103 protein-coding genes and 1 riboswitch (2 of these 104 cut by a window edge) are annotated in these 113,224 nt (G+C 70.8%); of the genes, 60 read left to right on the plus strand and 43 right to left on the minus strand.

Annotated elements, in window-relative coordinates:
- The 4 genes from ACFY1L_RS08375 to ACFY1L_RS08390 all read left to right on the plus strand — a co-directional run.
- On the plus strand, positions 1-256 hold the 3' portion of the coding sequence (locus tag ACFY1L_RS08375; RefSeq protein ID WP_388820027.1) for a helix-turn-helix domain-containing protein. 203 nt of this gene lie to the left of the window's left edge; 256 of the gene's 459 nt are visible here — the last part of the coding sequence; its start codon lies beyond the left edge, outside the window; the stop codon is at positions 254-256.
- A gap of 365 nt (positions 257-621) precedes the next feature.
- Positions 622-1,881 (plus strand): DUF2690 domain-containing protein, encoded by a 1,260-nt coding sequence (locus ACFY1L_RS08380; RefSeq protein ID WP_388820030.1) that lies wholly within the window; start codon positions 622-624, stop codon positions 1,879-1,881.
- Between the two features lie 312 nt (positions 1,882-2,193).
- A complete protein-coding gene (locus ACFY1L_RS08385; protein WP_388820033.1) occupies positions 2,194-3,183 on the plus strand; it encodes a malate dehydrogenase in 990 nt (329 codons plus the stop codon).
- 143 nt (positions 3,184-3,326) lie between these two features.
- Positions 3,327-4,295 (plus strand): hypothetical protein, encoded by a 969-nt coding sequence (locus ACFY1L_RS08390; protein WP_388820036.1) that lies wholly within the window; start codon positions 3,327-3,329, stop codon positions 4,293-4,295.
- 4 nt (positions 4,296-4,299) lie between these two features.
- On the opposite strand, the gene ACFY1L_RS08395 is transcribed toward ACFY1L_RS08390, so the two are convergent.
- On the minus strand, positions 4,300-4,989 hold the full coding sequence (locus tag ACFY1L_RS08395) for a siderophore-interacting protein (RefSeq protein WP_388820039.1): 690 nt from the start codon (positions 4,987-4,989) through the stop codon (positions 4,300-4,302).
- Between the two features lie 48 nt (positions 4,990-5,037).
- Entirely contained in the window at positions 5,038-6,441 is a 1,404-nt protein-coding gene (locus ACFY1L_RS08400) for an MFS transporter (protein ID WP_388820042.1), read from the minus strand.
- 102 nt (positions 6,442-6,543) lie between these two features.
- Here ACFY1L_RS08400 and ACFY1L_RS08405 point away from each other — a divergent pair, with 102 nt between their 5' ends.
- Positions 6,544-7,464, plus strand: a complete 921-nt coding sequence (locus ACFY1L_RS08405) for a LysR family transcriptional regulator (protein WP_388820045.1) — start codon at positions 6,544-6,546, stop codon at positions 7,462-7,464.
- On the opposite strand, the gene ACFY1L_RS08410 is transcribed toward ACFY1L_RS08405, so the two are convergent.
- Positions 7,447-8,340, minus strand: a complete 894-nt coding sequence (locus ACFY1L_RS08410; RefSeq protein WP_388820048.1) for a GNAT family N-acetyltransferase — start codon at positions 8,338-8,340, stop codon at positions 7,447-7,449. The genes ACFY1L_RS08405 and ACFY1L_RS08410 overlap by 18 nt on opposite strands.
- A gap of 162 nt (positions 8,341-8,502) precedes the next feature.
- Here ACFY1L_RS08410 and ACFY1L_RS08415 point away from each other — a divergent pair, with 162 nt between their 5' ends.
- Genes ACFY1L_RS08415 through ACFY1L_RS08425 form a run of 3 tightly spaced genes read left to right on the plus strand, consistent with a single transcriptional unit; the run spans position 8,503 to position 11,681 of the window.
- Positions 8,503-10,278, plus strand: a complete 1,776-nt coding sequence (locus ACFY1L_RS08415; RefSeq protein WP_388820051.1) for a hypothetical protein — start codon at positions 8,503-8,505, stop codon at positions 10,276-10,278.
- Entirely contained in the window at positions 10,268-10,630 is a 363-nt protein-coding gene (locus tag ACFY1L_RS08420; RefSeq protein ID WP_388820053.1) for a hypothetical protein, read from the plus strand. The genes ACFY1L_RS08415 and ACFY1L_RS08420 overlap by 11 nt, the downstream gene beginning before the upstream one ends.
- Before the next feature lie 10 nt (positions 10,631-10,640).
- A complete protein-coding gene (locus ACFY1L_RS08425; protein ID WP_388820056.1) occupies positions 10,641-11,681 on the plus strand; it encodes a hypothetical protein in 1,041 nt (346 codons plus the stop codon).
- Between the two features lie 25 nt (positions 11,682-11,706).
- Here the strand turns inward: ACFY1L_RS08425 and ACFY1L_RS08430 are convergent, their stop codons facing one another.
- Positions 11,707-12,477: a hypothetical protein gene (locus ACFY1L_RS08430; RefSeq protein WP_388820059.1), complete on the minus strand. Its 771-nt coding sequence runs from the start codon at positions 12,475-12,477 to the stop codon at positions 11,707-11,709.
- Between the two features lie 223 nt (positions 12,478-12,700).
- Between ACFY1L_RS08430 and ACFY1L_RS08435 the strand changes: the two genes are divergently transcribed.
- The 5 genes from ACFY1L_RS08435 to ACFY1L_RS08455 all read left to right on the plus strand — a co-directional run bounded on the left by ACFY1L_RS08435 (position 12,701) and on the right by ACFY1L_RS08455 (position 19,774).
- Positions 12,701-14,230 carry an aldehyde dehydrogenase family protein gene (locus ACFY1L_RS08435; RefSeq protein WP_388820062.1) on the plus strand — a complete coding sequence of 510 codons (1,530 nt, stop codon included), beginning with the start codon at positions 12,701-12,703 and terminating at the stop codon, positions 14,228-14,230.
- Positions 14,231-14,300: 70 nt separating this feature from the next.
- Positions 14,301-15,830 carry a GMC family oxidoreductase gene (locus tag ACFY1L_RS08440; RefSeq protein WP_388820065.1) on the plus strand — a complete coding sequence of 510 codons (1,530 nt, stop codon included), beginning with the start codon at positions 14,301-14,303 and terminating at the stop codon, positions 15,828-15,830.
- Positions 15,830-16,873 carry a glycine betaine/L-proline ABC transporter ATP-binding protein gene (locus tag ACFY1L_RS08445; RefSeq protein ID WP_388820068.1) on the plus strand — a complete coding sequence of 348 codons (1,044 nt, stop codon included), beginning with the start codon at positions 15,830-15,832 and terminating at the stop codon, positions 16,871-16,873. Before ACFY1L_RS08440 ends, ACFY1L_RS08445 begins: the two co-directional genes overlap by 1 nt.
- Entirely contained in the window at positions 16,873-18,819 is a 1,947-nt protein-coding gene (locus ACFY1L_RS08450; RefSeq protein ID WP_388820071.1) for an ABC transporter permease, read from the plus strand. Before ACFY1L_RS08445 ends, ACFY1L_RS08450 begins: the two co-directional genes overlap by 1 nt.
- Position 18,820: 1 nt before the next feature.
- Positions 18,821-19,774, plus strand: a complete 954-nt coding sequence (locus tag ACFY1L_RS08455; RefSeq protein ID WP_388820074.1) for an ABC transporter substrate-binding protein — start codon at positions 18,821-18,823, stop codon at positions 19,772-19,774.
- Here the strand turns inward: ACFY1L_RS08455 and ACFY1L_RS08460 are convergent, their stop codons facing one another.
- Genes ACFY1L_RS08460 through ACFY1L_RS08470 form a run of 3 tightly spaced genes read right to left on the minus strand, consistent with a single transcriptional unit; the run spans position 19,775 to position 21,473 of the window.
- Positions 19,775-20,500, minus strand: coding sequence for an isocitrate lyase/phosphoenolpyruvate mutase family protein (locus ACFY1L_RS08460; protein ID WP_388820077.1), 726 nt, complete (start codon positions 20,498-20,500; stop codon positions 19,775-19,777).
- On the minus strand, positions 20,497-20,970 hold the full coding sequence (locus tag ACFY1L_RS08465; RefSeq protein ID WP_388820080.1) for a carboxymuconolactone decarboxylase family protein: 474 nt from the start codon (positions 20,968-20,970) through the stop codon (positions 20,497-20,499). The genes ACFY1L_RS08460 and ACFY1L_RS08465 overlap by 4 nt, the downstream gene beginning before the upstream one ends.
- On the minus strand, positions 20,967-21,473 hold the full coding sequence (locus ACFY1L_RS08470; RefSeq protein WP_388820083.1) for a carboxymuconolactone decarboxylase family protein: 507 nt from the start codon (positions 21,471-21,473) through the stop codon (positions 20,967-20,969). The genes ACFY1L_RS08465 and ACFY1L_RS08470 overlap by 4 nt, the downstream gene beginning before the upstream one ends.
- Positions 21,474-21,520: 47 nt before the next feature.
- Here ACFY1L_RS08470 and ACFY1L_RS08475 point away from each other — a divergent pair, with 47 nt between their 5' ends.
- Together ACFY1L_RS08475 and ACFY1L_RS08480 are read left to right on the plus strand one after the other, a co-directional pair.
- Complete coding sequence (locus tag ACFY1L_RS08475; protein ID WP_388820086.1) at positions 21,521-22,921, plus strand: PLP-dependent aminotransferase family protein; 1,401 nt, start codon at positions 21,521-21,523, stop codon at positions 22,919-22,921.
- A 64-nt stretch (positions 22,922-22,985) separates the two neighbouring features.
- Positions 22,986-23,471 carry a carboxymuconolactone decarboxylase family protein gene (locus tag ACFY1L_RS08480; RefSeq protein ID WP_388820089.1) on the plus strand — a complete coding sequence of 162 codons (486 nt, stop codon included), beginning with the start codon at positions 22,986-22,988 and terminating at the stop codon, positions 23,469-23,471.
- Positions 23,472-23,545: 74 nt separating this feature from the next.
- Here the strand turns inward: ACFY1L_RS08480 and ACFY1L_RS08485 are convergent, their stop codons facing one another.
- From ACFY1L_RS08485 to ACFY1L_RS08510, 6 genes are read right to left on the minus strand one after another with little or no spacing between them, the layout of a single operon-like run.
- Positions 23,546-24,340, minus strand: a complete 795-nt coding sequence (locus ACFY1L_RS08485; RefSeq protein WP_388820092.1) for an aminotransferase class IV — start codon at positions 24,338-24,340, stop codon at positions 23,546-23,548.
- A gap of 14 nt (positions 24,341-24,354) precedes the next feature.
- The gene (locus tag ACFY1L_RS08490) at positions 24,355-25,530 is read right to left on the minus strand and encodes an FAD-dependent monooxygenase (protein WP_388820095.1); all 1,176 of its coding nucleotides are present in this window, start codon (positions 25,528-25,530) and stop codon (positions 24,355-24,357) included.
- Complete coding sequence (locus ACFY1L_RS08495; RefSeq protein WP_388820098.1) at positions 25,527-27,089, minus strand: class I adenylate-forming enzyme family protein; 1,563 nt, start codon at positions 27,087-27,089, stop codon at positions 25,527-25,529. The genes ACFY1L_RS08490 and ACFY1L_RS08495 overlap by 4 nt, the downstream gene beginning before the upstream one ends.
- A gap of 23 nt (positions 27,090-27,112) precedes the next feature.
- On the minus strand, positions 27,113-28,765 hold the full coding sequence (locus tag ACFY1L_RS08500; RefSeq protein WP_388820100.1) for a benzoate-CoA ligase family protein: 1,653 nt from the start codon (positions 28,763-28,765) through the stop codon (positions 27,113-27,115).
- Positions 28,762-30,975: an aminodeoxychorismate synthase component I gene (pabB, locus tag ACFY1L_RS08505; protein ID WP_388820103.1), complete on the minus strand. Its 2,214-nt coding sequence runs from the start codon at positions 30,973-30,975 to the stop codon at positions 28,762-28,764. The genes ACFY1L_RS08500 and pabB overlap by 4 nt, the downstream gene beginning before the upstream one ends.
- Positions 30,976-31,004: 29 nt before the next feature.
- Positions 31,005-31,541: a hypothetical protein gene (locus tag ACFY1L_RS08510; protein ID WP_388821129.1), complete on the minus strand. Its 537-nt coding sequence runs from the start codon at positions 31,539-31,541 to the stop codon at positions 31,005-31,007.
- 262 nt (positions 31,542-31,803) lie between these two features.
- On the opposite strand from ACFY1L_RS08510, the gene ACFY1L_RS08515 reads away from it, so the two are divergent.
- Positions 31,804-32,583, plus strand: coding sequence for a DUF3050 domain-containing protein (locus tag ACFY1L_RS08515; protein ID WP_388820106.1), 780 nt, complete (start codon positions 31,804-31,806; stop codon positions 32,581-32,583).
- A gap of 185 nt (positions 32,584-32,768) precedes the next feature.
- Here the strand turns inward: ACFY1L_RS08515 and ACFY1L_RS08520 are convergent, their stop codons facing one another.
- Positions 32,769-33,590, minus strand: coding sequence for a DMT family transporter (locus tag ACFY1L_RS08520; RefSeq protein ID WP_388821132.1), 822 nt, complete (start codon positions 33,588-33,590; stop codon positions 32,769-32,771).
- Between the two features lie 149 nt (positions 33,591-33,739).
- Here ACFY1L_RS08520 and ACFY1L_RS08525 point away from each other — a divergent pair, with 149 nt between their 5' ends.
- Both ACFY1L_RS08525 and ACFY1L_RS08530 read left to right on the plus strand, forming a co-directional pair.
- Positions 33,740-34,081, plus strand: a complete 342-nt coding sequence (locus tag ACFY1L_RS08525; protein ID WP_388820108.1) for a hypothetical protein — start codon at positions 33,740-33,742, stop codon at positions 34,079-34,081.
- 32 nt (positions 34,082-34,113) lie between these two features.
- On the plus strand, positions 34,114-35,298 hold the full coding sequence (locus tag ACFY1L_RS08530) for a glutathionylspermidine synthase family protein (protein WP_388820111.1): 1,185 nt from the start codon (positions 34,114-34,116) through the stop codon (positions 35,296-35,298).
- Between the two features lie 131 nt (positions 35,299-35,429).
- Here the strand turns inward: ACFY1L_RS08530 and ACFY1L_RS08535 are convergent, their stop codons facing one another.
- Both ACFY1L_RS08535 and rocD read right to left on the minus strand, forming a co-directional pair.
- Positions 35,430-36,482, minus strand: a complete 1,053-nt coding sequence (locus ACFY1L_RS08535; protein ID WP_388820114.1) for an AraC family transcriptional regulator — start codon at positions 36,480-36,482, stop codon at positions 35,430-35,432.
- Positions 36,483-36,616: 134 nt separating this feature from the next.
- Positions 36,617-37,822 carry an ornithine--oxo-acid transaminase gene (gene rocD / locus ACFY1L_RS08540; protein WP_388820116.1) on the minus strand — a complete coding sequence of 402 codons (1,206 nt, stop codon included), beginning with the start codon at positions 37,820-37,822 and terminating at the stop codon, positions 36,617-36,619.
- A 101-nt stretch (positions 37,823-37,923) separates the two neighbouring features.
- A riboswitch (ZMP/ZTP riboswitch) is annotated at positions 37,924-38,013 on the plus strand.
- Between the two features lie 43 nt (positions 38,014-38,056).
- Here rocD and ACFY1L_RS08545 point away from each other — a divergent pair.
- Positions 38,057-39,508: a glycine hydroxymethyltransferase gene (locus ACFY1L_RS08545; protein WP_388820118.1), complete on the plus strand. Its 1,452-nt coding sequence runs from the start codon at positions 38,057-38,059 to the stop codon at positions 39,506-39,508.
- 95 nt (positions 39,509-39,603) lie between these two features.
- Here the strand turns inward: ACFY1L_RS08545 and ACFY1L_RS08550 are convergent, their stop codons facing one another.
- From ACFY1L_RS08550 to ACFY1L_RS08565, 4 genes are all read right to left on the minus strand, one after another.
- Complete coding sequence (locus ACFY1L_RS08550; protein ID WP_388820121.1) at positions 39,604-40,341, minus strand: hypothetical protein; 738 nt, start codon at positions 40,339-40,341, stop codon at positions 39,604-39,606.
- Between the two features lie 48 nt (positions 40,342-40,389).
- Complete coding sequence (locus ACFY1L_RS08555; protein WP_388820124.1) at positions 40,390-41,076, minus strand: hypothetical protein; 687 nt, start codon at positions 41,074-41,076, stop codon at positions 40,390-40,392.
- A 166-nt stretch (positions 41,077-41,242) separates the two neighbouring features.
- Positions 41,243-42,256 (minus strand): hypothetical protein, encoded by a 1,014-nt coding sequence (locus tag ACFY1L_RS08560; protein WP_388820127.1) that lies wholly within the window; start codon positions 42,254-42,256, stop codon positions 41,243-41,245.
- Positions 42,243-42,845 carry an RNA polymerase sigma factor gene (locus ACFY1L_RS08565; protein WP_388820129.1) on the minus strand — a complete coding sequence of 201 codons (603 nt, stop codon included), beginning with the start codon at positions 42,843-42,845 and terminating at the stop codon, positions 42,243-42,245. Before ACFY1L_RS08565 ends, ACFY1L_RS08560 begins: the two co-directional genes overlap by 14 nt.
- 89 nt (positions 42,846-42,934) lie before the next feature.
- On the opposite strand from ACFY1L_RS08565, the gene trpS reads away from it, so the two are divergent.
- Both trpS and ACFY1L_RS08575 read left to right on the plus strand, forming a co-directional pair.
- On the plus strand, positions 42,935-43,948 hold the full coding sequence (gene trpS, locus ACFY1L_RS08570; protein ID WP_388820131.1) for a tryptophan--tRNA ligase: 1,014 nt from the start codon (positions 42,935-42,937) through the stop codon (positions 43,946-43,948).
- Between the two features lie 138 nt (positions 43,949-44,086).
- Positions 44,087-44,665 carry a 2'-5' RNA ligase family protein gene (locus ACFY1L_RS08575; protein WP_388820134.1) on the plus strand — a complete coding sequence of 193 codons (579 nt, stop codon included), beginning with the start codon at positions 44,087-44,089 and terminating at the stop codon, positions 44,663-44,665.
- 4 nt (positions 44,666-44,669) lie between these two features.
- On the opposite strand, the gene ACFY1L_RS08580 is transcribed toward ACFY1L_RS08575, so the two are convergent.
- Entirely contained in the window at positions 44,670-45,425 is a 756-nt protein-coding gene (locus tag ACFY1L_RS08580; protein WP_388820137.1) for a decaprenylphospho-beta-D-erythro-pentofuranosid-2-ulose 2-reductase, read from the minus strand.
- Between the two features lie 227 nt (positions 45,426-45,652).
- Positions 45,653-47,008, minus strand: a complete 1,356-nt coding sequence (locus tag ACFY1L_RS08585; RefSeq protein ID WP_388820139.1) for an FAD-binding protein — start codon at positions 47,006-47,008, stop codon at positions 45,653-45,655.
- Between the two features lie 133 nt (positions 47,009-47,141).
- Here ACFY1L_RS08585 and ACFY1L_RS08590 point away from each other — a divergent pair, with 133 nt between their 5' ends.
- From ACFY1L_RS08590 to ACFY1L_RS08605, 4 genes are read left to right on the plus strand one after another with little or no spacing between them, the layout of a single operon-like run.
- The gene (locus ACFY1L_RS08590) at positions 47,142-47,642 is read left to right on the plus strand and encodes a phosphatase PAP2 family protein (protein ID WP_388820142.1); all 501 of its coding nucleotides are present in this window, start codon (positions 47,142-47,144) and stop codon (positions 47,640-47,642) included.
- The gene (locus tag ACFY1L_RS08595; RefSeq protein WP_388820145.1) at positions 47,635-48,624 is read left to right on the plus strand and encodes a decaprenyl-phosphate phosphoribosyltransferase; all 990 of its coding nucleotides are present in this window, start codon (positions 47,635-47,637) and stop codon (positions 48,622-48,624) included. Before ACFY1L_RS08590 ends, ACFY1L_RS08595 begins: the two co-directional genes overlap by 8 nt.
- Positions 48,621-49,094: a GtrA family protein gene (locus tag ACFY1L_RS08600; RefSeq protein WP_388820148.1), complete on the plus strand. Its 474-nt coding sequence runs from the start codon at positions 48,621-48,623 to the stop codon at positions 49,092-49,094. The genes ACFY1L_RS08595 and ACFY1L_RS08600 overlap by 4 nt, the downstream gene beginning before the upstream one ends.
- A complete protein-coding gene (locus ACFY1L_RS08605; protein ID WP_388820150.1) occupies positions 49,082-49,993 on the plus strand; it encodes a YihY/virulence factor BrkB family protein in 912 nt (303 codons plus the stop codon). Before ACFY1L_RS08600 ends, ACFY1L_RS08605 begins: the two co-directional genes overlap by 13 nt.
- On the opposite strand, the gene ACFY1L_RS08610 is transcribed toward ACFY1L_RS08605, so the two are convergent.
- Positions 49,941-51,227: a D-alanyl-D-alanine carboxypeptidase family protein gene (locus ACFY1L_RS08610; RefSeq protein ID WP_388820153.1), complete on the minus strand. Its 1,287-nt coding sequence runs from the start codon at positions 51,225-51,227 to the stop codon at positions 49,941-49,943. The two genes, ACFY1L_RS08605 and ACFY1L_RS08610, sit on opposite strands and share 53 nt — an antisense overlap.
- A gap of 91 nt (positions 51,228-51,318) precedes the next feature.
- On the opposite strand from ACFY1L_RS08610, the gene ACFY1L_RS08615 reads away from it, so the two are divergent.
- From ACFY1L_RS08615 to ACFY1L_RS08630, 4 genes are all read left to right on the plus strand, one after another.
- Positions 51,319-51,558 carry an SCO4848 family membrane protein gene (locus ACFY1L_RS08615; protein WP_388820156.1) on the plus strand — a complete coding sequence of 80 codons (240 nt, stop codon included), beginning with the start codon at positions 51,319-51,321 and terminating at the stop codon, positions 51,556-51,558.
- 2 nt (positions 51,559-51,560) lie between these two features.
- Positions 51,561-52,796: a metallophosphoesterase gene (locus tag ACFY1L_RS08620; protein WP_388820159.1), complete on the plus strand. Its 1,236-nt coding sequence runs from the start codon at positions 51,561-51,563 to the stop codon at positions 52,794-52,796.
- 214 nt (positions 52,797-53,010) lie between these two features.
- A complete protein-coding gene (locus tag ACFY1L_RS08625) occupies positions 53,011-54,567 on the plus strand; it encodes an ABC transporter substrate-binding protein (RefSeq protein WP_388820162.1) in 1,557 nt (518 codons plus the stop codon).
- Positions 54,568-54,663: 96 nt separating this feature from the next.
- Entirely contained in the window at positions 54,664-55,065 is a 402-nt protein-coding gene (locus ACFY1L_RS08630) for an ATP-binding protein (RefSeq protein WP_388820165.1), read from the plus strand.
- Between the two features lie 33 nt (positions 55,066-55,098).
- Here the strand turns inward: ACFY1L_RS08630 and ACFY1L_RS08635 are convergent, their stop codons facing one another.
- Both ACFY1L_RS08635 and ACFY1L_RS08640 read right to left on the minus strand, forming a co-directional pair.
- On the minus strand, positions 55,099-56,562 hold the full coding sequence (locus ACFY1L_RS08635; RefSeq protein WP_388820168.1) for an ATP-binding protein: 1,464 nt from the start codon (positions 56,560-56,562) through the stop codon (positions 55,099-55,101).
- Positions 56,559-57,248 carry a response regulator transcription factor gene (locus ACFY1L_RS08640; protein ID WP_388820169.1) on the minus strand — a complete coding sequence of 230 codons (690 nt, stop codon included), beginning with the start codon at positions 57,246-57,248 and terminating at the stop codon, positions 56,559-56,561. Before ACFY1L_RS08640 ends, ACFY1L_RS08635 begins: the two co-directional genes overlap by 4 nt.
- A 171-nt stretch (positions 57,249-57,419) precedes the next feature.
- On the opposite strand from ACFY1L_RS08640, the gene ACFY1L_RS08645 reads away from it, so the two are divergent.
- Positions 57,420-59,822, plus strand: coding sequence for an MMPL family transporter (locus tag ACFY1L_RS08645; protein ID WP_388821135.1), 2,403 nt, complete (start codon positions 57,420-57,422; stop codon positions 59,820-59,822).
- 10 nt (positions 59,823-59,832) lie between these two features.
- On the opposite strand, the gene ACFY1L_RS08650 is transcribed toward ACFY1L_RS08645, so the two are convergent.
- The 4 genes from ACFY1L_RS08650 to ACFY1L_RS08665 all read right to left on the minus strand — a co-directional run bounded on the left by ACFY1L_RS08650 (position 59,833) and on the right by ACFY1L_RS08665 (position 62,025).
- Complete coding sequence (locus ACFY1L_RS08650) at positions 59,833-60,579, minus strand: TetR family transcriptional regulator (RefSeq protein WP_388820172.1); 747 nt, start codon at positions 60,577-60,579, stop codon at positions 59,833-59,835.
- A gap of 11 nt (positions 60,580-60,590) precedes the next feature.
- Entirely contained in the window at positions 60,591-61,091 is a 501-nt protein-coding gene (locus ACFY1L_RS08655) for a thiol-disulfide oxidoreductase DCC family protein (RefSeq protein ID WP_388821138.1), read from the minus strand.
- A 5-nt stretch (positions 61,092-61,096) separates the two neighbouring features.
- Complete coding sequence (locus tag ACFY1L_RS08660) at positions 61,097-61,492, minus strand: hypothetical protein (protein ID WP_388820175.1); 396 nt, start codon at positions 61,490-61,492, stop codon at positions 61,097-61,099.
- 122 nt (positions 61,493-61,614) lie between these two features.
- A complete protein-coding gene (locus tag ACFY1L_RS08665; protein ID WP_388820178.1) occupies positions 61,615-62,025 on the minus strand; it encodes a VOC family protein in 411 nt (136 codons plus the stop codon).
- A gap of 68 nt (positions 62,026-62,093) precedes the next feature.
- On the opposite strand from ACFY1L_RS08665, the gene ACFY1L_RS08670 reads away from it, so the two are divergent.
- Positions 62,094-62,486, plus strand: coding sequence for a hypothetical protein (locus ACFY1L_RS08670; RefSeq protein WP_388820180.1), 393 nt, complete (start codon positions 62,094-62,096; stop codon positions 62,484-62,486).
- Positions 62,486-64,975 carry a DUF4132 domain-containing protein gene (locus ACFY1L_RS08675; protein WP_388820183.1) on the plus strand — a complete coding sequence of 830 codons (2,490 nt, stop codon included), beginning with the start codon at positions 62,486-62,488 and terminating at the stop codon, positions 64,973-64,975. Before ACFY1L_RS08670 ends, ACFY1L_RS08675 begins: the two co-directional genes overlap by 1 nt.
- Before the next feature lie 67 nt (positions 64,976-65,042).
- On the opposite strand, the gene ACFY1L_RS08680 is transcribed toward ACFY1L_RS08675, so the two are convergent.
- The 5 genes from ACFY1L_RS08680 to ACFY1L_RS08700 all read right to left on the minus strand — a co-directional run bounded on the left by ACFY1L_RS08680 (position 65,043) and on the right by ACFY1L_RS08700 (position 69,247).
- Entirely contained in the window at positions 65,043-65,816 is a 774-nt protein-coding gene (locus ACFY1L_RS08680; RefSeq protein WP_388820186.1) for a succinate dehydrogenase iron-sulfur subunit, read from the minus strand.
- Positions 65,816-67,570, minus strand: a complete 1,755-nt coding sequence (gene sdhA, locus ACFY1L_RS08685; protein ID WP_388820189.1) for a succinate dehydrogenase flavoprotein subunit — start codon at positions 67,568-67,570, stop codon at positions 65,816-65,818. The genes ACFY1L_RS08680 and sdhA overlap by 1 nt, the downstream gene beginning before the upstream one ends.
- Before the next feature lie 19 nt (positions 67,571-67,589).
- Positions 67,590-68,069, minus strand: a complete 480-nt coding sequence (locus tag ACFY1L_RS08690) for a succinate dehydrogenase hydrophobic membrane anchor subunit (protein ID WP_361266903.1) — start codon at positions 68,067-68,069, stop codon at positions 67,590-67,592.
- Positions 68,070-68,074: 5 nt separating this feature from the next.
- Entirely contained in the window at positions 68,075-68,455 is a 381-nt protein-coding gene (gene sdhC / locus ACFY1L_RS08695; protein WP_361266905.1) for a succinate dehydrogenase, cytochrome b556 subunit, read from the minus strand.
- Between the two features lie 252 nt (positions 68,456-68,707).
- Positions 68,708-69,247 carry a 2-oxo-4-hydroxy-4-carboxy-5-ureidoimidazoline decarboxylase gene (locus ACFY1L_RS08700; protein ID WP_388820192.1) on the minus strand — a complete coding sequence of 180 codons (540 nt, stop codon included), beginning with the start codon at positions 69,245-69,247 and terminating at the stop codon, positions 68,708-68,710.
- A 206-nt stretch (positions 69,248-69,453) separates the two neighbouring features.
- On the opposite strand from ACFY1L_RS08700, the gene ACFY1L_RS08705 reads away from it, so the two are divergent.
- The 3 genes from ACFY1L_RS08705 (at position 69,454) to ACFY1L_RS08715 (ending at position 72,334) form a co-directional block, all read left to right on the plus strand.
- Positions 69,454-71,067, plus strand: a complete 1,614-nt coding sequence (locus tag ACFY1L_RS08705; protein WP_388821141.1) for a glycoside hydrolase family 20 protein — start codon at positions 69,454-69,456, stop codon at positions 71,065-71,067.
- 96 nt (positions 71,068-71,163) lie between these two features.
- Entirely contained in the window at positions 71,164-71,670 is a 507-nt protein-coding gene (locus tag ACFY1L_RS08710) for a hypothetical protein (protein ID WP_388820195.1), read from the plus strand.
- Between the two features lie 97 nt (positions 71,671-71,767).
- Complete coding sequence (locus tag ACFY1L_RS08715; RefSeq protein WP_388820198.1) at positions 71,768-72,334, plus strand: hypothetical protein; 567 nt, start codon at positions 71,768-71,770, stop codon at positions 72,332-72,334.
- Positions 72,335-72,377: 43 nt separating this feature from the next.
- Here ACFY1L_RS08715 and ACFY1L_RS08720 read toward each other — a convergent pair whose 3' ends face one another.
- Positions 72,378-72,839 carry a DUF1877 family protein gene (locus ACFY1L_RS08720; RefSeq protein ID WP_388820200.1) on the minus strand — a complete coding sequence of 154 codons (462 nt, stop codon included), beginning with the start codon at positions 72,837-72,839 and terminating at the stop codon, positions 72,378-72,380.
- Positions 72,840-73,007: 168 nt separating this feature from the next.
- Here ACFY1L_RS08720 and ACFY1L_RS08725 point away from each other — a divergent pair, with 168 nt between their 5' ends.
- Together ACFY1L_RS08725 and ACFY1L_RS08730 are read left to right on the plus strand one after the other, a co-directional pair.
- The gene (locus tag ACFY1L_RS08725; RefSeq protein WP_388820203.1) at positions 73,008-73,400 is read left to right on the plus strand and encodes a hypothetical protein; all 393 of its coding nucleotides are present in this window, start codon (positions 73,008-73,010) and stop codon (positions 73,398-73,400) included.
- Positions 73,401-73,474: 74 nt separating this feature from the next.
- Positions 73,475-74,947, plus strand: a complete 1,473-nt coding sequence (locus ACFY1L_RS08730) for an MFS transporter (RefSeq protein ID WP_388820206.1) — start codon at positions 73,475-73,477, stop codon at positions 74,945-74,947.
- A 4-nt stretch (positions 74,948-74,951) separates the two neighbouring features.
- On the opposite strand, the gene ACFY1L_RS08735 is transcribed toward ACFY1L_RS08730, so the two are convergent.
- Entirely contained in the window at positions 74,952-77,156 is a 2,205-nt protein-coding gene (locus ACFY1L_RS08735; RefSeq protein ID WP_388821144.1) for a peptidoglycan recognition protein, read from the minus strand.
- Between the two features lie 329 nt (positions 77,157-77,485).
- Between ACFY1L_RS08735 and ACFY1L_RS08740 the strand changes: the two genes are divergently transcribed.
- The 6 genes from ACFY1L_RS08740 to ACFY1L_RS08765 all read left to right on the plus strand — a co-directional run bounded on the left by ACFY1L_RS08740 (position 77,486) and on the right by ACFY1L_RS08765 (position 84,392).
- Positions 77,486-78,103, plus strand: coding sequence for an RNA polymerase sigma factor (locus tag ACFY1L_RS08740; RefSeq protein WP_388820208.1), 618 nt, complete (start codon positions 77,486-77,488; stop codon positions 78,101-78,103).
- Between the two features lie 159 nt (positions 78,104-78,262).
- Positions 78,263-79,015: a hypothetical protein gene (locus tag ACFY1L_RS08745; protein ID WP_388820210.1), complete on the plus strand. Its 753-nt coding sequence runs from the start codon at positions 78,263-78,265 to the stop codon at positions 79,013-79,015.
- 70 nt (positions 79,016-79,085) lie between these two features.
- Positions 79,086-80,102 carry a phosphoribosylglycinamide synthetase gene (locus ACFY1L_RS08750; protein WP_388820212.1) on the plus strand — a complete coding sequence of 339 codons (1,017 nt, stop codon included), beginning with the start codon at positions 79,086-79,088 and terminating at the stop codon, positions 80,100-80,102.
- A gap of 290 nt (positions 80,103-80,392) precedes the next feature.
- The gene (locus tag ACFY1L_RS08755) at positions 80,393-83,284 is read left to right on the plus strand and encodes a BTAD domain-containing putative transcriptional regulator (RefSeq protein WP_388820215.1); all 2,892 of its coding nucleotides are present in this window, start codon (positions 80,393-80,395) and stop codon (positions 83,282-83,284) included.
- Between the two features lie 125 nt (positions 83,285-83,409).
- Positions 83,410-83,586 carry a hypothetical protein gene (locus ACFY1L_RS08760; protein WP_388820217.1) on the plus strand — a complete coding sequence of 59 codons (177 nt, stop codon included), beginning with the start codon at positions 83,410-83,412 and terminating at the stop codon, positions 83,584-83,586.
- Positions 83,587-83,678: 92 nt separating this feature from the next.
- Complete coding sequence (locus ACFY1L_RS08765) at positions 83,679-84,392, plus strand: response regulator (RefSeq protein ID WP_388820220.1); 714 nt, start codon at positions 83,679-83,681, stop codon at positions 84,390-84,392.
- A 3-nt stretch (positions 84,393-84,395) separates the two neighbouring features.
- Here the strand turns inward: ACFY1L_RS08765 and ACFY1L_RS08770 are convergent, their stop codons facing one another.
- The 5 genes from ACFY1L_RS08770 to ACFY1L_RS08790 are packed head-to-tail and all read right to left on the minus strand — an operon-like array spanning position 84,396 to position 92,741.
- Positions 84,396-85,469: an acyl-CoA dehydrogenase family protein gene (locus ACFY1L_RS08770; RefSeq protein ID WP_388820223.1), complete on the minus strand. Its 1,074-nt coding sequence runs from the start codon at positions 85,467-85,469 to the stop codon at positions 84,396-84,398.
- A gap of 1 nt (position 85,470) precedes the next feature.
- Positions 85,471-86,625, minus strand: coding sequence for an acyl-CoA dehydrogenase family protein (locus ACFY1L_RS08775; protein WP_388820224.1), 1,155 nt, complete (start codon positions 86,623-86,625; stop codon positions 85,471-85,473).
- A gap of 10 nt (positions 86,626-86,635) precedes the next feature.
- Positions 86,636-90,739 (minus strand): amino acid adenylation domain-containing protein, encoded by a 4,104-nt coding sequence (locus ACFY1L_RS08780; RefSeq protein WP_388820227.1) that lies wholly within the window; start codon positions 90,737-90,739, stop codon positions 86,636-86,638.
- Between the two features lie 5 nt (positions 90,740-90,744).
- On the minus strand, positions 90,745-91,866 hold the full coding sequence (locus ACFY1L_RS08785; RefSeq protein ID WP_388820229.1) for a M20/M25/M40 family metallo-hydrolase: 1,122 nt from the start codon (positions 91,864-91,866) through the stop codon (positions 90,745-90,747).
- Positions 91,863-92,741, minus strand: a complete 879-nt coding sequence (locus ACFY1L_RS08790; protein ID WP_388820232.1) for a RimK family alpha-L-glutamate ligase — start codon at positions 92,739-92,741, stop codon at positions 91,863-91,865. The genes ACFY1L_RS08785 and ACFY1L_RS08790 overlap by 4 nt, the downstream gene beginning before the upstream one ends.
- A gap of 251 nt (positions 92,742-92,992) precedes the next feature.
- On the opposite strand from ACFY1L_RS08790, the gene ACFY1L_RS08795 reads away from it, so the two are divergent.
- From ACFY1L_RS08795 to ACFY1L_RS08820, 6 genes are all read left to right on the plus strand, one after another.
- On the plus strand, positions 92,993-93,724 hold the full coding sequence (locus tag ACFY1L_RS08795; protein ID WP_388820234.1) for a sulfotransferase family protein: 732 nt from the start codon (positions 92,993-92,995) through the stop codon (positions 93,722-93,724).
- Between the two features lie 265 nt (positions 93,725-93,989).
- A complete protein-coding gene (locus ACFY1L_RS08800) occupies positions 93,990-94,400 on the plus strand; it encodes a hypothetical protein (protein ID WP_361266940.1) in 411 nt (136 codons plus the stop codon).
- Between the two features lies 1 nt (position 94,401).
- Positions 94,402-95,463, plus strand: coding sequence for a BtrH N-terminal domain-containing protein (locus ACFY1L_RS08805; RefSeq protein ID WP_388820237.1), 1,062 nt, complete (start codon positions 94,402-94,404; stop codon positions 95,461-95,463).
- A gap of 43 nt (positions 95,464-95,506) precedes the next feature.
- Positions 95,507-96,802 carry a DegT/DnrJ/EryC1/StrS family aminotransferase gene (locus tag ACFY1L_RS08810; RefSeq protein ID WP_388820240.1) on the plus strand — a complete coding sequence of 432 codons (1,296 nt, stop codon included), beginning with the start codon at positions 95,507-95,509 and terminating at the stop codon, positions 96,800-96,802.
- The gene (locus ACFY1L_RS08815; protein WP_388820243.1) at positions 96,799-97,641 is read left to right on the plus strand and encodes a transketolase; all 843 of its coding nucleotides are present in this window, start codon (positions 96,799-96,801) and stop codon (positions 97,639-97,641) included. The genes ACFY1L_RS08810 and ACFY1L_RS08815 overlap by 4 nt, the downstream gene beginning before the upstream one ends.
- Positions 97,638-98,579, plus strand: coding sequence for a transketolase family protein (locus ACFY1L_RS08820; RefSeq protein ID WP_388820245.1), 942 nt, complete (start codon positions 97,638-97,640; stop codon positions 98,577-98,579). Before ACFY1L_RS08815 ends, ACFY1L_RS08820 begins: the two co-directional genes overlap by 4 nt.
- A 73-nt stretch (positions 98,580-98,652) precedes the next feature.
- Here the strand turns inward: ACFY1L_RS08820 and ACFY1L_RS08825 are convergent, their stop codons facing one another.
- Complete coding sequence (locus ACFY1L_RS08825; protein ID WP_388820248.1) at positions 98,653-99,864, minus strand: acetyl-CoA carboxylase biotin carboxylase subunit family protein; 1,212 nt, start codon at positions 99,862-99,864, stop codon at positions 98,653-98,655.
- A gap of 220 nt (positions 99,865-100,084) precedes the next feature.
- Between ACFY1L_RS08825 and ACFY1L_RS08830 the strand changes: the two genes are divergently transcribed.
- Positions 100,085-100,261, plus strand: coding sequence for a lysine biosynthesis protein LysW (locus tag ACFY1L_RS08830; protein WP_361266953.1), 177 nt, complete (start codon positions 100,085-100,087; stop codon positions 100,259-100,261).
- A 55-nt stretch (positions 100,262-100,316) separates the two neighbouring features.
- Here ACFY1L_RS08830 and ACFY1L_RS08835 read toward each other — a convergent pair whose 3' ends face one another.
- Positions 100,317-101,549 (minus strand): ATP-grasp domain-containing protein, encoded by a 1,233-nt coding sequence (locus ACFY1L_RS08835; protein ID WP_388820251.1) that lies wholly within the window; start codon positions 101,547-101,549, stop codon positions 100,317-100,319.
- 366 nt (positions 101,550-101,915) lie between these two features.
- Here ACFY1L_RS08835 and ACFY1L_RS08840 point away from each other — a divergent pair, with 366 nt between their 5' ends.
- From ACFY1L_RS08840 to ACFY1L_RS08885, 10 genes are all read left to right on the plus strand, one after another.
- Positions 101,916-103,361 (plus strand): hypothetical protein, encoded by a 1,446-nt coding sequence (locus ACFY1L_RS08840; RefSeq protein ID WP_388820254.1) that lies wholly within the window; start codon positions 101,916-101,918, stop codon positions 103,359-103,361.
- 163 nt (positions 103,362-103,524) lie between these two features.
- Complete coding sequence (locus ACFY1L_RS08845) at positions 103,525-104,676, plus strand: acyl-CoA dehydrogenase family protein (RefSeq protein ID WP_388820256.1); 1,152 nt, start codon at positions 103,525-103,527, stop codon at positions 104,674-104,676.
- Positions 104,677-104,750: 74 nt separating this feature from the next.
- Positions 104,751-105,782 (plus strand): saccharopine dehydrogenase, encoded by a 1,032-nt coding sequence (locus tag ACFY1L_RS08850; protein ID WP_388820259.1) that lies wholly within the window; start codon positions 104,751-104,753, stop codon positions 105,780-105,782.
- Positions 105,775-106,941: a saccharopine dehydrogenase family protein gene (locus ACFY1L_RS08855; protein ID WP_388820262.1), complete on the plus strand. Its 1,167-nt coding sequence runs from the start codon at positions 105,775-105,777 to the stop codon at positions 106,939-106,941. The genes ACFY1L_RS08850 and ACFY1L_RS08855 overlap by 8 nt, the downstream gene beginning before the upstream one ends.
- 110 nt (positions 106,942-107,051) lie before the next feature.
- Positions 107,052-108,371 carry a lysine N(6)-hydroxylase/L-ornithine N(5)-oxygenase family protein gene (locus tag ACFY1L_RS08860; protein ID WP_388821147.1) on the plus strand — a complete coding sequence of 440 codons (1,320 nt, stop codon included), beginning with the start codon at positions 107,052-107,054 and terminating at the stop codon, positions 108,369-108,371.
- Complete coding sequence (locus ACFY1L_RS08865; protein WP_388820265.1) at positions 108,359-109,426, plus strand: NAD(P)/FAD-dependent oxidoreductase; 1,068 nt, start codon at positions 108,359-108,361, stop codon at positions 109,424-109,426. The genes ACFY1L_RS08860 and ACFY1L_RS08865 overlap by 13 nt, the downstream gene beginning before the upstream one ends.
- Positions 109,423-111,408 carry a class I tRNA ligase family protein gene (locus tag ACFY1L_RS08870; RefSeq protein WP_388820268.1) on the plus strand — a complete coding sequence of 662 codons (1,986 nt, stop codon included), beginning with the start codon at positions 109,423-109,425 and terminating at the stop codon, positions 111,406-111,408. The genes ACFY1L_RS08865 and ACFY1L_RS08870 overlap by 4 nt, the downstream gene beginning before the upstream one ends.
- Positions 111,405-112,922: an AMP-binding protein gene (locus tag ACFY1L_RS08875; protein WP_388820271.1), complete on the plus strand. Its 1,518-nt coding sequence runs from the start codon at positions 111,405-111,407 to the stop codon at positions 112,920-112,922. Before ACFY1L_RS08870 ends, ACFY1L_RS08875 begins: the two co-directional genes overlap by 4 nt.
- Entirely contained in the window at positions 112,912-113,175 is a 264-nt protein-coding gene (locus tag ACFY1L_RS08880) for an acyl carrier protein (RefSeq protein ID WP_388820274.1), read from the plus strand. The genes ACFY1L_RS08875 and ACFY1L_RS08880 overlap by 11 nt, the downstream gene beginning before the upstream one ends.
- Before the next feature lie 5 nt (positions 113,176-113,180).
- Positions 113,181-113,224, plus strand: partial view of a GNAT family N-acetyltransferase gene (locus ACFY1L_RS08885; protein WP_388820277.1) — the 5' end (the start) only. It continues 574 nt past the right edge of the window; only the first 44 of its 618 coding nucleotides appear in the window; the start codon lies at positions 113,181-113,183; its stop codon lies off the right edge, out of view.

A 113,224-nucleotide genomic window follows, 5' to 3' on the forward strand; every position in this document is an offset into this window, starting at 1 on the left:
CGCGGGCCTCGACGGCCCGGACGCCGAACGCTTCGGCGTGCGCTGGGAACTGGCCGTCCAGGCCTGGCCGCGCCCGGCGAAACCCGCCGGTGACGAGCGCGCGCCCGAGTACGAGGACGACCCCACCCTGCCCTGGTGGGACACCCCCGAGGAGGACAGCGGCCGCCGGCCCGGCGGACGGCTGCTGCTCTACGCCGTACTGCTGCTCCTCCTCATGGTGCTGATCGCGGTCGTCGGCACCCTCGTCCTCGGGTGAGTTGCCCATGAGTGGGGTGAATACGCCCGTGGCGTGTGTGGTTGTCCATGTGTGGCCGGTGTGCCGAAGTATTGGCAACTTCGCGAACTTGAAACGGGGTTGTTCGATGTCGGGGCTAGCGTGGGCGGGTCCGGCCGGGCGGCGGAGGGGGTCGTCGGTGGGACACTGGACCGCGGCCGGGTCGGCGTGCAACGGTGCATGCCGAGCGGCTCGAACGCTCCCGTGCGCCCCCATCCCGGGAACTGAGATCCTTACTGGGCGCATCCCTGTGGGTAGCCAGAACCGGCACCACGCACGGGAGAACGCGAGGAACACCAGCACCAACCGGGGGGAAGAGGGGGGAAGCAATGCCTCGTTGGAGGGCCTTGCCGGATGAACTCGATCCGCAGGTCAGGGAGTTCGCGAGCCAGCTGCGCCGGCTCGTGGACCGCAGCGGCCTGAGCATCGCGTCGGTGGCCGACCGCACGGGCTACAGCAAGACGTCCTGGGAGCGGTATCTGAACGGCCGGCTGCTCGCACCCAAGGGTGCGATCGTCGCGCTGGCCGAGGTGACGGGTACCAACCCGATCCATCTGACGACCATGTGGGAGCTCGCCGAACGTGCCTGGAGCCGTTCGGAGATGCGCCACGACATGACCATGGAGGCCATCCGTATCTCCCAGGCGCGCGCCGCGCTCGGTGAGTTCGGTGCGCCTCCGGCGAACGCCAAGGGCAGCAGGACGGCCCGTAAGTCCGGCAGCGCGACGGCGACGCCGGGCGTGGCAGGACCGGCGGGAGTGGCACCGACGGTGCCGCCGCAGCCGACACCGAAGGACGCACCGCGGGGCCCGGAGGTCTCCTCTTCTCCGGGGAGTTCGACCGGTTTTCCGGGAGTCCCGTCCGGTTCCCCGGAGGACCGGTCCGGTTCGTCGGCAGGCTCGTCCGGCGTCAACTCGTGGCGCCTGGCCGGTTACCAGGGGCCGGCGCCGACCGGCGGGCGTGCCCCGGGGGGCGCGTCGCCGACGCCGTCTCCCGCGTCGTCTCCGGTACCCGGGGCCGACGGTCCCGCCTGGACACCGGGGACGCCGAGCCCGTTCGGCGAGCCCCCGCAGGGGCCGCGGCCGGGCGGGGGCACCTCCGGCGGCGGTGGTGGCCGGCGCAGGCTGACGATGTTCCTCGCGGGTGTCGTCGGCGTGCTGGTGGTCATAGCCGCGGTGTTCTTCCTGACCGACAACGGCGGTGGCAAGAAGAACGAGGGCGGCAAGGCCTCCCCGTCGCCCTCGGTCAGCTCCGCCGACCTCCCGGCCGGTGTGAAGTGCGCCGGCGCCTCCTGCACCGGCAAGGACGCGGAGGCCATGGGCTGCACCAAGGACGCCGCCGCGGTGACGACCGCCAAGACCGCCACCGTCGGCACGACCACCGTCGAGGTGCGCTACAGCAAGACGTGCGGCGCGGCTTGGGGCCGTATCACCCAGGCCGCGCAGGGTGACTCCGTACAGGTGACCGCGGGCAAGGCCAAGGAGGACGACAGCATCACGCAGGCCGGCGACAACATCGCCTACACCCCGATGGTCGCCGTGAAGGACGCGGGCGAGGCGAAGGCGTGCGCGACGCTGGCCTCGGGCCAGAAGGGCTGCACGAAGTAGCGCGGGACAAAAAAAGAGGGGGCGGCCGCCCGTCCGGGAGAGGGGGGACTGAGGCGGCCGCCGGTGGGGGTACCGACTTGGCCGGACTCCCGTGGGGGTACGGTTCGCGTGCCCGGGATGGGGGCGACTATTCGCGTCGCCGCCGGATTTATTTCGTACCGTTTCACTCTGTGGGGCGGGCCACACGGACCCGGCGGTCCGAGATCCCGGATGCGCGATAGCCTGACCGGTGGATCTCTCTTGATACCAAGAGATCGATCATTTGTACGTCCCACCCGGACGACCACCGCCAGCTGTCATACGGAGAACGCCATGACCCGCACTCCCGTGAACGTCACCGTCACCGGCGCGGCCGGCCAGATCGGTTACGCCCTCCTCTTCCGCATCGCCTCCGGCCAGCTGCTCGGCGCGGACGTGCCGGTCAAGCTCCGCCTCCTCGAGATCACGCCCGCGCTGAAGGCCGCCGAGGGCACCGCCATGGAGCTGGACGACTCCGCGTTCCCGCTGCTCCAGGGCATCGACATCACCGACGACCCGAACGTCGCCTTCGACGGCGCGAACGTGGCCCTCCTCGTCGGCGCCCGCCCGCGCACCAAGGGCATGGAGCGCGGCGACCTGCTCTCCGCCAACGGCGGCATCTTCAAGCCGCAGGGCCAGGCCATCAACGCCCACGCCGCGGACGACATCAAGGTCCTGGTCGTCGGCAACCCGGCCAACACCAACGCGCTCATCGCGCAGGCCGCCGCCCCGGACGTCCCGGCCGAGCGCTTCACCGCGATGACCCGCCTCGACCACAACCGCGCGCTGACCCAGCTCGCGAAGAAGACGGGCTCCACGGTCGCCGACATCAAGCGCCTGACGATCTGGGGCAACCACTCCGCGACCCAGTACCCGGACATCTTCCACGCCACGGTCGCCGGCAAGAACGCCGCCGAGGTCGTGAACGACGAGAAGTGGCTCGCCGAGGACTTCATCCCGACCGTCGCCAAGCGCGGCGCCGCGATCATCGAGGCCCGTGGCGCCTCCTCCGCCGCGTCGGCCGCCAACGCCGCCATCGACCACGTGTACACGTGGGTCAACGGCACCGCGGACGGCGACTGGACCTCCATGGGCATCCCGTCGGACGGCTCCTACGGTGTCCCGGAGGGTCTGATCTCCTCCTTCCCGGTCACCACCAAGGACGGCCAGTACGAGATCGTCCAGGGCCTGGACATCAACGAGTTCTCCCGCGCCCGCATCGACGCCTCCGTCAAGGAGCTCGAGGAGGAGCGCGAGGCGGTCCGCGGTCTCGGCCTCATCTGAGAATCCCCGTCCGGGAGTTCTCGACGGCTCTGTCACGAACCTGCACGGGCCCTGTTCCGGTTTCCGACCGGAACGGGGCCCGCGCCCTTTTCCGCCGCTACCGTCGGAAGCGATACCCGGTGGGGTGATTCGGGGGTTTCGCGATGAGCGGATGGGACGGCTACAGCTCCGGTTCCGGAGCGGAGCACGAGCCGAGCGAGGAGAGAGGCCAGGCGGCCTGGGCCGGCGGTCAGTCGGGAGCCGTGCCGCCGTGGGCGTCGGCCGAGACGCAGGCGGGACAGTCGCCGCCGCCCTGGGCGTCCGCCGAGACGCACACGAACGGCAGCCGCCCGCCGACCTGGCCGCCCCCGCCTCCGCCGCCGCCCCCGGGAGCGGGCCACTCGCCCGTCCCGACGACGGTCCCGACGCCGCAGGTCGCACCGGCTCCCCGCCGTGGACCCGGCAACCTGCTGATCGCCCTCACCGTCGTGGCCGTCCTCGGCGCGGGCACCGGAGCCGGGGTCTGGTACCTCACCCGCGACAACTCGACCGGCACCGGGGCCGGTCCGGCGACGAGCGTCAGCGTCACGGTCACCGCCACACCGTCGCAGAGCGAGACGCCGAGCCCCACGCCCACCGCCTCGGCCTCGACCCTGGCGTCACCGTCGGCGTCGCCCTCGGTCGGCTACCGCCGCGCCCAGGACCCGATCGGCTACGCCGTCGACGTCCCGCAGGGCTGGACCCGCCGCCAGAAGCAGGGCGAGCTCGCGCCGGTCGTCTACTACGACTCTCCCGGCGGCGACCGCCAGCTGCAGATCTTCGAGGTCACCGAGAAGACGCCCTACGCGTCGCTGCAACTCGCCGAGAACGACCCCGGCTTCGGCTTCTCCCGGCAGCCCGGCTACCAGGCCCTCGAGCGGGACCGCGGGGACACCTGGGCGGAGCTGTTGTATCGCTACGACGACGAGGACAAGGGCGCCCGCCAGGTCATCGACCACCGCTTCCGGGCCGCCGACGGCACGCTGTACGCGATCCGGTCCAGCGGGCCCGAGGACCTCGATCCCGACCTGGTGCGGGAGCCGCTGGCGATGGCGGTGGGTTCCTTCTGTCCGTCGGGGGCGGAGTGCGGCTGAAGGGCTATTCGAGCCCCTTCCTGCCCGGCGCCCAGAACGGCTTGGTGAGCACCGACCGGCGGTCCCAGCCGAACTCCCGGACCAGTGTCTGCCGTACCTGCTGAACGGTGCGGGCCTCCCCGGCGACGTAGGCGATCCCGCCCGGCTCGGGAGCCAGGCGCCGTACCGCGTCGGGAAGTGAAGTCCCGCCCCTGGTCAGCCAGTCGAGGCGGTCGGAGTGGGGCAGCGGGAGCCGGTCCGCGCTCGTCTGGGTCTCCACGCAGCCGGAGACTCGGGCCCCCTCCGGCAGTGCGGCCAGCATCGCCCCGAAGGCGACGGACGCCGTCTCCTCCCCGACGAAGACGTGATGGGCGGCCTCGGGACGGAGCGTGAAAGACCCCTCGGGCCTGCCCAGACGCACCCGCTCGCCGACCGCGACGCTCCTGCCCCAGTGCGCTCCCGGCCCTGCCCCTGCATGGTCCAGCACGCACAACTCGACGGCCCCGGAGGGGTCGTGGCGCCACACGGAGTACGTACGGCGGGTCAGCCCGGAGCCGACCAGGACGCGCACCTGCTGCCCGGGGCGGACGTCGAGCCCGGCGAGTGTGTCGCCCTCGATGCGCAGCCGGCGCATGCGGGGGGTGACCGGTTCGGCTTCGGTGACGGTGCCGCGGAGCATCAGCAGGTCCAGGACCGGGTCCAGCAGCGTGGGCATGGGGGTGCTCCTCGGGGAACTCGGGGGCGTACGGCGGCAGTTGGGTGGTCATGAGCGGCTCGAACGCGACAGTACGCGTTTCTGGCCGGACGCGATAGTGCTTGATTCGGCGGTGTTGCGGTAGCCCATGACCACCGCCGCCGTTGCCGCCAGGACCAGCAGGGCGACCGTGCGCAGGGCCGGGCCCATGCCGTGGGCGAGGTCGGGGTGGGAGGCGAGGACGGTGCCGGTGACGGCGACGCCGAGGGCCGCGCCCACCTCGCGGGCCGAGGTGCCGAGCCCGGAGCCGAGGCCCGTCTGGTGGGCGGGGAGGGAGGTGACGACGCCGAGGGTGAGGGCCGGCATGGACAGGCCGGTGCCGGCCGAGATGACCAGCAGCCAGCACGCGTACACCGGGTAGGGCGTGCCCGCGTCCGCGGTGGATGCGCCGAGCAGGCCCAGGCCGATCAGGGCGAGCCCGGTGCCGATGACCGGGCGCGGGTGCGAGGCCCAGCGTGCCGCCAGCTTCGGGACGAGCGCCATGCCGACGATCAGCGGGACGATCGCGACGCCGGTGACGGCGGGACCGTAACCCTTCTCGCCCTGCAGGTACTGCGAGTTGACGAAGAAGAGGGCGAACAGGCCGAAGAAGCCGGTGGTCATGCCGAGGGAAGTGGCGCGCAGACGGGGGGAGTTGAAGACGCGCGGGTCGAAGAGGGGGGTGCGGGAGCGCAGCGCGTGGCGGGTGAAGGCCGCCGTCAGCAGGGCGCCCGCCACGAAGACGGCCAGGATGCGCGGGGAGGTCCAGCCGTACGTCGGGCCCTCGATGATGCCGAAGAGGACGGCGACCAGCGCTGCGGTGAGGAGCACGGTGCCCAGGGGGTCGAGGTGGTTGCCGGCGGCGCGTTCCGTGCGGGGCGTGGTGCGGGCCACGGCCAGGGCGAGGAGTGCGGCCAGCGGGACCATGGCACCGAACAGGGTGCGCCAGGTGAGGAATTGACCGACCAGGCCGCCGCCGAGGTTGCCCGCCATGCCGCCGAGACCGATGGCCAGCGTCCAGGAGGCCATGGCCTGCGCCCGGCGCTCGGGGCCGGCCAGGTGCATCAGGATCGACATCGTGGCGGGCGTGATCAGCGCGGCGCCCACGCCGGAGATGCCGCGGCCGGTGATGAGGACGGCCGGGTCCGGGGCGAGTGCGCTGGTGGCGGCGCCCGTCGCGAAGAGGGCGAGGCCGGTGAGCAGGGCGCCCTTGCGGCCGTACCGGTCGCCGAGCGCGCCGGCCGGGATGAGGAGGGAGGCGAAGGCGATGACGTACGCGTCGACCGTCCACAGGATCTCGGTGTGCGAGGGGTGCAGCGAGGACGAACTCAGCTGCGGGATCAGGAGGTTGATGGCGGCGACCATGCTCTGGGCGACCAGGACGCAGGCGCACATCGCGAGGAGCGTGGACCGTTTCAGGGCAGGCGAGGGCATGGCTCCTCCTCGGGAGCTCGGTGGGTGGTGTGGGATGCCCTGCCACCGTAGGGTCGGTTCCGACCTGCTTTCCAGTGCAACCTTTGCAAGGGGCGATTGCACATGACGCAATCCACCGGGGTGGACCTCAATCTGCTGCTCGCCCTGGACGTCCTCCTCGAGGAGCGCAGCGTCCAGGGCGCCGCCCGCCGCCTGCACCTGTCCGAACCGGCGATGAGCCGCACCCTCGGCCGGATCCGCAAGGCGCTCGGCGATCCCGTCCTGGTGCGGGCCGGGCGGCAGATGGTGCCGACGCCGCACGCGCTCGCGGTGCGGGCCGAGGTGAGCGCGGTGGTGGAGCGGGCGCGGGCGTTGTTCGCGCCGGGCCGGGACGCGGACCTGCGGACCGTGCGCCGGACCCTCACGATCATCGGCCACGACTTCATCGCCGCCGCCTGCGGTCCCGCCCTGTACGCCCGCGCCGCCGAGGAGGCGCCCGGTGTCCGCGTCCGGTTCCTGGCGGAGAGCCATGTGGACGCGCCGTTCCTGCGCGAGGGGACGGCCGACCTGGAGGTCGGGGTGCTGGACACGTCGGCGCCGGAGGTGCACGTGGAGACGCTGCACGAGGACCGGATGGTGGGCGTCGTAAGGGCCGGACACCCGCTGCTGGAGGGCGAGTTGACGGCCGAGCGGTTCGCGTCGGAGGCCGATCACCTGATCGTGTCGCGTCGGGGCAAGCTGCACGGGCCCGTCGACGCCGCGCTCGCCGAACTCGGCCTGCACCGGCGGGTGGTGGGGTCTGTGGGCACCTTCCCCGCCTCCCTGTTCGTCGTACGGGACACCGATCTCGTCGGACTGATCAGCCTGTGGGGGAGGCCGCTGGCGGCGGCCCTGGAGCTTATGACCTTCGAGGTGCCGCTCCCGCTCCCGCCGCTGCAGCTCGGGATGGCCTGGCACCCGCGGCACGACGCCGACCCCGCGCACGCCTGGCTGCGGCGGACGGTGCGGGAGCTGCTGGCCGAGTGGTCACACGACCGTGTCTAGCCGCTTCTCGAACCAGTGGTCGGCGTAGACGTGGTCGACGTACGCCGGGATCTCCGTGTACCCGGACGCCCGGTACATCGCCTGCGCCTCGGTGAGGGTCGCATGCGTGTCGAGGCGTACGACGGTGAGGCCGCGGGCGGCCGCCGCGCCCTCCAGGGCGGCGAGGATCCGGCGGGCGAGGCCGAGCCGCCGGGCCTGGCGGTGCACCCACACGTGCCGGATCTCGCCGACGCCGGGTTCCAGCGTGCGCAGCGCCCCGCAGCCCACCGCACGCCCTTCCTCGTACGCCACGAAGAACGCGCCGACCGTCCCGGACACCTCCTCCGGGCCCACCAGGTCGGACTTGTCGAAGCCCTCCGGGAAGCGTTCGTCGATGTCGGCGGCGTAGGCGTCCAGGCAGGCTCGGGCGTCCGGGGCGGCGCCGTCGACGAGTTCGACGGTGATGGCGGCCAGGCGCAGCAGCCGCTGTGAGGTGGCCATCGCGTCGATCAGCTGCTCGCGCTGGCCGGGCGTGAGGGTGTCCAGCAGGCCCGCGGCGAGGGCGTTGGCCCGGCGGTTCTGCTCCTTGACCTCGACGCGTCCGGCCGGGGTGAGCCGGACCATCCGCAGCCGGCTGTCGTTCGACGGCACGCTCACCCGGACCATGCCCTGGGCCTGGAGCGCCTTGGTCATCCGGCTCAGGTACCCGGCGTCGAGACCGAGGCGGCTCCTGAGCTCGCGCAGGGAGACGCCGTCTCCGATCTCGAACAGCAGCCGGGCCTCGCCGAGCGGACGGTCCTGGCCGAGGTAGTGGTCGTCCAGCACGCCGATACGGCGCGTGAAGTACCGGTTGAACCGGCGGAGAGCCGCCACGTGCTCGTTCGACACTGGTCCCATACTTCTTTGACTTTAGTCAAAGGATTTGGAGGAGTCCACCCCGGTGTCCGAGGGTGTCCGTCCCCTGACATTCCGCTTTCGCCGACCCCACTGGCCCCTCTATGCTGATGGTTTGTCAACTGAACGTCTGACAACGGTCTTTCCACGCATCGGGGGAGTCGCGTGAGCACCGCATTCGTGCCGCAGCAACCGCAGCCGACCACGCCCGCAGGGCCACCACCGACACCACCGCCCACTCCGCCGCACGCCAGCGAGGCGACCCGGCTGCTGTGCGCGGGCACGTACCTGGATTCCGGTTACCGCGACCGGGTCATCGAGGAACTCCACCTCAACGAGCAGCGGATCGTGGCGCCCTCGCTCGGCTTCGACGCCGCCCGCGTCCTCGCGCACGCGCTGCGCGCCCGCCGCCAGGAACTGCTCTGGGCCGCGGCCATCCTCGGCCTGTGGGTGGTGGGTGCGGGGCTCACCGGCGGTCTGCTGGCCCTCTTCCTGTGGCCCAGCGTGCTGCTCGCCCTCGCACCCTGGATCCGGGGCCGCGCCGAACAGCCGCCCCTGTACCGTCGGATCGCCGCGTTCTTCGTCCGCTGGTGGGGGCGTACGTTCTTCGCGACGATGCTCGTCTTCACCGTCGTCGTCGCGTTCGGCGGCGGCTCGGACGACGGCCCCTCGTACGGCTCGTACGGATCCGACTACGGCTACGGATACGGCTCGGACTCGCCGAGCTTCAGTGACGCGCTCTCGCCGAGCAGCATCGGCGACCTGATCAAGCCGTGGCAGGCCTGGATCGCGCTCGGTGTGTTCGCGCTCATCGCCTGGTGCGCGCACGCCCAGCGCACCCAGTTCAGCCGGGCGCTGGCCGCCGAACTCTCCCCGCAGCGCTTCCCGGACGCCGCCGGCGACCCCGCCGAGCAGGCCGAGAACCAGCGCTTCCAGCGGCTGAAGCAGCGCATCCGGCTCGAGCAGCACGCGCCGCTGGTCATGTACCACGAGGCGCGTCCGTTCTGCGGCGCGGGCGCGGCGTACGACACCTGGGTCCTCGCCGTGGAACTGCGGCCGGACGAGGAGAGCAAGCAGCAGCAACCGCTCAGCAACCGCACGGTCCTGGAGAAGGTCCGGCCGCTGCTCGAACAGCTCCGCATCCCCGCCGAGTACGCGGGCCCCGGCGTCCGCGACCGCCTGCGTCAGCTGGAGATCGACGAGTGTGTGTTCCTGCCGGCCGAGGGGCTGCTCGGCCGGGAGCAGGCGCCGTACAACCAGCAGGCCTTCGAGGACCACCGGGCGCGGGCGGTCGAGGAGGGCGCCGAGAAGCGGCGGCACTTCCTGCGCATCCGCGTCGGCGGCTGGGAGGAGGAGCTGGTCGTCACGGTCTTCGTGCGCATCCACACGCAGGGCCGGATGCTGATGCTGGAGATAGCGCCGCATGTACTGACGCCGGTGCGTGCGGAGTTCAAGGACGCAGACCGTACGGCCCACCGGTTCCGCAACAACAACGCGCTCGGCAAGACCGCGGGGGCCGTCGTCCTGGTGCCCGCGTCCGTGGGCCGCTCGCTGGCCACGCTCGGCCGGGGGCTGGTGTACGCGTGGCGGATGCTGACCGGCGGGTACGCGGGCGCGCTGCCGGACGGTCCCGCCCTCTCGGTGCGCGAACTGGGCTCGGTGCCCGCCGGCTCCCTCTTCCAGGAGATGGACGTGGCGCGCTACCTGAAGAGCGTGCAGGACCGTGTCGCCAACGGGGTGCGGGTGGCGCTCGCCGAAGCCGGTTACGAGACCGGCGAGTTCATGCAGAAGGTCGTGAACATCAGCAACGGCGACGTGAACATCGGCAACATCTCGGGCAGCAACAACAACGTCGCTGCCGGTATGCAGAACTCCGCCTCGTCCTCCAACGCCTCGGGCGGCACCGCGCCGCAGAAGGGAGCCGACAGCAATGGCCAGTGAGCCGAGTATCAACATCGGAGACATCTCCGGCAGCAACAACAACGTCGCCGCCGGCAGCAACGCGCGCGCCGAGAGCCACGTGCACCACGGCCCGGGAGTGCAGCCGGACGAGGCCACCCGGCAACTCCTGGAAGCGGTACGGCAGTTGCGCGAGGACCTGGGGCGGGTGAACAGCAGCGAGCAGACGGCCGCGCTGGACGAGGCGCTCGCCGAGACGGAGACGGAGATCACCGGCACCGGCCAGGCGGGGCCGACGCGCCGCCAGCGCCTGCGCGAACTGCTCGCCGACTCCCAGGCTCTGGTCACCTTCCTCTCCTCCGCCGGTGCCGTGGCCGCCCTCCTGGGGATGTGAGAGGGAGACGATGAGCGGGGGACAGCAGTACTGGAACGAGGACACCCAGCGCTGGGAGGACGGCCGGGGGAGCAGTCCGGCGGCGGAGCCCACATCACCACCGCCGGCCCGTCCGGAGTTCGCGCCGGCGGTCTCCCCGTCCGGTTGGCCCGGTGACGGTGCGGACAGTGCCTGGCACGGTCCCGGCACCGGCGGCACCGTGGTGGACGGCGCGGCGGCCGGCGGGACGTGGCCGCCCTCCGGCCCTGAGGCCGCCGGTTCCGGCGGCGGGCCGGCGCCGGAGTGGGCCGGCGGCGCCTCCTGGCCGCCCGTCGAGCCGCCCTCCGCGCCCGCCCCCGAGCGAGGCCTGAACCGCCGCCTCGTCTGGTCCGTGGTCGTCGGTGCCGCCGTGGTCGGGGTCGCCGTGAGTCTCGTACTGACCCTGGTCGTCGGGAAGGACGACGAGCCGGGGAAGAAGCCGGTCGTGGCCAGTTCCTCCGTGGCACCCTCGGCCTCCACACCGGCGGTTTCCGAGTCGCCGACCGACGACACGGCCTCTCCGTCCCCGTCGGCCCCCGAACTCCCGGCCGGATACGAGTCGTACGACGACGAAGAGGGCTTCCGCATCGCGATACCCGACGGGTGGACGCGCAGCAGCGTGGCTTCCCAGTACGGGATCGCCGTCGTCAACTACCGCAGCGCCGACCGGGAACACCGGCTGCAGGTCTACCAGGTCCAGGAGGAGTCGCCGGACGCCTCCTTCAAGCTGTACCTGTCCGACGACACCCCCAAGCCGGCCGGTTTCAAGAAGCTCGATCTGCAGCGGCTCGACGACGGCGAGTTCACCGGCTCGCGGCTGGAGTACACGGCCGACTCCATCAAGGGCGAGCCCGACATCGGCACCTGGCACGTCTACGACGAGCGCTTCGTCGCGCCGGACGGCAACATCTACGCCATCGCCGCCTACGGCCCCGACTCCGACCGCGAGAGCGAACTCGAGCTCCTCACCACGGCGTTGGACTGGTTCTGCCCGCCCTACACGACCTGCGACGCGGATCCGGGGATCGACTGAGGACCGACGGCCCGGGCACAGGCTCTCAGGCGTTCTGCAGCTCCTGCTGCAGCTTGCCGATGTCCACCGTCTCGCTCGGTGACGGTGTCGCCGACGGCACCGGCTTGTCGTAGTCGGTGAAGGTCAGGGCCGTGTCCGTGCCGCCGCCCTTCTGGGTCGCCCCGACCAGTCGGTGCGGTGACTTCGAAGTGACGTACAGGACCGCCTTCCTGCCGTCCTTCGTGGTCGTCAGAGGAATCACCTTCGTGCCGTCGCGCGTGGTCTCGGCGCCCTTCTTCAGGGACTTGCCCTCCGACGACGTACCGCTGTCGACCTGCTTCTGGAAGGAGGTCAGGTCGCAGGTGTCGGCCAGTCCCTTCAGCATGACGTCCTTCGTGGAGCCGTGGATGTAGCGGTTCTTGAAGAGTTCGGCCACCGCGTCGCCCTGTGGGCCGGGCACCTGTGACTTCCAGAAGGCGCTGTCGGGCTTCATCCACACCTCCTTGCCGCGCTTGATCAGCTCGACGCTGCCGCCCTTCCCGCCCATCCGCATGGTGCCGACGCAGTTTCCGTCCCGGTCCAGGGCCAGGTCCATCGACGTCGGCTGGGTCCTGCTCGCGGCCGATCCCGCACTGCGGTCCGTCAGCTTCAGATGGACCGACTCGGCGTCGAGCAGGTTCTTCTTCGCCTGCTGGGCCAGTTGCTGTGCGGACAGGTCGCTGCCGTCGTCCGCCACGGCCGGCGCGAGGGAGAGGGCGAGGGCCGCGCCCGCCGCCGCACAGATCAACGCTCTCCGGTTCGCTGCTCTGCCGGCCATGGCGTCACCTCCGTGGTGCGCATTCACTTCCGTGGTGCGCATCACCACGCGTCACCCCTCAGCGTACGTTTCGCCCTATTTGCCCGCATGTTCAGTGACGCGGCGCACTTTCGGCCATGGATTGCGCATGCAATCGAAGGCCGGGGGCATGCGCTCACGGTCCCGGTGGGTGACACCTGTGTGACTCACGGGCACGGAACAGGAACGGAAGGCAACACCGAACATGGCGGACAGAGCAGAAGCCCTGGGCCTCGACGCACAGGCGACCATCCACGTGGCAGGGGAGTGGCGCGCGGCCGTCTCCGGCGGCACGCGCGAGATCCTCGACCCCGCGGACGGCCAGGCCTTCGCCCTGGTCGCGGAGGGTGACGAGAAGGACACGGACCTGGCGGTCGCGGCCGCCCGGCACGCCTTCGACCACGGCGAGTGGCCCCGCACCTCCGTCGCCGAGCGCGCCGCACTGCTGCGCCGCGTCGCCGGCCTCCTCGTACGCGACCGCGAGCGGCTCGGCCGGCTGGAGAGCCGGGACGCCGGCAAGACCGTCGAAGAGGGCCGCGTCGACATCGACTGCGTCGCCGACGCCTTCCGCTACTTCGCCGACCTGGTCGCGGGCGAGGCGCCCGGCCGGGTCGTCGACGCGGGCTCGACCGACATCCACAGTGTCGTCGTACACGAACCCGTCGGTGTCTGCGCGCTGATCACGCCCTGGAACTACCCGCTCCTGCAGGCCAGTTGGAAGATCGCCCCGGCGCTCGCGGCAGGCAACACCTTTGTGGTCAAGCCGAGCGAGATCACCCCGCTCACCACCATCGCGCTCATCGACCTGCTCTCCGAGGCCGGGCTCCCCGTCGGCGTCGCGGGCATCGTCACCGGCCCCGGCCACTCGGTCGGCGCCCGTCTCGCCGAGCACCCCGACGTCGACCTGGTCTCCTTCACCGGTGGCCTGGTCAGCGGCACCAAGGTCGCGCAGGCCGCCGCTCCGAGCGTCAAGAAGGTCGCCCTCGAACTCGGCGGCAAGAACCCCAATGTCGTCTTCGCCGACGCCTGCGCCACGGACGAGGGCTTCGACACGGCCGTCGACCAGGCCCTGAACGCCGCGTTCATCCACAGCGGCCAGGTCTGCTCGGCCGGCGCCCGCCTCATCGTCGAGGAGTCCATACGCGAGCGCTTCGTCGCCGAACTCGCCCGCCGGGCAAGCCGTATCCGCCTCGGCCGCGGCACCGCGGACGGCGTCGAGTGCGGGCCGCTCGTCTCCGAGCAGCAGCGCGCCAAGGTCGAGTCGTACGTCGACTCCGCGCTCGCGGAGGGAGCGGTGCTGCGGACCGGCGGCCGGCGCCCCGAGCCGTCGCCGGAGCGCCCCGAGGGCGGCTACTTCTACGAGCCGACCGTCCTCGACCAGTGCCACCGCGAGATGCGGGTGGTACGCGAGGAGGTCTTCGGACCGGTGCTGACGGTGGAGACCTTCCGCACCGAGGACGAGGCGGTCGCGCTCGCGAACGACACCGAGTACGGCCTCGCGGGCGCCGTCTGGACCGCCGACGCCGGCCGGGCCCGCCGGGTCGCGGGCCGGTTGCGCCACGGCACCGTCTGGATCAACGACTTCCACCCCTACCTCCCGCAGGCGGAGTGGGGCGGCTTCGGCAAGAGCGGCGTCGGCCGCGAGCTCGGCCCCGCGGGCCTCGCCGAGTACCGCGAGACCAAGCACGTCTACCAGAACCTGGCCCCCAAGCCGGTCCGCTGGTTCGCGGGCTGACCCCCCGGATCCCCCCGTCCGACCCCTGACCCCGCTCGATCCCCCTTGGAGCAAGACCCCCATGCCCCCCATGCCAGAGATCCCCCACATCTACGACTACGTCGTCATCGGCGGCGGCACGGCAGGCTCGGTGATCGCCTCCCGCCTCACCGAGAACCCCGACGTCACCGTCGCCGTCATCGAGGGCGGCCCCAGCGATGTGGGCCGCGAGGACGTCCTGACGCTGCGCCGCTGGATGGGCCTGCTCGGCGGTGAGCTCGACTACGACTACCCGACCACCGAGCAGCCCCGCGGCAACTCCCACATCCGGCACAGCCGGGCCCGCGTCCTCGGCGGTTGTTCCAGCCACAACACCCTGATCGCCTTCAAGCCGCTGCCCTCCGACTGGGACGAGTGGGAGGAGGCCGGCGCCAAGGGCTGGGGCGCGGTGCCGATGGAGGCGTACTACGCCCGGCTGCTCAACAACATCGTCCCGGTCGACGAGAAGGACCGGAACGACATCGCCCGCGACTTCGTCGAGGCGGCGCAGAACGCGATCGACGTCCCGCGCGTCGAGGGCTTCAACCGCTCGCCGTTCACGGAGGGCGTCGGCTTCTTCGACCTCGCCTACCACCCCGAGAACAACAAGCGGTCCAGCGCCTCGGTGGCCTACCTCCACCCGGTGATGGACGAGCGGCCCAACCTGACCGTCCTGCTGGAGACCTGGGCGTACCGGCTGGAGCTGAACGGCACGCGCGCGGAGGGCGTGCACGTCCGCACGAAGGACGGCGAGGAGATCCTCGTACGCGCACGCAACGAGGTGGTCCTCTGCGCCGGTGCCGTCGACTCCCCGCGCCTGCTCCTGCACTCGGGCATCGGCCCCCGCGAGGACCTGGAGGCGCTCGGCATACCCGTCGTGCACGACCTTCCGGGCGTCGGCGAGAACCTCCTCGACCACCCCGAGTCGGTGATCGTCTGGGAGACCCACGGGCCGATCCCCGACAACTCCGCGATGGACAGCGACGCCGGCCTGTTCGTGCGGCGCGATCCCGAACACGCGGGCCCCGACCTGATGTTCCACTTCTACCAGGTGCCCTTCACCGACAACCCGGAGCGACTGGGTTACGAGCGGCCGGAGTTCGGCGTCTCGATGACCCCGAACATCCCGAAGCCGAAGAGCCGCGGGCGCCTGTACCTGACGAGCGCGGACCCGTCGGTCAAGCCCGCCCTGGACTTCCGCTACTTCACCGACGAGGACGACTACGACGGCCGCACCCTCGTCGACGGCATCCGCATCGCCCGCGAGATCGCGAGCACCGAACCCTTGGCGAGCTGGCTCAAGCGCGAGGTGGCGCCCGGACCGCACATGACGGGCGACGAGGAGCTCAGCGAGTACGCCCGCAAGGTCGCGCACACCGTGTACCACCCGGCGGGCACCTGCCGCATGGGCGCCGCGGACGACCAACAGGCCGTCGTGGACCCCGAGTTGAAGATCCGAGGCCTGGACGGCATCCGCATCGCCGACGCCTCCGTCTTCCCGACGATGACCGCGGTGAACCCGATGATCGGGGTGCTCATGGTCGGAGAGAAGGCCGTCGAAATGATCGGAGGTGGTGCGTGATGAGTAATCCCGTATTCGCTGTTGAGGGCCTGTGGAAGGTCTTCGGCCCGAAGGCCGACAGCGTCCCCGGCGATCCCGAACTGACCGCGCTGGACCCCGCCGAGCTGCGTGCCCGCACCGGCTGCACGGCCGCCGTCCGGGACGTCTCCTTCGACGTGCGCAAGGGCGAGGTCTTCGTGGTGATGGGCCTGTCCGGCTCCGGCAAGTCCACGCTGGTCCGCTGTCTGACCCGGCTGATCGAGCCGACCGCGGGCGCCATCGCCATCGACGGCGAGGACGTCCGCGCCATGGACAGGTCCCGCCTGCGCGAACTGCGCCGCCACCGCGCCGCGATGGTCTTCCAGCACTTCGGCCTGCTCCCGCACCGCACGGTCCTCGACAACGTGGCGTACGGCCTGGAGATCCAGGGCGTCGGCAAGGCGGAGCGTCGGGCGCGCGCCCAGGAGGTCGTCGCCAAGGTCGGTCTGGAGGGCATGGAGCAGCGCCGCCCCGCCCAGCTCTCCGGCGGTCAGCGCCAACGGGTGGGCCTGGCCCGGGCGTTGGCGGTCGACCCCGAGGTGCTGCTCTTCGACGAGCCGTTCAGCGCGCTCGACCCGCTGATCCGGCGCGACATGCAGGAGGAGGTGGTCCGCCTGCACCGCGAGGAGGGCCGCACGATGGTCTTCATCACCCACGACCTGAGCGAGGCCCTGAAGCTCGGCGACCGCATCGCGCTGATGCGCGACGGGCGCGTGGTCCAGCTGGGCACCCCGGAGGAGATCGTGGGCAGCCCGGCCGACGACTACGTACGAGAGTTCGTACGGGACGTGCCGCGCGAGCAGGTGATGACGGTCCGCACGGCCATGCGGGCCGGGGAGTGCGGCGCGGCTGAGCACCCGGATGCGCTCGCGCCCGACGCCGTGGTCGCCGAGGCGATCAAGGTCGTCGCCGAGGCCGGCCGGGCCGCCTGCGTCGTGGAGGACGGCCGCTGTCTGGGAGTCGTCGACCACGAGAGGCTCCTCGGCGTCGTCGCCGGAACGGAGCCGCAGAAGGAGGCGGTCTGATGGCAACGGTCACCGCATCCGCTCCCCGTATCGCCCTCCCCGGCGTGCTCAAACACGTCGCCGCACGCAAGCTGCTGCTCCTCGCCCTGGCCGCGGCGGTCCTCGTACCACTCGCCAACGCCCGGTGGGCGAGCGGCAGTTGGCCCGAGGCGCTCACCGTCGACCTGTCCAAGCCGCTGACCAGTGCCAGCGACTGGATCATCGACAACCGGGACAGCCACCCGCTGTTCCTCTACGGCTTCGGCTACGTCAGCAACGCGTTCGTGATCTCCGTACGCGCCGTGTATCTGGTGCTGCTCGGCGCGGGCTGGGCCGGTGTCACGGCCGTCGGCGCCCTCGTCGCCTGGCGCGTCGCCGGTGTGCGGCTCGCGTTCGGCACGGCGGCGGCCTTCCTCGCCTGCGGTCTGCTCGGCATGTGGGTGCCGACCATGCAGACGCTGGCCCTGATGGTGGTCGCGGTCCTCGCCTCGGTCGTCGTCGGCGTCCTGCTGGGCCTCGCCGCCGGTCTCTCCGACCGCCTCGACCGCGCGCTGCGCCCGGTCCTGGACACCATGCAGGTGATGCCGGCGTACGCGTATCTGCTGCCCGTCGTGCTGGTCTTCGGCATGGGTGTCCCCGCGGCCGTCCTCGCCACCGTCGTCTACGCCGCCCCGCCGATGGCCCGCCTCACCTCCCTCGGTCTGCGCGGCGCCGACAAGGAGGTACTGGAGGCGGTCGACTCGCTCGGCGCCACTGCACGCCAACGGCTGCTGACCGCCCGTATCCCGCTGGCCCGCAAGGAACTCCTGCTGGGCCTCAACCAGACGATCATGATGGCGCTGTCCATGGCCGTCATCGCGGCGGTCATCGGCGCCGCCGGTCTCGGTGACCGCGTCTACCAGGCGCTGGCCTCGGTCGACGTCGGCGCGGCCCTCGCGGCCGGCATCCCGATCGTGCTGCTCGCCGTCGTACTGGACCGGGTGACCGGCGCCGCGGGCGAGCACGCCGGCGAGGAGCACGGGAGCAGCCTGCGGCCCTGGCTCTACGCGGCCGTCGCCGCCGTCGCCGCGGCGCTCGCCGGACGGCTGGCGGGCCGCCTCGACTGGCCCGACGCCTGGACGCTGAACATCGCCGAGCCGGTCAACCGCGCCGTCGACTGGATGACCGCGCACCTCTACTCGGGCGTGCCCGTCGTGGGCGGCACCGCCGACTGGGCGGGCCACTTCACGACCTGGGTGCTGGACCCGGTGCGCAGCGGACTGCAGTGGCTGCCCTGGTGGTCGGTACTGCTCGTGGTCGCCGCCCTGGCCTGGCTGATCGGCACCTGGCGCACCGCGCTCACCGCGGTCCTCGCCATGGCCGCGATCGGCGTGCTCGGCGTGTGGCAGCCGTCGCTCGACACGCTCTCCCAGGTCCTCGCGGCCGTCGCCGTCACCCTGGTCCTGGGCTTCGCGATCGGCATCGCGGCCGCCCGCAGCGACCGCTTCGAGCGTCTGCTGAGGCCCGTCCTGGACGTCTTCCAGACGATGCCGCAGTTCGTGTACCTGATCCCGGTCGTCGCGCTGTTCGGCGTGGGCCGTGCCCCGGCCGTCGCCGCGGCCGTGGTCTACGCCCTGCCCGCCGTCGTCCGCATCACCACGCAGGGTCTGCGCCAGGTCGACCCGGCGGCCCTGGAGTCGGCCCGCTCGCTCGGCGCGACCCCCGCCCAGCAGCTGCGCCAGATCCAACTCCCGCTTGCCCGCCCGGCGTTGCTCCTCGCCGTCAACCAGGGCGTGGTCCTGGTCCTCGCCGTCGTCGTCATCGGCGGCCTGGTCGGCGGTGGCGCGCTCGGCTACGACACCGTGTTCGGTCTCGCGCAGGGCGACCTGGCGACCGGTCTGGTGGCCGGCGCGGCGATCGTCTGCCTCGGCCTGATGCTCGACCGGGTGACCCAGCCGACGGAACGCCGTGCGAAGAAGGGAGCGTGACATGCGACGTCATATGACTACGACTGCCGTAGTGGGCTCCCTGGTGCTGCTCACCGGCTGCGGTGCCGCCGACATGACCAAGCAGGCGTCCCCGTTCGCCAATGCGCAGGGCGCCAATTCCGTGACCCTGTCCGTGCAGTCCTGGGTGGGCGCGCAGTCGAACGTCGCCGTCGCCCAGTACCTGCTGGAGCACAAGCTCGGCTACCGCGTGGACACCGTCCAGGTGGACGAGGTGCCCGCCTGGGACGCGCTCAGCCAGGGCCGGGTCGACGCGATCATGGAGGACTGGGGCCACCCCGACCAGGAGAAGCGCTACGTCGACGACAAGAAGACGATCGCGCGCGGCGGCGGGCTCGGGGTGACCGGCCACATCGGCTGGTACGTGCCGACCTACCTGGTCAAGCAGCACCCGGACATCACGAACTGGAAGAACCTCAACAAGTACTCGTCGCTGTTCCGCACCGCGGAGAGCGGCGGCAAGGGCCAGCTGATGGACGGCTCCCCGTCCTACGTCACCAACGACAAGGCGCTGGTGAGCAACCTGAAGCTGGACTACCAGGTGGTGTTCGCCGGTTCCGAGGCGGCGCAGATCACGCAGATGAAGCAGTTCGCCAAGGAGAAGAAGCCCTTCCTGACGTACTGGTACGCGCCGCAGTGGCTGTTCAAGAAGGTCCCGATGACCGAGGTGAAGCTGCCGCCGTACAAGGAGGGCTGCGACGCGGACCCGGCGAAGGTCGCCTGCGCCTATCCGCACACCCCGCTGCAGAAGTACCTCAACGCGGACTTCGCGAAGAAGGGCGGCAAGGCGGCGGCCTTCCTGAAGAAGTTCAAGTGGACGACGGAGGACCAGAACGAGGTCTCCCTGATGATCGCCGACCAGAAGCTCACCCCCGAGCAGGCGGCGAAGAAGTGGGTGGACAGCCACGCGTCCACATGGAAGGCATGGCTGTCGTGATCACATCCGCTTCGTCAGCTCCCCGGTCATCCCCTGCAGCGCCAGTGCCGCCCAGCGCAGCAGCCCCGGCCCGAACGTGACGCGGGTGGCCCCGAGTTCACCGAGTTCGGCGGGCTTGGGGCCGCCCTCCAGCCTGCCGTACACGTTGATCGGTCCCTGGATGCCGGACCGCAGGAGCGGAAGTACGTCCGCCGGGGCGCCGATCGGATAGATGCAGTCGGCGCCCGCGGCGACGTACAACGCGGCCCGCTCGATGGCCCGTTCGGGATCGCCGTCGCCGTACTCGAACGTGTCGACGCGGGCGTTGACGAAGAGCCGGTCCCCGGCCGCGTACCGCACCTCGGCGAGCCACTCGGCGTGCTCGTGCGGGTCCTTGAGGGTGCCCCCGCCGGAGTCCTCCAGGTTGCAGCCCACGGCCCCCGCCTCCAGGAGCCGCTCCACCAGCTCCTTCGGAGCCAGCCCGTACCCGCCCTCGACGTCGGCCGACACGGGCACGTCCACCGCTCGGGAGATGCGCGCCACCGCAGCGAACATCTCGTCGGCGGGCGTGGACCCGTCCTCGTACCCGAGCGAGGCCGCGATCCCCGCGCTGGGCGTCGCGAGCGCCGGGAACCCGGCCTTCACGAACACCCGGGCGCTGACCGCGTCCCAGGGGCCGGGCAGGACCAGCGGGTCACCGGGTTCGCGCCTCCGGTGCAGGGCGCGGAAGACGTCCACCTTGCTCACGGCGTGTACCCCCCAGCCGGGATCCGGCGGCTGACCATCACCCGGTTCCAGTTGTTGATTGCCACCAACAAGCCTATGAGATGGGCGAGTTGATGCTCGTCGAAGTGCGCGGCGGCCGCGGCGTACACCTCGTCGGGGACGAAGCCTCCCCCAGACTTCGTCCGGGAGGTGCCCCCAGTCAGCACCGTCACCGCCTCCGTCAGCGCGAGTGCGGCGCGCTCCCGCTCGTCGAAGACGCCGTCCCCGGCCTCCTCCCAGGCGGCCAGCAGGTCCAGCTGCCTCTCGCTCACCCCGTGCTTGCGGGCGATCGTGAGATGCATGTCCAGGCAGAACGCGCAGTGGTTGAGCTGCGAGGCCCGGATGACGACCAGTTCGGCGAGGGCGGGGTCGCCGAGGCCCTTCTTGGCGGCGGCGCTGACCGCGGACATGGCCTGTGAGACGGCCGGGTCCAGAACCGTCGTACGGCTCATGAGTGCTGGCCCGGCGTGTAGTGGCCCGGCGTCATCCGGGTGGTCACGCCGAAGCGGTTCCAGGCGTTGATCGTGGTGATCGCGGCGATCAGCTGTGCCAGCTCGGCCTCCTCGAAGTGCTCGGCCGCGTGCTCGTACACCTCGTCCGGCACGAAACCGTCGGTCAACACCGTGACCGCCTCGGTCAGTTCGATCGCCGCGAGCTCCTTGCGCGTGTAGAAGTGCCGGGACTCCTCCCACGCGCCGAGCTGCACGATCCGCTCCACGCTCTCGCCCGCCGCGAGCGCGTCCTTGGTGTGCATGTCGAGGCAGAAGGCGCAGTGGTTGATCTGCGACGCGCGGATCTTCACCAGCTCGTACAGCTTGGGGTCCAGGCCCTGCCTGGCGGCGGTCTCCAGGCGGAGCATCGCCTTGTAGACCTCGGGGGCGTGCTTGGCCCAGGGCAGGCGGGCGGGTGCTTCGGGCGCGTACTCGGCGGTTTCGGTGGCTTCCTCTGTGGTCATGCCCTCGACCCTAGAAGCCGGGCAGCCCAAGGGTATGGTCCATTTCCATGGCGAATTCATGGGCCACTTTGGGCGTCGACCTGCACCTGGAACCGACGGGTCCGGGGGTGCGCAGGGGCCTGACCGACGCCCTGCGCGAGGCCGTCCGCACCGGCCGCCTGGCCCCCGGCACCCGGCTGCCCTCCTCCCGCACCCTCGCCGCCGACCTGGGCATCGCCCGCAACACGGTCGCCGAGGCCTACGCCGACCTGGTCGCGGAGGGCTGGCTCACCGCCCGGCAGGGCTCGGGCACACGCGTCGCCGACCGCGCGATCACCCCGCCGAACCCCGCCGCACCCCGCCCGCGCGAGCGCAGCCGCCCCGCCCACGACCTGCTCCCCGGCCTCCCCGACCTCGCCTCCTTCCCCCGCGCCGAGTGGCTCAAGGCAGCCCGCCGCGCCCTCGCCGCGGCCCCCAACCAGGCCCTCGACTACGGCGATCCGCGCGGCCGTGTCGAACTGCGCACCGCCCTCGCCGGCTACCTCGCCCGCGCCCGGGGCGTGCGCACCGACCCCGACCGCATCCTGATCTGCGCCGGCATCTCCCACGGCCTGCGGATCCTCTCCGCGCTGCTGCGGGCGCGCGGCGCGAGCACGATCGCCGTGGAGTCGTACGGCCTCCACGTGCACTGGGACCTGCTCGCGGACACCGGACTGCGGACCGTCCCGCTGCCGTTCGACGAACGGGGCACGAATCCGGGGGAGTTGACCGACGAGGCCGCGGTCCTGCTCACCCCCGCCCACCAGTTCCCGATGGGCGGCACCCTGCACCGCGACCGCCGGGCGGCCGTCGTCGACTGGGCGCGGCGTACCGGCGGGCTGGTCGTCGAGGACGACTACGACGGGGAGTTCCGCTACGACCGCCAGCCCGTCGGCGCCCTCCAGGGCCTCGACCCCGACCACGTCGTCTACGCGGGCACCGCCAGCAAGTCCCTCGCCCCGGGCCTGCGACTGGCCTGGCTGGTGCTGCCTGCGGGCCTCATGGAGGAGGCGGCGAAGGCGAAGGGCGCGGCGGACACCTGCGGCGCCCTGGACCAGCTGACGCTCGCCGAGTTCCTCACCTCCGGCGCCTACGACCGCCACGTACGCGCCGCCCGGCTGCGCTACCGGCGCCGCCGCGACGCCCTCGTGGCCGAACTCGCGCGCAGGGCACCGCAGGTCCACGCCACCGGAATCGCCGCCGGCCTGCACGTGGTGCTACGGCTCCCGCCCGGCACCGAACAGGAGACGCTGCGGGCAGCCGCCTGGCAGGGCCTCGCGGTGCACGGGCTGCACCGCTACCAGCACCCGGAGGCCACCGTCGAGCGCCGCGACGCGCTGGTCGTGGGGTACGGGACACCATCGGACCACGCCTGGTCGGGGGCGCTGGACGCCCTGTGCGCGGCACTTCCGGAATCGCCGACGGCGTAATTCCACCGTTCTCCATTCCGGAATACGACCTCACGGAATATGTCCGTACGGATAGAGTCGTTCCATGAGCAACAGTGACTCGATATCCCGTGTGGCCCTGAAGGAAATCACCCCCGACGTTTCCAAGGCGATGGGATCCCTGCACGGTGCCGCCGTTTCCGCCGCCCAGGACGCCAAGGTCGAACCGGAACTCCTGGAGCTGATCAGGATCCGCGCCTCGCAGCTCAACGGCTGTGCGTTCTGCCTCGACATGCACACCAAGGACGCCCGCGCGGCAGGCGAGACCGAGCAGCGCATCTACGCCCTGAACGCCTGGCGGGAGACCCCGTTCTTCACCGGACGCGAGCGCGCCGCACTGGCGTTGACCGAGGCCGTGACCCTGGTCCACGACGGGCACGTCCCCGACGCGGTCTACGCGGAGGCCGCGGAGGTCTTCGACGAGCAGCAGATCGCGGCACTGATCTGGGCGGCGACCGTCATCAACGCCTACAACCGGATCGCCATTGCGACGCGGATGGTGCCGGGGGCTTATCAGCCGGCAAAGAAGTAGCGCGGAACAAAAGAAGCAACGCGGAATACGGGCATCGGTGACACCGATGCCCGTAATTACATTTTTCCGCTGTTCTATATTTCCGGCAGCGGCTCCATGATCTCGTCCAGCCATTTCCGCCATTCCGGCGCGCGCACCGCGGGGGCCGCCTTCAGCTCGCCTCCCGCCCAGTCCGTCACCGGCCGGATCCCGTGCAGCGCGTTGACCAGCCACACCTCGCGGCCGTCCAGCTCGGCGACCGTCCGCTCGCGGTGGGCGATGCGGATGCCCGTGCGCCGGGCGCGTTCCTGGACTAGGGCGACGGTGACTCCGGGCAGGACGGGCAGCTGCGGCGAGGGCAGGCACAGGGTGTCGTCCTCCCACCACAGCACGCTGGCGGTGGCCGCCTCCAGCACGACACCGGTGGGCGCGACGAGCACCGCCTCCTCCGCGCCCTCGCCGACCGCCCGCTTGCGGACCCGCGCAAGAGTCTCGAGGTCCGGTCCCTTGCGGCGGGGGACGGTACGCGGATCGGACTGACCCGCCGCCCAGACCCGTACGGCGGTCCCGAGCGGCGGTGCATGCCGCAGCAGCAGCCTCAACTCAAGGGAACCGGGGGCAAGTTCGACCCGCGGGAACCACTCGCCCGTACGCGGCAGCGCGGCCGTCATGTCCTGCCAGAACTCCAGCAGCCGGCGCAACGGCGGCCCACCGCACTCGCCGCAGGCTCGCAGAAACCGCTCCCGGTGCCGTTCGAGCCCGCGCACGCGGCCGTCCCGCACCAGCCAGGAGTCCGCGACGAGCAGCCGCCCGCCGGGCTCCCCGGCGGGGACCAGCCCACCACCCGGCGACCAGGTCGACAGCCCCTCCGCGATGACCGGTTGTGTCAACTCCCGCTCCTCTCTCAGTACTTGCGGCCCGCCACGGCCGACGCCCCGGTCCGCGGCCCGTACGGCGCATGCTCCAGCCACGACCCGCACCACGGCAGCACCGGCGCGAGCGCCGCCGCCGCACGCTGCCGGACCTTCACGATCCGCCGCCGCGGCCGCAGATGGTCGAGTGCCGTCCCGGCGGCGGCGCTGTTGAACAGGCCCGCCGCACGCCTCACTTGAGCGAAGTCGCCGACCGCCTCCGCCGTCCCGGCGGCGACCGCTTCCGCGGCCGCCGCCGCGTCCGCGATCCCGCTGTTCATGCCGCGCGCCCCGAACGGCGGAAACAGATGCGCCGCCTCGCCGACCAGCAGCACCCGCCGGTGCGGATCGGTGAAGGAGGCCGCCACCATGCGCAGGAAGCGGTACGTCGACACCCACAGCAGCTGCTCGGCGTACCCGTCGCCGACGACCGACGGCAGCCACCGCCGTACGGTCTCCCGCGTCCCGAAGTCCTCCTGCGCGTCGTCGTCCCGGCACTGCAGGTCGACCTGGAAGCCGCCGGTGAACGGCACCCGCATCACACTGCGCCCGCCGACGCCCGGATGCTCGTAGTGGAAGACCCGCTCCAACGGCAGCTCGGCGCCCGGGAGATCGGCCACGTCGACGACCACGTGGAATCCCTCGCCCCGCTCGCCCTCCATCGCGATGCCCAGCCCGCGCCGCACGGCGGACCGCGCGCCGTCGGCGGCGACCACGTACCCGCAGCCCCACTCCCGCCCGTCCGCGCAGCTCAGCGAGACGCCGTTCTCCGAGGTGCGTACGTCCGCCACGCGCGCGTCCCACACGAACTCCACCCCCGCCCGCTCACAGGCGTCCCGCAGGAAGCGCTCGGTGTCCACCTGGCGCAGGCTGGTGAAGGGCGGTGTGCCTCGCACCGGGTATGTGCGGGAGTACACCTCGCGCCCCCGGTACAGGGTCCGCTTCGTCTGCCAGGTCCGGCCGTACGAGGTGATCTCCTCGGCGAGTCCGGGCTGCATGCCGTCCAGCAGCGCGAGGGTCTCCCGGTGCACGAACAGGGCCCGGCTGCCCGGCCGTTCGCGGTCCTTCGAATCCGCCTCGAGCAGCACGACCGGCAGTCCGTGCGCCCGCAGTGCGAGCGCCGCCGACAGGCCGACGGGCCCGGCGCCGACCACCACGACAGGGTTCACGCGCGTGCGCCCTCGGCCAGCATCCGCGTGATCTCCACCCGCTTCACCTTCCAGGTCGCGGTCATCGGCAGCTCCTCGAACCGCCACTGCCGGGGCTCCGCCATCGCGGGCAGATCGGCCGTCGCCTCCCGCCACCGCTCCGGATCCAGCGGCCGTTCACCGCGTACGCACACCACCGGCACCGGCTCCCGGTCCGCGCCCGGCACGATGACGACCTCACGCAGCTCCTCCAGCCGGTCCATGAGGGTGTCCTCGACTTCCAGGTTGCTGTGCACGGAGTCGATCTGGTCGATCTCCCGGTCGATCAGGTACAGGGCGCCCAGCCGGCTCCGGTAGCCCATGTCGCCCATCTCCCACCAGCCGTCGGTGAGTTGACGGTCGTAGCGGTCCTGCATGCCGAGGTAGGTGAGGATGAGGCCGCGCGTACGGGCCTCGATCCGCCCGGGAGTCCCGTGCGCCGTGGGCCGGCCGTCCGGACCGGTGACCCTGACCCGTGTGAAGCCCGGTATCCCGATCCCGACCCGCCGCCCGTCCGCGCGCGCCGCACTGCGCCGCGTGAACCACTGGAAGGCGACCGGCCCGGTCTCGCTCTGCCCGTACAGCTGGATCAGCCAGGGCGTACGGCGCTTCGAGGCGTCCAGCAGCCGCCGTACGGTCCGTGGATGGATGGCGTCGAAGGTCGAGCCGTACGACCGCACCCGCGACAGCGGCGCGCCGGGTGCGCCGGCCAACTCCTCCCACAGCACGAAGGTGTTGGGGTGCGTCTCGACGATGCCGGGCCGGTGGCGCACCAGCAGCGGTCCCACGCGCGCGGGGTCCGGGTCGGTGATCAGCACCAGCGGGCTGCCGAAGTGCAGCAGGACGCCGAGCAGATGGTAGAAGCGCGAGTGCACGAACGACATGTGCAGGGCCGCCGTCTCGCCGCGCGTCGGCCAGCCCATCGCCTTCTGCGGTACCAGCCGGTTCCACATGGTGTTCGCGCAGTGCACCGCGAGCTTGGGGACGCCGGTGGTGCCCGAACTGTGGGTGATCAGGGCCGGTTCACGGGGGTGGAGCCGTACGGCCGCCGGGCGCTCGGCACCGGCGTACTTCTCCAGGGGTTCGGCGCCCGGCGCCTCGTCCACGGACAGGACGCGCCGCACGCGCAGACCGACCCCCTTGAGCGGCCCCTCCAGCTTGGCCCGGTCGGTCACCAGCCACGGCTGCTTGAGCCGCTCGACGAGCTGTCCGACCACCTCGCCGGCGAGCGCGGGGGAGAGCAGCACGGGCACGGCGCCGATACGGGAGACCGCGCAGGTCAGCAGCACGATGTCGACGTTGTCCGTCTTGTGCACGACCACCTGCTCCGAGGGCCGTACCCCTGCGTCCCACAGCCGGCCGGACAGCTCCTCCACGACGTCCGCGAGCGCCGGGTAGGTGAGGTCGACGCCGAGCGCGGGGTGGGTGTCCAGTGGGCGGTCCAGGGTGACGAAGACGGCTCCGTGTCGGTCGGCGGCCCGCCGGAACATCGGGCCCAGGTAGAACCCCCGGTCGGCGAGCGGGGGTTGCTGCTCTCGCATCTGGCCGTTCCTTTCAGTGATGGTCACCAGGCGCCCTGGCGGACGAGATGGCGGCGGAGCTTGCCGGTGGGGGTGCGGGGCAGGGACGGGACGAGGCTCACGCTCCGGGGCACCTTGAAGGCGGCCAGGTGCTCGCGGGCCAGCCGGAGCAGATCGTCCTGGAGGCGGCCGTCCGGGACCGGGGCGGTGGGCACGACGAAGGCGCGCAGCCTGCCGGCCCCGCCCTCGTCCGTGACGGCCGCGACCGCGACCTCCTTCACCGCCGGATGGGTCCGCAGCACGGCCTCCACCTCCAGCGGGGAGACGGTGATACCGCCGACCATCTCCATGTCGTCCGCCCGGCCCAGGTGCCGGTAGGTGCCGTCGTGTTCGCGGCGCGCCCGGTCGTGGGTGGCCAGCCAGCCGCCGACGAGCGTGCGTTCCGTCTCCTCGGGGCGGCCCAGGTAGCCGGGCGTCAACGTCGGCCCGCGGACCCAGAGTTCGCCCTCCTCGCCGTCCGGCACCGGGCGGCCCGCACGGTCGCGCAGCTCCACCTCGAAGCCGGGCACGGGGCGGCCGACGGTGCCCGGACGGTTGTGGTCGAAGCTGTTGGCGCAGAACGCGTGGCCTGCCTCGGTGGAGCCGATCTGCTCCAGCACCGGCGCGCCCAGCAGTTCGGTGATCTGCCGCCCGAGCCCGGCCGGCAGCCCCTCGCCGGCCGACACCGCGGCCCGCACGGAGGCGAAGCAGGCCTCGTGCCCGCTGCCCCGGTCGGCCACCAGCGCCGCATACGCCGACGGCACGGAGTAGAGCAGCGTCACCCGGTGCCGGGCGACCAGCTCGTCCACGGCGGCCGGGGCCGGGCGGCGGTCCACCAGCACCGCCGAGGACCCGGAGAAGAGCGGGAAGACGAAGGCGTTCCCGAAGCCGTAGGCGAAGTACAGCTTCGACACCGACAGCGTGACGTCGTCCTGCGTGATGCGCAGCAGCCGCCGGCCGATCAGGTCGTGGTACGTCTTCGGGTCGCCGTGCGTGTGCACGACCCCCTTGGGGCGGCCCGTGGTGCCGGACGTGTACTGCACGTACAGCGGTGTGTGCGCGTCGACCGGGTGCGCGGGGGCCGGCTCGGCGGCGGCGCTGAGCGCGAGCAGCTGGTCGGCACCGAGCCGGGCCCGGTCGGGGAACCGGTCCTCAAGGCCCGGCCCCGTCACACACAGCACCGCGCCGGTGTCCCCGGCCATGAACGCGTGGTCCGTCGCCGGGAGTTCGGGGTTGACCAGCACGGCCACGGCCCCGAGACGGGCGGCGGCGAGGAAGGCCGTCACCCACGCGATCCCGTCGGGCAGCGCCAGCACCACCCGGTCCCCGGCGCGCACCCCATGAGTGGCGAGCACAGTGGCGGCCCGGGCCGCGAGCGAGTGCACCTCGCCGTGGGTGAAGACCCGGTGGCCCTGGTGGAAGGCGGCCCGGCCGTTCCAGCCGCGCCGCTCGGCGAGTCCGGCGAGCTGGGCTGCGAGATTGCTGGGGGCATCGGAGTCGGCCGGGGCGGACGCGAGGCCGGCGGAGGCGGACGGGAGGTCGGCGGGGGCTGACGCGGGGTCGGTGGGGGAGTGCGGTGCGGCGGCGGGCCGGGATGCCCTGCGCTGCTGCGGGACGGCGGTGGCTCGCAGCGAGGCCGCGGACTGCGGAGTCGTCATCGCACCGGCTCCTCGCTCGCCGTGCGCTCCCGGCGGGCGTCCGCGCGGGCCGCCGTCTGCTGCCGCTGCTCCCGTATCCGGTCCGCGGTGTGCAGATGCAGCGCCCGCATCTGGGCCGACGTCTTCAGCAGCATCTCGTCGTACTCGGCGACCGGATCCGAGTCGAGGACGATCGCGCCCCCGGCACCCAGCTGCATCAGCCCGTCGGCGAACACGCCGGTCCGGATGACGATGTTGAGATCCGCACCGCCGCTGCACCCGAGGTAGCCGAGCGCCCCCGAGTACACGCCACGCGCCTCGGTCTCCAGCGAGTCGATGATCTCCATCGTGCGCAGCTTCGGCGCCCCGGTCATCGAGCCGCCGGGGAAGCAGGCCCGCACGCACTCCACCGCGTCCGTGCCCTCGCGCAGCCGTCCCTCCACGGTGGACACGAGCTGGTGCACGGTCGCGTACGTCTCCGTCGCCATCAGCCGGCTCACCCGCACCGAACCGGTCCGGCAGACCCGGCCCAGGTCGTTGCGGAGCAGGTCGACGATCATCAGGTTCTCGGCCCGCGTCTTGGCGTCCGCCGCCAGCGCGTCCCGCAACCGCGCGTCCTCCTCCGGCCCGCTGCCACGCGGCGCGGTGCCCTTGATGGGCCGCGCCTCGGCGACCCCGTCCCGCGTGATCCGCAGAAACCGCTCCGGGGAGGAACCGGCCACGTCGACGTCCCCGAACCTCAGAAAGGCGGCATACGGCGCCGGGTTGACCCGCCGCAGCACCCGGTAGAAGTCGTAGGCGTCGGGCGGCGCGGGTAAGCGGGCGGCGTTGGTCAGACAGATCTCGTAACTCGTCCCCGCCCTCAACTCCCCCTGGCACGCCTCGATATCGGCCAGATACGTCGCCCGGTCACGCACCAGCCACGGCTCGGCGGCGCCGAGGTCGGGCTCGGACTGCCCGGCCGGCGAAGGCTGTTGCGACTGTTCGCGGGCGGCAGAGACGAAACTGAGCTGCGCGAGCGCCCCGTCGAGCCAGTCCTCCGCCTCCCGTGCGGCCTGTGCGGTGTCCTCGGCCAGACAGACCGCGTAGGTGAACCCCTTCAGATGGTCCACCGCGATCAGCCGGTCGGCGAACAGCCAGCAGGCGTCCGGTATTTCGGACGAGTGCCGGTTCGGTGAGCCGCAGTCGGCCTTCATCTCGTAGCCGAAGTAACCGACATAGCCGCCGGTGAAGTCGAAAGGCAGCCCGGTCGCATCCACCCGACGGTTCGTCAACTGCCGTCTCAGATAGTCGAAGACACTCGCCGCGACCTTGCGCGGCGGCCGCCCGGCCCGCTCGATCTCGCACCGGCCGCTGTCGACGTCGTACCGCACGAACTCCGCCAGCGGACCGCGGTCGTCACCGAAGAACGAGAACCGCGACAGCCCCTCCTCGACCAGCGCACTGTCCAGCCAGAACGCCCGCCGCGACGCCCCGTACATCCGCGTGAACGCGGCCTCCGCGTCCACCGCGCCGGCGATGCGCCGGGTGTGCAGCCGGTAGGCGGGGGCGGCCCGGCGCGGTCGCGGGATGGCCGCGGTCCTCGGCGCGGGGATCGCCGCCGCGTCCGGGGTGACGGCCGTGTTCTTCGTACGGATCCTGCGGGCCCGTTCCGCCGTGAGATTGCGGAAGTTGACGAGCATCAGATGGCCGTACTCGGTGAGCACCGACTCCGGATGGAACTGCACTCCCCACAGCGGCCGGCTGCGGTGCCGCAGCCCCATCAGCACCCCGTCCTCGGCCCAGGCGGTGGCCTCCAGCGTCTCCGGGAGCGGCTCGTGCACGGCCAGCGAGTGGTAGCGCACCGCGGTGAACTCCTGCGGCAGCCCCCGGAACAGGTCCCGCCCGTCGTGCCGGACCGCCGACAGATGCCCGTGCCGCGGCTCTGGGGCGGGCGCCACCACTCCCTGTTCTCCGAGCGCGATGCCCTGGTGCCCCAGGCAGACGCCGAGAACGGGGATGGCCGACTCGGCGAGCACGGTGGCACTGAGCCCGAAGTCACGGGCCTCGCCCGGATGCCCGGGCCCCGGCGACACCACGACATTGTCGAATTCCGCGAGATACTCCCCGAGATCGGGAATTCCGTCGGCGTCGTTGAGGACCACAACCGGTTCCTCGCCGTTGACCTCGGCAATCAGCTGGAACAGGTTGTATGTGTACGAGTCATAATTGTCGATGAGCAGGGTCTTCACCCGCCCACCTCCCTTGGTTCGTTCCGGGCCTATGCGGTCCGTCTTTTGTGCCTTCCACGGAGTGCCTGGAGCGGCGGATACAGCCATTTCTTGAAGAAACGCTGGAGCCGGGGCATGAGAATCCAGGTGACAAGAGCCGTGACACACAGGCACAACAGCAACGTGCGGACGAGCGGATTGAGGCCGCCGAGATAGGGAATGACGATCAGATTGAACAGGAGCACCGGCGGAAACACCGCGCTCATGTTGATGAACCACAGTTTCCATTTCGGCGGCGGGGTGGGTGCCTTCGGCACGGTGGTCTGGGAGTCGAACCACAGCTTGGAGCCCCGCACGCTCCGCCGCTCGGTCTGCCGCGCGACGTCCGCCACCCGAACGTCCCACTGGGCGCGGGCCGTTGAGTCCTCCCAGGCCTGGGCCGTCCCCTCGCTGGCGAAGCGATAGACCACATGCCACTCCGCCTCTCGGTCGACAAGGACGCCACCCCCCAGAAAGCCCGGCTGTTGCGCGCTCGCGCCCAGCATCGCCCACCCCCACGAGTGGAACTCGGACTCGCGGCCCGGCATCACGTGATAGGCCACGGTGACGGTGACGGGATTACTGGTCACGCCGTCCAGTACGCAGAACCTCCACAGCACGTTCAAATATTAAACGAAGTTTTTTCGGCTGTCCGGATCGTGACTCTTTGCCAGCCTTTCGGTCGCCTTGTTGCGCTCTGTCGATCCGTACTGGAAGTAACTTTTCCCAAATTCGGGGAAGCGCTTGCCGGTTGAGCCGAAATAGCTGCACCATCGCTGTCCCCACCGCTTTCCCGATCGAAGGAGATCCATGTCCAGGTACGACTGGAATATGAACCACGAGGGAATTGACCGGGCCCGCTCCGTGATCGAATCCGCGCGGAAGGAAGTCACCGCGCACCCGATTTACCAGCGGATAAACACCCGGGCGGACATGGCGACCTTCATGGCGCACCACGTCTTCGCGGTGTGGGACTTCATGTCCCTGCTGAAGTCGCTGCAACGCGACCTCACCTGCGTCGACGTCCCCTGGTTGCCGCGCGGTTCGCAGGTGAGCCGACGCCTCATCAACGACATCGTGCTGGTCGAGGAGAGCGACGAGCTCAACGGCGGCTTCACCAGCCACTTCGAGCTGTACCGCGCCGGCATGGACGAGGCGGCGGCGGACACCACCCGCATCGACACGTTCCTCGCGCTGCTCACCGAGGGCCACGGCGTGCCTGCGGCCCTGCGCGGCGCCCAAGTCCCCGCCCCTGCCAACGAGTTCGTGCGCACCACCTTCGCGATCATCGAGGACCGCCCCCTGCACTGCCGGGCGGCCGCCTTCGCCTTCTCCCGAGAGGACCTGATCCCCGACATGTTCGACCAGGTCATCAAGAAGGAGGGCACGGACCGCTTCCCTCTCTTCTGCGACTACCTCGCCCGCCACATCGAGGTCGACGGCGAGGAACACACCCCGATGGCCATGCAGATGGTCGCCGACCTGTGCGACACGGACGACACACGCTGGCAGGAGGCGGCGGAAACGGCGACTCTGGCGCTGGAGGCGAGGTCGCGGCTCTGGGACGGGATCTTGGAGGCTATGGGGTGAGGGGAGGCCTCGGTGGGAGGGGGCGGCCGGCACGGGTCGACCGAAGGAGTCGGACGGCCGCCGCCGGCGGGGCAGGCGGGGTGGACGGCTGACGCGGGGCGGAGTCGACGGGCCGGACACCCGCCGCCGAGCGGGGTCGGACCACCGGACGGTCGCCGCAGGGCGAAGCCCGGAGGGTGTGTCCGTCAGGTCTCCTCTGCCGGTGCCTCGCCGAACCGTGCCAGTGCCAGCGCTCCCGCCACCGCCACGGCGAAGCCCAACACCGCCAGCCACTCGAGCCCTTCGCGTGTGCGGTCGCCGAGCCAGATCACCCCCACCGCCGCCGGGCCGATCGTCTCGCCGATCACCATGCCGGCGGTGGCCGTGGTCACCGACCCGCGTTGCAGTGCCGACGTCAGCAGCAGGAACGCGGCACCGCCACCGATGAGCAGCGCGTACGTCGCCGGGTTGGCGAGGAGGTCCGACGGCGCGAGTGAGTCGATCAGCCGTACCGACACCTCCACCACCCCGAACCCGAACCCGGCCCCCAGCCCGAGCACCAACGCCCGCCCGCGCCCGGACCACCGCCCACCCACCAGCCCCAGCCCCAGCACCGCCACGGCGATCGCGAGCATCGTCCACTTCAGCGCCATGGATCCCTCGCGGTCCCCCTCGCCCCCGGACGCCAGCCCCAGCATCGCGAGCCCGGCGCACACCACCCCCACCGCTCCCCACTCCGTCCGGCTCAGCCGCACCTGCAGCAGCCGCGCCGCGACCACCCCGGTCACCGCCAGACTGGACGCCAGGGCCGCCGCGACCGCGTAGATGGGAATCGACCGCAGCGCCGCGATCTGCAACAGGAACCCCAGCCCGTCCAGCGCCAGCCCCGCCAGATACCGCCACTGCCGCAGCGCCCGCAAAAGCAGCGCCGCCTCCCCGCCCCCGCCCTCACTGGCCGCCCGCGCCGCGACCGCCTGCAACACCGTCGCCGTACCGAAGCAGACCGCCGCACCGAGTGCGCACACCATCCCAAAGATCACAAAGTGACTGTAGGGGAGGGGCGGGCAGCGCGGGGCGCCTGCACGCACTCTCACACCCATCTCTAGGCTGACCTCGCAGTCGACACGCACAACGTCGACACCACAACAGGGACAACGGGACAACGGGGGACACGGACATGGCAGACGCACGCCGCCAACTTCGCTCGGGCACGGTCGTGCTCGGCGGCATGGGACTCCTGGCTGCCGCCCTCACCGCCTGCTCCTCCGACCCCGACAAGCGCTGCGTCGATCGCGACAGCTACAACCTCTCCAAGGGCTACAAGGTCGTCGCCGACAAGAACTGCACATCCACCAAGACCTCGGCGAACGGCGCCTGGTACTACGGCGGCAACAAGCAGGGCACCTGGGTCGAAGGCGGCTCCTTCACCAAGCCCCGCAAGGCCTCCAGCGGTTCCGGCGGCGGCCACGGCGTCTCCCGCGGCGGCTTCGGCAGCGGCAAGGGCAGCTCCGGCGGCTGAACCAGAACCCCGGACCAGGACCCGCACCCCCCATGGAACGCCACACCATCACCCCCCGCCCCGGCTGGCAGCAGACCGTCGAGGAACAGGGCCTCATCTACCCCCTCACCCGCCACCCCGACGGCTCCCTGCGCCCCTACTGGGACGAGAGCGCCTACTACTCCTTCACCCTCGCCGAGGTCGAGGCCCTGGAGGAGACCGTCGAGGAACTCCACCGCATGTGCCTGGCGGCAGCCGACCACATCGTCACCACCGGCCGCTTCGCCGACCTCGGCATCACCGACCCGCGCACCGCCCGGGCCGTGGCCGAGGCCTGGCACCGCCGCTGCGAACTCCCTTCCCTCTACGGCCGTTTCGACCTCCGCCACGACGGCACGGGCCCGGCGAAGCTCCTGGAGTACAACGCCGACACCCCCACCTCACTGGTGGAGGCCGCCTCCCCCCAGTGGTTCTGGATGGAGGAGCGCTTTCCCGGCGCCGACCAGTGGAACTCCCTCCACGAACGCCTGATCGCCGCCTGGAAGAAGCAGGCGCCCCTCCTCCCACCGGGCAGCCCGCTCTACTTCGCGCACTCCTCGGACGACGAACTCGGCGAGGACCTGATGACGGTGGCCTACCTGAAGGAGACCGCCGAACAGGCCGGCCTGGACACCGACTGGATCTCCATGGAGGAGATCGGCTGGGACCATCTCTCCGGCCGCTTCGTCGACAACCAACTCCGCTTCATCCGCAGCTGCTTCAAGCTCTACCCCTGGGAGTGGCTGACCACCGACGCCTTCGCGGACCACGTCCTCGACACCCTCGACAACGGCGGCGGCACGGGCACGACCCTGTGGATCGAACCGGCCTGGAAGATGCTCCTGAGCAACAAGGCGCTGCTGGCCGTCCTCTGGGAGCTGTACCCCGGCCACCCGAACCTCCTCCCCGCCTACCTCGACGGCCCGCGCGAGCTCGCCGGGACGACGGGTTACGTCGCCAAGCCGTTGCTCGGCCGCGAGGGCGCCGGCGTGACGATCCACAAGCCCGGCACCGAGGCGAACCTGCGTGAAGAGGCCTGCTCCTACCAGGAGTTGGCCCCTCTGCCCACCTTCGACGGAAACCATGTCGTACTGGGCGCCTGGGTCGTCGAGGACGAGTCGGCCGGCCTCGGCATCCGTGAGTCGTCCGGCCTGGTCACGGACGAATACGCGCGCTTCATCCCGCATGTGATCCGCTGAGGGCGCGGCTCGCGCAATCCGCTGAGGGGCAGCGTTGCTGCCGCCCGGCTCGGCTCCCCCGAACCCTGTTTTTCACGACCCGGGCGGCAGGCTTTCAGCATCGCTCCGAAACCCGCCGCGCGGCTATCCGATTACGGCGGAAACGGGGCCCCTTTGTGGATAGTCTCCGGCCCACCGGCGGCCGCAGACCCCATCCGCCGCCGGCCGCCCCGCAGGGTCTGCGACGGTGTCTCCCCGTACGACTGCCGGTAGTGCCCGGTGAACCGCCCGAGATGCACGAACCCCCAGCGCAGCGCCACATCGGTGACCGTCCCGAGCGCATGCCCCTCGGCGATGGCGAGCAGGTCGCGCCGGGCGAGATCCAGCCGGACCCGGCGCAGATACGCAAGTGGGGTCGTCGCCAGATGCGTGCGAAACCCCTCCCGCAGACTTCGCACACTCACCCGCGCCGCCAGCGCCATGTCGGCCACGGATATCGGCTCGTGGGCGTGCTCGGCACAGAACTCCACGGCACGGCGCACCGCGCCGGGCAGCACCGCCGGTCCCCGGCCCGCCACCGCGTCGCTCAGCCTGTGCGGCTGGGCGTCCAGCAGACCGTTGACCACGAGCTGCTCGAAGTGCCCCATCCCCAGCGGCGAACGCACCGCCAGCTCCGAGTCGGCGAACTCCGCGAACGCCCGCACCACCCGCAGCCAGGCCCGCACCGGTCCCGCCCGCCGGTCCAGCACCGGCGCGAAGAACAGCGGCGCCGACGGCAGCTCCCCGAGCCGGACGGAGAGCGCCCGGTCGAGGGTGGGCCGGGGGATGATCAGCACCCGGTTCAGGGTCTCGCCGCTCCACCGCATCGACAGTCGCTGCCCGGGGTTGACGATGCTCAGCGCGGAGGACAGCGTCACTCCGTCCGCGGTCACGGCCCCGTCCCCGGCGAGCGGAACGTGCACGTTGTAGAACTCCGGCAACTCCCCGGGCGTGACGTCGACCTCCGCCCCGTACCCCAGCTCGTACAGCGCCACGGCCCCCTCGTGCACACACCGGAAGCGTCCGTCGACCGGACGGTCGTCCAGCACCGTCAGCCGGTGCGGCGCGAACCGCGCGCTCACGAGCGCGTGCAGCTCCTCGACGTCACGGCCCTCGAAGAGCAGCCCCCGGCCGCCCGACACCCCACCCGAACCGGCTTCGCCCATGACGGCCATGCCCCTCGCCGCGCGCCCTGTACGGACATACAGCCGTCAGTCTCCCGGCCCGCCCACCGCGGGCCTAGGGCCATCCGCCCTCCAACCCGGGCCCGATGACCCCGCACATGACCCCTTCCGGGCTCCTAAACCCCAAGCACCGACCGCAGTTGACCGAGTCCCCAGTCCAAGTCCTCCTTCCCGATCACCAACGGCGGCGCGATCCGCACCGTCGCCCCTTGCGTGTCCTTCACCAGCACCCCCCGGTCCATCAGCTTCTCCGACACCTCCCGCCCCGTCCCGTACGCGGGACTGATGTCGACGCCCGCCCACAGCCCACGCCCACGCACCGCCGTCACCCGCCCCGTGTCGGTCAACTCCCGCAGCTCCCGGTGCAGATGCGCGCCCAACTCCGCCGACCGCGCCTGGAACTCGCCCGTCCGCAGCATCGCGATCACCTCCAGCGCCACCGCACAGGCCAGCGGATTCCCACCGAAGGTCGACCCGTGGTCCCCGGGCCGGAACACCCCAAGGACCGCGGCCGACGACACCACCGCCGACACCGGCACGATCCCGCCGCCCAGCGCCTTCCCGAGCACATACACATCCGGTACGACACCCTCGTGCTCGCAGGCGAACGTCCGTCCCGTCCGCCCCAGCCCCGACTGGATCTCATCGGCGACGAACAGCACGTTCCGCTCCCGCGTCAGCTCCCGCACCGCCGGCAGATAACCGGTCGGCGGCACCAGCACCCCCGCCTCGCCCTGGATCGGCTCGAGCAGTACCGCCACGGTGTTCTCCGTCATCGCGGCCCGCATCGCCGTCAGGTCCCCGTACGGCACGATCTCGAAGCCCGGCGTGTACGGCCCGAAGTCCGCCCGCGCCTCCGGGTCGGTGGAGAAGCTGATGATCGTCGTTGTACGGCCGTGGAAGTTGTTGCCCGCGACCACGATCTTCGCCATCTCCGCCGGCACCCGCTTGACCCGGTACCCCCACTTCCGGGCCGTCTTCACGGCGGTCTCCACCGCCTCCGCGCCCGTGTTCATCGGCAGCACCATCTCCATCCCGCACAGCTCGGCGAGCTCGGCGCAGAACGCCGCGAACCGGTCGTGATGAAACGCCCGCGAGGTCAGCGTCACCCGCTCCAGCTGCGCCTTGGCCGCATGGACGAGCCGTCTGTTGCGATGGCCGAAATTGAGCGCCGAGTAACCGGCCAGCAGATCCAGATAGCGCCTCCCCTCCACATCCGTCATCCACGCCCCGTCCGCGGAGGCGACGACCACGGGCAGCGGGTGGTAGTTGTGCGCACTGTGCGCGTCGGCGGCGGCGATGAGTGTCTCCGTAGCGGTCACGGGCTCTCCAGAGGGTGCCGAGTGCTGGGGTGCCCCCTTTCCTATCGTCGCTCGCATGGTGGACGCGGGACCTCCGCGCTTCGACGCGCCCGGTAGGCTGATCCGCGGGCCGTGACTGGCGCGCTGGGATGGGACCGACCATCGGGGAGCGGCCTGTGTGTGAGCGAGTGCCGTGCGCCTGGGCCAACCGTGAACCGTGAACGCTTCAAGCCACGCCGTCCGGAGGCCGACGACATGTCAGAGCAGCAGCCCCTGTCCACCGAGTCCACCGCCTTCCGCGCCGCCCTCGATGTGATCCGCGCCGTCGAGCCGCGGGTCGCCGACGCCATCGGCCAGGAGGTCGCCGACCAGCGCGAGATGCTCAAGCTGATCGCCTCCGAGAACTACGCCTCCCCGGCCACCCTCCTTGCGATGGGCAACTGGTTCAGCGACAAGTACGCCGAGGGCACCATCGGCCGCCGCTTCTACGCCGGCTGTCGCAACGTCGACACGGTCGAGTCCCTCGCCGCCGAGCACGCCAAGGAGCTCTTCGGCGCCCGCCACGCCTACGTCCAGCCGCACTCCGGCATCGACGCCAACCTCGTCGCCTTCTGGTCCGTGCTCGCCGACCGCGTCGAGGCTCCCTTCCTGGAGAAGGCCGGCGCCCGCCAGGTCAACGACCTCACCGACGCCGACTGGGCCGAGCTCCGCCAGGCCTTCGGCAACCAGCGCATGCTCGGCATGTCCCTGGACGCCGGCGGCCACCTCACCCACGGCTTCCGCCCGAACATCTCCGGCAAGATGTTCGACCAGCGTTCCTACGGCACCGACCCGGCGACCGGCCTCATCGACTACGAGGCCCTGCGTGTCTCCGCTCGCGAGTTCAAGCCGCTGATCATCGTCGCCGGCTACTCCGCCTACCCCCGCCTCGTGAACTTCCGCATCATGCGCGAGATCGCCGACGAGGTCGGGGCGACCCTGATGGTGGACATGGCGCACTTCGCCGGCCTGGTGGCGGGCAAGGTGCTGACCGGCGACTTCGACCCGGTCCCGCACGCCCAGATCGTCACCACCACCACCCACAAGTCGCTGCGCGGCCCGCGCGGCGGCATGGTCCTGTGCGACGACTCCCTCAAGGACCAGGTCGACCGCGGCTGCCCGATGGTCCTCGGCGGCCCGCTCCCGCACGTCATGGCCGCCAAGGCCGTCGCCCTCGCCGAGGCTCGCCGGCCCTCCTTCCAGGACTACGCCCAGCGCATCGTCGACAACTCCCGGGCGCTGGCGGAAGGCCTGATGCGCAGGGGCGCGACCCTGGTGACCGGCGGCACGGACAACCACCTCAACCTGATCGACGTCGCCTCCTCCTACGGCCTCACCGGCCGCCAGGCCGAGGCCGCGCTGCTCGAGTCCGGCATCGTCACCAACCGCAACGCCATCCCGGCCGACCCGAACGGCGCCTGGTACACCTCCGGCATCCGCATCGGCACCCCTGCCCTGACCACGCGTGGCCTGGGCACGGCGGAGATGGACGAGGTGGCGGGCCTGATCGACCGCGTCCTCACCACCGCCGAGCCGGGCACCACCAAGTCGGGCGCCCCCTCCAAGGCCCAGCACATTCTCGACCCGAAGATCGCGGACGAGATCTCCCGCCGAGCCACCGACCTCGTGGCCGGCTTCCCGCTGTACCCGGAGATCGACCTGGGCTGACCAACGCCCTCGTTCGCATCGCCCTCTCTCGAGTTGTCAAAGACCCGCGACTCTCAGAGACCGGCTCCCGGAGATCGACGCTCAAAGATCGACCGTCAAAGATCGATGAGTTCCTGTCGTGGCTCCTCCCGCGGCGGTCCGGCTCCCTGCCGGGCCGCCGCGCGGCGTATCAGCAGCGTGCCGCCGGCGCCGACCGCGACGCCCAGGGCCAACCCGGGCACCGCCCACCAGAGACTGCCGTCGTCCGGGCCGGTCCTCGAACGGGAGCTCCCGTCGCCGACGGTCTGCTGTTCGGACATGTCGAGCAGTCCCGACAAGGCCAGCCGTTCGTAGGCCGAGCGTGGCGCTCGGTGCCAGCGGATGTCGTCGTCCTCCACGTCCGGCGCGGGATCGGTGCGTACCCAGGGCGAACCGTCCTCGGCCTCGAACAGCTGGTCCTCCCGCTCGACCGCCACGTCACCGCCCGGCGCCCGGTTCGTCTGCGGCCAGCCGCCCACCCCGGTCAGCCCCCAGACCACGGTGATCCGCACCGGCGGATACCGGCCCTCCGCCCACGCCTGCGGCACCCGCTGCGTCCCGGTGTACGTCGGCTGCAGCAGCTGCCACAGCCGCGCGAACTCCGGCTCCCCGGAACGCAGCGCCGTCGTCCGCGCCGAGCCGCCCGTGACGACCATCGCAAGGTCGGGGATGTCCCGGCCCTGCGCCCGCACCGCCGCGACGGCCCCGTCAGAACGGTCCGTCCCGTCGACCGCCCCGGCCACCGGCGCGCCGCACACGACCAAAGCCACCGCCGCCTGCGCGAGACCGGCAAGTCGTACCGGCCGTATCCCCATCCGTCTCTTCCGCCGTGTCATCCGTCCCCCCTCCCGAGCGTCCGGTCCTCACACGTCACGCAGTTCCTGCCTGGCACCGGGCTCCCGCCCCCGATGCCACCGGACCAACGGTCCCCGCGAGGCGAACGGCCGCAGAACCAGCGCCAGCACGGCCCCGGCCCCCGCACCCGGCAGCGCCCACCACCAGTCGGTGCCGTCATCCGCCCCGGCCGCGGAGCTGCTCACCGTGGCCTTCTCCGCGTCAGGAGTGGCCGCGGCATCCGTCCCTTCCGACTGCCAGGGCGCCGGGAAGATGCCGACGTAACCGCCGCCCGAGGCCTTGCCCATCACGCCCAGCTTCTTGAGCAGGGCACGCAGCTGGGCGGGGTTTCCGGCGCGGTGCCAGTAGCCGTCGAGGTTGTCCGGCACATTGGCCGCCGTATGGATCCAGACGGCGCCCGTCCTCGAGTCGACGGGGAAGACGCGGTCCATCCGCCAGGGCGATATGTCGTGCGCCAGCCAGGTGACGTTGATCTGGCGTGCGCCGGCCAGGTCGGGCCCCGGAGGCTTCTCCCGGGTGCCGGTGCCGGATGGGCCGAGCAAGCGCTCCAGCTGTGCGTACTCCCCGTCCGAGTAGTACAGCGCGGAGGCCTCCCCGCTCGACGGCGATGTCACCAGCACGCTCGTCGGACCACCGGCCGAAGCCGACGACGCGCCCCACACCATCAGGGCGAGCGTCGCCGCCAACACCCCCATCAATGCGGTCAGTTCACGAGTCCTGCCCCTCCACCCATGCATGACGTCCCCCAAGTGGTCGGTCCCCTGCGGCCCGTCCCCGAGCCGCGTGTCACTTCTGGTACACCGCCCGACCCGCCGGGGTTCCCACCCCGACCCCGCTATTTCGAGGAGTTGCCTGGGGACTTCATTGCGAGGACTTCTCCAGGGACGCGGCGATCTCCACGGCCCGAGCCTTGGACGCCACCCCCTCCAGCCGGAGCGTCACATCCCCCTCGCCGGTCCAGTGGCTCCACAGCAGCGTCGGACCGGCGGTCCGCTCCTTGCGGGTGAAGCGGTTCCCGTCCGCGTCCACCAGCCAGAAGCTCAGCAGATGCGGGCGCGGGAACCACAGGGCGTAGTCCTGCAGGCCGTCGGCCGAGGGCTCCCCGCCCAGCGCTATCCACTCCGGCGGCTCGCGCACCATCTTGGCGAAGGCTGGGTCCAGCCGCTCCGGGAACTCGTCCAGCCTGACCGTGCGCCCACCCTCGCGCCAGCACAGGGTCACCAGGAAGCGCCGGTGCGGCTCGCCCGTCACCGCCACCGTGTCCGGGACGCCGAGCGCCTCCGGCACCAGCGGCTTGAATCCGGCCCGGCGCTCGGCCTGCCCGAGCGACACCGACCTGCCGCAGCCGGGTACCTCGGCGCCCGGTGAGGGCAGCGCCGACGGGTCGTAGCGCACCTCGACCCCGCCGAAGTCGAACCAGTCGAAGACCGCGGCCCGCACCGGGGGCGTGAGCACGAGCACCGTCAGCACGCCGCACAGCGCCGCGGTCAGCGAACGCCACCGCATCCGCGTCCAGCGCCGGACCGCCCGCAGCCGCTCACGGGCGCCGGGCGGCTCGGCCACCGGGGCCGGTAGATGCTCGGCCAATATCTGCCCCAGCACTCGCTCGACCATCGTCTCGGAACCGATGGAGCCGCCGGCATCCTCGGCACCCTCGGTCCCGGGCGCATCCAGCGACCGGCCGAGCGCCCGCAGCTCGTCCGGCAGCCGCGAAGGACCGCCGTCGCGTCCCCGCCCGCGATCACGACCCCGCAGCCCCGGCCCCCAACCGGGACCCCGGTCGTCGCCACGCCCCCGTGGGCCCCGGCCACCGGCGCCCCCCGGAGCGCGGCCGCCCTCACCCTCGTACGCATCGCGTCCTTCACCCATGCTCATCACCCCCTTCCCGAGGCTCGAAATCCGGCAGGAGTCGGCCCAGCTTGCGCAGGGCGCGATTGAGGCGGGACTTGACCGTCCCGCGGGGCCAGCCCAGGGCCTGGGCCGTCTCGGACTCGTCCATCTCCAGGAGGTAGCGGTAGGTGACGACCAGGCGGTGCTCCTCGCTCAGCTTCTCCAGGGCGGACAGGAGCGCCGCGCGGCGCTCCGTCTCCAGCGTCGCCACCGCCGGGTCCGCCGATTCCGGTATCAGCGGCTCCGCCTCCACGAACGCCGCCTCCCGGCCGGCGAGCGTGCGCTGTCGCGCCGCCGTGCGCACTGTGTTCCTCGTCTCATTGGCGACGATCGACAGCAGCCACGGCCTGAACGCCGCGCCGTCCCGGAACCTGCCCAGCGCGCAGTACGCCTTCACGAAGGCCTGCTGCACCACGTCCTCCGCGTCCGCACCCGCCCCGAGCGCCGCGGCCGCCCTGAGCGCGATGCCCGTATGGGCCCGCACCAGCTCCGCGTACGCCTCGGGCTCCCCCGCGCGTACGCGTGCGATCACCGCGGCCTCATCGACGATGCGGCCCCCCTCCCGCGTTCTCACACCCTTGTTACACCGCGGAAGACGGATCGGTTCCCACCTGTTTCCGACCGGTTCCGGATCGCCCTCCGATACCTGAGAGAATGGTGAACATGGCCTCTGATCGTCCCCGCGTGCTCTCCGGAATCCAGCCCACCGCAGGCTCGTTCCACCTCGGCAACTACCTGGGCGCCGTCCGCCAGTGGGTGGCCCTGCAGGAGACCCACGACGCGTTCTACATGGTCGTCGACCTGCACGCGATCACGGTTCCGCAGGACCCGGCCGAGCTGCGCGCCAACACCCGGCTCGCCGCCGCCCAGCTCCTCGCGGCCGGTCTCGACCCGGACCGCTGCACGCTCTTCGTCCAGAGCCACGTCCCCGAGCACGCCCAGCTCGCCTGGGTCATGAACTGCCTCACCGGCTTCGGCGAGGCCTCCCGCATGACCCAGTTCAAGGACAAGTCCGCCAAGCAGGGCGCGGACCGGGCGAGCGTCGGCCTGTTCACGTACCCGATCCTCCAGGTCGCCGACATCCTGCTCTACCAGGCCAACGAGGTCCCGGTCGGCGAGGACCAGCGCCAGCACGTCGAGCTCACCCGCGACCTCGCCACGCGCTTCAACGGCCGTTTCGGCGAGACCTTCACGATCCCGAAGCCGTACATCCTCAAGGAGACGGCGAAGATCTACGACCTGCAGGACCCGTCGATCAAGATGAGCAAGTCGGCCTCCACGCCGAAGGGCCTCATCAACCTCCTCGACGACCCCAAGGCCACCGCCAAGAAGGTCAAGAGCGCGGTCACCGACACCGACACCGTCATCCGCTACGACGCCGAGAACAAGCCGGGCGTCAGCAACCTGCTCACCATTTACTCGACCCTCACCGGCAAGTCGGTCGCCGAGCTGGAGCAGGACTACGAGGGCAAGATGTACGGCGCGCTGAAGACGGACCTCGCCGAGGTCATGGTCGGGTTCGTGACGCCCTTCAAGGAGCGCACCCAGCAGTATCTGGACGACTCGGAGACGCTGGACTCGATCCTGGCCAAGGGCGCGGAGAAGGCGCGCGCCGTCGCCGCGGAGACCCTTGCGCAGGCCTACGACAAGGTGGGCTTCCTGCCCGCCAAGCACTGACCGCACACCACCGCACAGACGTACCACTGGGCAGAGCGCTGCACATCACTACGGTTGCGCCTGCCCGCAGCACAGCCGTGGCCGTACAGTCGATAGCCGACGGCTCAGAACAAATCCGTCACGACGACAGGAGACGAAGTGGGGACCGTAACGATCGGCGTGTCGATCGCGGTCCCGGAGCCTTACGGCAGCCTGCTCCAACAGCTGCGCGCGGGCTTCGGCGACGCCGCTGCTCACGGCATCCCCACACACGTCACGCTGCTGCCGCCGACGGAGGTCGACAGCAGCAGCCTGCCGGCCGTCGAGGCCCACCTCACCGAGGTCGCGGCCGGCGGCCGGCCGTTCCCCATGCGGCTGTCCGGCACCGGCACCTTCCGCCCCCTCTCACCCGTGGTCTACGTGCGGGTCGTCGAGGGCGGCGAGGCGTGCGGCGTGCTGCAGAAGCAGGTCCGTGACGCCTCCGGCCCCGTGGCGCGCGAACTGCAGTTCCCCTACCACCCGCACGTGACGGTGGCGCACGGCATCGACGACGAGGCGATGGACCGGGCCTTCGAGGGGCTCGCCGACTTCGAGGCCGAGTGGCCGTGCACCGGCTTCGCGCTCTACGAGCAGGGCGCCGACGGCGTCTGGCGCAAGCTGCGCGAGTACACCTTCGGCCGCTCGGCGGTGCCGCCGCAGGCCGGGCATGTGGAGCGGGGCACCATCCCGAGCCGCTAGCCGGCTAGACCGGCAGCCGCCGGAACAGGCCGCGCGGCAGGTGCCGCAGGGCCGACATCACCACCCGTAGCGCGCCCGGCACCCACACCGTCTCCGAGCGGCGCCGCAGGCCCAGTTCGATGGCCGTCGCCACCGCCTCCGGGGTCGTCGCGAGCGGGGTCTCGGGCAGGCCCGCGGTCATCCTCGACCTTACGAACCCGGGGCGTACGACCATGACGTGCACGCCCGTGCCGTGCAGCGCGTCGCCCAGGCCCTGCGTGAAGGTGTCCAGGCCGGCCTTGCTGGAGCCGTAGATGAAGTTGGCGCGCCGGGCGCGCTCGCCGGCGACGGAGGAGAGCACCACGAGCGAGCCGTGGCCCTGCGTCTGCAGCGCGCGTGCGCTCACCAGGGCCGCCGACACGGCGCCCGTGTAGTTGGTCTGCGCGACGCGCACCGCGGCCGCCGGTTCGCGCTCGTCGAGCGCCTGGTCGCCGAGGATGCCGAAGGCGAGCAGCACCATGTCGACGTCGCCCTCCGCGAAGACCTTGCCGAGCACCGCCTCGTGGGCGTCGGGCTCGAGCGCGTCGAAGGCGAGGGTGTGCACGTCCGGGCCCAGCGCGCGCAGTTCCGAGGCGGCCTTCTCCAGGGCGGGCGAGGGACGTCCCGCCAGCCACACCGTGCGGGTGCGGCGGGCGATCAGCCGGCGTGCGGTGGCGAGCGCGATCTCGGACGTACCGCCGAGGACGAGCAGGGACTGGGGGAGACCGAAGGCGTCCTTCACGACAGCAGCTCCTAGGGGGTGTTGTTCGGATCAGGTCGGCTGTGAGGAACGGTGCGTCCTGGCCGAGCCCGGGCGGGGTCATGGAGGTCCCCCGCTCGAGCGAAGACGAGAGTGAGGGGAGACTGACGACAACGCGGCTGGGGGTCCCCGCACGCCTTTGGGGCAGTGGGGGAGGGCGTGCCAGGGCCCGCGACGCCGAGCTGGTCCAAACGACACCCCCTGGGCGCCTAGAGGGCGAGACGGCGGGAGAGATCGGACCTGAACACACCGCGCGGATCGAGTTCCGCGCGCAGTGTCCGGAAGTCGTCGAGGCGCGGGTACATGGCGGCGAGGAGTTCGGGGCGCAGCCGGGAGTCCTTGGCGAGGTAGACGCGCCCGCCGGCCGCGGCGACCTCCTCGTCGAGTTCGTCGAGGAACGCGCCGAGACCGGGTAGGCCCGCCGGGATGTCCAGGGCGAGCGTCCAGCCGGGCGCGGGGAAGGACAGCCAGCCCGGGTCGGCGTCCCCGAAGCGCTTGAGGACGGCCAGGAAGGACGGGCACCGGTGTTCGGAGATGCGCCGTACGATCCCGCGCAGCGCCTCCTCCTGGCCGGGTCCGACGACGAACTGGTACTGCACGAAGCCGCCGCGGCCGTAGATCCGGTTCCAGTGGGGCACCCCGTCCAGGGGGTGGAAGAAGGTGGAGATCCGCTGCAGTTCGCCGGTACGCGCGCGTGGCGCCTTCCGGTACCAGAGCTCGTTGAACAGGCCCACGCTCCGGCGACCGAGCAGGCCCTCGGGTAGGAAGGCGGGCGCGGCCGGGAACTGCGGGGTGCGGAAGGCCAGCGGGGCTCTACGCGCGCGCGTGGGCAGCGCGTCGAGCGGGGCGTGGTCCCCGCGTGTGAGGACCGCGCGGCCCGTCGCCGCGCCCCGCGCCAGCAGGTCGATCCACGCGACCGAGTAGCGGTAGAGGTGGTCGGTGGCGGTCAGACGGTCCATCAGGTCGTCGAGGTCCCGCGCGCGTTCGGTGTCGACCGACATCAGCGAGGTCTCGACCGGCTGCAGCTGCACCGTCGCGGTCAGGATCACGCCCGTCAGGCCCATGCCGCCCGAGGTCGCGTCGAACAGGGGCGTGCCGCGGCCCACGGTGCGGATCTCCCCGTCCGCGGTGAGGAGTTCGAAGGACAGCACATGGCGGGAGAAGGAGCCCGAGACGTGGTGGTTCTTGCCGTGGATGTCCGCGCCGATCGCGCCGCCGACCGTCACTTGGCGCGTGCCGGGCGTCACCGGCACGAACCAGCCGAGCGGCAGCAGCACCTCCATCAGCCGGTGCAGGGAGACGCCCGCGTCGCACAGGACGGTGCCGCCGTCGACGTCGATCGCATGGATTCGGTCCAGGCCCGTCATGTCGAGCACCGTCCCGCCGGCGTTCTGCGCCGCGTCCCCGTACGCCCGTCCCAGACCCCTGGGGATGCCTCCGCGGGCCCCGCAGTCCCGGACGGCGGCCGCGGCCTCCTCGTACGTCCCCGGACGGATCAGACGGGCCGCGGTGGGAGCGGTGCGGCCCCATCCGGTGACGGTGACGGGAGCGGTCTCGGCAGACATGTCGGTGACCGTATCGCCCTTATGTAGGCGATTAGTTCTGGAACATCGCCACCCTCCCCGAAATGGGTGATTAATGGGATGTCGCACAAAATGGTCGGAGCTCCGGCCGGGTCGGCGGGAACAGTGAGTCCACATGGACCACATGGACCGCCAAATCCTTTCTGCATTCCGGGCATGCGGCGGCGACCCGCGCGTCGCCGGCGCAGCCCGTGCCCTCTCCCGGGCCGGCGAGCATGGTGCGCTGTGGCTTGCGGCGGGCCTCGCGGGAGCCGCCGTGGACGGTGCGCGGCGCCGTGCCTGGTTGCGCGGCACGGCGCTCACCGCGGGCGCACACCTCGCCAGCATGGGGGTGAAGAGGGTGGTGCGCCGCCCGCGCCCGGCGCACGTCGAGCCCCTGGTGCGCACCGTCGGCCGGCACTCCTTCCCGAGCTCCCACGCGACCTCCGCCGCGGCCGCCGCGGTCGCCTACGGGGCGCTCGGCGCGCGCGTGGTCCGGCCGCTCGCCGCCGCGGTGTGCATCTCCCGCCTGGTCGTCGGCGTGCACTACCCCTCGGACGTGGCGGCGGGCGCGGCCCTGGGGGCGCTCACCGCGCGGCTCGGGTCGCGCTGGATGGCCGGGAGCGCTCATGACTGAGACGGCGCCCCTCGCGGGCAGCTCGCGCACGCAGGACGCGGCGCTCGTGGAACAGGGCACGCGCCGCCGGCGTACCGCACCACCCCGGAAGGCCACCTCCGGCGGCCTCCTGGCCGGGCTGCTGAAGACCGCGCGCCCCAAGCAGTGGGTCAAGAACCTCCTGGTCGTCGCCGCCCCGGCCGCCGCCGGGCAGCTCTTCTCGGGCCGGGCGGCCACCGAACTCGCCCTGGTCTTCGCGCTGTTCACCGCCTGCGCCGCCGCCGTCTACCTGATCAACGACGCCCGCGACGTCGAGGCCGACCGCGCCCACCCCACCAAGCGGCACCGCCCGGTCGCCGCCGGACAGGTCCCCGTACCCGTCGCGTACGGCGTCGGAGCCGTCCTGGGCGTGCTCGCACCGGCCGTCGCGGGATGGCTGGTCTCGCCGGTCGTGGCGGCGCTGCTGACCGCCTACCTCGGCATGCAACTGGCGTACTGCGTCAGCCTCAAGCACGTCCTCGTCGTCGACCTCGTCGTCGTCACGACCGGGTTCCTGATGCGGGCGGCGATCGGCGGCCTGGCCCTCGGCATCCCGCTGTCGCGCTGGTTCCTGATCACGACCGGCTTCGGCGCGCTGTTCATGGTGTCGGCCAAGCGCTACTCCGAAGCCGTCCAGATGGCCGGAAAGGCGGGCGCCACGCGCGCGTTGCTCACCGAGTACACCACCGGCTATCTGCGCTTCGTCTGGCAGCTTGCGGCCGGTGTCGCCGTCCTCGGCTACTGCCTGTGGGCGCTGGAGGAGGGCGGCGTCCCGCACACGAGCATCCTGCCCTGGCGGCAGCTGTCCATGGTCGCCTTCATCCTCGCGATCCTCAGATACGCCGTTTTCGCCGACCGCGGCACCGCGGGCGAACCCGAGGACGTCGTCCTGCGCGACCGTGCCCTCGCCCTCATCGGCCTGGTCTGGCTCGCGATGTACGGCCTCGCGGTGGCGAACTGGTGAGCACGCGCGCGTGGCCGATCCGTCGTACATCGCGCCCCACGCGCGCGCGTGCGGACCGGCGCGAGCTGGCCGGGTTCGCCGCCGTCGGCCTGCTCGCCTACGCCGCCGACCTCGCCCTGTTCACCTGGCTGCGCGGCCCGGCCGGTCTCGACCCGCTCACCGCCAAGGGGATCTCCTTCGTCGCCGGCTGCTCGGTGGCGTACGCGGGCAACGCACTCGGAACGTACCGGCACGCACGCGTGAAGGGCCTGCGCGCCTACGCCGTCTTCTGTGCGGTGAACCTGGCCGGGGCCGTCGTCCAACTGCTCTGTCTCACCCTCAGCCACTACGGCCTCGGCCTCACCTCGCAGCGCGCGGACACCGTCTCCGGCGCGGGAGTCGGCATGGCGCTCGCCACTGTTCTGCGCTTTTGGGGTACTCGCACATTGGTCTTCCGCACCGAGGGCAGAGTCGGATCATGGACTGGCTGAAGAAGCTCCCCGTCGTCGGGCCGCTGCTGGCGCGCCTGATGCTCACGCACGCGTGGCGGTCGTACGAACGTCTGGACCGGGTGAAGTGGACCCGGCTGGCCGCCGCGATGACGTTCACCAGCTTTGTGGCGCTGTTTCCGCTGCTCACCGTGGCCGCCGCGATCGCCGCCGCCACGCTCAGCAAGGATCAGCAGAACGATCTGCAGGACAAGATCGCCGAGCAGGTGCCCGGCATCTCCGACCAGCTCGACATCCAGAACCTGGTCGACAACGCCGGCACCATCGGCCTCATCGCGGGCGCCCTGCTGCTGTTCACCGGCATCGGTTGGGCGGGCTCGATGCGCGAGTGCCTGCGCGCGGTGTGGGAGCTGCCCGACGACGAGGAGAACCCCGTCCTGCGCAAGGCCAAGGACCTGGGCATCCTCGTCGGCCTCGGCGGCGCCGTCCTCGTCACGCTCGCCACCTCCACCGTCGCCTCCGCGATGGTCGGCTGGATCACCAAACAGCTGGGCATCGAGAAGGGCGGCTGGGGCGGGATCCTGCTGTACGTCGCCGCGTTCGCCGTCTCCGTACTCGCCGACTTCCTGCTTCTGCTCTACGTCCTCACCCTGCTGCCCGGCGTCGAACCGCCGCGCCGCCGCCTGATCGTCGCCGCGCTGACCGGCGCGGTCGGCTTCGAGCTGCTGAAGACGCTGCTGAGCGGCTATATGCAGGGCGTGGCCGCGAAGAGCATGTACGGCGCGTTCGGCGTGCCCGTGGCCCTGCTGTTGTGGATCAACTTCACGGCGAAACTGGTGCTGTTCTGCGCCGCCTGGACGGCGACGCAGAGCAAGGAGCCGGAAGAGGCTACGGGCGAGTCCGACGACGTACCAGATCCGGCAGCGGCCAGCGGAGGTTGACCAGGAAGGCGGCGGCCGCGAGGAGCACCACCAGCCCGCCGGTGATGCCCAGCGCCACCCCGATGCCGCCGGAGCCGGTCCTGGCGGAGGCGTTCGCGGACGGCGAGGCGGACGCGTTGCTGCCCGCGCCGCCCGCCTCGCCGGGCGAGGCGTTGGCGCCCGGCTGGGCGCTGGCCTGTGCGCTGCGCGGCGGCACCAGCTCGCCCACCGAACGCGCCTTGTCGGCCGCCTTGAAGCCCCAGTCGAAGAGCTTGGAGGTCTCCTTGTAGATCTCGTTGTGCTCGTTCTTCTCCGGGTGCATGACCGTGACGAGCAGCACCCGGCCGTTGCGCTCGGCGACTCCCGTGAAGGTCGCGCCCGCGTTGGTCGTGTTGCCGTTCTTGACGCCCGCGATGCCCTGGTAGACGGAGACGTCGGAGTCGCCGGTCAGCAGCCGGTTGGTGTTCTGGATCTCGAAGGAGTCGCGGACCGACTTGCCCTTCTTCTTCGTCGTCCCGCCCGGGAACTTCGCCCGCACCGTCGAGCAGTACTCGCGGAAGTCCTTCTTCTGCAGCCCGGAGCGCGCGAACAGCGTCAGGTCGTAAGCGGAGGACACCTGCCTGGGGGCGTCGTAGCCGTCGGGGGTGACGACGTTCGTGTCGAGGGCCTGGAGCTCCTCGGCGTGCTCGTTCATCTCCTTGACGGTGTTGTCGACGCCGTCGTTCATGGCCGAAAGCACATGCACGGCGTCGTTGCCGGAGCGCAGGAAGACGCCGAGCCACAGATCGCGGACCGTGTACGTCTCGCCCTCCTTTATCCCGACCATGCTGGAACCGGCGCCCATGCCCGCCAGGTCGGCCGGCACCACCTTGTGCTTCTCGGTCTTCGGGAACTTCGGCAGCACCGTGTCCGCGAACAGCATCTTCATCGTGCTCGCGGGAGGCAGCCGCCAGTGCGCGTTGTGCGCGGCCAGCACCTCGCCCGACTCGGCGTCCGCAACGATCCAGGAGCGCGCGGTGATGTCCTTGGGGAGCACGGGGGCGCCGCTGCCCAGATCGACCTGTGTGCCCGCCTGCCCGAGACGGGTGCCGCCCACGGACGACATCTTCGCCGGGGGAGTGGCCGACGGACTCGTCGAGGGACTCGTCGACGGACTCGGGGCCGCGAAGGAGACCGGCGCGGTCAGCGCGAGCGAGGACAGGGCGGCGGAGGTGACCAGCAGGGATCGCCTGACGGTCTTCTTGGGTGCGGGCACGGACGAGAACGTACATGGCACAGGACGTGAAGTCCCGCCTCCCACCCCACCCCGGAGGCGGAGCCGGGATCCGGACGGCGATACTGAACTCATGAAGCTCAGCCGCCCGGTGTCCTGGTTCCTGCTCGCTTTCGGGGTGTGGTCGTGGATCATCTGGGTCACTTTCGTCAAGAACTTGATCAAGGACAGTAGCGGGCAGGCCTTCGACGACGGTCACCCGACGGCGTTCTTCTGGGTGCATCTGACGCTGGCCGTCGTCTCCTTCGTATTGGGGACGGTCGTCGGGGCCATCGGGTTGCGCGGACTGCGCGCTTTGCGCCAGACCTCATAGCCGTGGTCATCGTCTTCGCGCTGCTCGCGCTCGGCGTCCTCGTCGCGGGCAACTGGTACCTGTGGCGCCGTCTGTTCCGCGACACGACCCGCGGCCCGGGCCTCGCCCGCCGCGCGGGCGTCGCGGTGATCGCCGGCGGCTGGGTGCTGGCGATCGGGGCCATCGCCGGCGAGCGCGCGGGCGCGCCCTTCTGGCTCCAGCAGGTCCTCGCCTGGCCCGGCTTCCTGTGGCTCGCGCTGTCGATCTACCTGCTGCTGGGCGTGGTGGCGGGAGAGGTCGTACGACCCCTGCTGCGCCGTTTCCTGGAGCGGCGGGCGCGCGCCATCGCGGCCGTACCGCAGCCGGAGCCCGAGCCGGTCCCCGCGGGTGCCGTGCCGCCGAAGGCCCCCGAGCCCGAAGGCTCCGCGCCCGCCCCGGAGCCGTCCCGGCGCCTCTTCGTCTCCCGCGCGGTCGCGGGCGCCGCCGCCGTGGCGGCCGTGGGGACCGTCGGCTACGGCACCTACGGCGTGCTGCGCGGCCCGCGCGTGAAGCGCGTCACCGTGCCGCTGGCCAAACTCCCGCGCGCGGCGCACGGCTACCGCATCGCGGTCGTCAGCGACATCCACCTGGGCCCGGTCCTCGGCCGGGGCTTCGCGCAGCAGGTCGTCGACACGATCAACTCGACCCAGCCGGACATCGTCGCGGTCGTGGGCGACCTGGTGGACGGCAGCGTGAAGGACCTGGGCCCGGCGGCGGCACCGCTCAGGCAGCTGAAGGCGCCCTCCTACTTCGTCACCGGCAACCACGAGTACTTCTCCGGCGCCGAGCAGTGGGTCGAGGAGGTACGGCGGCTCGGTCTGCTCCCCCTGGAGAACGCCCGTACGGAACTGCCGTACTTCGACCTGGCCGGCGTCAACGACATCGCGGGCGAGAGCGAGGGCCAGGGCCCCGACTTCACCAAGGCGCTCGGCGACCGGGACACGGCACGCGCGTGCGTGCTCCTCGCCCACCAGCCCGTCCAGATCCACGACGCCGTGAAACACGGCGTCGACCTCCAGCTCTCCGGCCACACCCACGGCGGCCAGCTCTGGCCCGGCAACCTCATCGCGGCGGCGGCCAACCCGACCGTCGCGGGCCTGGAGCGCTACGGCGACACACAGCTCTACGTCAGCCGCGGTGCGGGCGCCTGGGGCCCGCCCACGCGGGTGGGCGCCCCGTCGGACATCACGGTGATCGAACTGGCGTCGACGCGGGCGTGACGGAGCCCGGGGCCCGTAGAAACCGCCTGTAGAAACGATCCGCCCCAGACCCTGTGAGGGCGCTGTGAAATCTGGCTGAAACCCCTTGCGGTAACTTCTTTCTCAACTCGACAAATCCCTCTTCCCCCAGCTGAAACACGTGTGATTAGGTGAGCCGCGCCACTAGGGGAGTGGCATGTGGGGCGGGGCCCGTCGGGCCCGGGGAGGGCAACCGATGCGCTCGGTTCGCATGCGCATTCTCGCGACGCTGCTCGTACTTGCAGGCGTGGGAGTGGGCGGCTGGCAGCTGCTGCCGTCGCAGAACGACAGCGACAGGACGATCACGGTCGGCACCACGGACGAGGTCACCGCACTCGATCCGGCCGGTGCCTATGACGCGGGCTCCTGGGCGCTGTTCAGCAATGTTTTCCAGTCACTGCTGACGTTCGAGCCGGGCGGCGCCGCACCGGTGCCGGACGCGGCCCGCAGCTGCGGGTTCGTGGGAGGCGGCCTGACCACCTACCGCTGCAAGCTGCGTCCGGGGCTCACGTTCCCCAGCGGCCGCACGATGACCGCCGAGGACGTCAAGTACTCCTTCGACCGGGTCAAGTCGATCAATTCCGACGTCGGCCCGTCCTCCCTGCTGAGCACACTGCGCTCGGTGGACGCCGACGGCCTGACCGTCACGTTCCATCTGTCCTCGCCCGACGCCACCTTCCCGTTCAAGGTGGCCACCGGCGCCGGCGCGATCGTCGACAGCCAGAAGTACCCGAAGAAGGGCCTGCGCACCGACCTCGGCGCGGACGGCACCGGACCGTACGAGCTGACGGCGTATACGAAGGCCAAGAAGGCCGTCCTCACGCCGAACCCGGACTACAGGGGAGCCCTGAAGAACACGGGTCGGCCCATCGACCTGCTCTACTACGCCAATCCGGAGGCCCTCGACAGCGCCTGGAAGGACAAGAAGGTCGACGTGGCCACCCGCCAGCTGCCGCCCAAGGTGCTGTCCGGGCTGTCGGCGAGCGACCCGGACCTGCGCGTCTCCGAGTCCGACAGCTCCGAGACCCGCAACCTCTACCTCAACACCCGCGCGAGCTCGCCCCTGCACGACACCCGGGTCCGGCAGGCCATGGCCTGGCTGATCAACCGCGAGCAGCTGGCGGCCACGGTGTACGAGGGGACCGTCGACCCGCTGTACTCGCTGATCCCGACGGGCATCACCGGCCACACGACGTCGTTCTTCGACGCCTACCCGAAGCAGGACGCGAAGAAGGCGCGGACCCTGCTCACCGAGGCCGGCGTGACGCTGCCGGTCCGCTTCACCTACGGCTACGGCAAGGGCCGCGGCTCCGCCGAGCAGGAGGCCGAGGCCGTCAAGAAGCAGCTGGAGTCGACCGGCCTGTTCAAGGTGACCGTCAAGGGCTACGAGTGGTCCGACTTCCAGAAGCGCTGGGCGACCGGCAAGCTCGACGCGTACGCCGTCGGCTGGGTCGCCGACTACCCGGACCCCGACACCTTCGGGGCCCCGCTCGTCGGCAGCGGCGGCACCATGAACACCGGCTACAGCAACAAGGCGGTGGATCAGCTGATACGGGCCAGCCAGCAGTACGCCGACCGCGGCGACGCCTCGTCGGACTTCCGCACGCTGCAGGAGGATGTCGCCCGCGACGTGCCGGTGATCCCGCTGTGGCAGGGCAAGGAATACGTCCTCAGCAGCGAGGACGTCGGCGGCAGCCAGTATCTGGACGACGGCACCGGCGTGTTCCGGCTCTGGAGTCTCAACTGGATCTGACGCGAACTCGCGGCATTGATATTCGCCCGAGTGACGCCGGGCACTCACCCGACGCAGGACCATGTGACGGAGGTGTGCATGGGGTGAGGGGCAAACGTGTTGAGACGCAACTCCTTCCGGCTGCCCCGGCATCCGGCTTCCGTCGGTCTCGCCCGGCGCCGGGTCCGGGACCATCTGGCCGACTGGGGACACGGACCGGACGATCCGGCGCTGGCCGACGTCGTGCTGCTCGTGTCCGAGCTGGCGACCAATGTCGTACGCCACGGACCGCTCCTGGAGCGGGAGTTCGAGGTGGCGGTGACGGCGCTGGCCGACGGGTCCTGTCTCATAGAGGTGTCCGACGAGGGCCAACTGGAGCCCCAATTGCGGGTGGTCGGCGAGTGGGAGGAGACCGGCCGCGGACTCCACCTCGTGGAGCACATCGCGGCGGCCTGGGGCGTGTGGAGCAGAGGACGCCACGGCAAGACGGTGTGGGCGCTCGTCATGGCCAACGTCTGAAGGACGCACAACGTCCGGAGGACATACGAGGATTCACGACCGTACGGCGGCCGCCGTCCGCGCCGGCAGTGTGACCGTCACCGCCAGACCCTCGCCCGGCGCCGTGCGCACCGCCACCTCTCCGCCGTGCGCCTGCACCACCCCCTGCACGATCGCGAGCCCCAGGCCGCTTCCCGCGCCGCCGCCGGCCCGGAAGAAGCGGTCGAAGATGCGCGCCGCGTCCTCGTCGCCGAGCCCCGGGCCCTCGTCCGAGACGCACAGCCGTACGACCCCGTCCTCCCGCTCCACGCCGAGCCGCACCGGCACGTCCACGGGCGTGTGCGTGCGCACATTGCCCACCAGGTTGCCGAGCACCTGTCTGAGGCCCGACTCGTCGGCGTGCACGAGCAGGGATCCGTCGGCTGCCACCTTGATCGGCCGGTCCGGCTGCTGCACCCGCAGGTCCTCGGCCGCGTCCCGCATCAGGCGGCTGACGTCGACGTTCCGGAAGCGCAGTTCGGGCTGCTGGTCGAGACGGGCCAGCGTGAGCAGCTCGTCCACCAGCCGCCCCATGCGGTCCGTTTCGGCCAGCACCCGCTCCCAGGCACGCTTGCGCTCGTCGGGGTCGCTGAGCATCCCCTTGTCGTACAGCTGGAGATAGCCCCGTATCGCGGACAGGGGGGTGCGCAGCTCGTGCGAGGCGTCCGCGACGAAGCGGCGCAGCTGGGCCGCGCTGCGCTCGCGCGTGCGGTACGCCGACTCGACCTGGTGGAGCATCGAGTTGAGGGCGAGGCGCAGCTGCTCGACCTCCTGCGTCGGATGGTGGCTGGAGGGCACACGCCGGGTCAGGTCGCCCTCGGCGATCGCCGTCGACGTCTCCACCATGTCCTCCAGCGGCCGCATCCGGCGCCGGACACTGACCATGGTCAGACAGGCCAGCAGCATCAGCAGCAGGGTGCCGATGGCGAGATCGAGCTTGAGCGCCTTGATCATGCCCTTGTGCAGGGCCTCGGTGGAGGAGGCGAGCAGGATGTACGTGCCGTCGGCCAGGCGGGTCGCCGTCACCCGGTACTTGGCGCCGTGCACGGTGACGTCGTGCGGATCGGGGTCCTTCAGCAGGGCGTGCGGGTCGCCGACCGCGTCCGCCAGGCTGCGTTGGGCCTCGGTCGGCTTGAAGCCGAACAGGCCGGCGGGCTTGCCCTTGCCGTCGACGGCCGCGTAGATCGAGTCCGGTGCCGACCGCTCGTCCACGTGCTCCGGGGCGAGCCGGTCGCGGACGAAGCCCACCACGCTCAGCGAGTCGATCTGCCGCATGGTCAGCTGCACACTGCCCAGTGAGTCACGGGTCTTGGTGAGCTGCGTGTCGACCTGGCCGAGCAGGTAGTACCGCATGCCCATCAGGCTGACGGCGGTGGCCGCGACGATGCCGAGCGCGAGCAGCAGGACGTTCGCCAGCGTCAGCTTGGCGCGCAGCGAGTGGATGCCGCGCTCGCAGTGCGGCCACCGGATCTTCCTCATGCCAGCCCGTATCCCACGCCACGCCGCGTGGTGATCACCGGTGGTCCGAGCGCGTCCAGCTTGCGCCGCAGATAGCTGATGTAGGTCTCCACGACGGTCGACTCGGGCGGGGTGTGTTCGTACTGCCAGACGTGGCGCAGGAGTTGCTCCTTGGGCACGATCCGGCCGCCGTTGCGCACCAGGAACCGCAGCAACGCGTACTCGGTCGGGGTGAGCTCGACGCTGCGTCCCGCGCGGTGGACGCTGTACGTCGTCTCGTCCAGCTCCAGGTCGCCGTACCTGAGCGGCGGCCGCTGCGGCAGGACGTCGGCCGACCGGGTGCGGCGCAGCACCGCGGTGATGCGGGCGACGACCTCGTCGATGTTGAACGGCTTGGTGATGTAGTCGTCGCCGAAGCCGAGGGCGCCGACTATCTCGGCCGGCGAGTCGCGCGCGGTCAGGAACACCAGCGCCAGGCTGGGCTGCCTGGCGCGCAGTTCCCGCCCCAGCGTCCGGCCGTCGCCGTCCGGCAGCATGACGTCGAGGAGCGCCGCGTCGGGCCGGGTGCGCTCGGCGAGCGCGCGGGCCTCGCGGACGGTGCCCGCGATCATCACCTCGAAGCGGTGGTAGCGCAGGGCGATGGCGAGGACGTCCGCAATGCTCGGCTCGTCCTCCACCACCAGCACGGTGCCTGGAGCCGTCGTCATGCCCCCAGTATCGGGCGGGCCACTGACAGTCGGGCCGGATCGGTCTTTGGAGTTCCTTGAGAGTCGAGCGTGTCCCGTGTCCACGCACGCGCGGCGCGGCCAATCCTGTTGCCCAGGACCTGGGGGACCGACCGACGACCGAACGAATAAGGAGCGTTGATCGTGGCGGCATTGGCACGGTGGTGCTATCGGCACCGGCTGGTGGTCCTGTTGCTGTGGGTGGGGGCACTGTTCGGCCTGGGCTTCTCGGCCTCGACGGCGGGCACGAATTACGCGAACGTCTTCTCCCTTCCCGACACGGACTCCAAGAGTGCGTACGACCTGATGGAGAAGGCATTCCCGAACACCTCGGGCGACACGGACACCGTGGTGTGGAAGGTCGACGACGGCTCGGTGAAGGACAGCGCGGTCCAGAACCGCATCCAGCCGGCCCTCGACAAGATCGCGAAGATGAACGGGGTGGGCGAGGTCACCAGCCCCTACTCCGGCGCCCGCGGGGCGGCGCAGATCAGCGGCGACGGAAAGATCGCGTACGCCCAGCTGACCTTCACCCAGCGCGCGAACGAGGTGCCCAAGGACCTCGTCCAGAACGTCCTCGACACCGCGCAGGGCGCTGAACGGAGCGGTCTGCAGGTCGAGTTGGGCGGTCAGGCCATCCAGCGTGTGCAGGAGCCCCCGCAGGGCCTGTCGGAGATGGTCGGCATCGTCGCGGCGGCCGTCGTGCTGTTCCTGGCCTTCGGCTCGTTCTTCGCGATGCTGCTGCCGATCGCCATCGCGGTCTTCGGCGTCGGTACCGGCCTGTTCTCGACGCAGCTGCTCAGTCACGCCACCGACGTCCCCGACATCGCCCCGCTGCTCGCCTCCCTGATCGGCCTCGGCGTCGGCATCGACTACGCCCTGTTCATCGTCACCCGGCACCGGCGCGGCATCCAGCGGGGCATGGACCCGGAGGAGTCCGCGGTCACCGCCCTCAACACCTCGGGACGTGCCGTGCTGTTCGCGGGCGGCACGGTGTGCATCGCCCTCGCCGGCATGCTGGTGACGCGACTGCGCTTCCTGGACGGTGTGGTCGTCGGCACCTCCCTGACGGTGGTGCTCAGCGTGGCTGCCGCCACCACCCTGCTCCCGGCGCTGCTCGGCTTCCTGGGCCCGCGCGTGCTCAGCCGCCGCCAGCGCCGCAGGCTCGCTGCCGACGGTCCCGAGCCGGAGAAGACGAGCGGCCTCGCCGCCCGCTGGTCGACGAACGTCGAGAAGCGCCCCCGCAGGATCGCCGCGCTCGCCCTGGTCGTCATGGCCGTACTCGCCATCCCCGTGCTGTCGCTGCGCCTGGGCGCCACCGACCAGGGCAACGACGACGCGTCGACGACCACCAGGAAGGCGTACGACCTGCTCGCCGAGGGCTTCGGGCCCGGCTTCAACGGCCCCCTCCAGGTGGTCAGCGACGGCGGTGACACGGCCACGCTGGTCAAGGACATGGAGGCGACCCCCGGGGTCGCCCGGGTCGCCGCGCTGCCGCCCGCCAAGGGTGTGACGGTGATACAGGTCGTCCCGAAGACGTCACCGCAGTCGGAGGAGACCGACCAGCTGATCGACACGCTGCGGGACGAGGTGATCCCGAAGGCGGGGGCGCAGGCCCATGTGGGCGGCGTGACGGCCGTCTCGAAGGACTTCGCGTCCGTCACCGGCGACCGGCTGCCGCTGTTCATCGCGACCATCATCGGCCTCGGCTTCCTGCTCCTGCTGGTCGCCTTCCGCTCCCTGGTGGTGCCCCTGACGGCCGCCCTGATGAACCTGATCGCCGCGGCCGCCTCCTTCGGTGTCCTGGTCGCGATCTTCCAGTGGGGCTGGGGCCTGGATCTGCTCGGTCTCGGCAAGGAGGGCCCGATCAACGCCTTCCTGCCGGTCATCATGCTCTCGCTGCTGTTCGGCCTCTCGATGGACTACCAGGTGTTCCTGGTGAGCCGGATGCACGAGGAGTGGGTGCACACGCGCGACAACGCGCGCGCGGTGCGCGTCGGACTGGCGGAGACCAGCCGGGTCATCAACTCCGCGGCCCTGATCATGGTCTGCGTGTTCCTCGCCTTCGTCCTGAGCGGCGACTCGGGCGCGGCGATGGCGGGCGTGGGCCTCGCGGCGGCGGTGGCGCTCGACGCCTTCATCCTGCGTACGGCGCTGGTGCCGGCCGCGATGCATCTGCTCGGCAACTCCAACTGGTGGCTGCCGGACTGGCTGGAGAAGCGGCTGCCGCACCTGGCGGTCGAGCCGAAGGAGGAGGCCGAGCCCGAGCCCGCGGACGGCCCAGCCTCCGCGGTCCACGGCTTCGTCCGCACCGCCGAGGGCGAGCCGGTGGAGAACGCCTCGGTGGCCCTGTTGTCGAAGGGCGGCCGTCAACTGGACCGCGTCGACTCCCTGGCCGACGGCTCGTACATCGTGTCCGTGCCGGCCCCGGGGACGTATCTGCTGTCGACGGCGGCGCCCTCGTACGGCACTCGCGCGACGCAGGTCGTGGTGACGGACGGCCCGCTGGTGTACGACGTGGAGCTCGCCGAGGGCGAGGTGGACGCGGTCAACTGACCGCCGGACCTCAGGACTTGCCGGGGGTGGGGAGCATCTTCGTCATCCCCGGCAGGAAGTCCGTGAACAGCTCGTGCACCTCCCGCACGAGCGGCCGCAGCACCCGGAACCGCGCCAGCGACACACCGCGCGCGGTGAGCCGTGCCCCCCGCTCGGCCAGGCGGTAGCTCCGCTCCCGCCCCTCGGTCCGGTCGAAGATCCAGTACAGGACCAGTCCCATCTGGGACAGCCACATCAACTCGGGGAGCACGTCCCGCAGTTCATCGGGGACCTTGGTCTTCGTCGCGCCCGCCAGCACCTCGCGGTGGACGGAAATGGCCTCAGCGCGCGCGTGCTCCGACTCCGGGGAGAACGGGCTGAGCGGGCTGTCCGGGTCGGCGGCGTTCTTGAAGAACTGCACCGCGAACTCGTGATACGGCGTCGCGATGTCCAGCCACGTCCTCAGGACCCCCGCAAGCCGCGCCTCCAGGTCGGTCTCCCGGGCCAGGACCTCCCGGACGGCCACCTGGTGCTCGGTGGCGATCCGGTCGTAGAAGCCCTGGATCAGGTGCTCCTTGCCCTCGAAGTAGTAGTACGCGTTGCCGACCGAGACCCCGGCCTCCTTGGCGATGGCCCGCATCGTCGTCTTGTCGTAGCCGCGCTCCTGGAACAGCCGCATGGCCGTCTCCAGGATCAGCGCGCGGGTCTGCTCGGACTTGCTGGGCGCACCGCCCTCTTCGGGCTCGTCGCTCTTGGGGCTGTCGTTCTTCGCAGGCACGGAAGGAGAGCCTACGGGGTGGCACAGGCGCCGTCGCCGCAGCCCGGTGCGGTGTACGTCCACCCCTGCCCCGGGTCGTACGACCAGCCGTCCGCCTGCCCGTAGACCTGCCCGCCCCACTGCGGCCGCTGCCCCTGACCCCACTGCGAGCCCCGCCACTTGGCCGCCGCCAGCGCCGCACCCTTGGCGAACGGCGCCCCCGCGGGTGTGCTGAGCCGGTGGGCGAGCGGCCGGTGCTCGCGCAGCGCCCACAGGGTGACGATCCAGGCGGCGGGACCCCGGTAGACCTGGCCCGCGTCACCGACGACGGTGATGTCGTCGAGGGTGGCCCGGTGGTCGAGCGTGGGGAAGCGCTGCCGGGCCCGCTCCGAGGCCGCGGGCACGAGTTCCAGCGGCACCAGCTGCGGCTGCCGCATGAGCCAGTCGCGCAGGAAGGCGCACAGCGAGCAGTCCGCGTCGTACAGGACGGTGAGCCGGCGGACCGGGGTCCGGTCCGCCGTGGTGGCGCCCATGTCCGTCACGCCCCGACCCAGTCCTGCGGCGCGACGGGCGGCACCTGCTCGCGCTCCAGCATCCCGCGCCGCCGGATCTTGTTGAGGACGTACACATTGCCCAGGTGCATCACGCCGAGCACCAGCAGCACCACACCCAGCTTGGTCGACAGGGCCTCGAAGATCTGGCGGGTGTCCTCGATGGCCTCGTCGCCGCTCAGGTACAGGGCGACGAAGCCCAGGTTGACCAGGTAGAAGCCGACCACCAGGAGGTGGTTGACGGCGTCCGCGAGCTTCTCGTTCCCGCGCAGTACGTCGGCGAGGAAGATCCGCCCGTTGCGGCTGAGCGTGCGGGCCACCCAGATGGTCAGCGCGATGCTGACCAGCAGGTAGATGACGTAGGCGATGACCGTGCGGTCCATGCCCCCACCCCTTCTTGAACGCGTTCAAAACGCTGACAGGGAAGACTGTAGACCTACTTTTGAACGCGTTCAACGTGAGGGGGGTCTCAAAGCCCCAGGGATCTCGGGGGACTTGCGGTCCGTCAGGGTCGCCGCCCGAGCTCGGGTCGCTTGGAGTAGTCCGTGAACCCGATGACGTTCCCCCACGGGTCGGCCACCTCGACGGTCCAGCCGGTCGCGACGGGGAAGGGCTCGTCGAGGAGCGGGACGCCGGCCGCCTTCAGGGTCCGGGCCGCCGCCCTTGCGTCGGGCACCTCGATCCACACCCGCGGGGAGGGCCACGGCGGCGTCCGGTGCCCCAGTTCCTCCTCCTGCCGCAGCAGGATCCCGGGCGTCTCGCCCCCGACCTTCAGCAGCGCGATCCCGGCCTCGTCGAACCGGAAGCCCACCGTGAACCCGGTGCGCTCGTAGAAGCCGACCGCCGCGGAGAGGTCCCCGACGGGCAGCAGGACGTTGTCGAATCCGAGCAGTTCGTACGACTGGTCATCTGACATACCGTCAGAATAGGCCTCTGATCGGCCGGAACCGGTGATTGTCAGTGGTGCCCTCTACTGTCGGCGGCATGGGATTCGTGACGTTCGTCGACGAGACGACTGCGGGGGAGCGGGGCGCGGGCTGGGAGCTCGAGGTCGCCGAGGAACGGCTCACTGTGGGTGAGTTGATCCGGCGCCGGGTGTTCCAGGAGGTCGCCGAGTACAACGCGCGCACGCCGGGGGTGTTCCAGGGGCTGGTGCAGCCGCAGGACGCCGAGCGGGTGCTGAACGGATACGCGCTGCGGACGCCCCGCCGGATAGACCCGGAGACCCAGACCGAGCTGGCGCTCAGGGCCTTCGCGGGCAACGGATTCCTGGTGCTCGTGGGCGACCGTCAGGTCACGGACCCGGACGAGGAGATCGAGCTGCCGCTGGGCACCGAGGTGACGTTCCTGAAGCTCGTGCCGCTGGTCGGTGGCTGATGATCACGTCGCCTTCCGAGTACGCCCGGCTGGTCCGCGACATCCTCGCCCTCGTCACGGCAGAGGACACCGACCGGCTCGTCCCCCAACTGCTCGCGCACGCCGAGATGGTCGACAACCACTGGGGCTGGGAGCACCGCAAGGTGATCGACGCGGTGCGCGACGCTGACGACGCCTTCCGGGGCCGCCTGGTGCACGCCCTGGCCGCCCGCTACCACGAACTGGAACCGGGTACGCCGACCCGGCGCAGCATCGTGGCCCTGCTCGCCCATCTGCGGATGCCGGAGCCGCACGGCGAGGCACAGCTCCTCGATACGCGCTCTGCCCTGATCCGCCTGGCCGCCGAGCAGGATGTGCACTACAACAGCGCGGAGCTGACCCGGCTGGCCGAACTGGAACTGGCCGACGGCCGTGAGCTGCCCGGGGAGTTCGTCGCCGTGGTCCGACGCTCGTGTCTGACACTGTGGAACGGCAGAGCGCAGCTCGGCCCACTGGTCGCGCAGCTCAGCCACCCCGTCCTCAACCCGGGGGAGGCCTGGGCCGACCGTGCCCTGGCCGAGCTCTCCGACCTGGGCCCGCGATGGCACCAACTGCTCGCGCACGCGGCCACCGCCACCTCCGCCCGCCCCTCGGCCAAGTGGGAGCGGACCGCAGCAGCACTGATGGAGCAGCTCGGCGCCGAAGAGGTGCGCGAGCGGGTGACTGCCTGGCTGCGGCTGGTGGGCAGGCCCCGCACGCGCCCCCTCCTCGACCGGCGCTACGGAGCCGACCCCAACGTGACCTTCGACCCGTACAACGCCGATGCGCTGCGCGGGCTGACCTGGCTGCTCTCCTTCCTGCCCGGCCGACCCGAGAGCGACCGCGCCCTCGGCGCCCTCGTCGAGACCGCCCTGCGCAAGGTCCAGGGCCTCGGACCGGTGAACCCCAAGGTCGCCAATGCCTCGGTCAACTCCCTCGCCCGTATCGACGGTGAGACATCCCTCGCCGAACTGGCCCGCCTCGCCACCCGCGTCACCTACAAGGGCACACTCAAACTGCTGAACACCGCGCTGGACGCCCGCGCCACCGCCCTCGGCCTCAGCCGCGAGGAGATCGAGGAGCTGGCCGTGCCGGCGTACGGCCTTACGGAGGTCGGGCGCGCAGAGTTTCAGTTGGGCGAGGTGACCGCCGTCCTCGAAGTGCACGGCACCAGAGCACAGTTGGGCTGGCGCAACGCGGCGGGCAAGACCGTGAAGGGCGTCCCCGCGGCCGTGAAGCGCGATCACGCCGACGAGCTCAAGGAGCTCAAGGCCTCCGTCAAGGACATCGACAAGATGCTCTCGGCGCAGAGCGAGCGTTTGGACCGCCAGTTCCTCGCCCGCCGCACCTGGTCCTACGGCACCTGGCGCGAGCGCTACCTCGACCACCCCCTGGTCGGCAGCCTCGCCCGCCGCCTGCTGTGGACGGTGGACGGTACGACGGCCGGGTTCGCGGACGGCGAGCTGCGCACCCTCGCGGACGACCCGGTCACCGAGGGCGGGGAGGTCGGACTCTGGCATCCCGTCGGCCACGAGCCCGCCGAGATCGTTGCCTGGCGGGACTGGCTGGAGCGGCACGGGATCACCCAGCCGTTCAAACAGGCCCACCGCGAGGTGTACCTCCTGACGGACGCCGAGCGCGCCACGGGCACGTACTCGAACCGCTTCGCGGCGCACATCCTACGCCAGCACCAGTTCAACTCCCTTGCCGCGATCCGCGGTTGGCGCAACAAGCTGCGCCTGATGGTCGACGACGAGGCACCGCCGGCCTCCCGCGAGCTGCCGCAGTGGGGCCTGCGTGCGGAGTACTGGATCGAGGGCGAGGGGGACGGCTACGGCGACGACACCACCGAGTCCGGCAGCTACCTCCGTCTGCGCACCGACCAGGTCCGCTTCTACCCGATCGACGCCCCGGAGAACTCGGCGCACTGCTGCGGCGGCGAGTACCGCATGTGGCTGCGGGACGGAGCCGACCCGGTCGAGCCCCTGCCCCTCACCGACATCCCGCCCCTCGTCCTGTCCGAAGTCCTGCGCGACGTCGACCTGTTCGTGGGCGTGGCGAGCGTCGGCAACGACCCGACCTGGCAGGACGGCGGCCCCGGCGGCCGCTTCCGCGAGTACTGGTCGGGCTACAGCTTCGGCGAGCTCAACCAGAGCGCGGAGACGCGCCGCGCGCTGCTCGACCGCCTGATACCGAGGCTGGCGATAGCCGACCGCTGCACCCTGGAGGGCCGGTTCCTGCACGTGAAGGGCGAACGCCACACGTACAAGATCCACCTCGGCTCGGGCAACATCCTGATGACCCCGAACGACCAGTACCTGTGCATCGTCCCGAAGTCCACCCCGGGCACTCCGCAGGCCGGTTACCTGCCCTACGAGGGCGACCGCATGCTGGCGGTGATCCTCAGCAAGGCGATGATGCTGGCCGACGACACGAAGATCACGGACCCGACGATCCTCAGCCAGCTCTAGACGCGAGTGAGCCCCGCCTCCGGTCGGAAACCGGAAACGGGGCCCACCTCACCGTAGGGAACCGGGCTCAGAAGCGGCGCGTGATCAGGGCCTTCTTGACCTCGGCGATCGCCTTCGTGACCTCGATGCCGCGCGGGCAGGCGTCCGTGCAGTTGAAGGTCGTGCGGCAGCGCCACACGCCGTCGCGGTCGTTGAGGATCTCCAGACGCTGCTCACCGGCCTCGTCACGCGAGTCGAAGATGAAGCGGTGCGCGTTGACGATGGCGGCGGGGCCGAAGTACTGGCCGTCGTTCCAGAACACCGGGCACGAGGAGGTGCACGCGGCGCACAGGATGCACTTCGTGGTGTCGTCGAATCGCTCGCGGTCCTCGGCGGTCTGCAGCCGCTCGCGGGTGGGCTCGTTCGTGTCCTTCGTGATGAGGAAGGGCATGACGTCCCGGTACGCCTGGAAGAACGGCTCCATGTCCACGACCAGGTCCTTCAGGACCGTGAGGCCCTTGATGGGCTCGACCGTGATCGGCTTCTCGGGGTTGATGTCCTTGATGAGGGTCTTGCAGGCAAGACGGTTCTTGCCGTTGATCCTCATCGCGTCCGAGCCGCAGATGCCGTGGGCGCAGGAGCGGCGGAAGGTCAGCGTGCCGTCCAGGTCCCACTTGATCTTGTGGAGGCCGTCGAGGACGCGCTCCTTCGGGTCGATCTCCAGCTCGAAGTCTTCCCAGACCGCCTCCGCCGAGACCTCGGAGTTGAAGCGGCGGATGCGGAAGGTGACCGTGATGTACGGGGAGTCGGCGAAGCCGGGCTCGGGGGCCGCGTCCGCCTTCTCCAGGGTCGGGGTTGCCATCAGTACTTACGCTCCATCGGCTGGTAGCGGGTCTGGACGACCGGCTTGTAGTCGAGACGGATGGACTCGGTGCCGTCGTCGCCCACCTCGCGGTACGCCATGGTGTGGCGCATGAAGTTGACGTCGTCGCGGTTCGGGTAGTCCTCGCGGTAGTGACCGCCGCGGGACTCCTTGCGAGCCAGCGCGGAGACGGCCATGACCTCGGCCAGGTCGAGCAGGTTGCCCAGCTCGACGGCCTCGAGCAGGTCGGTGTTGAACCGCTTGCCCTTGTCCTGGATCGAGACGTTCTTGTAGCGCTCGCGCAGCTCGGCGATCTTCTCGACCGCGGTCTTGATCGTCTGCTCGGTGCGGAACACCATGACGTTCGCGTCCATGGTCTCCTGCAGCTCGCGACGCAGGACCGCCACGCGCTCGGTGCCCGTGGAGGAGCGGAGCGCCTCCACCTGGGAGACCACCAGCTCCGCGGGGTTCTCCGGCAGCTCGACGAAGTCCGCCTTCTGGCTGTACTCCGCCGCCGCGATACCGGCCCGGCGGCCGAACACGTTGATGTCCAGCAGCGAGTTGGTGCCGAGGCGGTTGGCGCCGTGCACAGAGACACAGGCGACCTCACCGGCGGCGTACAGGCCCGGGACGACGGTGGTGTTGTCCGACAGGACCTCACCCTCGACGTTCGTCGGGATGCCGCCCATCGCGTAGTGCGCGGTGGGCTGGATCGGGATCGGGTCCGTGTACGGCTCGATGCCCAGGTACGTCCGCGCGAACTCGGTGATGTCCGGGAGCTTGGCGTCCAGCTGCTCCGGCGGGAGGTGTGTCAGGTCCAGGTAGACGTGGTCGCCCTCGGGACCGCAGCCCCGGCCCTCGCGGATCTCCGTGTAGATGGAGCGGGAGACGACGTCACGGGACGCGAGGTCCTTCATGACCGGCGCGTACTTCTCCATGAAGCGCTCGCCGTCCTTGTTGCGGAGGATGCCGCCCTCACCACGGGCGCCCTCCGTCAGCAGGATGCCCATGCGCCAGATGCCGGTCGGGTGGAACTGGAAGAACTCCATGTCCTCCAGCGGCAGCCCGCGACGGTAGACCGCGGCCTGGCCGTCACCGGTCAGCGTGTGCGCGTTCGACGTCACCTTGAAGAACTTGCCACAGCCGCCGGACGCGTAGATCACGGCCTTCGCCTGGAAGATGTGGATCTCGCCGGTGGCCAGCTCGTACGCCACGACACCGGCCGACTTCTTGACACCGTCGACCTCGGTGATCAGCTGGTCGAGGACGTAGAACTCGTTGAAGAACTCCACACCCTCCTTGACGCAGTTCTGGTACAGCGTCTGGAGGATCATGTGGCCGGTGCGGTCCGCGGCGTAGCAGGACCGGCGGACCGGGGCCTCGCCGTGGTTGCGCGAGTGACCGCCGAAGCGGCGCTGGTCGATCGTGCCGTTCGGGGTGCGGTTGAACGGCAGGCCCATCTTCTCCAGGTCGAGGACCGAGTCGATGGCCTCCTTCGCCAGGATCTCGGCGGCGTCCTGGTCGACCAGGTAGTCACCGCCCTTGACCGTGTCGAAGGTGTGCCACTCCCAGTTGTCCTCCTCCACGTTGGCCAGCGCGGCGGCCATGCCGCCCTGCGCGGCGCCCGTGTGGGAGCGGGTGGGGTAGAGCTTGGTGAGCACCGCGGTGCGGCTGCGCTTCGTGGACTCGATGGCCGCGCGCATGCCCGCGCCACCGGCGCCGACGATGACGGTGTCGTACTTGTGGATCTTCATGATTCTCGCAGCCCCGTGCCTAGCGGATGTTCGGGTCGAAGGTGAAGATCACCAGCGTGCCCAGCAGGATGGTGAACACCGTGGCGGTGTAGAGCAGGCCCTTGAGCCACAGCCGGGTGTTCGCGCGCTCCGCGTAGTCGTTGATGACCGTGCGCAGGCCGTTGGCGCCGTGCAGCATCGCGAGCCACAGCATGAGCAGGTCCCAGACCTGCCAGAACGGGCTCGCCCAGCGGCCGGCCACGAAGGCGAAGCCGATCTTCGACACGCCGCCGTCCAGCACGAGCTGGATCAGCAGGTGGCCGAGGACCAGGACGACCAGCACGATGCCGGACAGGCGCATGAACAGCCAGCCGTACATCTCGAAGTTGCCCCGGGTGGACTTCGGGGACTTCTTGGTGCGCTTGCGCGGGGCCTCGATGAGGGGCGCCGGGTTGTCGACGTTGTAGAGGGACTCGCCCTCGACGGGGCCGACGCCGGAGGTGGTTTCGGTGGTGGCCATCGGTGTCAGCTCCCGAACAGTTCACGAGCGGCGTGGCCGAGGACGGGGTAGATCGCCCCGAGCATCAGCACGACCCAGATGCCTACGACGGACCAGAGCAGCTGCTTCTGGTAGCGCGGGCCCTTCGACCAGAAGTCGACGGCGATGACGCGCAGGCCGTTCAGTGCGTGGAAGAGGATGGCGGCGACGAGGCCGTATTCCAGCACTGCGACGATCGGGGTCTTGTACGTGGCTACGACCTTGTCGTAGTCCTCGGGGGAGACACGGACGAGAGCGGTGTCCAGCACGTGAACGAACAGGAAGAAGAAGATGAGGACGCCGGTGACTCGGTGAGCCACCCAGGACCACATTCCTTCCCGGCCGCGGTACAGCGTTCCAGCCGGCACGGAAGTCCCTCCGGGAGCGGGGATTGGGGCCGCGCCGGCTTGTGCTGTCGGTCGGGCCCGGCCGGGTACGGTCCACCGGCCCCCAGCATCGTAGCCACGTGCTGCCGCTGGGCTTACAGCGGGCCTACCGGTGTGATCAAAGTGGCACGCGTATGGGTCAGCGTTTGCGGCTTCCGGGGTGGGATGGCCTGTTATGTGCCGGGTGCGGGTTCGTGGGGGCCTGCCGCGCCCACGCGGCGGAGCCGCAAATCGTCACAGCCCCGCGCCCCTTAGGGCATCCAGCAGACGTGCCCTTGCGAGGCGCCGGAGTTCCTCTGCTGCAACGACCCGTTCTTCCTCGGGATCGTTTGCCAATCGTGATCGGATGCCCGCCAGGGCGTGGTCCAGGGTCTCGTTCTCGTCCAGGCCGTCGACGCAGATGACGAACGCGTGGCCGAACTTTGCCTCGTATGCCGCGTGCGCCGCGCTCAGGGCCGTGTAGGCGATTGCGTATGTTTCGTCCGGCAGTGGGGGCAGTGTTTCGCCTGCCAGGGCTTCTGCCAGGTCCGTGGGGGACAGGTCGTAGGCCGCCTCGTCGGATGCCGCCAGGAGGGACTCGGCGTCCGGGTAGGGGCGGTGGGCGGCCACTCGGTCCGCCCAGCGCAGGCTGCGCAGGCAACCCAGAAGCAGGCGCTGGGCCTCGGCTGCGGGGGCGGAGTTGAAGGCGGGCAGCGCCGTCGGGGACGGTGGGGTGCGGGTCTGCTCGGGCAGGGCCGGTATGGCCACTCGGCCAGGAAGGTGTGTGGGCGTCACGTGTGTTTCGGCAGAGGATGCTGTGAGAGGTGTGGCTGCACGCTATCGAGAGTGGGCGTGACGTGTCCGACGGATGCCCGAATTTCACCCTCAGGGGAGAGTTTCGGGACGCGTGGTGGACGCATCCGGCCATCCGTGCGTTTTAGGTTGGCGCTGTGAGCCAGCACCGGCGTCGGGCTCCGGCGCAGAACGTGAAGCACAGGCAGATGATCGTCGCGGGCGCGTTTGCCGGGACGGTCGCGCTCGGGATCGGCCTCGGATTCTGGGCCTCCGGCGACGAGAGCGGACCCGCGGGGTCGGCGCAGTCGCAGCAGCCCTCGGCCGCGGAGAGAGCCGAGGGCTCGCCCGGCGTCCCGCACGCCCGGAAGCCCTCGCCGAGTCCGACGCGGTCGTACGCCCTCTCGCAGGCTCCTCGCACCATTCCCGCCGTGCGCTCGCACACGGCGGCGCGCGGGCCCGGCTGGCGTCCGAAGCGGGGCGAGCGGGTCGTCGTGAACGACGCGGAGCTGGCCGACGAGGGACGGCTGATCGCCGGTGAGCTGGGGCTGACGTACGCCGGTGAGAAGGACGACGTGCGGGCCGGGGACGTGCGGCTGGCGCTCAATGACGACGAAGGGGCGAACCCGGAGTCGTACAGCATGACCGTCCGGGGCGGGCGGGTGAGCATCAGCGGGCCGAGCGACGCGGGTGTGTTCTACGGGACGCGCACGCTGAAGCAGGAGGTGCACGGTGGCGGTACGGCGCCCGAGGGCGTTGTGCGGGACCAGCCGGCCAAGGCGGTGCGGGGGTTCATGCTGGACATCGCGCGCAAGCACTTCACCGCCGGGTGGATCGAGGACCGGGTGCGGGAGCTCGGGGATCTGAAGTTCAACCAGCTGGGGCTGCACTTCTCCGACGACCAGGGGTTCCGGATCGAGTCCGACACGCATCCCGAGATCGTGTCGCGGCAGCATCTGACCAAGGCCGAGGTGAAGCGGATCATCGACCTTGCGGCGAGCCGGCACATCACGGTGGTGCCCGAGATCGACTCGCCCGGGCATCTGGGGGCGGTCATCGCCGCCCACCCCGATCTGCAGCTGCGCAACGCGCAGGGCGTGGCCGCGAGCGGGGCCGTCGACATCTCCAAGCCCGCCGCCGCCGACATCGTCGACGACCTGCTGAACGAGTACGCCGACCTCTTCCCCGGCAGCCAGTGGCATCTCGGCGGTGACGAGTACCGGGCGCTGATGGTGTCCAACCCGTCGGCCTCCTATCCGCAGCTGGCCGCCGCCGCCAGGGAGAAGTACGGGTCCGGCGGAACCGTCTCCGACCTCACCACCGGGTGGCTGAACGACCGGGCCGACACGATCCGGGCCCACGAGCGGACCATGCGGGTGTGGAACGACGGGTTCTTCCGGGGCACGTCGGTGCAGCCCGCCAAGGACCTCCAGGTGGCGTACTGGACCGGGAAGGAGATCGGGGCGCGACAGCCGGTCGAGTACCTGAGCGCCGGGCGCAAGCTCATCAATTACAACGACAAGTTCCTGTACTACGTCCTCGGGCAGCCGAACCAGTTCTTCTATCCGACCGGGCAGCGGATCTACGAGCAGTGGACACCGCTCGTCGTGCGCGGCACGCAGCCGGTCTCGTCGAGGTACGACAGGCAGATCCTCGGCGGTTCCTTCGCGGTGTGGTGCGACCTGGCGAACTCGCAGACGCAGGACCAGGTCGCGGCGGGCATCCGGATGCCGCTGCGGGCGACGGTCGAGAAGCTGTGGAACCCCGGGCGGCCGAAGCTGACCTGGACGCAGTTCAGGGCGCTGGCCGGCAAGCTCGGCTGATATCGGGGCTCCTCTTGGCGCATACGGCTGCGAACGGTCGTACGACTGTGGTGTATTCGGCGCGAGCCGAAGCCGAAGACGCCGTGGGGGAACGGGATGGGCTACTGGGGGTATTTCGTCGTAGGGCGCAGTGAGCGGCCGCTCTCGGAGCTGGACGCGCTGGCCGGGGCGAAGGAGGGCATGGAGCTGCGGGACGAGGCGCCCGGCGGGTGGCAGCTGTGGGAGTACCCGAACGGGGAGGGCGACGTCGGGAACATGAACGTCCTCGCCACGGAGACCGGGGCGCCCGCGCTCTTCGGCTACGTCATGGACAGCGACTGCGTGGTCGTGGAGGCGGCGGCGCCCGCGAGCGGGTCGTGGACCACGTGTCTCGCGCGGGCCGCGATGGCCGGGTACCTCGGTGCCGGGAACGAGGGGCTCACGCTCGAGGACTACTTCCTGGAGCCCCGCGACGCCGCCGACCGGGCGGTCGCCTGGGCCGCCGAGGCCGGGTACGACGTCGACGCGGAGCCGCTGGTCGACGTGCTGACCGCCGAGCCCGACCCGTTGGCCGAAAACCTCTTCTTCCGGCTGCTCGACCGGCTGGGTGTGGTGCCGCTGTGACACTCCCGGTCCGTCGCACGCAGTAAGGGGAAGTGCGGGCTCCGTTAAGGAAGGCGCCCGGTCGAGGCTTGTAGAGGGCCCGCAGAGGGAGGCGTGGATGAGTCTGGTTGAGCTGATAGCTCAGGCCGACGAGCGCGGACTGGCCGCCAGCGGGCTGGCTTGTTTGGATCGGTGCGTGCCGCTGCTGGGCGGCGACGACGAGATCCTGCGGCCGCTGTGGGCGAGCCTCTCCGACGCCGGTGACGTCGACGACTGGGGTGCCGCACTGGAGCAGGCGCGCGGGAAGCTCGGCGGGCCGGACGAGTACGACGAGTCCGTTGAGGACGAGGCGGCGGTGCTGGCCCGGCGGATGCTTGCTGCCGCGCCGGCCGACCGGTCCGCCGGTGAGGTTCGGTTGTGGGCCGACGCGTGTTCTGTCGCCGCCCTGCAGATACACCGGCTCCTCGACCCCGTCGACGACCCGGCGTCCTCGGTCGACTCACGTCGCGAAGGGCGCACGGAGGGGATGTCGCCGTTGGTCGCTGCGGAGTTGCGGCGGCAGGTCACCGTGTTGGAAGTGCTCGCGGGCCACGGTGCGGGTGGGTTGCGGCGGGCGTTGGAGGTGTCCGTCGAGGGGCGGCGGGTGCTGCGGGCCGTGGTGTCACGGAGGGCTCGCCGGGCGTAGTGCCGCGACGCCCCTGAAAGCCGCTGCGAAACCCTTGAGATCCTCAGCGCAGCAGGCACTTCACCACCGCGTCTCCGTACTCGGCCGTGCGTGTGTAGAACGCTTTCAGGTCTCGGTGGGTCGAGGCGAAGAGGCCGTGGGTCTGCTGTTCCGTCTCCTTGCCGCCGTAGCGGGGGAGCAGGTCGTCGCGGGCCTCGTGCCAGAGGGTGTTGATGTCGGTCGACTCGAGGAACGCGGCGACCCGGGACGTCTGCGCGGCCGTCAGGAGCAGGAAGGGCGGTTTTTCGGGGTCGGGATGGGGGACCTCGTGGCCGCCGAGGACCACGTCGGACTGCGGGTAGAGGACGGCGTGGTCGAGGTAGTGGTGGTCGAGCATTTCCTCCCGGTGCCGGTCGATCCGTCGGCGCACGGTGTCCCAGTCGTCCTCGAACAGCCGCTGCAGCCAGTTCGCGCTGTTGCGCAGGGCCGAGGGCGGCACCGCGCGGAGATGGAAGTACAGGCTCATCAGTGAGAGGAGCGCATGGAAGGGGCGAAGCGTCACTCCCGGGGCAGAAGCCCCACCTGAGAGTGTCCTGTGGCCTTCGTGCGGCGGCGGTGGGGTGGTCCTGCACCGGTCTGGGGAAACCACGGGAAATCGCGTGACACCAGGCCCGCCGATCCCGCTCCTGTTTGTGTGACTACCTTCCACGAGACCAGGCCGAACGCGGCGACGAAGCCCGTGCGGTGGGCGGCGGACGCGGTCGTGGCGATGCGCGAGGGGGCGCGGCTGCGGCTCGACTACTCGGCGCAGAGCCTTTGGCGCGTCGACCGGTTGATAGAGGAGATACGGCGGGAAGAGGCGCCGTATGCCGCGGTGGAGAGCGTGTTGCGCGGTTTCGGCGCCTACGCCGGTGAGGTGATCGTCCGTCAGACCGGCGCCGAGTGGTGGGCGGGCAGCGGCGACCACTGGATACGCACCCCGGACGGGCGGATGTGGGACCCCATCGACGAGGCCCGCCGCTGTTTCCGTGGAGACGGGTCGCTGCGGTTGCTGTGCCGGGACGCGACCGATGGCGTACGGCAGTGACCGTGGCGGCAAAAACACCGTAATAAGAGACGCTGGCGTTCCCAAACGGGTGTCGGCGGGCGCACGATGGGCCTATGGCCGACAATCGTCGTTGGTGGGCACTCGTCGTCATCGCGCTCGCACAGTTGATGGTCGTCCTCGACATGACCATCGTGAACATCGCCCTGCCGTCCGCCCAGGCCGACCTGAACATGTCGGACGGGAACCGGCAGTGGGTCATCACCGCCTACACCCTCGCCTTCGGCGGACTGCTGCTGCTCGGCGGCCGGGTCTCCGACCTGGTGGGGCGCAGGACCACCTTCGTCGTCGGGCTGCTCGGTTTCGCCGCCGCCTCCGCGCTCGGCGGGGCCGCGACGGGCTCCGGGATGCTGTTCGGCGCGCGCGCCCTGCAGGGCGTGTTCGCCGCGCTGCTCGCACCGTCCGCGCTGGCGCTGCTCGCGACGACGTTCACCGATCCGAAGGAACGCGCGAAGGCCTTCGGGGTGTTCGGCGCGATCGTCGGGGCGGGCGCGGCGATCGGGCTGCTCGCGGGCGGTCTGCTCACCGAGTACCTGGACTGGCGCTGGTGCCTGTACGTCAACGTGCCCGTCGCACTGGTCGCGTTCGCGGGCGCCTGGGCGCTGCTCGCGCCCGGGGAGCGGCACCCGGACGCGCACCTCGACGTGCCGGGCGCGCTGCTCGGCTCGGCCGGGATGCTGTCGCTGGTGTACGGCTTCTCCGAGGCGGAGTCGCGGAGTTGGGGCGACGCGCTGGTGGTGACGCTGCTGGTAGCCGGGGTCGTCCTGCTCGCCGCGTTCGGGTTGTGGCAGACGCGGGCGCGGGTGCCGCTGCTGCCGATGTCCGTCGTCAGGGACCGGCAGCGGGTCGGCGCCTTCCTGACCACGCTGCTCGTCACCATCGGGATGTTCGGCGTGTTCCTCTTCCTGACGTACTACATGCAGGGTGTCCTGCATTGGTCGCCGCTGAAGACCGGGCTCGCGTATCTGCCGATGACGGCCGCGATGATCGTCGGGTCGACGCAGATCGCCGCGCGACTGCTGGGCAAGGTGCCGCCACGCGCCCTGATGGTGCCGGGACTGCTGCTGGCCGCGGGCGGGCTCGCGATCATCGCGCAGGTCGGCGTGGAGCCGGCGTACGTCTCGCACGTCCTGCCCGGCATGCTGATGCTCGGCCTCGGCATGAGTACGACGATGATGACCTCCATCTCGCTGGCCACCGGGAGCGTGGCGCCGCGCGACTCCGGGGCGGCCTCCGCGACCTTCAACACGGCCCAGCAGGTGGGCGGTTCGATCGGTACGGCGCTGCTGAACACGATCGCCGCGACCGTGACGGCGCGTTATCTGACGGCCCATGTGGGGCCCGGGGTGAATCCGCGGGCGCTGCAGGCGGAGGCGACCGTGCACGGCTTCAACGTGGCCACCTGGTGGGCGATGGGAGCGCTGTTGCTGGCCGCGACGGTCGCCGGTGTGGTCGTGAACGCGCATCGGGCGCCCACCCCGCAAGCTGCGCAGGAGCGGACGCCCGAACCGGTCGACATGGCGAAGTGAAGGGCTACTTGATGTAGACCAGGCCGTCCGTCGTGACCGTCGGACGGCCGCTGGTGCCGACGACGACGATCTTCACGGTGTGCTTGGCACTGCTCGACCAGGTCTTCGTCCAGATCGCCTGGCGGTACTGGGTGGTCGAGGACTTCAGGTCGACCGTGCTCACCTTGACGCCGTCGACGTAGACGTACGCCTGACCCGAACCGGACGCCCGCGAGACCACCCAGGACGCGGAGCGCCCGGTGAAGGTCCAGGACAGGCTCGCGCCCTTGGTGCCGCTGGAGTACGACTTGCCGCCCAGGTAGCTGCTCGACGAACGGACCGTCCACGCACCGGACTTGGTGGTGGACGTCTCCTGCAGTATCACCGGCGTGTGGGAGGGTGACGAGGTGCTGGTGTTGCCCGCGTAGTCGTACGCCTTCATCGACCAGGTGCTCGCGGTACCGGATGTGACGGTACGGCTGGAGGTGGTCGTCGTCGGGCCGAAGGTGGCCGTCGTCGGGGACAGCAGGCTCACCGACTTGAGCGCGGCGCTGTCGGTGGCCTTCCAGGCGAGGGTGACCGGGACGGCGGTGGTGTTGACCGTGCCGGTGCGCAGCGAGATCTTCGGCGTCGTGGTGAAGGCCGGCGCGGTGGTGTCCGTGACGAAGTTCAGCGCGGAGGTCGTCGCCGGCTTGCCGGACTGGTGCACCGCCCGTACGGCGACGGTGTGGCTGCCCGAGGCCAGGGTGGTGCCGACCGAGGTGGCCGTGCCGGAGGCGGTGGCGGCTACCTTGCCGTCCACCAGCAGCTCGAACTTGGAGATCAGCGATCCCGGCGTGGTCGTCGACCACTTCACCGTGACCGCGCCCTTGGTGTAGTACGTCGAGCCCGACAGGCTCGCGCCGGTGACCGAGGCGACCTTCAGGCCCTGCACCGGGCCGGACGCCCAGGCGCGGACGGTCGGCAGCTGGGCGTAGAGCGAGCTGCCGGGGCACTGGGTGTTGTAGCCGTCGCGGTGGCCGGAGATCCGGTTGAAGGTGTAGCTGCTGCCGGAGGTGAAGCTCGTGCCGAAGTAGTTCGTCTGGGTCGCGCCCGCCGTGAGCTGCACGGTGGAAGCGGGGTCGGCGTTGTACTGGCCGAGCTTCCAGGCCGCGATACGGGCGACGGAGGCCAGGGCCGCGTTGCTCGCGCCGGTGGAGGTGTAGTCACCGAGCACCGCGATGCCCGCCGACTCGCGGTTCCAGCCGTAGGTGTGCGCGCCGAGCACCGGCAGGTCGACGCCGCCCTTGCGGCCCTCGAAGATCGTGCCGCACTTGTCGACCAGGAAGTTGTAGCCGATGTCGTTCCAGCCGTTGGTCTGCGTGTGATACGCGTAGATGCCCCGGACGATCGCCGCCGAGTCGGAGCACGCGTAGTCGTTCGTGCCGTCCGTGTGGTGCACGAACACGGCCTTGACGTCGGCGTTGTACTCCGACGGGTCGGGGCTGAGCGACTCGTCGGCGCCCCAGCCGGCCCGCGAGGTGATGGGCGGCTCGGGCACGGTCGACGGCGGCGCGGTGGGCGCGGTGGCCGTCGGGGACGTGGAGGGAGACGCGGACGTGGTCTGCGTCGGCGTCGCGGAGGCGCTGTCGCTCGGAGATGCCGAGTCCGTCGGCGTCACGGACTCGGTCGGCGACGCGCTGTCGCTCGGCGTCTCCGCCGCCACGTACGCGGCCGGCTCGGCCTGCTTCTGCTCGGCGGCGGTGGCCACACCGGGGTCGACCAGGTTGACCTGCAGTCCCTTCGGCAGGCCCGTGCTGGTGGAGCCGTCCTTGTGGACGACCTGGACCTGGACGCCGTCGGAGGGGCCGACCCACAGCGGCTCGGAGGCGCCGCGCGCGTCGGACCCGGCCTCGGGGTCCTGCAGCGGGTCGACGTCCGCCTCGAGGTCCTGCCAGGCGGTCCACTCGCCGGTTTTGAGGCTGTGCGTGCGCACCTGGGCCGTGCCGTGCAGCCGCTTGGCGGCGCCCGTCCAGGAGACGCCGAGCATCGAGAACTGCTCGGTGTCGGTCCGCGGCAGCTCCCGCTTGCCGCTCGCAGTGCTCTTCAGCGCCAGGTCGTAGACCTTCACCGGCCGCTTCGGCCGGAGCTCGGGCGAGTGGCCGGAGGACGGGCTGGCGACGGCGTACGTCACCACGCTCCCGCCGCCCAGCACCACCGCGCCCAGCGTCAGCCAGGCCCGGCGCCTCAGGCTCAGCGCTCTGTACGCTCGCGTACCGCGAGGACTCAATTACCCCACCTCTAGACAAAAGACCATGAATGCCACACCTGTCACATAGCAGGTTGGCACTTACACACAGCGTTCTGCTCTGGCCAAACGTCACTCGGTGTTTCCGAACACGTCTGCCGTCGACGGGACTTGACCCGCGCCACCCGCGACACGCCCGATGCCCTGTGACACTTCCGTGACGTCTGGCGCAGAGGAGCGTGGAGGCGTGCGCGCGCGAGGACGTGGCGCACGGCGCGGATTCCGTGCAATCCGCCACTCGCGAATCACTCGTACGGACACCGAGGACTGTGTTGGGCCAGGGACGGGAACCCCGCCGCGTGCAGGCGTACGACGGGGAGCTGGGCGCGGCCGTCGCGCGGGCCCAGGAAGGCGACGAGGCCGCCTTCGCGGTCGCGTACCGGATCGTGCAGCCCGGTCTGCTCGGCTATCTCCGCGGATTCGTCGGCGACGACGCCGAGGACGTGGCGTCCGACGCCTGGCTGGAGATAGCTCGCGACCTGGGACGGTTCAAGGGCGACGGGGCGGGCTTCCGCGGCTGGACCGCGACCATCGCCCGGCACCGCGCCCTGGACCATCTGCGCCGGCTGAAGGTACGGCCCCGGGCGGCGGCGCTCGAGCAGGACGTACTGGAGCTGCCCGGCCAGTACAGCACCCACGACCAGGCACTGGAGGCGCTCTCCACCGAGCGCGCCCTGGAGCTGGTCCGCACCCTGCCCCGCGACCAGGCCGAGGCCGTGCTGCTGCGCGTGGTCGTCGGGCTCGACGGCCCCGCCGCGGCCCGTGTCCTCGGCAAGCGCCCCGGCGCGGTGCGCACGGCCGCGCACCGCGGGCTGAAGCGCCTCGCCGAGCGGCTCGGCGGCCCGGGTGTGACGAATGAGGATCCCCGGACGCTGGGGGAGTCGAAATGAACGGCAACTGCGGCACGAACGCCGGCAGTGGCATGAACGCCGACGACGGCGCATACGTCAGACACAGCAGTTGCGCCGGTTACGGCAGTTGGATCAGTTACGTCAATGGCGGCAGGAGCGGCGAGAGCCGCCGGCCGTCGGACACGGATGGATACGGACATGGGTGAGCGGCAGAGCGACGGCAGTGCCCCCGGCCGTCGGCGCGTGCACCCGGGCGGCACGGTGTCGGGCCCCGAGGACCGCCTGGACGGCTCGGTGCTGGAGGTCCTGCTCGCCGGCGCGATGCGACCGGAGGCCCTCGACGACGAGGCCGAGCAGCGGGCGGTGGCCGCGTTCCGGGCCGCCCGGGACGCGGGGACGCACCGGGCACGCACCCGGCGCCGGGACGACTGGCGGCCGAGGGAGCGGCGCTCGCGCCGCTCCCTGAAGGCCACGTTGACGCTGGCGCTGGCCGGTCTGACCGTCGGCGGCGTCGCGTTCGCCGCGATCGGCACGGGCGGGCACTCCTCGGACGACGGTCACGCGGCCCGGCAGCGCGAGCACCGGCCGGTCGGCGCGTCCGCGTCGGGCCCCGGCACCCCGGGCAGCGCGGCGACACCGGACCGTCCGGTCACGGCGAACGACACCGAGGCCCACTGCAAGGCGTACGAGAAGAAACTCGACGGCAAGGGCAAGGCGCTGGACTCGACGGCCTGGCAGCGGCTGATCGCGGCCGCGGGCGGCGAACAGAACGTGGCCGCCTACTGCGCCGAGCAGCTGGGCCGGACGGCGGCCACGCCTTCGGCGAGCAAGCCGGGCAACAGCGACAAGAGCGGCAAGACCGGCAAGGCCGACAAGACGGAGGACTCAGGGAGTTCGGGGAAGTCGGGCAGCGGTCAGCAGTCCGGCAAGGACAACGGGAAGAACAACTGACCCTGCCCCGCCACCCCGTGGGGAAGCGAAGGGGAACAGGGCGGGAAGACCGACGTACACAGTGGCCCTTATGTGTGCACACTCCCCGAAGAGCTCGCAGCTCAAGCTGCTCCTGGTGATGCCGAGTCACCAACTCGTGCGAAGAGGAGCCGAGTTGGGGTTCCGTATCTGGTCGCTATGGGATCCGTCACAGCTCGAGGCCGACTTCGCGCCGCGCGTCGAAGAGGTCTCCGAGGAGCTGCTGCTCACCGATTTCACCGACGAGACCGGGCTGCGCGAGGCCATCGCGCGGACCGCGCGGCGCCATGGCATCGACGCCGTGCTGCACTGCGGACACGGCAGCTCCGTCCTGCCGGTGGTCCGGGAGGCATGGCAGCTGGGCCTGTCTCCGAACCCCCCGGCGGTGTACGAACGGCTCCAGGCCTGCGAGGAGGACGACTGGGCCCCTGCGGAGGCTCCCAGGGTGAGCGTCGAGACGCTGACCGTGGACGGGACCCACCATGTCGTGGGGATGACGGCTCAACGCACCACGGGGCCACCGCACTTCCTGGTGACGGGCTACCTCCATCCGGCGCCGCTGACCGACGACGAACGAAAGATCATCGGTGCGGCGGTCGAGGAGCGGCTGACGGCGTGCGGATACCGTTTCGGCCCAGCTCACACGCAGGTGGCGCTGCTGCCCCACGGGCCGCGGATCGTGTCCTGCCGTGCGCACCTGGGCGCCGACCGCATCCCCCTGCTCGTCGAGATCGCGCGCGGGTTCGACCTGGAGGCGGCGGTCTTCACGGGCCTGAGGGGCAGCCGCCCGGTCGTGCCGAACGCTTCCCAGTACGCGGAGGTCGGTTTCTTCCTGCTGCCCGAGGGGCGGCTGGAGACGTACACCGGCACGGAGGACATCGCGGTGACCCCCTGGGTCCGTGGAGCCCGCTTCCCGTATACGGTCGGCGACCGGATCCCGCCCGTCGGCGCCCCGGCCGCCCGGCGCGCCTATGTGGTCGTCGAGGGGGACACACCGGAACTGACCCGCGAACGAGTTGCCAAGGCGCGACAGGACCTTGTCGCCGATATCCGGCCGGCCACCCGATGACGCGCACCGGGTGGTTATGTTTTCCTTCTGAGCGAGGAGAAGGCACGGGGGACGGGACGCGGGATCGAACATGCCTGGTGCATGGGGACCGCGAGGCGATTTGGTCTCGCGGTGACGTGTGTCCCATCCCCCGCTGACGGGGGGAGGGCAAGGTGCGGGCCGCGAAATCGATACCTATTGAAGATGAAACAAGTCCCAGGCCGGAATTCGCCGTTCTGGGATCTTTGGAAGTCCGCAGTGGCAGCGAACTCGTATCGGTCAATGGGGCTCTGCAACGCCGCGTTCTCGTGATGCTGCTCCTGGAGGCCGGGCGCGTCGTGCCCGTCTCCCGTCTGGTGGCGGCCGGATGGAACGAGGAACCGCCGGACAGCGCCGAGCACCAGGTGCGCAAGACGGTTGCCAAACTCCGCAGCCGCATTCCGCACGGCCCCGACATCATCGTCACCGACGGGCCCGGGTACCGGGCGGTCGTCGAGACCGGGCAACTCGATCTGCTGCGCCACCAGAAGCTGTTGAAACAAGCCAGGGAATCACTGAACGCAGGGGAGTCGGAGCGGGCCGCCGCACAATTGCGTGAGGCGCTGGCGCTGTGGCGAGGACCGGTGCTGTCCGGTTCCGGCGGCCGGGTGGTCGACGCCGCCTCCACGGCTCTGGAGGAGCAGCGGCTCTCCGCCGCCGAGCAGCTCTACGATCTGTGCATCGAGGCGGGCGAGGGCGCCGGGATCACGGGCGAGCTGCGTGTCCTCGTCGACGAGCATCCGCTGCGCGAGACGCTGCGCAGCCGGCTGATGCTCGCCCTCTACCACTCCGGCCAACAGGCCGCCGCGCTCGACGAGTTCGCCCGTGCCCGAGGGCACCTCGCGGACGAACTGGGCATCGACCCCGGCACGGAGCTGACCGGACTGCACGAACGCATCCTGCGCCAGGACCCGTCGCTCACCCGCCCGGAACGCGCCGTGTCCCGTGTCCCGCCCCAGGTGACCGAGGCTCCGCACGCACTGCCCTTCGACGTGCCCGACTTCTCCGGCCGCAGCTCCGAGCTGCAGTGGATCTGCGATGCGGCCCGACGTGCCCCGGAGGGCTCGCCGACGGTCGTGGCCCTCGACGGCATGGGCGGCGGCGGCAAGACGGCCCTCGCCATCCGGGCGGCCCATCAACTGGCCGAGCAGTATCCGCACGGCAGTCTCTTCATCGACCTGCACGGCTTCACCCCGGGCCAGACGCCGCTCAGCGCGTTCCAGGCCCAGGGAGACCTGCTCGCCGCCGCCGGCATCCCCAGCGAGGAGGTGCCCACGGTCCCGGCGGGACGCGCCGCGCGGTGGCAGTCCTACATGCGGGGCCGCCGCATGCTCCTGGTGCTGGACAACGCCGCCGCCTCGGAGCAGGTGCGGGAGCTGATCCCCGCCTCCTCCGACAGCCTGGTCCTGATCACCAGCCGCCCGCGGCTGACCGGACTGGACGGCGCCGAGTGGCTCTCCGTGGGCGCCCTTCCGGAGCTGGACAGCCACCAACTCCTGCGCAACACCCTCGGCGCCGCACGCGTCGAGAAGGAGCCGGACGCGGCCCGTGAGCTGCTGCGGCTGTGCGGAGGACTGCCGCTGGCGGTCCGGATCGCCGCCGCCCGGCTGGCGAACCGTCCGCACTGGACCGTCCAGCGACTCGCCGAACGGCTCCGGGACCATGACCGGCGCCTGGACGAACTCACCAGCGAGGGCAGGGGAGTGGCGGGCGCGCTGTTGCTGTCGTACCAGTCCATGCCCCGGGAACAGCGAACGGCCTTCCGGCTGCTGGGGCACCACCCCGGACGCTATCTGGACGCCGAAGAAGCCGCCGCGCTGCTGGACACCGATGTCCTGACGGCCGAGGACGTGCTGGAGGAACTGGTCGACGTACGGCTGCTGGAGGCCAGGGAACCGGGGGTGTACGCCCTGCACGACCTGGTGCGCAGCTTCGTGCAACGCGTCGCGCAGGGACAGAAGGCGCCGGAGGACGGGCAGGCGGTGCGGCGACTGCTGGACCACTACCTGAACACGGCGGAACGCGCGTGCGACACGCTGTTTCCCGGACGGCGCCGCTTCGGGGACCACGACGGGAAAGGCCGGGCACGCGACGAGTTCGACCACAAGGACAAGGCGCTCCAGTGGCTCGACCAGCACCGCGAAAGTCTGCTGGCGGCGGTGGACGCCGCGTATCACGAGGGACTGCTGTGGCACGCCGCGCGGCTGCCGCGTGAGCTGGGCTTCCACTCCAGCATCCGCGCCTACGACGCCAGCGCGAACGCGGCGCTGGAGAAGGGTGTCAGCGCGTCGCGACAGCTCGGGGACCGGTCGTTGACCCGGCTGAACCTGATGAATCTGGCCATGGGCAAGTGGCGGCTGGGGCAGTTGAGCGACGCGGTCGCCCGGCTGGAGGAAGCCGTGGACCTGTCCCGGCAGATGGAGGACGTGCACAGCGAGGCGGAGTGCCGGGCCCGGCTGGGACAGGCGTGCAACAGCATGGGGGAGCTGGAGCGCGCGCTGCAGCTGTGCCAGGAGGCCAACGCGCGTGCCCAGGAGCTCGGCTTCACTCGGCTCGACGGCTCGTCGCTGAGCACGCTCAGCCTGGTCCAGGTGCGGCTCGGGCGGTTCGACGAGGCGGCGGAGTCGGCGGAGCGGGCGGTGGCCATCTTCGACTCGATCAAGGAGATCCAGCTCTCCGTGGACGCGCTGAGCAACCTCTCCCAGGCGATCGAGCGCCTCGGCCGCTTCGAGGAGGCGCTCGGCTGGGCCGACGCGGCGCTGGAACGGTGCCAGCGCATGAGCATGCCCTCGGTGCTGCCGCTCGTACTCGCCCGCAGAGCCGACGTGTTGGTGCGCATGGGAGAGCTGGAGGAGGCGGCGGACAGCGCCGACCACGCACTCGCCAAGGCCACCAGCAGCACCGACGACATCCACCGTGCCACCGTGCACCTCTCGGTCGGGCGGGTGCGGTATGCGCAGGGGGACCTGGAGCTGGCGCAGGCTCAGCAGCTTCTGGCCCACGAGATCGCCTGCCGTATGGAGTTGCGCTACGACGAGGCGTGCGCGCTGTGGGGCCTCGGTCGTACCGCCGAGGCCCAGGGACACCCGGAGACGGCCCGGCAGCACCGCTCGGCGGCGGACAACCTCTTCTCCCTCATGAAGGTGCCGGAGACCGCACGGTGAGCCCTGCGCGTTGCGCGGCCCACCACGCGGGGATCGGGCGGGTGTCCAGAGGGGAACGGGCCGGGAAGACGGATCGGGAGCATCAGCGGAGTCGAAACGGCCTGCCTTTCCAAAGGAGTTCACTCATGCGCTTCGCCCCTGTCGCCGCCGCCTCCGTCATCGCTCTCGGGGCACTTCTGGGGGGATTCACGGCCTCCACCGACGCGAGCGCGTCGGAGACGGTCCAGCAGCGCACCGCCGCCTCCGCCCCTTTGACGAACGTGGTCGTTCACGGGACGACTGACAACAACGGCAACGGCTGAACCGCCGGGCCGCGACCGCTGGTTGCGGCCCGGCACTCCGGCCACTCGGAAGAGCCGCTGCTGAGAGTCGATCCTTATCGAGGGGGAACACAATGACCATTCGGGTGCTCATCTGTGATCAGTTGCCTGTTATCGCGGACGGTCTCAGGACCCTCCTCGATGCGGTGCCGGACATTGACGTGATCGGCACGACCGACAACGGCATGGAGGCCATCGTCTCCGTGCGCACCACGCGGCCCGATGTCGTGGTCACGGATCTGAACCTCCAGACCATCTCCGGCCTGGAGATGATCCGCAGGCTCGGCAAGGAGGACGAGCCGCCCAACGTCGTCGTGTTCACCGCGTCCGACGCCGACAAGACGGTGAGCGACGTGCTGCACGCCGGCGCGAGCTGTCTGCTCGGCAAGGACGCGAGCCCCCAGGAGCTGATCACCGCGATCCAGGCGGCAGCCGCCGGGCAGACCATGCTCGCGCCGAACATCGCCCAGCGCCTGGTCAGCTGGTTCCTCGAGCAGCCGGAGCGACAGGAGTCCGCGCTGTGCCCGGAGGTCACCGAGCTGACCCCGCGGGAACGGGAAGTGACCCGGATGGTGGCGCGGGGCATGTCCACCGAGGAGGTGGCCCGCGAACTCATCATCGGTGAGGCCACGGTCCGTACCCACCTCTACCGTGTGCGCACCAAGCTCGGCGTCCGCGACCGCGCCGAGCTCGTGTCACTGGCCTACCGGACCGGGCTCATCCACTCGGCCGGACAGCCCCTCGGTGACGAGAGGCTGGAGCCGGTCGTCGGTCTGCGCGCCAGCTGACCGCTACCGCCGCGCCGCCGCCGTGACGAGGGAACCCTCGCCGGCGGCGGCGCGCCGTGCTGTCCGGACGCGTTCGGCGCCGACCATCCGCCACAGTGCGGCGGGATCGCCGTACCGGACGGACTCGGCCGCGGCCAGCCGGAAGTACCGGTGCAGACCCAGTTCCGCCGTCATCGCCCGAACCCCGCAGCTCTGCATGCTCAGCCGCACCACGTCGCGCGCGGTCTCGGCGGCCGTCGCCAGCGCCATGACGGGTGCGGTACCGACCTCGTCCGGCTCGGAGTCGACCGACCAGGCCGCCCAGTACACCGCCGCCCTGGTCGCGCGCAACGCCACCATGGCGCGTGCCAGCGGGAACGAGACCGCGGGCAGATCACGCAGCCTGGTGCCGAACTGCCGCCGGAAACCGGCATACTCCACCGCGACCTGGTGCGCGCCCTCGGCGATGCCCAGCAGATGGGCGGCCTGCCGCAGCCGTGCCCGCGCGAGCGGACCGGTCGGCGAGTCGTCCAGCGTCCCGACCACGTCGGCCGCGGTGACCGGCGTGGCCTCGAACCGGACGACCGGCGGCCAGCACCCGCTCTCCGTGCTGCGGCCGGCCGCACCACGCGCCACCGCGACGAGTACCGGCCTGCCGTCCGTCCTGGTGGCCACCAGCAGCGTGCCGGGGTCCACGTCGTCCACCGTGGCCGTGCCGGTCAGTTCCCAGCCGTTCCCGCGCGGCGTGGCGACGACCCCGGTACCGGTCGGCAGGGATTCCAGACCGGCCAGGGCAGCGCCGGCCGGGCCGCCCAGGTCGGCCGCCATCGCGTCGGCCCGATAGGAGTTGCCGCATGCCGCGCGGCCCAGTTCCTCGCTGACCAGCGCCCCGGCCGTCAGGCCGAGGCCGAGGCCACCGGCGGAGGCCGGCCGTTCGAAGTCGGCCGCGCCCAAGTCGTCGAGGACCGTCCGGGTCGGGCCGGACGCTCCGTCGGCCACCGGCGCGCCGTGCACCCCGTCCAGGGCGGTCACGCCGGCGAGGCCCGCGCGCAGTGCCTTGCGCAACTGGACGAAGAGGGGGTCGGGGGTGAGGTCCATGTCAGTGCTCCTCCTGTCCGATGGAGTCGAACCCGGTGGCCATGATCTGGAGCATCACCTCGGAGGTACCGGCCGACAGTGTGAGCCCCGGCGCCTCCCGAAAGGCCGAGTCCAGGGTCAGAGCCGCTCGTGTGCGGTCGGCCCGCTGCTCAGGGGTGGGGACGTCGACGGCCCACGCCGCGACGCTCTGCGCGAGTTCGCTGCTGTGGTACTTCGCGACGGCGGTCGAGACCTGGTCGACCTGGTCCGACGCCAGGCCGGTGAGCACCTCCCAGGCGAGGACGTGGTCGGCGCTGAGCGCGCCGTACCAGCGCCCGATCTGTTCGAGGTGTGCGTCGTGCGGGTCGTCCGCCCCGCCGTCGACCAGTGCCTCCAGCGCGGCCTCCAGCCAGTGCTCGGCCTTGAGGTAGTAGTCGAGGCCGGTGCGTTCGATGGCCAGTGCCTGATTGAGCAGCGGCCACCCCTCGTCGCGCGGCCCGAGGAGGTCGTCGCCCGACACCGGCACCGCGTCCAGGTCGATCCGGTGGAAGTGCTCGTCGCCGATGCCCGGGATGACCGACACCGCGACGCCGGGAGCGTTCATGTCGACCAGGAACAGACTGATCCCCTGGTACTTCCCGGCACCCGGCGTCGTGCGGGCCGCGCACAGCCCGAGGTCCACGAACCGGCTCTTCAGGCTGAACACCTTGGTGCCCGTGATCCGGTAGCCGTCGCCGTCCGGTTCGGCCACGGCCCGCAGCGCGCCGAGGTCCGATCCCGCGTCCGGTTCGGTGTAGAGCACCGAGGCGAAACTCTCACCGCGGGCCAGCGCGGGCAGATACCGGCGCTTCTGCTCGTCGCTGCCCGCCATCAACAGGAACTGGCCGACGATCTGGATGGTGTTGACATGCAGGGTGTCCGGCACCCCCGCGCGCACCAGTTCCTCGGCGACGATCGCGGCATCGGTCAGCGGGCGGCCCTCTCCGCCGAACTCGATGGGCCAGTGCACGGCGAGCAGCCCCAGCTTGCCGAGCAGGCGGTAGAGCGGGCGCGCGTCCGGCTCGACACCGTCCGCGCCGGTGGCCTCCGCCGCCGCGGCACGCACCTCCGCGGAGCGCAGCGCCTTCCGCACGCTCGCCCGGAACCGTTGTTGTTCCTCGGTGAATCCGAACCGCATGTACGTCTCCTCAAGACGCGAGCGCCGCTTCGATCGCTGCGACGACCCGGCTCAACGCCGGTTCTGTGAACAGGGTGTAGTGGTCGCCGGGCACGCTTTCGGCCCGGAACGGACCCGAGCACACCGTCCGCCACTGCTCTTCCATGGCGATGTGCGGCGAGGCGGTGAGCACGGTGACCCGTCCGCCGTACGGGCCCGGTGGCCGGTAGGCCTGCATCGACAGGGCGGAGGACCGGAAGGTCTCGAAGCGGGAGGTCAACTCCTGCTCGGTGAGCTCCAGTTCGACGCCGAGGCCGGTCAGTGTTTCCCCGACGTCGGCCACGCCGGCGACCGGGTCGTCGAGGACCGCGCGCACCGCCCGGCCGTCGCGTCCCGTCAGCCTGGCGACGTCGTGCACGAACCGCCGGCGCACCGTCGGCTCGTCGAGGGGGACGGTGTCCTCGTCGTAGGCGGCGTCCAGCAGGACCACCGGCGGCCGTTGACCGGTCTGCTGCTCGATCTGCCTGGCGACCTCGAAGGCGAGCACACCGCCGTAGGACCAGCCGGCCAGGCAGCACGACTCCGGCAGGCCGCTCTCGATCAGGGACTGCGCGATCCTGGCGGCGGTCGCCGCCATCCCGTCCTGCGGAGCCACGGCGGCGTCCCGTGGATCGGCGGCGAAACCGGTCACGCCGATGTCCTCGTGCAGTGCCCTGGCCAGCGGTATGTAGCAGAACAGTTCACCGCCCGACGGATGCAGCAGGATCACCTGCGCCGGGCCCGACGAACGCATCACCACCGGTGCCCGGTCGTCACCCGGCGCGGCAGTCCGGGCAGGGTTCTGCCCGGACAGGCTCGCGAGCGCGTCGAGCGGATCGTCGTCGTCGCGCCGTGCGGCGCGGACGGAGTCGACGGTGGCGGCCAGGTGCGCGACGGTGGGGGAGACGAAGAAGTCGCCGAGCGAGATCTCCACGCCGAACCGGCGGTTGATCGCCGACATCAGCTGAACGGCCTGGAGACTGTTGCCGCCCGCCAGGAAGAAGTCGTCGTGCACGCCGAGCCGGCCGTCGTGCAGCAGGGGAGCGAGCACGTCGCGCAGCAGCCTGCGCTCCGTCTCGGTGAGCGTCTCGTCGCCCGGTCCGTCGTCGGTCCGGGTCAGGTCCGGCGGGGGCAGTCTGCGCCAGTCGACCTTGCCGCTGCTGGTGAGCGGCAGCTCGTCGAGCACCACGAAGTACGACGGGATCATGTACGACGGCAGGAGCGTGCCGAGATACTCGCGCACCGACGGCACCTGCTGCTCGGTGACGCCCGTCAGATGGCCGACCAGGTGCTTGGCACCGGCCTCGTCGGTCCACGCCCTCACGCTGACCGGTCCGATCCCGTCGAAGCCGGTCAAGGCCGACTCCACCTCGCCCAGTTCGATCCGCAGCCCGCGGATCTTGACCTGCTGGTCGAGCCGGCCGAGGAAGATCAGCCGTCCGTCCGCCAGCCGCTTCACCAGGTCGCCGGTGCGGTACAGCCGTCCGCCGGGCGCGGTGCCGAACGGGTCGGTGACGAACTTCTCCGCGGTCAGCTCCTCCCGGCGGAGATAGCCGCGCGCGAGCCCGGCACCGCCGATCACCAGCTCACCCGGCACACCGACCGGCACCTGGCGAAGGTCACCGTCCAGTACGTGCGCCACATGGTTGGCCATGGGCAGACCGATCGGCGGCGAGGCCTCCCAGGTGCCCGCGCACTCCTCCACGATCATCGTCACCGTGCACTCGGTCGGCCCGTAGCCGTTGAACAGCCGCCTGCCCGGGTTCCACCGGTTCACCAGCTCACCGCTGAACGCCTCGCCGCCGACGAACGCGATCCGCAGGGCGGTGAACTTCTCGGGCGCCAGCAGCGGCATCACGGTCGGGGGCAGGTCGATGACGGTGATGCCGGCCCGTTCCATCAGCGACTGGAGCCGGTCGACGGACAGCCGCTCGTCCTCGGTCGCCAGGTACAGCCGCGCTCCGGTCAGCAGCGCCGAGAACGTCTCGAACACGGAGACGTCGAAGGTCACCGAGGCGAACCCGAGCACCCGGTCGGCCGGCGTCAGATCGAACAGGTCGCGCGTGGAGTCGATGAAGTTGACGACGCCTCGGTGTTCCAGCAGTACGCCCTTCGGCCGGCCGGTGCTGCCGGAGGTGTAGATGACGTACGCGACGTCGCCGGGCTCCGCGGCGAGCGGCGGGTTCCCCTCGGGCATCGCCGCCAGTTCCTCGCGGACCTCGTCCAGCGTCAGGACGGGCGCGTCGACCTCGCTCACGGTCTTGACGACCTCGGCGTGCGCGATCACCGCGCTGACCTCCGCGTCGGCGGCGATCTCCGCGACCCGGGCGGGAGGGTGTGTGGTGTCGAGCGGCACATAGGCCGCGCCCGCCTTGAGCACCGCGAGCATCGCGGTCGTCACGTCCACGTTCCTGCGCAGGCACAGGCCGACCCGCGAGCCCGGCTCGACGCCGTGGGCGCGCAGCAGGGCGGCGAGCCGGTTCGCGCGGGCGTTGAGTTCGGCGTAGCTGGTCTCGACGCCGTCGACGACGACCGCCACGCTGTCGGGCGACTCCTGGACGCGTGCCTCGAACTCCGCCACGACGGTGGACTCGCGGATCGGCCGCATCGGCCCCTTGCCGACCTCGGCGAGGAACTCCTTGTCCGCCGGGCTCAGCACCTCCGCGGCGGACAGCGGGGCGTCCGGCGCGGAGGTCAGGGTGCGCAGCAGGCCGTCGTAGTGCCGGGCGAACCTGGCGATGCTGTCGGCGTCGAAGAGGTCGGTGTTGAACTCGATACGCAGCAGCGCTTCGGCCCCGGCGGCCGACGGCCGCGTCAGGCTCCAGCTCATGTCGAAGCGGGAGGCTCCGGACCGGACGCGCTCCTGCGATGCGACGAGACCGGGCCAGATGGCGGTGGGCACGCCCTCCGCGCCGAAGCCCTCCGTACCGAAGACGATCTGGAAGATGGGTGAGCGGGACGGGTCGCGGACCGGGTTCACCGCGTCGACCAGGCTGTCGAACGGCAGCCCGCCGTGCTCGTACGCCTCGGACGACACCCGCGCGACGCGCCGGACCAGCTCACGGAAGGTCGGGTCGCCGGAGACATCGGCGCGCAGCACCCGCATGTCGGTGAAGAGTCCGACGACCGAGGACAGGGCGTCGTGCCGCCGGCCCGCGTCCGGCGAGCCGATCACCAGGTCCTCCAGACCGGAGTAGCGGTGCAGCAGGGTGAAGAAGGCGGAGACGAGGACGTCGAACGGGCTCGTGCCTTCCTGTCGGGCCAGCTCCCTCGCCCGCTCCAGGCCCTCGTGCCCGACCGTGAAGTCACCGCTGCCGCCGGCGAAGGTCCGGCTGTCACCACGGGGACGGTCGGTCGGGAACTCCAGCACCTCGGCGCCCGCCAGCCTGTCCCGCCAGTAGCCGCCCAGCCTGTCCAGGTCACCGCTGTCGAGCCGGCGGTGCTGCCACACCGCGTAGTCCGGGTACTGCACTTCAGGACCGGACAGCCGCGGCGCGTCGCCGTCGCACGACGACCGGTAGCACTCGGCGAGTTCCCGCAGCAGGACCTCCTGCGAGCGGGCGTCGCACACGAGTCGAGGGATGTCGAGCAGGAACAGGTGATCGTCCTGCGCCACCCTGATCAGCGTCGCGCGCCACATGGGCGTCCTGCTCGGGTCGAAGGGCACCCCGGCCCGTTCCCGGACCAGCGTCCGCGCGGCGGCGAGCCGCTGCTCGTGGTCGTCGCCCGCCGCCTCGACCAGCGGCAGTTCGACCGGGACCGCGGTGGCGACCACCTGCATCGGGCGGCCCTCGCGTTCCACGATCGCGGTCCGCAGCGCCTCGTGCCTGGCCACGACCCCGGCCAGCGCCGAGCGCAGTGCGGTCACGTTCAGATCGCCCTGGAGGCGCAGGCAAAGCGGCACGTCGGAGGCGGGGCCGTCCGGGGCCGGGCGGTCGAAGAACCGGAGCGTGCGCTGCGCATGCGACAGGGGCGCCGGACCCGAGTTCCCGCGCGGCGTCGGACCCCGCCGGGCCGCGGCCGCCACCTGCTCCCTCAGCCGGCTGAGGAACCGTTCGCGGCGCTCCGCGGGCAGCGCGGCGAGACGCTCGGTCATGCCGGTCACCTGAGACTCCTTACGGGCTGCGGCGCGTGGACCCGGTCGTCCGGGCGGACGGGCAGGTGTGCCAACTCCGAGATGGCGATGGCCAGTACGTCGATGCCGCGCATGTAGTCCGACAGCAGGATGTGCTCGTCGTCGGCGTGGTCGAGGCTGCTGTCGCCCGGTCCGTAGGTCGCCATCGGGATGTCCCAGACCTCGGCGAGGGTGTTCATGTCCGAGGTGGCCGTCTTCACCACCAGCCGTGGCTGGGCGTGCAGTTGGCGGACACCGGACACCAGCGCGCGGACCGCCGGGTCGGCCCGGCCCACCCGGCAGGCCGCCACCGAGTTCAGCACGTCGAGGTTGCCGGCCGGCAGCCGGTCACTCAGCTCGCGCACCAGCTCGTCGACGTCGAATCCCGGCGGGACACGGACGCTGAGGTCCGCCGTCGCCGTGGTCAGGTCGGCGTTGAGCCGGCACAGCGTCGCGCCCGGCTGGTCGAACGCGCCATGGCTCGCGTCCGGCCCGAGCAGCTCGACCAGCGCGTCCCAGCAGGCGACCGCCAGTTCGGACGCCTTCGGCACCGGGTTGCTCGGGTGCGTGGCAGGACACTTGACGGTGTAGCGCAGGTCCAGCTTGCCCTTGTAGCCGAGCACCACGCTCGACCAGCCGCTCGGTTCGCCGATGATCAGCGCGTCCGGCCGGTCGTGGGTGGCCCGGATCGCCATCGCGCCGCGGGAGCGCGGGGTCTCCTCCTCGACGACGCCGATCACCACGATCCGCCCGCGGAAGTCCACCGCGCCGGCCGCCGCGCAGATCATCGCCGCGAGCGGTCCCTTCGCGTCCACCGCGCCCCGGCCGTAGAGCCTGCCGTCCTCGGAGCGGACCGGGACATGGCCCGAGACGGTGTCCATGTGCCCCAGCAGCATCACCGTGGGGCCGACGCCGCGTTCGATCACGCCGACGACGTTGCCCACCCCGTCGATGTGCGCCTGGAAACCCAGGTCGCTCATCGCCTCGGCCAGGTAGTCGGCCAGCGCGCGCTCCTGGTAGGACGCGGAGGGGATCTCCAGCATCTTGCGCAGCAGTCCGAGGGCATAGGTCTCGGTGACGCTGCCGGACGAAGTGAACGCCCAGTTCATCGTTGCGCTCGTTCCAGTAGGTGGTCGACGATGTGGTCCGCGACATCGACCCGGTCGCCGAGTGCGGACTGGAAACCGGTGAACTCGACCCGGTGATTGACCTCCAGGACCAGCAGCCGGCCGTCGCGGTCCTCGATCAGGTCGACACCGGCGATGTCGGCGCCGACGGCGGCGGCCGCGTCGAGGGAGAGCTTGGTGATCTCCGGGGTCACCTCGCACGGCCGGGTCTGCCCGCCGAGCGCCACATTGGTACGCAAGGACTCACCGGTCCGGTAGACGGCGCCCAGCACCTGACCACCGACCACGATCACCCTGATGTCCCGTTCGGGTTTGTCGATCAGTTCCTGCACATACCCGAGGTGCGACTGCGGGCCGGGCAGCGCGGCGACGTACTCGAGCACACCTTCCGCACTTGCGCGGTCGGGCAGTTGAACCACCAGCCGGCCCCATGAGCCGACCAGCGGTTTGATCAGCGCCGGGTAGCCGATGGAGTCCAGGGCCGCCAGCGCGGCCTGCGGAGTGAGGCCGAGCGCGGTGCGCGGTGTCGGCACCCAGGCCGCCTCCAGAGCCAAGGAGGTGCGCCACTTGTCGCCGCACACCTCGGTCGCGTCCGCGCTGTTGACCACCTCGACTCCCGCCGCGGTGAGGCAGCGGGCCGCGTACGCGGCGCGGACCTGGCCGATCTCCCGGTTCAGCGCGAGATCCCAGGGCAGGCCACGCTGCCCGGCCAGGAACCACTGCCGACGCGTGTCGACGTGGTCGAAGGGGACACCGCGTCGGTCGAACGCGTCGAACAGTCGTTTCTCGTCCGCGCCTACCCTGCTGGCGAGCACCGCGATCCTGCGGTCACCCGGGCGCTCTGGTGTCGCTGACACGTGACCTCCGTATTAGAACCACTGATTGACCGGACGGCACAACCGGCCTGCCGCGTGAAAAGGAAACTACGAGCACACCGGCACCGTGCGCGTCCGCGACAAGTTCATGCAGGGGGACGCATTGCGTTGACTCCTCCCTGCTGCGGCTGCGAATTCTGATTACCCGACTCAGGCGGCCGCTGTGTCACTCTTGACCGGATCCGAATACCTGCCGAAATAGTTCACTGCACGCCAGAGAAGAGGGGGAAAACGTGGGACACACATCCGAGCGGATACCGGTGCTCGCTTTGTGGAGCGCGCCGCGCTGCCGCTCCACCGCGTTCGCGCGGATGATGACGGAGCGGGACGACCGCGTCGTGGTGCACGAGCCGTTCTCCCGAGTGGTCGACTTCGGCGAGGTGGAATTCGGCGACCGGGTCGCGCACACCGAGCAGGACGTGCTCGCGGCGCTGCGTGCCATCGCCACGGAGAAGCCGGTGTTCTTCAAGGACACCACGGACTTCCACTACCCGGCGCTGCTCGCCGACGAGGCCTTCCTCTCGGCCGCGACCCACACCTTCATCATCCGCGACCCGGCCGAGGCCATCGCGTCGCACCACGCGCTCAACCCGGTCCTCGGCCGCGACGAGATCGGCTTCGCCCGGCTGTACGAGATCTTCACCGCCGTGCAGGCCGCCACCGGCACCACACCGGTCGTGATCGACTCCGACGACCTGCTCGACCGGCCGACCGAGACCGTGCGGGCGTACTGCGAGGCCGTGGGCATCCCCTTCCTTCCGGACGCGCTGAGCTGGCAGCCGGGCATGCGCTCGGAATGGCAGTCGACCAGCAAGTGGCACAAGTCGACCAGTGAGACCGCCGGCTTCACGCGCGGCAGGAGCGACGGAGCCGAGGCGGTCGCGGCGGATCCGGTGCTGCGGGCCTATCGCGACTACCACCAGCCGTACTACGAGAAGCTGCGCGCCGTCGCGCTCCAGCCGTGACCGTCGAGGTAATCACGGTGCGGACGAAAAGTTTGAACGACCCGGCTAGGTTCGAAATGCAAAAAGGCGTTCCTGTGAGGTGGGTGACTTGACGGGCATATCGGTGTCCTCCGCCAGAACAAGGCTGTGCGATCCGGTCGATATTTCCGGCCATCGCAACAACACGGCCATCTCCGCGGCGGCGGAGACCAGGGCGGGGGCATTCAATGTATGGAGAAACTCGTTCGCGGCCGAATACCTGCCCGCGGGCAAGAGTCTCGTCCACGTGGACGGTGTTCCCTTCGAGTTCCCTCCGGTCTGTGACGGGCCGGACAACGTCCGCTGCGCCGGACAGTTCATCCGTGTCCCCGAGGGCCGCTACGACTGGATCCATGTCCTGGCGGCGTCCGAACGGCGCTGCGAGGACACCGTCGAGCTGAGCTTCGCCGACGGCACGGTCGACGCGGAACCGCTGCGGGTCTCCGACTTCTGGGCGGCGCCCGCGTGGTTCGGCGAGGTCAAGGCCTTCGAGAGCCTCGTCATGCACTACCCGCACCACGTGCAACGGGGCGTTCCGGCGGTCATGTGGGCGCAGCGTGTGCCGGTCACCCGGCGCGCTGGCCTGACCGGCATCCTGCTGCCCCGCAACGTGGCGGTGCATGTCTTCGCGGTCACCCTCCAGCGGACGGAGCCCTGACATGACCGTCGACGTGACGACACGGACGTACATGATCACCGGACCGGAACCCGAGTGGTGGTACCGCGACCTCCTCAGCTGCCTTCAGTCCACGTTCGGTTCACTCCTGATACGGGAGGGCGCCGACCCGCTGGCCGTGCTCGGCGCGGGCTGGCGGTTCCTGCACCTGCCGGGCGACGTCAGGTCCGAGGAGTTCTACTACCCCTGCCCCGCCGACGAGTCCGGTGGCACCGACCTCGGTGCCGCGCTGGCCCCGCACCACGAACTGCACGCGCGCTGGTGGCAGCCCGCCGACGAGAACGACGTCTGGCGGGAGGTGCGCGAGACACTGGCCGACAACCGGCTGGTCATCGCCGCCGTGGACAACTTCCACCTGCCGTTCCGGCCGGCCTACGGAGATGTGCACGCCGCGCACCTCGTGGTGATCTACGGCCTGGACGAGACCCGTGGGGTGGTCTACGTCTCCGACGCGATGCCGCCCGCGTTCCGCGGTGCCGTCCCGATCGAGGAGTTCCTGCGCAGCTGGGGTTCGGCGAACCCGACCGACGTCCAGGACGCGTTCTTCAGCGACGCACGGATCGGCCGGCGCTGCCTCGACGTCCGCCTCGACGCCACGCCCGCGCCCCTGACGCCCGAACTGCTCGGCGGCTTCCTGCGCACCGACGTCGACGGCTTCACCACGGCACCCCCGAACAACTCCGCCCGTACCGGTCTAGCCGGGTACGACGAGTTCGCCCGCGAACTGCTCGACCGGTGCCGGGCGGGAGACGCCGGGGCGCTGCGCGAGCTGTATCCGTTCGGCTGGGGCATGCAGGCGCAGGCATCGCTGCACGGTGAACTGCTGCGCCGCTGCGGCCACCAATGGGACGATCCGGCGCTCGCCGGAGCGGGACGCGCGGTCGAGGCCGTCGCGCACGCGTGGACCGGACTGCGGTTCACCGGTGCGCACGGGCTCGAGGACCCGCGCGCGGCCGCACCCGACATCGCGCACCACGCCACGGTGCTGCGCGGCGCGTACGCGCGCGCGGTCGACGCCGTCGGCGCGGCGGCGGCGCGGCTGTGACCGCGAACGCATCGACCACCGTGACCCTGTGGACTGGAGAGTGATGAGCAAGCTGGCAGCGTTCGGCGGTACGGCGGCCGTGCCGAGGGACCGACGCGGTGTGCAGTGGCCGTTGGTCGAGGACGAGGACCGCAAGGCCGTCCTCGACGCCCTCGACGGCCCGCGCCTGGTGTCCGACACCGACGGGGTGAACGCGGTGTCCCAACTCGAGGAGTACTGGGCCCGCCGCTTCGGCCACGAGCACTGCGTCGCGGTGTCCAACGGCACCGCGGCACTGGCCCTCGCGCTGGCCGCGCTCGGCGTCGGGCCGGGCGACGAGGTGATCGTGCCCGCGCTCAGCTTCATCGCCACCGGGCTCGCACCGGTGCACCAGATGGCCGTTCCCGTGTTCGCCGACATCGACCCGGTCACCTTCAACATCGATCCGGACGACGTGGAGCGCCGGATCACGGACCGGACCAGGGCGATCATCCCCGTGCACCTGCACGGCGCGCCCGCCGACATGGACCGGATCACCGAGATTGCGCGCAGGCACGGCATCGCGGTGATCGAGGACGCCGCACAGGCTCCCGGCGCGACCCACCGCGGGCGGCCGGTCGGCTCGATCGGCGACGCGGGTGCCTTCAGCCTCCAGGTCAGCAAGAACATACCGACCTGCGGCGAAGGCGGACTGCTCGTGACCCGCGACGCCGACCTCGCCGAGGCGATGCGCCGGGGCCGGCAGTTCGGCGAGGTCATCGAGGCCGGTCGCGACCGCGACTACATCTCGTACGGCCTGGGCTGGAACTACAAGATGAACGCCCTCCAGGCCGCGTTCACCATCGCGCAGCTCGACCGGTTCGACGACTACGAGCGCGCCCGGCAGGACAACGTCACCGCCTTCCTCGCCCGGCTCGCCCAGCTGCCCGGCCTCCAGGTGCCGACCGCGCTGCCGGACACCACCCACGCCTGGCACATCCTGCGCTTCCGGTTCGACCCGGCCGCGTTCGGCCTGGACGGGGTGCGGCCCGAGGCGCTGCGCTCGGCCCTGCGGCGGCTGCTGCGCGCCGAGGGCGTACCGATGTCGCAGTACCAGCTGATGCCGCTGCCCGACCAGAAGGTCTTCGTGGACCGCGTCGGCTTCGGCTCCGGCTACCCGTGGTCCGTGACCGGCGCGCCCGGCACGGTCGCCGGCGAGGGCTACCCGGTGACGCGCGCGGTCATCGCCGACTCCCTCACCATCCAGAAGCGCCATCTGCACCCGGGGGCCGGCGAACTGCTCGGCCTGTACGCGGACGCCTTCGAAAAGGTGTGGGCGAACAAGGACATGGTGGCCACGCTCGCGAAGGCGGCCGCATGACGACCGCCCCGGTCCTGGAGCGGGACACCCTGGACACGGTCGCCGCACGCATCCGCTCCCATGTCGTCGACATGTGCGCGGGACCCGAAGGCGGCCATCTCGGCGGCGCGTTCTCCTGTGCCGACGTGCTCGCCGCGCTGTATTTCTCGGTCCTGAACGTGGATCCGCAGCGGCCCGACGACCCGGACCGCGACCGCTTTCTGCTCAGCAAGGGCCACGCGGCCGTCGGCCTCTACGCGACGCTGGCCGAGCGGGGCTTCTTCCCCGTCGAGGAACTCGCGGGTTACGGGCGCCCCGGCAGCAGGCTGATGGGCCATCCGGTGCGTGCGGTGCCCGGGGTGGAGCTGCCGACCGGGTCGCTCGGTCACGGACTCGCGCTGGGCTGCGGGTTCGCGCTCGCCAACCGGTACGCGGGGCGGGAATCGCGCACCTTCGTACTGCTCGGCGACGGCGAGCTCCAGGAGGGCTCGGTGTGGGAGGCGGCCATCGCGGCCGCGTCCCTGGGCCTGGACCGGCTGGTCGCGGTGGTGGACCGCAACGGACTGCAACTGACCGGCGCCACCGACGGCATCGCGCCGATGGAACCACTGGCCGAACGCTGGCGCAGCTTCGGCTGGGCGGTCCGCGACGTGGACGGCCACGACCCGGACGGCCTCGCGGAGCACCTCGGCTCCGCGCCGTGGGAACCGGGCAAGCCGAGCGTACTGATCGCCCGTACGGTCAAGGGCCAGGGCCTTCCGTTCCTCGCCGGCCGCAGTGCCAGCCACTATGTGACGCTGTCGCCGCGCAACCACGCACGGGCGGTCCGCGCCCTACGAGCCACGGAGGACGCCGGATGAGCCGCGCGACCCGGGAGGCGTACCGGGACACCCTGCTTCCCCTGCTGCAACGGCATCCCGAGCTGATGTGCCTGGACTCCGACACCGGTCTGTTCAACGCCGAGTACGCCGCGGCGGCCGGCGAGCAGTACCTCAACCTCGGTATCGCCGAGCACAACCTGATGGGCATGGCCGCCGGGATGGCCGCGTGCGGGCGGGTTCCGTTCGTCAACACGATGGCCGCCTTCGCCACCTCCCGGGCGCTGGAAGCGATCAAGATCGACATCGCCTACAACCGGCTGCCGGTCCGCATCATGGCCACGCACGGGGGTCTCGCCGCGGGCCACCTCGGTCCGACGCACCAGGCCTTGGAAGACCTTGCCGTGATGCGGGTACTGCCCGGAATGACCGTGGTGGTGCCTGCCGACGCCGCTGCCACGGAAGCGTTCGTCGAGCAGAGCCTGAACCTGACCGGACCGCTCTACGTCCGGCTCGGCCGCAAGCCGACCCCGGAGCTGCCCGCGGCCCCGCCGCCGGTCATCGGGAAGGCGCAGACGCTGCGCCAGGGCGACGACGTGGTGCTCGTCAGTTGCGGCCCCTACCCGGTGCTCGCCTGCCTCGACGCGGCGGACGCGCTGGCCCGACAGGGCATCGGGGCAACGGTGTTGAACATGCACACCCTGCGCCCGTTCGACGCGGAGACGCTGGTGGCCGCGGCCCGCCCCGCGTCGCTCGTGGTGACCCTCGAGGAGCACTGGCGCAGCGGCGGCCTCGGCGGCGCGGTGGCCGAGACACTGGCGGAGCGGGCGCCCACCCGAGTGGTGCGGCTCGGCATGCCGGACCGGTTCGTCGACGAGGTCGGCAACCAGGAACACCTCGTCGCGCACTACGACCTCACCGCCGAGCGGGTCGTCAGGGCGGTCCGTACCTCCCTGGACGCGGCCGCCGTCACCGTGTGACCGCGCTTCGCTGAGCCTCTTCCGCCCCCGCGTGAGCAGCAACTGCCCATGCGGGGGCGGAAGAGGCTCATTTTCACGTTGTCCTTGGTGGCGCCGTGATGCGGTAGTCGAGCGTGCCCATGACCCTCGCCACGCGGGCCCGCAACTGGGGCAAGGAGTCGGCGGTGACCGTGAAACCGAGGAAGAAGTTCTCCTGCTCCAGGCTGCCGACCTGGTAGCCGTCGACGACGTCCGCGTCGACCACGCCCGGCAGTTCACGCAGGTCGTCCGCACTGGTGCTGATCTCCACGGTGCCGAGCTCGTCTGCTTCCACGTAGACCAGGCCGGTGATCGGCAGGTCGGGAACCGGCTCCAGTTGTTCCGGCGCCACGGTGAACTCGCCCAGCGACATGGAGATGAACGCCTCGATCGGGTCGATCCCGCCGGGCTTGTGCACCGTGGGGAAGTGCATGCCGCGGCCGGGCCGGGGATTGATCTCCACGAGCTCCGTCCGGCCCTCCTCGGTGCTCCGGCCCTCGACGTGCAGCCAGAGCTGGTCGAGGCCGAGATCCGTGCAGAGCGCGCTGATCGCCTCGGCAAGGACCCGCACACCGGCACGCACGTGTTCCTGCTGGGGCGGATGGAGGTTGATCCCCGCGTCGTGGTGCCTGCTCTCGTCGAGGTCGGGCTTCTCGCCCGCCAGGATCGGATGGAAGCGGCCGGCGACGACGGGGCCGTCCACGGTGTACTCGGTACCGGGCAGATACTCCTCGACGATCAACTCCGTGTCGGAGAGGCCGAGTTCGGCCAGATGTCTCTGGTAGGCGCGAAGCTCGTCGGGCCCGTCCACCCGGCGCACCAGCCGCGAGGCCCCGGACTCGCCGGAAGGCTTGACGACGGCGGGGAAGAAGTCGACCTCCGCCGGATCGCCGGAGAAGCGGATGCCGGACAGCCCCAGGGCACGCATGCGCTCCCGGACCAGCGTCTTGCTGAGCAGCACGTGGCGGCCGGCGTCAGCGCCCGGAAGGCCGTAGTGCGTGGCCAGGGAGATCTGCCACGGCATCAACGCCTCGAGCATGTTGACGACAGCGACGGGCTCGATGTCGCGCCGCTCGAGCCGCGAGGCCAGCGTGGGCAGGTCGGCGCCGTCCCAGTCGACCAGGACATGGTCGTCGCATGCGGCCCGGTTGCGGTCGTCGGGAAGGTCGGAGACCAGTACCGGACGCAGACCGCGGGCGCGCAGCCGTTCGACGGCCGGGGCCACACCGCCGGCATTCCATTTGGAGAGGATGAGTACGGACTTCACGCCGTGACCTCCAGGGCTGGGTGATGGCGCGGGAGGGGCCGCGCCGGGGTAAGCGAGATGTTCAGTCGCACGTGAGAGAGGTCAACGCACCGTGTCCCCGCGAATGAACTTGTCGCGGACTCTCGCGGCGCCGGCGCGGGCGTACCGTCCTATTCGACGCGGCAGACCGGTTGTGTCGTCCGGTCGACCAAGGGTCTACCGAGTGAAAGGAAACCGTCACATGACCACCACCCTGCAGGCCTGCCCGGAGTGCGAGGAGTCGGTACAGATCGGCGATTCGGTGCGGCTCAACGAGATTCTGGAGTGCGTGGGCTGCCGGAGCGAGCTGGAGATCGTGGCGCTGAGCCCCACGGTGCTCGCCCTCGCGCCCGAGGTCGAGGAGGACTGGGGCGAGTAGTCGCAACCAGGACGATCAAGGCAAGAGCGCGACCCGCCGCGTCGCGCTCGCTGCCCTATTGGGGGCCGCCGTCGTAGAGGTGGTCCTGTTCGATCTGCCGCAGCGTCCGGTAGTCGGCGAGAAGCTGCGCCGGGTCCTCGGAGATGAGAAACACGTAGCCCGGCTGTGTGGCGACATCGATCGTCGGGGGAAGCGACTGGCCTTCCGGATGCCTCATGACGGTGAAGGCATGGGACGGCAGCGCGCGGATGGCGGCCATCGCCTCGTGCGACGGGATGACGCCGTGCTGCCGCGGATTGATGAGATGCACGAAACGGTGGTGCTGCAGCAGTTGGTACGCGGTGGTGGGCAGGCGGTCGAACTCCTCCGGCCGCGCCACGGACAGAGCGAGCAGCTCCACCTGGTTGGTGCCGAAGAGGCGGTTGTAGATGTCCGGAACCTGGCCACCGCCCATGCGCGCGGCGCTCTCGACGAGCACCGGTCCCCTTGAGGTCATCATGACCTCGGTGTGACCGGCCGCGTTGCGCACCTCCAGGGCGTCGAGCACCTGGTGCGTGTAGGCCTCCAGTTCCCTGGCGACCGGATCGTCGGGTGACAGCGGCTCGTTGTAGTCGTAGATGATGTTGCCGCCCGGGAGGCGCGTCTTGTAGTAGCGCCAGACCTCGACGGTGTGGTGGCTGCCGTCACGGCTGACGGTGTTGACGAAGTACTCGTCCCCTGCCAGGAACTCCTGTGCGAGCACGGTGGTGTTGGGCATCCCGTGACGGTCGGTACTGCTCATGATCTTGTCGTGGACGGCGCGCACCTGCTCCGGGGACGAACATGCCACCACGTTGTCCGTGCTGGAGCTGGCGACCGGTTTCAGGATGACCGGATAGCCCACCGTCTCCTCGACCCACGCGATGATCTCGTCGGCATCGGCCGACACCAGGCCGGCCGCGTGCGCCAGGCCGGCATCGCGCAGGGCCAGGCCCATCTCGTACTTGTTGCGCCGGGCCGTCGGCCGGCTCATCCCGTTGCCGGGGGTGCCGAGTTCGGCGGAGAGCCGGTCGGCCAGTTCGACACCCGCTTCCTGGCCGGCGATCACATGGGTGACCTCGTGCCCCCGCAGTACGTCCGCCGTGGCCGCGACGTCGCCGGAATGCCGGAATTCGTCGAGGAAGGTGTCAGGGGCGCTCGACAGGAGGATGTCGGGGTTGGGCGTGCGGACATGCACCCACTCGATGCCGTACCGGTCCAGTACGGCCGGCAGCAGGCTCCCTGTCGAGAAGGCGTCGACAATCGCCACTCGCTTCGTTCGGGTACCGAGGTCTGTTGACATCGTCAGTCACTCCCATTCTGGGCTGGGTGAACACCCGTATTGCACGGCCGAGTTCGACGGACTCGGAAAGGCCGGGCACACATTCGTATGAGGCCTCCGTAGCGAAGGCGCTCAATCAATCGGGCGGCACAGTCAACCTAGGAACTCACCCGTGTCTCGCGCGTCAACAAAAGACGTATTCACCACGACGCACCAGGCGTACGGAACGGTGAATCGTCTACGCACAACGATTACTTGGCACGCACGTTCATGCGTGAGGGCGCATCGCGTTGACTTCCCTCCGCCGCAACTACGCATCTCGCTTAGGAGTCACGTGGCCCGACCGTGCCACTCTTGGCGTCGACCTGGGTGAAAATCCCTGGCGGAGGGGAGTTACGGAAGATGTCACGCGACCACGCGCTGACCGAGAGGTACTTGGAGAAGTTCCGGCGAGTTCTGCGCCCGGTGCACGACACCGAGTTCATTCGTGTGTTCACCAGAGGGCAATACGCACTCCGTCCGGTGTTCCTCTCCGCGGAAGAGATCCATCGGCTGACCCGGGACCTGGAAGTGCTGCGTGGCGCGCTCTATCGCCTCCCGCACGTTCTGTTCGACGGGGACATCGCCGCCTTCGCCCGTGCGAACGGAATGGAGAAGGCGCAGATACGTGCCGTCGAGCGCGAGTCCGCCGCTGTGCCGAACTCCCTGACCGGCATGGGGCGAGCGGATCTCTTCCTGGACCGGTCGGGTTTCCGCGTCATGGAGTTCAACATGGGGAGCACGATCGGATTCGACGGCGGGGACGTATGCCGTGGAATCCTGGCCGACCCCGAGTTCAGCCGGTTCGCCGCGGAGGAAGAGCTCCAGTACGTCGACACGGTGGCGGAGCAGATCCGCACGATGCGGCAGGAGACGGGATGCGCGCCCGACGACCGCCCCGTCGTCGCGCTGACCGAATGGCCCTCGAACCTCGAGGAGATGGAGGGGTACCTGACCGCTCTCGTCAGGGTGTGGAAAGAGCACGGCCTGGAGGCGTACCCGTGTCACGTCGGGCAGCTCGAGAGGCGGGACGGAAAGCTGTGGCTGGGTGACCGTCCGGTCGACGTCGTCTACCGCCAGTTCATGATGGAGGACCTGCTCGACGACGACACCGATGCGTTGCTGGAGCCCCTGCTCGGAGCGCTGGAAGCCGGCGAGGTACGCATGTTCACCTCGCTGGAGTCGGAGCTGTACGGAAGCAAGGCGTCCTTGGCCATGCTCTCCGATCGCGCGCACCGGCAGCTGTTCTCGGACGAAGAACTGGATGTCATCGACCGGCTGCTTCCCTGGACTTCCTCGGTGACCTCCACAGGCGTCACTCCGGAGGACGGAACCGAAAGCTCGCTGCTGGATTACGCAGTGGCCCATCAGCACGAACTCATCCTCAAGCCCACTCTGCTGCACGGTGGTCAGGGTGTCGTTCCCGGCTGGTCGCCGGAGGTCACTCCTGAAGAATGGCGCAAGCTGCTGCTCGAGGCCCTTGACGGCCCCTATGTATTGCAGCGTCGAATCCACCCCGTACCCGAGCTCTTTCCGGATCCGGATGGTGGCACCAAGCCCTGGATCGTCAACTGGGGAGTCATCCTGATGGCGTCCGGATACGGGGGGCTGCTGACCCGTTGCGCCCCTGCGGACGGGGACATCGCGGTGCTCAACCTCGACCGCGGAGTACTCCTCGGGTCCGGATTTCATGTCGCGTCGGGTAAACACCACGCGCAGTCCCAAGGGAGCACCGTAACCGCCATGCATCCCGGCGGATGAACTTGTCGCGGACGCACCTGATGCCGGGGTGGCCGTAGCGTCCATTCAACGCGGCAGACGGCCTTTCACCGCATACGTCGAAGTCGACCTGAGCGATCGGCTCGAGCCCATTCCATGCATTCCCGAGCCGGTCGCCGAATTGACCATCCGAGTGAGGATCACGATGAGTCTCTCCGCAGTGTTCGATCCCGACGTCCTCACCCTGCCGCTTTTCGACGACGCGCACCGCGCTCTCGCCGACGAGATCGGGCAATGGTGCGCGGACCGGGCCGAGGCATGGGCGAGCCTGGACATCACCGACCCGGCCGCCGCCGGCCGGGCCATGCTCGCCGAACTCGGCGGGTCGGGCTGGCTGCGCCACCTCGACCCGGACCGGCCCGACTCCGACCTCAGGTCCCTCTGCCTCAGGCGCCAGGCCCTGGCGTACCACGAGGACCTGGCCGACTTCACGTACTCGATCCAGGAGCTCACCGCCGCCGCGATCACCCGCCACGGCACCGACCGGCAGCGCCGCCGCCACCTGCCGGGCCTGGCCGACGGGTCCAGCGCGGGGGCGCTGGCCGTCTCCGAGCCCGGCGCGGGCTCCGACCTCGCCGCCGCGGTGCTCGAGGCGACCCCCGACGGGGACGGATTCGTCCTCAACGGAACCAAGACCTGGATCGCGCAGGGCGACATCGCCGACGTGTGTGTCGTCCTGGCCCGCACCGGAGACGGTCCCGGCCCGCTGGGCCTGACCACCTTCCTCGTCGACTGCGGCGACCCCGGCTTCAAGGCCGAGCCCATCGGCGCGATCGCGCCCCGCTCGTGGGCCGAACTGACCTTCACGGACGTCCGGGTGGGCCCCGAGGCCGTGCTCGGCGAGCGCGGCCAGGGCCTCGTGGTCGCGCTCGACGTACTCGAACGAGCGCGTGCGACCGTGGCCGCCGCCGCGATCGGCTTCGCCAGGCGCGCCTTTGGGCTCGCACGCGACCATGCCCGTACCCGCAAGGCGTACGGAGGGCGGCTCGCGGACCTCCAGCTCGTCAGGTCCTCTCTCGCGGGCATGGACGTCAAGCTCTCGGCCGCCTCCTTGCTGACCGCCCGCGCCGCCTGGGCGATGGACCTCGACCGCGACCACGCCAAGCACTCCTCGACCGCCAAGCTCTACGCCACCGAGGCCGCCGGCGAGATCGTCGACAGCGCCGTCCAGATCTTCGGGGCCGCCGGGCTCGTCGCCGGCAGCGCGATGGAGCGGCTCTACCGCCAGATCCGTTCCCTGCGCATCTACGAGGGATCGTCCGAAGTGATCGAGATGACGATCGCCGACGCCCTGTGAAGGACGGCCCCGACAGGGCGGCCGCTGCCCGCCACGAACACCCGTATCCCCGTGCTCGACAAGGGAAGCCACCCATGACGCCACCACACCTGTGGCTGCGCGCCGAGACCCACCCCGGCGAGCAACGCACCCCACTGACCCCTGCCGACACCGCCACGCTCGTCAAGCAGGGCGCGCAGGTGACCGTCGAGCACTCGTCCGTGCGCTGCTACCCGATCGCGGACTACCTCGACGCCGGCGCCCGGTCCGTTCCCGCCCGCTCCTGGACCGAAGCACCCGCCGGCGCCTGCGTCCTCGGGCTCAAGGCCCTCCCGGAGGACACCGCCTCCGTCGACGGCCGCCACCTGTACTTCGCGCACGCCTACAAAGGCCAGCAGGGCGCTCGGGAACTCCTGGGCCGCTTCGTGACCGGAGGCGGCGAGATCCTCGATCTGGAGTACCTCACCGACGCCCACGGGCGACGCCTCGCCGCCTTCGGCCACTGGGCCGGCTACGTCGGCGCCGCGCTGGCGGTCCGGCACTGGACCGGCGAGCTCGACCGTCCGCTGCGGCCGACCACCAAGGACGTGCTCGACACCTTCCTCGGCCCATTCGCGCGGCCGCCGCGCGTGCTCGTCATCGGGGCGCGCGGACGCTGCGGCCAGGGTGCCCGGGCCGCTCTCGAACGCACCGGCATCGAGGCGACCCTGTGGGATCTGGCCGAGACCGCCGACCTCGACCGCGAGGCGATTCTCGACCACGACATCCTCATCAACGCGGTCCAGCTCACCGAACCCGGCGAGCCCTTCCTGGCCCCCGAGCATCTGCGAGCAGACCGCCGCCTCTCGCTCATCGTCGACGTGACCTGCGACGTCGGCGGCCCCACCCATCTGCTGCCGGTCTACGACCGCCTCACCGGCTGGGACGAGCCGGTCCGTGCCGTCGCCGACGGGCTCGAGGTCATCGCCATCGACAACCTCCCCTCCCTGCTGCCGCGCGAGGCCAGTGACGACTTCTCCGCCCAACTGGCCTTGCAGCTGCCGCAGTTGCCCGACGGCGATTGCTGGGAACGCAGCCGCCGAGCCTTCCACACCGCCCTGAGCGAGACGGGTCTCCAAGATGTCTGACCTTCCCATCCGGCCCAGCGGGACCGTCCACTGGGTCGGCACCGGTCTGTCGACCGGCCGCAGCGGACTCGACCTCCTCGGCCAGGCGGCCGACGTCGTCCTGTGGGGCCGCACCCGTGAACGCGCCGATGCCCGCCTCGCGACGCTCGCCCCGCGAACTCCGGTGCGGACACGCGGCCTTGACCGCGACGACCTCGCAGCCACGCTGCGTCCCGGCGACGTCCTCGTCTCGATGCTCCCGGCCGGCCACCACCCCGGCCTGTTGCGCACCGCCATCGACGCGGGAGCCCACTTCGCCTGCACCAGCTACACCACGCCCGAGATCGAGGAACTGGCGAAGGAGGCGTGGGCGAAGGGCCTGGTGGTCCTCACCGAAGCCGGACTCGACCCCGGCATCGACCACCTCATGACCCACCTGCTCGTCGCCCGGGCGCGCGAAGCCGTCGGCGACCGCGCCGACCGCGTCTCGCTGACCTCCTACTGCGGGGGCATCCCCGCCGAACCGAACGAGTTCCGCTACCGGTTCAGCTGGGCCCCGCTGGGCGTGCTGACCGCCCTGACCGCCCCGGCCCGGTACGTACGCGACGGCCAGGTGCGCGAGGTCGAGCGGTCCTGGGAGGCCACCGAGGAACTCGTGCTCGACGGTGAGGTCTTCGAGGTCTATCCCAACCGGGACAGCGTCGGCTTCATCGGGCAGTACGGCTTCCCCGAGGGCTGGAGCACCGACGCCTTCGTCCGCGGCACGCTCCGTCCACAGGGGTGGAAGGCGGCGTGGAAGAGCGTTTTCGACACCGTCGCCGCCGGCGATCGCGACCGCCTCGCCGCGCTCGCCGACGAACTGGCCGAGCGGTATCCGACCACCGACACCGACCGTGACCGTGTCGTCCTCACCGTCGGCCTGGAGGTCGAGGGCGACGGCCGGCACTGGGCCGGCCGCTACCGGCTCGACGTGACCGGCGACGACACCGACACCGCGATGGCCCGGTGCGTCTCGGTCACCGCCGCCCGTGGCATCGAACGCGTCCTCGCCGGGGCCCTGCCGCCCGGCCTGCACCGGGCCGCCGCCGACACCCGGGAGGCGGGCGACTGGCTCGACCGGCTCGCCCTCTCCGGCCTGACCTGCACTCTCCAGACCACCGACCAGGAACGACAGCACTGATCCCGGCCTACGGCCAGACACCGACGGCACCTCGCCAAGGCGTCGCGAAACGGGCTCAACAGCCTGCACCTCCACAGGAAGGACCTGACGTGGGACCTGTACCGAAGCCAATGACGGCGTCCGGTGCCGCCGAGCAGAACAGTCACCTCCGGCTCGTCGGTATCGGCGCAGGACCAGCCAACCTGAGTCTGGCCGCGCTGCTGCACGGCGACGCCGAGCAGCCGAACCTGTTCTTCGACCGCAAGCCCAACTTCACCTGGCACGACGACCAGATGATCACCGGTGCGACGCTCCAGGTGTCGATCTTCAAGGACCTGGTGAGCCTGTCCGACCCCACCAACCGGTTCTCGTTCATGTCGTATCTGCACGAGCACGGCCGGATGTACCACTTCCTCAACGCCCAGTTCGCCGAGGTGCCGCGGCCGGAGTTCCGCAACTACCTGGCCTGGGCGGCCGAGACCAACGAGAACGTGGTCTTCTCCGAGACCGTCGAGCGGGTCGACTTCGACGGTGTCTTCCGGGTCACCACGGACCGCCGCCAGGTCACCGCCGACAACATCGCGGTGGGCGTCGGCACCGTGCCGTGGGTGCCCGAGTTCGCCGAACCGCACCTGGGCTCCGGGCACTTCCACGTCAGCCAGTACCTGCGGCACGCGAAGAACCTGGCGGGCAAGCGGGTCGCCGTGGTCGGCGGCGGCCAGTCCGGCGCCGAGGCGTTCCTCGACCTCATCTCGCGGCCCGAGTCCGAGCGCCCGGCCTGGGTCTCCTGGATCTCCCGGCGCCGCAACTACTTCCCGATCGACGACTCGACGTTCACCAACGACTTCTACATGCCGGAGTACTCCGAGTACTTCTACCGGCTCTCCGAGACCAAGCGCGCCGAGCTCAACTCGGCCCATCTGCTGAGCTCGGACGGGATCTCCGAGTCGACCCTGCGGGCGATCTACCAGCAGCTGTACCGGCTCCAGTTCATCGAACGGGACGAGCACCGATTCGGGCTGCTGCCCAACCGGTCCGTCGTCTCCGCCGACCGCACGGCGAACGGCACCTTCGAGGTGACGCTGCGCCACAACGACGAGTCCGGCCAGAACCAGTGCCTGCCGGTCGACGCGGTGGTGTGGGCGACCGGCTTCCGCTCCGCGCCCAAGCCGTTCCTCGAGCCCCTGATGGACCGCATCGAGACCGCGAACGGCGAGTTCCGGGTCGACGAGGACTTCGCGATCTCCTGGGACGGCCCGCCGGACCGCAAGATCTTCGTGCAGAACGCGGTGCGCGGCCAGCGCGGCCTGCCCGACGTCAACCTGAGCCTGAACGCCTGGCGGGCCCAGCGCATCGCCAACCGCCTGCGCGGCTGCAGCGCTCCCGAGCTGGCGATGTCGTTCATCGACTGGTCCGCCAAGAACGGAAGGGGCACGCAGTGGACGGCGTAGACCTCGCCATCGTCGGCGGCGGAGTCATCGGCGCGCTCATCGCCCGTGAGGCGGTCGCGGCGTTCCCCGGCGCGACCGTCGCCGTCCTGGAACGCGGCCTGATCGGCCAGGGCGCCTCCAGCCGCTCGGCCGGTGTCCACTTCCCGCGCGGTGCGACCGAGCGCGTCAGGTCCATGTCCGAGCACTCCCAGCGTGTCTGGGAGCGCCTGGCCGCCGAACTCGGCCTGCCGATACGTGCGTTGGACGCGACGGTCGTCGCGGCCGGCGACGCCGACGCGCTCTCCACCACATACCTGCGACTCGGTGACGAGACCGCCCCGGCCGACCCGGCCCGCGGCTGGTCGGCCCCGCCGGGCGCCCGGGCGTGGCAGCTGGACGGGTGCCACTACGCCGACGTCCGGGCAGTCGCGGGGCGCGTTCTGGCCGGGCTGCGCGACCAGGTGACCGTTCTGGAGGGAACCGAGGTCACGGGACTCTCCTCCGACGGCGAGCACCACCGCCTCAGCCTCGGCCAGGGGCGCGAGTTGCTCGCTCGCCGGGTCGTCCTGGCCCCCGGCCCGTGGCTCGCGCACCCCGCCTGGGCCGAACTGGTCGCCCCGCTCGGCCTGCGCGTCAAGAAGGTCGTCGCCGCCCATCTCGAATCGTCTCCCGCGCCCGACGACCCGCTCACGATCTTCCACGACGAGGACGCCTTTCTGCTGCCGCTCCACGAGCGCGGCCACTACCTGTTCAGCTACACCTGCGACCGCTGGGACGTCGCCCCCGACGACGTCGACCTCGTCCTGGAGCAGTCCGACCTCGAGGACGCCCGGGCCGTCCTGGGCCGCTTCGCGCCCGGCCTGGTGGCCCGGTGCACCTCGGGCCGGGTCTTCTGCGACGCGTACAGCCCGCGCCGCGAGCCCGTCGTCGCCGAGCTGCGGCCCGGCCTGGTCTTCGCCGGAGCCGCCAACGGCTCCGGCTACCGCCTGGCTCCCGCCATCGCCGCCGAGACCGTCGCCGCCCTGGACCTCACCCCGACCGGACCCATCTCCCAGCCACTACAGAGGCAGTCATGATCCTCAACCAGTACAGCGAATCCGAACTGTCCGAAGCCTTCGGCATCGAGATGTCCTCGGTCGAGGGTCTCGGTGTCGGTGCCGGCTGGGGCCGAGTCGCCCCCGGTGCCTCCTCGCGCACCGACCGGCACGACGAGACCGAGTTCTTCGTCATCGTCGCCGGTACGGGCGAGCTGACCGTAGACGGCCGCAGCTACCCGGCCCCGACCGGCACCGTGGTGCTCTTCGAGCCGTTCGAGTCGCACATCATCACCAACACCGGCGAGACGGACCTGGTCTTCTTCACCCAGTACTGGCGCGACTCGGCCCGCGCCCGTGCCTCGGCCACGTCGCGTATCCGTGCGAACCACACCGACCGTCCCCAGTTCGTGTTCTCCACGCCTCCGACGCCCAACGGCGACCTTCACCTCGGTCACCTCTCCGGCCCCTACCTCGGCGCGGACGTCTACGTCCGCTACCAGCGCCTCATCGGCAACCAGGCCTGGCACCTGACCGGCAGTGACGACTTCCAGAGCTATGTCACCGCCGTCGCCGCCCGCGAGGGCACCACGAACGCCGAGGTCGCCGCCCACTTCTCGGCCGAGATCGCCGCGACGCTCGAGGCGATGGACATCAGCGTCGACGAGTACTACGTCACGAGCGCGGACGAGGGCTACCGCGAAGGCCTCCAGCGCTACTTCACCCGGCTCGTCGACTCCGGGCAGATCAGCCCCAAGGCCACGCCCGCCCTTCTCGACTCCGAGACGGGCGACTACCTCTACGAGGTCAACGTCGGCGGCACCTGCCCCAGTTGCTCCCACGGCACCGGCGGCAACATCTGCGAGGAGTGCGGCGAGCCCAACCTCGTCGCCGACCTCGTCGATCCGACCTCCCGCCTCAGCAGCGCCGCGCCGAAGAACGCCGAAGTCGAGCGCTACACGCTGCCGTTGCACGAGTTCGCCGACACGGTCGCCGACCACCACAAGCTCGGCCGTGTCCCGGCCCGCCTGCGCGAACTGGCCCAGCGGGTCTTCGCCCGCAAGACGCTCGACCTGCCGGTCTCCCACCCCTCCGACTGGGGAGTGCGGCCTGCCGAGGACGACCTGAGCGGCCAGGTCATCTGGGTCTGGCCGGAGATGAGCCACGGCTTCCTCCACGGCATCGAACGGCTCGGCGCCGGCCTGGGGGAGGAGTGGTCGAAGGAGGAGCCTTCCAAGGACTGGAAGATCGTGCACTTCTTCGGCTACGACAACAGCTTCTACCACTCGATTCTGTACCCGGTGCTCTACCGGCTGGCCCACCCCGAGTGGAACCCCGACGTCGACTACCACGTCAACGAGTTCTATCTGCTCGAGGGCCAGAAGTTCTCCACCAGCCGGCGGCACGCGATCTGGGGCAAGGAGATCCTCACTCCCGACACCGTCGACGCCGTCCGCTACTACCTCTCCCGCACCCGCCCCGAAGCCGAGCGCACCGACTTCCGTCGCGCCGAGTTCGACCGGGCCCGTGCGGACACGCTCGTCGGCGAGTGGGAGGAGTGGCTCGTCGGCCTGGGCGACCGTATCGACCGTCACTTCGACGGCGTCGTCCCCGACGCGGGCACCTGGACCACCGAGCACACCGCCTTCCTGGCGCGCCTGTCGATACGACTCGACGAGGTCACCGCCGCGCTCAGCCCAGAAGGGTTCTCGCTGACGGCCGCCGCGACCGCGCTCGACGGCATCGTCACCGACGTCCGTGCCTTCTCCCGTCAGCAGTCCGCCCTGGCGCAGGACGGCCGATGGAGCTCCGAGGCCCGCACCGCGCTCGCTCTCGAACTGGCCGCGGCCCGCCTCCTCGCCACCGCCTCGGCTCCCCTGATGCCGCGCTTCTCGGCCAAGCTGGCCGCCGCCCTCGGCATCCCGGCGATCGACACCTGGCCCGACACGGCCGACCTGGTCGAGGCCGGCAGCCGCTGCACCCTCTCGGGCACCCACTTCTTCGGCACCGACGAGCAGCGATGACCGAATCGATCATCAACCGCATCATCGCCACCAGGCCCTCCCACGACGGTGCCCTCACCGTCACCGGCCTCGGCCACCGCACCACCGTGCCGCTGGCCGAGTTCCACGACCGGGCCAGGGCCGTCGCCGGAGCCCTGCGCCGCCGGGGCATCGGCGCGGGCGACCGCATCGGCATCCTCTCGGCCAACCGGCTCGAGTGGGTGCTGCTGGACCTCGCCGCGCTCATGCTCAAGGCACAGACCGCGGGTTTCGAGCCCGGCAAGTTCAGCCCCGACGCCGAACTGATCGAGCGCTACGGCCTCGACGTCCTCTACACCGACGTCCGGCTGCCCGACGACGCCCCGTCCCGGGTCATGCCGATCTCGGCTGTCGCCGGCCACGCCGAGGAGGCCACCGAGACGTTCGAGCCGGAGGCGTGGGGCGCGACGGAGTGCACCACCGTCAAGTTCACGTCCGGCTCCACCGGAGTCCCCAAGGGACTCGAGGCCACCGTCGGCAGCATCGACTCCTCCCTGCACGCCGTTCAGAGCCTGTTCGAGCACCGGCCGGGCGACGACATCCTGACCTTCCTGCCCCTCTCGCTCCTCCAACAGCGCTACTGGCTGTATTCGGCGCTGTATTGGGGCCACGACATCACGATCACGACCTATCAGTCCGTCTTCGCCGTGATGCCGACCGTCCGCCCCACCGTCGTCATGGGCGTCCCCGCCTTCTTCGACACCGCCAGACGACACCTCGAGAGCAGGCTCGCCGACGGCATCGAACCGGCCAAGGCCGCCGCCGAACTCTTCGGTGACCGCATCCGCTACCTGTGGACGGGCTCGGCTCCCGCGGACCCGGCGACACTCAGGTTCTACGGCGAGGCCGGGCTTGCGATCTACGAGGGCTACGGCCTCAACGAAACCTGCATCGCCACCAAGAACCACCCCGGCGCCCACCGTGAAGGCAGCGTCGGCCGGGCACTCCCCGGCAAAGAGATCGTCATCGACGACGAAGGTGTGGTCTGCGTCCGCAGCGACCACCCGGTCAACACCGCTTACACGTACGCCGCTTCCGGCGACAGTGAGCGCATGTTCCGGCCGGGCGGAATCGTCCGCACCGGGGATCTCGGCCGGCTCGACGAGGACGGATTCCTGTACATCCTCGGACGCGCCGACGACGTCATCGTCCTCGACAACGCCAAGAAGATCATCGTCAGGCCCGTCGAGACACGTTTCCGTGACACCGGCGCGGTGGCCGAATGCGTCCTCTACCACCCCAGCCCGGCCGGACTGGTCGCCGTCGTCTCCCCCCACGCCGGCCCGGTCGACACCGCCGCGATCGCCGAGGCTCTCGCCTCGGTCAACACCGCCTCGGAACGCGACGAGCGCATCACCCGCGTGATCGTCGCCGATGAACCGTTCACCGTCGACAACGGGCTTCTCACCTCTCAGTTCAAACCGATCCGCAAGCGCATCGCGGACCGCTACCGCGACCGGATCGACAACCCGAAGGCAGGCATCCATGCCCACTGACCTCGACACCCTGGCCCGCGAGAAGCTCTCCCAGGTGCTGCGCGACCATCCTGACCCCGCGGGCCTCGACCTCGGCGAGGACCTCGTCGAGACCTATGGGATCACCTCGCTCAACAAGGTCCTGTTCCTGACCTCCCTGTGCAAGGCTGCCGACGTCGGCCTCGACAACTTCACCGAGGACGACCTCGCCCGTATGCGCACCCTCGGCAATGTCGTCGACGCCCTGCGGCCCCACGCCCCCCAGAAGGGATGAGTTCCTTGACCCGCACCGCCTGGAGCGAGAACGCCTCCGCGCCCCTCGA

This window comes from Streptomyces sp. NPDC001663, from assembly GCF_042893105.1.
In the GTDB taxonomy this organism is placed as follows: Bacteria; Actinomycetota; Actinomycetes; order Streptomycetales; family Streptomycetaceae; genus Streptomyces.

Excerpts from the sequence above, each read along its gene's own strand:
- ACFY1L_RS08785 (WP_388820229.1), bottom strand. The coding sequence starts at position 91,866 with ATGAACTGGGCGTTCACTTCGTCCGGCAGCGTCACCGAGACCTATGCC.
- ACFY1L_RS08395 (WP_388820039.1), bottom strand. The coding sequence starts at position 4,989 with ATGCCCACGCTGCTGGACCCGGTCCTGGACCTGCTGATGCTCCGCGGC.
- ACFY1L_RS08875 (WP_388820271.1), top strand. The coding sequence starts at position 111,405 with ATGACCGAATCGATCATCAACCGCATCATCGCCACCAGGCCCTCCCAC.
- ACFY1L_RS08385 (WP_388820033.1), top strand. The coding sequence starts at position 2,194 with ATGACCCGCACTCCCGTGAACGTCACCGTCACCGGCGCGGCCGGCCAG.
- ACFY1L_RS08845 (WP_388820256.1), top strand. The coding sequence starts at position 103,525 with ATGAGTCTCTCCGCAGTGTTCGATCCCGACGTCCTCACCCTGCCGCTT.
- ACFY1L_RS08625 (WP_388820162.1), top strand. The coding sequence starts at position 53,011 with ATGCGCTCGGTTCGCATGCGCATTCTCGCGACGCTGCTCGTACTTGCA.
- ACFY1L_RS08815 (WP_388820243.1), top strand. The coding sequence starts at position 96,799 with ATGACGACCGCCCCGGTCCTGGAGCGGGACACCCTGGACACGGTCGCC.
- trpS (WP_388820131.1), top strand. The coding sequence starts at position 42,935 with ATGGCCTCTGATCGTCCCCGCGTGCTCTCCGGAATCCAGCCCACCGCA.
- ACFY1L_RS08560 (WP_388820127.1), bottom strand. The coding sequence starts at position 42,256 with ATGAGCATGGGTGAAGGACGCGATGCGTACGAGGGTGAGGGCGGCCGC.
- ACFY1L_RS08390 (WP_388820036.1), top strand. The coding sequence starts at position 3,327 with ATGAGCGGATGGGACGGCTACAGCTCCGGTTCCGGAGCGGAGCACGAG.
- ACFY1L_RS08510 (WP_388821129.1), bottom strand. The coding sequence starts at position 31,541 with ATGCCGGGCCGCGAGTCCGAGTTCCACTCGTGGGGGTGGGCGATGCTG.
- ACFY1L_RS08635 (WP_388820168.1), bottom strand. The coding sequence starts at position 56,562 with ATGAGGAAGATCCGGTGGCCGCACTGCGAGCGCGGCATCCACTCGCTG.
- ACFY1L_RS08810 (WP_388820240.1), top strand. The coding sequence starts at position 95,507 with ATGAGCAAGCTGGCAGCGTTCGGCGGTACGGCGGCCGTGCCGAGGGAC.
- ACFY1L_RS08430 (WP_388820059.1), bottom strand. The coding sequence starts at position 12,477 with ATGGCCGGCAGAGCAGCGAACCGGAGAGCGTTGATCTGTGCGGCGGCG.
- ACFY1L_RS08425 (WP_388820056.1), top strand. The coding sequence starts at position 10,641 with ATGAGCGGGGGACAGCAGTACTGGAACGAGGACACCCAGCGCTGGGAG.
- ACFY1L_RS08535 (WP_388820114.1), bottom strand. The coding sequence starts at position 36,482 with ATGGGCGAAGCCGGTTCGGGTGGGGTGTCGGGCGGCCGGGGGCTGCTC.
- ACFY1L_RS08710 (WP_388820195.1), top strand. The coding sequence starts at position 71,164 with ATGGGCTACTGGGGGTATTTCGTCGTAGGGCGCAGTGAGCGGCCGCTC.
- ACFY1L_RS08655 (WP_388821138.1), bottom strand. The coding sequence starts at position 61,091 with ATGGGCGCCACCACGGCGGACCGGACCCCGGTCCGCCGGCTCACCGTC.
- ACFY1L_RS08870 (WP_388820268.1), top strand. The coding sequence starts at position 109,423 with ATGATCCTCAACCAGTACAGCGAATCCGAACTGTCCGAAGCCTTCGGC.
- ACFY1L_RS08400 (WP_388820042.1), bottom strand. The coding sequence starts at position 6,441 with ATGCCCTCGCCTGCCCTGAAACGGTCCACGCTCCTCGCGATGTGCGCC.
- ACFY1L_RS08615 (WP_388820156.1), top strand. The coding sequence starts at position 51,319 with ATGAAGCTCAGCCGCCCGGTGTCCTGGTTCCTGCTCGCTTTCGGGGTG.
- ACFY1L_RS08545 (WP_388820118.1), top strand. The coding sequence starts at position 38,057 with ATGTCAGAGCAGCAGCCCCTGTCCACCGAGTCCACCGCCTTCCGCGCC.
- ACFY1L_RS08475 (WP_388820086.1), top strand. The coding sequence starts at position 21,521 with ATGGCGAATTCATGGGCCACTTTGGGCGTCGACCTGCACCTGGAACCG.
- ACFY1L_RS08680 (WP_388820186.1), bottom strand. The coding sequence starts at position 65,816 with ATGGCAACCCCGACCCTGGAGAAGGCGGACGCGGCCCCCGAGCCCGGC.
- ACFY1L_RS08420 (WP_388820053.1), top strand. The coding sequence starts at position 10,268 with ATGGCCAGTGAGCCGAGTATCAACATCGGAGACATCTCCGGCAGCAAC.
- ACFY1L_RS08670 (WP_388820180.1), top strand. The coding sequence starts at position 62,094 with ATGGGATTCGTGACGTTCGTCGACGAGACGACTGCGGGGGAGCGGGGC.
- sdhA (WP_388820189.1), bottom strand. The coding sequence starts at position 67,570 with ATGAAGATCCACAAGTACGACACCGTCATCGTCGGCGCCGGTGGCGCG.
- ACFY1L_RS08520 (WP_388821132.1), bottom strand. The coding sequence starts at position 33,590 with ATGGTGTGCGCACTCGGTGCGGCGGTCTGCTTCGGTACGGCGACGGTG.
- ACFY1L_RS08495 (WP_388820098.1), bottom strand. The coding sequence starts at position 27,089 with ATGCGAGAGCAGCAACCCCCGCTCGCCGACCGGGGGTTCTACCTGGGC.
- ACFY1L_RS08770 (WP_388820223.1), bottom strand. The coding sequence starts at position 85,469 with ATGGACCTCACCCCCGACCCCCTCTTCGTCCAGTTGCGCAAGGCACTG.
- ACFY1L_RS08665 (WP_388820178.1), bottom strand. The coding sequence starts at position 62,025 with ATGTCAGATGACCAGTCGTACGAACTGCTCGGATTCGACAACGTCCTG.
- ACFY1L_RS08500 (WP_388820100.1), bottom strand. The coding sequence starts at position 28,765 with ATGACGACTCCGCAGTCCGCGGCCTCGCTGCGAGCCACCGCCGTCCCG.
- ACFY1L_RS08820 (WP_388820245.1), top strand. The coding sequence starts at position 97,638 with ATGAGCCGCGCGACCCGGGAGGCGTACCGGGACACCCTGCTTCCCCTG.
- ACFY1L_RS08410 (WP_388820048.1), bottom strand. The coding sequence starts at position 8,340 with ATGGGACCAGTGTCGAACGAGCACGTGGCGGCTCTCCGCCGGTTCAAC.
- ACFY1L_RS08405 (WP_388820045.1), top strand. The coding sequence starts at position 6,544 with ATGACGCAATCCACCGGGGTGGACCTCAATCTGCTGCTCGCCCTGGAC.
- ACFY1L_RS08805 (WP_388820237.1), top strand. The coding sequence starts at position 94,402 with ATGACCGTCGACGTGACGACACGGACGTACATGATCACCGGACCGGAA.
- ACFY1L_RS08480 (WP_388820089.1), top strand. The coding sequence starts at position 22,986 with ATGAGCAACAGTGACTCGATATCCCGTGTGGCCCTGAAGGAAATCACC.
- ACFY1L_RS08690 (WP_361266903.1), bottom strand. The coding sequence starts at position 68,069 with ATGGCCACCACCGAAACCACCTCCGGCGTCGGCCCCGTCGAGGGCGAG.
- ACFY1L_RS08595 (WP_388820145.1), top strand. The coding sequence starts at position 47,635 with ATGACTGAGACGGCGCCCCTCGCGGGCAGCTCGCGCACGCAGGACGCG.
- ACFY1L_RS08730 (WP_388820206.1), top strand. The coding sequence starts at position 73,475 with ATGGCCGACAATCGTCGTTGGTGGGCACTCGTCGTCATCGCGCTCGCA.
- ACFY1L_RS08550 (WP_388820121.1), bottom strand. The coding sequence starts at position 40,341 with ATGGGGATACGGCCGGTACGACTTGCCGGTCTCGCGCAGGCGGCGGTG.
- ACFY1L_RS08455 (WP_388820074.1), top strand. The coding sequence starts at position 18,821 with ATGCGACGTCATATGACTACGACTGCCGTAGTGGGCTCCCTGGTGCTG.
- ACFY1L_RS08760 (WP_388820217.1), top strand. The coding sequence starts at position 83,410 with ATGCGCTTCGCCCCTGTCGCCGCCGCCTCCGTCATCGCTCTCGGGGCA.
- ACFY1L_RS08880 (WP_388820274.1), top strand. The coding sequence starts at position 112,912 with ATGCCCACTGACCTCGACACCCTGGCCCGCGAGAAGCTCTCCCAGGTG.
- ACFY1L_RS08640 (WP_388820169.1), bottom strand. The coding sequence starts at position 57,248 with ATGACGACGGCTCCAGGCACCGTGCTGGTGGTGGAGGACGAGCCGAGC.
- ACFY1L_RS08435 (WP_388820062.1), top strand. The coding sequence starts at position 12,701 with ATGGCGGACAGAGCAGAAGCCCTGGGCCTCGACGCACAGGCGACCATC.
- ACFY1L_RS08515 (WP_388820106.1), top strand. The coding sequence starts at position 31,804 with ATGTCCAGGTACGACTGGAATATGAACCACGAGGGAATTGACCGGGCC.
- ACFY1L_RS08450 (WP_388820071.1), top strand. The coding sequence starts at position 16,873 with ATGGCAACGGTCACCGCATCCGCTCCCCGTATCGCCCTCCCCGGCGTG.
- ACFY1L_RS08605 (WP_388820150.1), top strand. The coding sequence starts at position 49,082 with ATGGACTGGCTGAAGAAGCTCCCCGTCGTCGGGCCGCTGCTGGCGCGC.
- ACFY1L_RS08465 (WP_388820080.1), bottom strand. The coding sequence starts at position 20,970 with ATGAGCCGTACGACGGTTCTGGACCCGGCCGTCTCACAGGCCATGTCC.
- ACFY1L_RS08585 (WP_388820139.1), bottom strand. The coding sequence starts at position 47,008 with ATGTCTGCCGAGACCGCTCCCGTCACCGTCACCGGATGGGGCCGCACC.
- ACFY1L_RS08675 (WP_388820183.1), top strand. The coding sequence starts at position 62,486 with ATGATCACGTCGCCTTCCGAGTACGCCCGGCTGGTCCGCGACATCCTC.
- ACFY1L_RS08755 (WP_388820215.1), top strand. The coding sequence starts at position 80,393 with ATGCTGCTCCTGGAGGCCGGGCGCGTCGTGCCCGTCTCCCGTCTGGTG.
- ACFY1L_RS08530 (WP_388820111.1), top strand. The coding sequence starts at position 34,114 with ATGGAACGCCACACCATCACCCCCCGCCCCGGCTGGCAGCAGACCGTC.
- ACFY1L_RS08780 (WP_388820227.1), bottom strand. The coding sequence starts at position 90,739 with ATGACCGAGCGTCTCGCCGCGCTGCCCGCGGAGCGCCGCGAACGGTTC.
- ACFY1L_RS08830 (WP_361266953.1), top strand. The coding sequence starts at position 100,085 with ATGACCACCACCCTGCAGGCCTGCCCGGAGTGCGAGGAGTCGGTACAG.
- ACFY1L_RS08715 (WP_388820198.1), top strand. The coding sequence starts at position 71,768 with ATGAGTCTGGTTGAGCTGATAGCTCAGGCCGACGAGCGCGGACTGGCC.
- ACFY1L_RS08860 (WP_388821147.1), top strand. The coding sequence starts at position 107,052 with ATGACGGCGTCCGGTGCCGCCGAGCAGAACAGTCACCTCCGGCTCGTC.
- ACFY1L_RS08440 (WP_388820065.1), top strand. The coding sequence starts at position 14,301 with ATGCCAGAGATCCCCCACATCTACGACTACGTCGTCATCGGCGGCGGC.
- ACFY1L_RS08525 (WP_388820108.1), top strand. The coding sequence starts at position 33,740 with ATGGCAGACGCACGCCGCCAACTTCGCTCGGGCACGGTCGTGCTCGGC.
- ACFY1L_RS08775 (WP_388820224.1), bottom strand. The coding sequence starts at position 86,625 with ATGCGGTTCGGATTCACCGAGGAACAACAACGGTTCCGGGCGAGCGTG.
- ACFY1L_RS08745 (WP_388820210.1), top strand. The coding sequence starts at position 78,263 with ATGGGTGAGCGGCAGAGCGACGGCAGTGCCCCCGGCCGTCGGCGCGTG.
- ACFY1L_RS08470 (WP_388820083.1), bottom strand. The coding sequence starts at position 21,473 with ATGACCACAGAGGAAGCCACCGAAACCGCCGAGTACGCGCCCGAAGCA.
- ACFY1L_RS08750 (WP_388820212.1), top strand. The coding sequence starts at position 79,086 with ATGTGTGCACACTCCCCGAAGAGCTCGCAGCTCAAGCTGCTCCTGGTG.
- ACFY1L_RS08705 (WP_388821141.1), top strand. The coding sequence starts at position 69,454 with ATGATCGTCGCGGGCGCGTTTGCCGGGACGGTCGCGCTCGGGATCGGC.
- ACFY1L_RS08660 (WP_388820175.1), bottom strand. The coding sequence starts at position 61,492 with ATGGACCGCACGGTCATCGCCTACGTCATCTACCTGCTGGTCAGCATC.
- ACFY1L_RS08765 (WP_388820220.1), top strand. The coding sequence starts at position 83,679 with ATGACCATTCGGGTGCTCATCTGTGATCAGTTGCCTGTTATCGCGGAC.
- ACFY1L_RS08855 (WP_388820262.1), top strand. The coding sequence starts at position 105,775 with ATGTCTGACCTTCCCATCCGGCCCAGCGGGACCGTCCACTGGGTCGGC.
- ACFY1L_RS08850 (WP_388820259.1), top strand. The coding sequence starts at position 104,751 with ATGACGCCACCACACCTGTGGCTGCGCGCCGAGACCCACCCCGGCGAG.
- ACFY1L_RS08555 (WP_388820124.1), bottom strand. The coding sequence starts at position 41,076 with ATGGGGGTGTTGGCGGCGACGCTCGCCCTGATGGTGTGGGGCGCGTCG.
- ACFY1L_RS08590 (WP_388820142.1), top strand. The coding sequence starts at position 47,142 with ATGGACCACATGGACCGCCAAATCCTTTCTGCATTCCGGGCATGCGGC.
- ACFY1L_RS08445 (WP_388820068.1), top strand. The coding sequence starts at position 15,830 with ATGAGTAATCCCGTATTCGCTGTTGAGGGCCTGTGGAAGGTCTTCGGC.
- ACFY1L_RS08720 (WP_388820200.1), bottom strand. The coding sequence starts at position 72,839 with ATGAGCCTGTACTTCCATCTCCGCGCGGTGCCGCCCTCGGCCCTGCGC.